The 94,294-nt window shown below is 71.1% G+C and carries 81 protein-coding genes, 4 tRNA genes and 1 riboswitch (1 of these 86 cut by a window edge); of the genes, 34 read left to right on the top strand and 51 right to left on the bottom strand.

From position 1 onward, the window contains the following. Positions 1 to 297 (bottom strand): 50S ribosomal protein L21 (gene rplU, locus SOM13_RS01720; RefSeq protein ID WP_320478733.1); only part of this gene is annotated, 297 nt, incomplete at its 3' end. Between the two features lie 199 nt (positions 298 to 496). Here rplU and SOM13_RS01715 point away from each other — a divergent pair. After that, a complete protein-coding gene (locus SOM13_RS01715) occupies positions 497 to 775 on the top strand; it encodes a DUF4031 domain-containing protein (protein ID WP_192060013.1) in 279 nt (92 codons plus the stop codon). 25 nt (positions 776 to 800) lie between these two features. Here the strand turns inward: SOM13_RS01715 and SOM13_RS01710 are convergent, their stop codons facing one another. Genes SOM13_RS01710 through SOM13_RS01690 form a run of 5 tightly spaced genes read right to left on the bottom strand, consistent with a single transcriptional unit; the run spans position 801 to position 7,809 of the window. After that, positions 801 to 2,231 (bottom strand): hypothetical protein, encoded by a 1,431-nt coding sequence (locus SOM13_RS01710; RefSeq protein ID WP_320478732.1) that lies wholly within the window; start codon positions 2,229 to 2,231, stop codon positions 801 to 803. Next, on the bottom strand, positions 2,212 to 3,003 hold the full coding sequence (locus SOM13_RS01705; RefSeq protein ID WP_320478508.1) for a TIGR03943 family putative permease subunit: 792 nt from the start codon (positions 3,001 to 3,003) through the stop codon (positions 2,212 to 2,214). Before SOM13_RS01705 ends, SOM13_RS01710 begins: the two co-directional genes overlap by 20 nt. A 55-nt stretch (positions 3,004 to 3,058) precedes the next feature. Further along, a complete protein-coding gene (locus tag SOM13_RS01700) occupies positions 3,059 to 4,111 on the bottom strand; it encodes a permease (RefSeq protein ID WP_192060009.1) in 1,053 nt (350 codons plus the stop codon). Next, positions 4,108 to 4,872 (bottom strand): hypothetical protein, encoded by a 765-nt coding sequence (locus tag SOM13_RS01695; protein ID WP_320478510.1) that lies wholly within the window; start codon positions 4,870 to 4,872, stop codon positions 4,108 to 4,110. The genes SOM13_RS01700 and SOM13_RS01695 overlap by 4 nt, the downstream gene beginning before the upstream one ends. Positions 4,873 to 4,890: 18 nt before the next feature. Further along, positions 4,891 to 7,809 carry an Rne/Rng family ribonuclease gene (locus SOM13_RS01690; protein WP_414655503.1) on the bottom strand — a complete coding sequence of 973 codons (2,919 nt, stop codon included), beginning with the start codon at positions 7,807 to 7,809 and terminating at the stop codon, positions 4,891 to 4,893. Positions 7,810 to 8,208: 399 nt separating this feature from the next. Here SOM13_RS01690 and SOM13_RS01685 point away from each other — a divergent pair, with 399 nt between their 5' ends. Together SOM13_RS01685 and SOM13_RS01680 are read left to right on the top strand one after the other, a co-directional pair. Then, positions 8,209 to 8,838, top strand: a complete 630-nt coding sequence (locus SOM13_RS01685) for a vitamin K epoxide reductase family protein (RefSeq protein WP_320478511.1) — start codon at positions 8,209 to 8,211, stop codon at positions 8,836 to 8,838. A 73-nt stretch (positions 8,839 to 8,911) separates the two neighbouring features. Next, a complete protein-coding gene (locus SOM13_RS01680; protein ID WP_320478731.1) occupies positions 8,912 to 9,832 on the top strand; it encodes a DsbA family protein in 921 nt (306 codons plus the stop codon). An 88-nt stretch (positions 9,833 to 9,920) separates the two neighbouring features. Here SOM13_RS01680 and ndk read toward each other — a convergent pair whose 3' ends face one another. The 4 genes from ndk to ileS form a co-directional block, all read right to left on the bottom strand. Beyond that, the gene (gene ndk, locus SOM13_RS01675) at positions 9,921 to 10,337 is read right to left on the bottom strand and encodes a nucleoside-diphosphate kinase (protein WP_320478730.1); all 417 of its coding nucleotides are present in this window, start codon (positions 10,335 to 10,337) and stop codon (positions 9,921 to 9,923) included. 88 nt (positions 10,338 to 10,425) lie between these two features. Then, positions 10,426 to 10,839 carry a DUF4233 domain-containing protein gene (locus tag SOM13_RS01670; RefSeq protein WP_320478729.1) on the bottom strand — a complete coding sequence of 138 codons (414 nt, stop codon included), beginning with the start codon at positions 10,837 to 10,839 and terminating at the stop codon, positions 10,426 to 10,428. Further along, on the bottom strand, positions 10,836 to 12,236 hold the full coding sequence (locus SOM13_RS01665; protein ID WP_320478728.1) for a folylpolyglutamate synthase/dihydrofolate synthase family protein: 1,401 nt from the start codon (positions 12,234 to 12,236) through the stop codon (positions 10,836 to 10,838). Before SOM13_RS01665 ends, SOM13_RS01670 begins: the two co-directional genes overlap by 4 nt. Beyond that, on the bottom strand, positions 12,233 to 15,514 hold the full coding sequence (gene ileS / locus SOM13_RS01660) for an isoleucine--tRNA ligase (RefSeq protein ID WP_320478727.1): 3,282 nt from the start codon (positions 15,512 to 15,514) through the stop codon (positions 12,233 to 12,235). Before ileS ends, SOM13_RS01665 begins: the two co-directional genes overlap by 4 nt. 276 nt (positions 15,515 to 15,790) lie before the next feature. Here ileS and SOM13_RS01655 point away from each other — a divergent pair, with 276 nt between their 5' ends. Beyond that, positions 15,791 to 16,777, top strand: coding sequence for a cation diffusion facilitator family transporter (locus SOM13_RS01655; RefSeq protein WP_243215321.1), 987 nt, complete (start codon positions 15,791 to 15,793; stop codon positions 16,775 to 16,777). On the opposite strand, the gene SOM13_RS01650 is transcribed toward SOM13_RS01655, so the two are convergent. Continuing rightward, complete coding sequence (locus tag SOM13_RS01650; RefSeq protein ID WP_320478726.1) at positions 16,770 to 18,371, bottom strand: hypothetical protein; 1,602 nt, start codon at positions 18,369 to 18,371, stop codon at positions 16,770 to 16,772. The genes SOM13_RS01655 and SOM13_RS01650 overlap by 8 nt on opposite strands. Positions 18,372 to 18,665: 294 nt before the next feature. Here SOM13_RS01650 and SOM13_RS01645 point away from each other — a divergent pair, with 294 nt between their 5' ends. Beyond that, positions 18,666 to 19,175: a GtrA family protein gene (locus SOM13_RS01645; RefSeq protein WP_197981795.1), complete on the top strand. Its 510-nt coding sequence runs from the start codon at positions 18,666 to 18,668 to the stop codon at positions 19,173 to 19,175. 22 nt (positions 19,176 to 19,197) lie between these two features. Here the strand turns inward: SOM13_RS01645 and SOM13_RS01640 are convergent, their stop codons facing one another. Then, positions 19,198 to 19,821 carry a TetR/AcrR family transcriptional regulator gene (locus SOM13_RS01640; RefSeq protein ID WP_320478725.1) on the bottom strand — a complete coding sequence of 208 codons (624 nt, stop codon included), beginning with the start codon at positions 19,819 to 19,821 and terminating at the stop codon, positions 19,198 to 19,200. Between the two features lie 142 nt (positions 19,822 to 19,963). Between SOM13_RS01640 and SOM13_RS01635 the strand changes: the two genes are divergently transcribed. The 4 genes from SOM13_RS01635 to SOM13_RS01620 are packed head-to-tail and all read left to right on the top strand — an operon-like array spanning position 19,964 to position 25,143. Beyond that, positions 19,964 to 21,601: an ABC transporter substrate-binding protein gene (locus SOM13_RS01635; protein WP_320478724.1), complete on the top strand. Its 1,638-nt coding sequence runs from the start codon at positions 19,964 to 19,966 to the stop codon at positions 21,599 to 21,601. Positions 21,602 to 21,656: 55 nt separating this feature from the next. After that, positions 21,657 to 22,592, top strand: a complete 936-nt coding sequence (locus tag SOM13_RS01630; RefSeq protein WP_320478723.1) for an ABC transporter permease — start codon at positions 21,657 to 21,659, stop codon at positions 22,590 to 22,592. Next, positions 22,589 to 23,464: an ABC transporter permease gene (locus SOM13_RS01625; RefSeq protein WP_320478722.1), complete on the top strand. Its 876-nt coding sequence runs from the start codon at positions 22,589 to 22,591 to the stop codon at positions 23,462 to 23,464. Before SOM13_RS01630 ends, SOM13_RS01625 begins: the two co-directional genes overlap by 4 nt. Next, the gene (locus tag SOM13_RS01620) at positions 23,461 to 25,143 is read left to right on the top strand and encodes an ABC transporter ATP-binding protein (RefSeq protein WP_320478721.1); all 1,683 of its coding nucleotides are present in this window, start codon (positions 23,461 to 23,463) and stop codon (positions 25,141 to 25,143) included. The genes SOM13_RS01625 and SOM13_RS01620 overlap by 4 nt, the downstream gene beginning before the upstream one ends. A 164-nt stretch (positions 25,144 to 25,307) precedes the next feature. Here the strand turns inward: SOM13_RS01620 and proP are convergent, their stop codons facing one another. Further along, positions 25,308 to 26,840 (bottom strand): glycine betaine/L-proline transporter ProP, encoded by a 1,533-nt coding sequence (gene proP / locus SOM13_RS01615; protein WP_320478720.1) that lies wholly within the window; start codon positions 26,838 to 26,840, stop codon positions 25,308 to 25,310. 231 nt (positions 26,841 to 27,071) lie between these two features. On the opposite strand from proP, the gene valS reads away from it, so the two are divergent. Both valS and SOM13_RS01605 read left to right on the top strand, forming a co-directional pair. Further along, positions 27,072 to 29,681, top strand: a complete 2,610-nt coding sequence (gene valS / locus SOM13_RS01610) for a valine--tRNA ligase (RefSeq protein ID WP_320478719.1) — start codon at positions 27,072 to 27,074, stop codon at positions 29,679 to 29,681. Continuing rightward, positions 29,681 to 29,929, top strand: coding sequence for a hypothetical protein (locus SOM13_RS01605; protein ID WP_192059974.1), 249 nt, complete (start codon positions 29,681 to 29,683; stop codon positions 29,927 to 29,929). Before valS ends, SOM13_RS01605 begins: the two co-directional genes overlap by 1 nt. 358 nt (positions 29,930 to 30,287) lie before the next feature. Here the strand turns inward: SOM13_RS01605 and SOM13_RS01600 are convergent, their stop codons facing one another. Next, entirely contained in the window at positions 30,288 to 31,106 is an 819-nt protein-coding gene (locus tag SOM13_RS01600; protein ID WP_320478718.1) for a methyltransferase domain-containing protein, read from the bottom strand. 148 nt (positions 31,107 to 31,254) lie between these two features. Here SOM13_RS01600 and SOM13_RS01595 point away from each other — a divergent pair, with 148 nt between their 5' ends. Beyond that, positions 31,255 to 33,282 carry a M3 family metallopeptidase gene (locus SOM13_RS01595; RefSeq protein WP_320478717.1) on the top strand — a complete coding sequence of 676 codons (2,028 nt, stop codon included), beginning with the start codon at positions 31,255 to 31,257 and terminating at the stop codon, positions 33,280 to 33,282. Between the two features lie 90 nt (positions 33,283 to 33,372). On the opposite strand, the gene clpX is transcribed toward SOM13_RS01595, so the two are convergent. The 5 genes from clpX to SOM13_RS01570 form a co-directional block, all read right to left on the bottom strand. Further along, positions 33,373 to 34,653: an ATP-dependent Clp protease ATP-binding subunit ClpX gene (gene clpX / locus SOM13_RS01590; RefSeq protein WP_192059966.1), complete on the bottom strand. Its 1,281-nt coding sequence runs from the start codon at positions 34,651 to 34,653 to the stop codon at positions 33,373 to 33,375. A gap of 175 nt (positions 34,654 to 34,828) precedes the next feature. Beyond that, positions 34,829 to 35,491, bottom strand: a complete 663-nt coding sequence (locus SOM13_RS01585; protein ID WP_279292988.1) for an ATP-dependent Clp protease proteolytic subunit — start codon at positions 35,489 to 35,491, stop codon at positions 34,829 to 34,831. 37 nt (positions 35,492 to 35,528) lie between these two features. After that, positions 35,529 to 36,116 (bottom strand): ATP-dependent Clp protease proteolytic subunit, encoded by a 588-nt coding sequence (locus tag SOM13_RS01580; RefSeq protein WP_192059964.1) that lies wholly within the window; start codon positions 36,114 to 36,116, stop codon positions 35,529 to 35,531. Between the two features lie 217 nt (positions 36,117 to 36,333). Continuing rightward, positions 36,334 to 37,659 carry a trigger factor gene (tig, locus tag SOM13_RS01575; RefSeq protein ID WP_192059962.1) on the bottom strand — a complete coding sequence of 442 codons (1,326 nt, stop codon included), beginning with the start codon at positions 37,657 to 37,659 and terminating at the stop codon, positions 36,334 to 36,336. A 62-nt stretch (positions 37,660 to 37,721) separates the two neighbouring features. Continuing rightward, a tRNA-Pro gene (locus SOM13_RS01570) sits at positions 37,722 to 37,794 on the bottom strand. 152 nt (positions 37,795 to 37,946) lie between these two features. Between SOM13_RS01570 and SOM13_RS01565 the strand changes: the two genes are divergently transcribed. Further along, positions 37,947 to 38,017: transfer RNA gene (locus SOM13_RS01565), tRNA-Gly, on the top strand. 5 nt (positions 38,018 to 38,022) lie between these two features. On the opposite strand, the gene SOM13_RS01560 is transcribed toward SOM13_RS01565, so the two are convergent. Then, a complete protein-coding gene (locus SOM13_RS01560; protein ID WP_320478716.1) occupies positions 38,023 to 39,834 on the bottom strand; it encodes an acyltransferase in 1,812 nt (603 codons plus the stop codon). A 112-nt stretch (positions 39,835 to 39,946) separates the two neighbouring features. Between SOM13_RS01560 and SOM13_RS01555 the strand changes: the two genes are divergently transcribed. Beyond that, positions 39,947 to 40,678 carry an SGNH/GDSL hydrolase family protein gene (locus SOM13_RS01555; protein WP_320478715.1) on the top strand — a complete coding sequence of 244 codons (732 nt, stop codon included), beginning with the start codon at positions 39,947 to 39,949 and terminating at the stop codon, positions 40,676 to 40,678. Here SOM13_RS01555 and SOM13_RS01550 read toward each other — a convergent pair. From SOM13_RS01550 to SOM13_RS01540, 3 genes are all read right to left on the bottom strand, one after another. Then, on the bottom strand, positions 40,652 to 41,977 hold the full coding sequence (locus SOM13_RS01550) for an acyltransferase (protein WP_320478714.1): 1,326 nt from the start codon (positions 41,975 to 41,977) through the stop codon (positions 40,652 to 40,654). The two genes, SOM13_RS01555 and SOM13_RS01550, sit on opposite strands and share 27 nt — an antisense overlap. A 128-nt stretch (positions 41,978 to 42,105) precedes the next feature. Then, positions 42,106 to 42,771 (bottom strand): response regulator transcription factor, encoded by a 666-nt coding sequence (locus tag SOM13_RS01545; protein ID WP_192059954.1) that lies wholly within the window; start codon positions 42,769 to 42,771, stop codon positions 42,106 to 42,108. A 4-nt stretch (positions 42,772 to 42,775) separates the two neighbouring features. Beyond that, positions 42,776 to 44,194, bottom strand: a complete 1,419-nt coding sequence (locus SOM13_RS01540) for a sensor histidine kinase (RefSeq protein WP_320478713.1) — start codon at positions 44,192 to 44,194, stop codon at positions 42,776 to 42,778. A gap of 189 nt (positions 44,195 to 44,383) precedes the next feature. Between SOM13_RS01540 and SOM13_RS01535 the strand changes: the two genes are divergently transcribed. Beyond that, complete coding sequence (locus tag SOM13_RS01535) at positions 44,384 to 44,872, top strand: Dps family protein (RefSeq protein WP_055794695.1); 489 nt, start codon at positions 44,384 to 44,386, stop codon at positions 44,870 to 44,872. A gap of 94 nt (positions 44,873 to 44,966) precedes the next feature. On the opposite strand, the gene SOM13_RS01530 is transcribed toward SOM13_RS01535, so the two are convergent. The 5 genes from SOM13_RS01530 to SOM13_RS01510 form a co-directional block, all read right to left on the bottom strand. Continuing rightward, complete coding sequence (locus tag SOM13_RS01530) at positions 44,967 to 46,487, bottom strand: amidohydrolase (RefSeq protein ID WP_320478712.1); 1,521 nt, start codon at positions 46,485 to 46,487, stop codon at positions 44,967 to 44,969. After that, positions 46,484 to 47,110 (bottom strand): FMN-binding negative transcriptional regulator, encoded by a 627-nt coding sequence (locus SOM13_RS01525; RefSeq protein ID WP_192059948.1) that lies wholly within the window; start codon positions 47,108 to 47,110, stop codon positions 46,484 to 46,486. Before SOM13_RS01525 ends, SOM13_RS01530 begins: the two co-directional genes overlap by 4 nt. A 4-nt stretch (positions 47,111 to 47,114) precedes the next feature. After that, entirely contained in the window at positions 47,115 to 48,089 is a 975-nt protein-coding gene (locus tag SOM13_RS01520) for an Fpg/Nei family DNA glycosylase (RefSeq protein ID WP_320478711.1), read from the bottom strand. Positions 48,090 to 48,188: 99 nt separating this feature from the next. Beyond that, positions 48,189 to 48,674: a ribose-5-phosphate isomerase gene (locus SOM13_RS01515; RefSeq protein WP_192059944.1), complete on the bottom strand. Its 486-nt coding sequence runs from the start codon at positions 48,672 to 48,674 to the stop codon at positions 48,189 to 48,191. 88 nt (positions 48,675 to 48,762) lie between these two features. After that, on the bottom strand, positions 48,763 to 49,389 hold the full coding sequence (locus SOM13_RS01510; protein WP_320478710.1) for a disulfide bond formation protein DsbA: 627 nt from the start codon (positions 49,387 to 49,389) through the stop codon (positions 48,763 to 48,765). A gap of 89 nt (positions 49,390 to 49,478) precedes the next feature. Between SOM13_RS01510 and pepN the strand changes: the two genes are divergently transcribed. From pepN to SOM13_RS01495, 3 genes are all read left to right on the top strand, one after another. After that, on the top strand, positions 49,479 to 52,019 hold the full coding sequence (pepN, locus tag SOM13_RS01505; protein WP_320478709.1) for an aminopeptidase N: 2,541 nt from the start codon (positions 49,479 to 49,481) through the stop codon (positions 52,017 to 52,019). A gap of 127 nt (positions 52,020 to 52,146) precedes the next feature. Beyond that, positions 52,147 to 53,151, top strand: coding sequence for a mechanosensitive ion channel family protein (locus SOM13_RS01500; protein WP_320478708.1), 1,005 nt, complete (start codon positions 52,147 to 52,149; stop codon positions 53,149 to 53,151). A gap of 149 nt (positions 53,152 to 53,300) precedes the next feature. After that, positions 53,301 to 53,657 (top strand): globin, encoded by a 357-nt coding sequence (locus SOM13_RS01495; protein WP_243214216.1) that lies wholly within the window; start codon positions 53,301 to 53,303, stop codon positions 53,655 to 53,657. A gap of 126 nt (positions 53,658 to 53,783) precedes the next feature. Here the strand turns inward: SOM13_RS01495 and SOM13_RS01490 are convergent, their stop codons facing one another. After that, positions 53,784 to 54,461, bottom strand: a complete 678-nt coding sequence (locus tag SOM13_RS01490; protein ID WP_243214200.1) for a hypothetical protein — start codon at positions 54,459 to 54,461, stop codon at positions 53,784 to 53,786. 21 nt (positions 54,462 to 54,482) lie between these two features. Here SOM13_RS01490 and SOM13_RS01485 point away from each other — a divergent pair, with 21 nt between their 5' ends. Next, positions 54,483 to 55,352 carry an acyl-CoA thioesterase gene (locus tag SOM13_RS01485; protein WP_192059936.1) on the top strand — a complete coding sequence of 290 codons (870 nt, stop codon included), beginning with the start codon at positions 54,483 to 54,485 and terminating at the stop codon, positions 55,350 to 55,352. 78 nt (positions 55,353 to 55,430) lie between these two features. On the opposite strand, the gene SOM13_RS01480 is transcribed toward SOM13_RS01485, so the two are convergent. The 5 genes from SOM13_RS01480 to SOM13_RS01460 all read right to left on the bottom strand — a co-directional run bounded on the left by SOM13_RS01480 (position 55,431) and on the right by SOM13_RS01460 (position 59,129). Next, positions 55,431 to 55,904, bottom strand: coding sequence for a thioesterase family protein (locus SOM13_RS01480; RefSeq protein WP_320478707.1), 474 nt, complete (start codon positions 55,902 to 55,904; stop codon positions 55,431 to 55,433). 1 nt (position 55,905) lies between these two features. Further along, a complete protein-coding gene (gene ettA, locus SOM13_RS01475; protein ID WP_192059933.1) occupies positions 55,906 to 57,591 on the bottom strand; it encodes an energy-dependent translational throttle protein EttA in 1,686 nt (561 codons plus the stop codon). 75 nt (positions 57,592 to 57,666) lie between these two features. After that, positions 57,667 to 58,125 carry a DUF6993 domain-containing protein gene (locus SOM13_RS01470; RefSeq protein WP_320478706.1) on the bottom strand — a complete coding sequence of 153 codons (459 nt, stop codon included), beginning with the start codon at positions 58,123 to 58,125 and terminating at the stop codon, positions 57,667 to 57,669. A 67-nt stretch (positions 58,126 to 58,192) separates the two neighbouring features. Beyond that, positions 58,193 to 58,780, bottom strand: a complete 588-nt coding sequence (gene ssb, locus SOM13_RS01465; protein ID WP_320478705.1) for a single-stranded DNA-binding protein — start codon at positions 58,778 to 58,780, stop codon at positions 58,193 to 58,195. 133 nt (positions 58,781 to 58,913) lie between these two features. Continuing rightward, the gene (locus tag SOM13_RS01460) at positions 58,914 to 59,129 is read right to left on the bottom strand and encodes a methyltransferase (RefSeq protein ID WP_320476951.1); all 216 of its coding nucleotides are present in this window, start codon (positions 59,127 to 59,129) and stop codon (positions 58,914 to 58,916) included. A 162-nt stretch (positions 59,130 to 59,291) separates the two neighbouring features. On the opposite strand from SOM13_RS01460, the gene SOM13_RS01455 reads away from it, so the two are divergent. After that, the gene (locus SOM13_RS01455) at positions 59,292 to 60,311 is read left to right on the top strand and encodes an aldo/keto reductase (protein ID WP_320478704.1); all 1,020 of its coding nucleotides are present in this window, start codon (positions 59,292 to 59,294) and stop codon (positions 60,309 to 60,311) included. 175 nt (positions 60,312 to 60,486) lie between these two features. Next, positions 60,487 to 60,789, top strand: coding sequence for a hypothetical protein (locus SOM13_RS01450; protein ID WP_320478703.1), 303 nt, complete (start codon positions 60,487 to 60,489; stop codon positions 60,787 to 60,789). A gap of 93 nt (positions 60,790 to 60,882) precedes the next feature. Here the strand turns inward: SOM13_RS01450 and SOM13_RS01445 are convergent. The 5 genes from SOM13_RS01445 to SOM13_RS01425 form a co-directional block, all read right to left on the bottom strand. Continuing rightward, positions 60,883 to 60,958: transfer RNA gene (locus SOM13_RS01445), tRNA-Arg, on the bottom strand. Between the two features lie 118 nt (positions 60,959 to 61,076). After that, entirely contained in the window at positions 61,077 to 63,230 is a 2,154-nt protein-coding gene (locus SOM13_RS01440; RefSeq protein WP_320478702.1) for a glycosyltransferase family 39 protein, read from the bottom strand. Beyond that, positions 63,227 to 64,561 (bottom strand): bifunctional glycosyltransferase family 2/GtrA family protein, encoded by a 1,335-nt coding sequence (locus tag SOM13_RS01435; RefSeq protein ID WP_192059920.1) that lies wholly within the window; start codon positions 64,559 to 64,561, stop codon positions 63,227 to 63,229. Before SOM13_RS01435 ends, SOM13_RS01440 begins: the two co-directional genes overlap by 4 nt. Positions 64,562 to 64,653: 92 nt before the next feature. Further along, entirely contained in the window at positions 64,654 to 64,914 is a 261-nt protein-coding gene (locus tag SOM13_RS01430; protein WP_192059919.1) for a thioredoxin domain-containing protein, read from the bottom strand. An 81-nt stretch (positions 64,915 to 64,995) separates the two neighbouring features. Continuing rightward, on the bottom strand, positions 64,996 to 65,280 hold the full coding sequence (locus SOM13_RS01425; protein ID WP_243214208.1) for an oligoribonuclease: 285 nt from the start codon (positions 65,278 to 65,280) through the stop codon (positions 64,996 to 64,998). A gap of 108 nt (positions 65,281 to 65,388) precedes the next feature. Here SOM13_RS01425 and SOM13_RS01420 point away from each other — a divergent pair, with 108 nt between their 5' ends. From SOM13_RS01420 to SOM13_RS01395, 6 genes are all read left to right on the top strand, one after another. Next, positions 65,389 to 65,826 (top strand): MarR family winged helix-turn-helix transcriptional regulator, encoded by a 438-nt coding sequence (locus SOM13_RS01420; protein WP_192059916.1) that lies wholly within the window; start codon positions 65,389 to 65,391, stop codon positions 65,824 to 65,826. Then, entirely contained in the window at positions 65,823 to 67,088 is a 1,266-nt protein-coding gene (locus tag SOM13_RS01415; RefSeq protein WP_320478701.1) for an MFS transporter, read from the top strand. Before SOM13_RS01420 ends, SOM13_RS01415 begins: the two co-directional genes overlap by 4 nt. Before the next feature lie 145 nt (positions 67,089 to 67,233). Beyond that, positions 67,234 to 67,854, top strand: a complete 621-nt coding sequence (gene orn, locus SOM13_RS01410) for an oligoribonuclease (RefSeq protein ID WP_192059912.1) — start codon at positions 67,234 to 67,236, stop codon at positions 67,852 to 67,854. 40 nt (positions 67,855 to 67,894) lie between these two features. Then, a tRNA-His gene (locus SOM13_RS01405) sits at positions 67,895 to 67,967 on the top strand. A gap of 167 nt (positions 67,968 to 68,134) precedes the next feature. Then, positions 68,135 to 68,452: a metallopeptidase family protein gene (locus tag SOM13_RS01400; RefSeq protein ID WP_320477098.1), complete on the top strand. Its 318-nt coding sequence runs from the start codon at positions 68,135 to 68,137 to the stop codon at positions 68,450 to 68,452. A 178-nt stretch (positions 68,453 to 68,630) separates the two neighbouring features. Then, complete coding sequence (locus SOM13_RS01395) at positions 68,631 to 69,485, top strand: hypothetical protein (RefSeq protein WP_320476956.1); 855 nt, start codon at positions 68,631 to 68,633, stop codon at positions 69,483 to 69,485. A gap of 70 nt (positions 69,486 to 69,555) precedes the next feature. Here the strand turns inward: SOM13_RS01395 and SOM13_RS01390 are convergent, their stop codons facing one another. The 5 genes from SOM13_RS01390 to SOM13_RS01370 all read right to left on the bottom strand — a co-directional run bounded on the left by SOM13_RS01390 (position 69,556) and on the right by SOM13_RS01370 (position 74,768). Beyond that, entirely contained in the window at positions 69,556 to 71,139 is a 1,584-nt protein-coding gene (locus SOM13_RS01390) for a glycosyl hydrolase family 28-related protein (RefSeq protein WP_320478700.1), read from the bottom strand. Between the two features lie 122 nt (positions 71,140 to 71,261). Further along, positions 71,262 to 71,813, bottom strand: coding sequence for a zeta toxin family protein (locus SOM13_RS01385; RefSeq protein WP_320478699.1), 552 nt, complete (start codon positions 71,811 to 71,813; stop codon positions 71,262 to 71,264). Further along, on the bottom strand, positions 71,806 to 72,600 hold the full coding sequence (locus SOM13_RS01380) for an energy-coupling factor transporter transmembrane component T family protein (protein WP_371740691.1): 795 nt from the start codon (positions 72,598 to 72,600) through the stop codon (positions 71,806 to 71,808). The genes SOM13_RS01385 and SOM13_RS01380 overlap by 8 nt, the downstream gene beginning before the upstream one ends. After that, positions 72,597 to 74,117 (bottom strand): ABC transporter ATP-binding protein, encoded by a 1,521-nt coding sequence (locus SOM13_RS01375; protein WP_320478698.1) that lies wholly within the window; start codon positions 74,115 to 74,117, stop codon positions 72,597 to 72,599. The genes SOM13_RS01380 and SOM13_RS01375 overlap by 4 nt, the downstream gene beginning before the upstream one ends. 12 nt (positions 74,118 to 74,129) lie before the next feature. Continuing rightward, on the bottom strand, positions 74,130 to 74,768 hold the full coding sequence (locus SOM13_RS01370; protein ID WP_320478697.1) for an ECF transporter S component: 639 nt from the start codon (positions 74,766 to 74,768) through the stop codon (positions 74,130 to 74,132). Beyond that, positions 74,760 to 74,870: riboswitch (TPP riboswitch) on the bottom strand. It overlaps the preceding gene by 9 nt. A 171-nt stretch (positions 74,871 to 75,041) precedes the next feature. Between SOM13_RS01370 and SOM13_RS01365 the strand changes: the two genes are divergently transcribed. After that, on the top strand, positions 75,042 to 76,592 hold the full coding sequence (locus SOM13_RS01365) for a S8 family serine peptidase (RefSeq protein ID WP_320478696.1): 1,551 nt from the start codon (positions 75,042 to 75,044) through the stop codon (positions 76,590 to 76,592). Positions 76,593 to 76,644: 52 nt separating this feature from the next. On the opposite strand, the gene SOM13_RS01360 is transcribed toward SOM13_RS01365, so the two are convergent. Continuing rightward, positions 76,645 to 77,604: an NAD-dependent epimerase/dehydratase family protein gene (locus SOM13_RS01360; protein ID WP_320478695.1), complete on the bottom strand. Its 960-nt coding sequence runs from the start codon at positions 77,602 to 77,604 to the stop codon at positions 76,645 to 76,647. Positions 77,605 to 77,756: 152 nt separating this feature from the next. Between SOM13_RS01360 and glgX the strand changes: the two genes are divergently transcribed. The 3 genes from glgX (at position 77,757) to treZ (ending at position 84,250) form a co-directional block, all read left to right on the top strand. Beyond that, on the top strand, positions 77,757 to 79,955 hold the full coding sequence (gene glgX, locus SOM13_RS01355) for a glycogen debranching protein GlgX (protein ID WP_320478694.1): 2,199 nt from the start codon (positions 77,757 to 77,759) through the stop codon (positions 79,953 to 79,955). Then, on the top strand, positions 79,952 to 82,348 hold the full coding sequence (gene treY, locus SOM13_RS01350; RefSeq protein WP_320478693.1) for a malto-oligosyltrehalose synthase: 2,397 nt from the start codon (positions 79,952 to 79,954) through the stop codon (positions 82,346 to 82,348). The genes glgX and treY overlap by 4 nt, the downstream gene beginning before the upstream one ends. A gap of 144 nt (positions 82,349 to 82,492) precedes the next feature. Then, positions 82,493 to 84,250 (top strand): malto-oligosyltrehalose trehalohydrolase, encoded by a 1,758-nt coding sequence (treZ, locus tag SOM13_RS01345; RefSeq protein ID WP_320478692.1) that lies wholly within the window; start codon positions 82,493 to 82,495, stop codon positions 84,248 to 84,250. A gap of 72 nt (positions 84,251 to 84,322) precedes the next feature. On the opposite strand, the gene SOM13_RS01340 is transcribed toward treZ, so the two are convergent. The 6 genes from SOM13_RS01340 to SOM13_RS01315 all read right to left on the bottom strand — a co-directional run bounded on the left by SOM13_RS01340 (position 84,323) and on the right by SOM13_RS01315 (position 91,616). Beyond that, positions 84,323 to 85,129, bottom strand: coding sequence for a polyprenol monophosphomannose synthase (locus SOM13_RS01340; protein WP_243215184.1), 807 nt, complete (start codon positions 85,127 to 85,129; stop codon positions 84,323 to 84,325). 83 nt (positions 85,130 to 85,212) lie between these two features. Continuing rightward, positions 85,213 to 85,884 (bottom strand): class F sortase, encoded by a 672-nt coding sequence (locus SOM13_RS01335; RefSeq protein WP_192059892.1) that lies wholly within the window; start codon positions 85,882 to 85,884, stop codon positions 85,213 to 85,215. Position 85,885: 1 nt separating this feature from the next. Beyond that, entirely contained in the window at positions 85,886 to 87,055 is a 1,170-nt protein-coding gene (locus SOM13_RS01330) for a glycosyl hydrolase family 8 (RefSeq protein WP_320478691.1), read from the bottom strand. A gap of 103 nt (positions 87,056 to 87,158) precedes the next feature. After that, a complete protein-coding gene (locus tag SOM13_RS01325) occupies positions 87,159 to 88,016 on the bottom strand; it encodes a DUF4397 domain-containing protein (protein ID WP_192059887.1) in 858 nt (285 codons plus the stop codon). Between the two features lie 94 nt (positions 88,017 to 88,110). Then, positions 88,111 to 90,105, bottom strand: coding sequence for an ArnT family glycosyltransferase (locus SOM13_RS01320; RefSeq protein ID WP_320478690.1), 1,995 nt, complete (start codon positions 90,103 to 90,105; stop codon positions 88,111 to 88,113). Continuing rightward, positions 90,102 to 91,616, bottom strand: coding sequence for a glycosyltransferase family 2 protein (locus SOM13_RS01315; RefSeq protein WP_320478689.1), 1,515 nt, complete (start codon positions 91,614 to 91,616; stop codon positions 90,102 to 90,104). Before SOM13_RS01315 ends, SOM13_RS01320 begins: the two co-directional genes overlap by 4 nt. Positions 91,617 to 91,901: 285 nt before the next feature. On the opposite strand from SOM13_RS01315, the gene SOM13_RS01310 reads away from it, so the two are divergent. The 3 genes from SOM13_RS01310 to SOM13_RS01300 all read left to right on the top strand — a co-directional run. Then, positions 91,902 to 92,906 (top strand): aldo/keto reductase family protein, encoded by a 1,005-nt coding sequence (locus tag SOM13_RS01310; protein ID WP_320478688.1) that lies wholly within the window; start codon positions 91,902 to 91,904, stop codon positions 92,904 to 92,906. Between the two features lie 161 nt (positions 92,907 to 93,067). Next, complete coding sequence (locus tag SOM13_RS01305; RefSeq protein ID WP_243215189.1) at positions 93,068 to 93,619, top strand: YceI family protein; 552 nt, start codon at positions 93,068 to 93,070, stop codon at positions 93,617 to 93,619. Positions 93,620 to 93,869: 250 nt separating this feature from the next. Beyond that, positions 93,870 to 94,294, top strand: partial view of a TIGR03086 family metal-binding protein gene (locus SOM13_RS01300; RefSeq protein WP_320478687.1) — the 5' portion only. Its footprint extends 133 nt past the window's final position; the window shows 425 of its 558 coding nt (coding positions 1-425); its start codon is at positions 93,870 to 93,872; the stop codon falls past the right edge of the window.

The following is a 94,294-nucleotide window of genomic DNA, read 5'->3' as shown; positions in this document are numbered from 1 at the left end:
GGTGATCTTGACGCGGGTGAGGTCGGCACGGAAGCCCATGCGACGCTTGTACCCGGTCTTGTTCTTGTAGTTCTGGATGACGATCTTCGGGCCGCGCAGATCGCCGAGGACCTCGGCGGTCACCGTGATCTTCGACAGGGCGTCGGCGGTCGAGAGGATCGTGTCGCCGTCGACGTGGAGGACCGGGGCGAGGGTGATGCTGTCGCCGGTGTCGGCCTTCAGTCGATCGAGGGTGACGATCGTGCCGACCTCGACCTTCTCTTGCCGACCACCGGCGCGCACGACTGCGTAGACCATGTGTGTTCCTTAATGTCTCAGGGGATGTACGAGGGGCCGCCTCGTCGCACGGTTCGTGCGGTGGCGGACGGCGGAGCCTGAGCCCGGCGGCCGTTCGTCGCGGAGGGCCGACGACGTGGTCGTGGGCCGATGCGTACCAACCGCTTAGATTACACGGCGGCTTCGGCCGCCGTCAACGCACTCGGACTACCGTGTGCCTGTGACCATCTTGATCGACGACCCCGTGTGGCCGGCCCACGACACCGTCTGGGCCCACCTCGTCAGCGACGAGTCGTACGACGAGCTGCACCGCTTCGCCGCCGCGAACGGCATCCCCCGGCGCGGCTTCGACCACGATCACTACGACGTCCCCCTCTCGCGGTGCGCCGACCTGATCGAGGCGGGCGCCCGTCCGATCAGCGGTCTCGAGCTCGCCCGGCGCCTCGAGAGCAGCGGGCTGCGCGTGTCCCAGCGCGTCAAGCGGGGCCTGACCGCCTGAGGGACCGACGGCCCGACCGACCCGGTCACCAGGCGGTGGAGTGCCCTGCGAAGCTCGCCACCACGCCGCCCGTCGAGATGTCGACGATGGTCGTCGTCACCGTGGTCGGCACGGGATCGATGGTGTAGCTGAAGTCGGTCTCGGCCGTCGCCTCGGCCGTCTCGACCGCGAGGTACTGCCCGTTGGGTGAGACGGAGAAGCCCTCGATGGTCGTCCCGACGGCCGACGGCTCGTACAGGGCCCGCGCCTCCTTCAGGTCGTCGACGACCACGAGGTTGCGATACGAGCTCCCGTCGGCGGCCGGGACCGCGACCTGCTGCACGTAGGTCGTCTCGCCCACGGCGACCAGCTCGCCGCGGAACGGCGTGCCGCCCTCGACCGCCGAGAACGGGATCGGCGTCTGCTCACCCGTGTCGAGGTCGACCCGCGACGACTGCAGCGCCGTCGCCGCCACGAAGGTGCCGCCGTCGAGCGCGACGCCCTGCAGCGAGACGAAGGTGCCGTAGGGCCGAGGAGGCGCGGCGCCGGTCAGATCGAACGCCGCGACGGTCTCGTCCGCCGACTGGACCACGACCGTGGCCCGGCCCGGCACGAAGAACCAGTCGAGCACGGTGATGGGCTCGCCGGCGATGGACTGCACCGGGGTCACGGCGCGCTGGCCCTGGAGGGGCAGCGTGTACAGGGTGTCGGTCTCGGAGCCCTGCGGCCGCCACGAGAAGGCGATCGTCGTCGAGGCGGCGTCCGCGCCGAAGCGGGTGATCAGCCCCGGGCCGTCGGGCAGCGGAAGGGTCTCCACCGCCACCCCGTCGGGAGAGACCAGGCTGAGCGTCGAGGTGGTGCCGTCGTCGGTCACGACCGCGACCGCCGTGTCGAAGACCTCGAAGGCCTGGATGCGCGCGGCCTGATAGACGAGGGTGCGATCGGCGCCGCCGGTCAGCGGCGCCCGCTCGATGCGGTCGTCGGCGCCGTCCGCACCGTGGACGATGCGGTAGGTCGCGGCCGCCGCGGTGCTGAAGGTCGTCGTCAGGGTCGACGGCTGGGCCTGGTAGACGCTCGAGACGCCGTCGACCGTCACGGTGTACTCGGTGCCGTATCTCAGCCGGTCGGTGAACTGCACCGCGATGACGTCGCCCGAGGTCGAGACGGTGTGCGGCGCGGCCGGAGACACCTCGACCTGGTCGGCGTCGACGTGGGCCAGCACCTGGTTGGCGAACAGGCGCAGCTGCTGACCCGACTGCGCCACCACGGCGGTCTCGTCGATCTGCGTCTCGGTCAGCTTCGGACCCTGCAGGTGGGTCAGGACGCCGAAGATCGTGCAGACGACCGCGAGCACGATCACGACGGCGACGAATCGACGCCCCTGCCGTCGCGAGAGGTCGGCCTGGTCGAGACCGGCGCCCTCGTCGTGGGCCCGCTCGCGCTCCGCCGACCAGCGGTCAGTAGAGGTAGGGGTCACGCGGTTGGCCGACCTTCTCGAGTTCGTCGGGCACGAGGGCGATCGGGTCGTCGGTCGCACCGCTCTGGTTCGCCTGGAATCCGCCGGAGACGTCGATCCAGTCGTCGGCGTCGACCTGCTCGCGCCAGTCGGGGAGGTACACGGGCACGCCCACGGGCTGCGCGTCGACGGCGCAGCAGGTGATGATGAACCGCGACACGTAGAACACGTCGGGGTCGTCGCCCGACGGCACGACGAAGCCGACCAGGTCGGCGGTCTTGCCCTGGTAGAACGAGAGATCGGTGGTCTGCCGCAGCAGACCGGCCCAGTCGAGGATCGAGAACGACGCGTAGGTCTCGTCGGAGGCGCCCGTCGCGTCGTCGACGCTGGTGCCGTCGAGCGCGGCGGTCGACGAGTTCACGTCGCGCTGCCCGGCCGTGGCGCTGGTGAGGGTCGCCGGGGGCAGGGCGACGAGGGCGACGGCCATGACGATCGTCACGAGCGCGCCCGCGCCGACGGCGATGCCGCGGGCCGCGGCGCGACCACGCCGTGGCCGGCGGGGGCGCAGGGCAGCAGCGGGATCGTCGTCGTGGTCGTGCCCACCCGGGTGGTCGTGATCGTGGTCGTCGTCGCCCCGGGCGGGGGCGAGCGCGAGCACGCCGATCGACAGCACCATGCCGATGGCGATCATGATGACCGTGAAGACGACGTACCGCGGGTGGATGTACAGGATGAGCTGCCCCGTGGCCGCGAGCCACAGGGTCGCGACGCCCACGACGAGGGTCAGGAGCACGCCCTGCCATCGGTCGGCCAGACGAGCCGGAGAGCGTCGCAGGGACGGGAGTCGATCACGCAAGGAAGTTCACCACCAGTCCGATGGCGGCGCTGGTGAGCGCCACCACGAGGGTCAATTGGGCCAGGACGCGGGGCCGGTACGTCGTCCGCAGCAGTGCGAGCATCTTGACGTCGATGATCGGTCCGAAGACGAGGAACGCGGCGATGCCGCCCGGCATGAAGGTCGAGGCGAAGGGCAGGACGAAGAAGGCGTCGACGTTGGAGCAGATCGAGATCACGAAGGCCAGCAGCATCATGGCCAGCACCGACCAGACGGGGTTGCTGCCGAGGGTGACGAGCACCGAGCGCGGCACCGCCGTCTGGATGGCCCCCGCGATCGCCGCCCCGATGAAGAGCGCCGGCATCATGGTCGACATCTCGCGACGGAACAGGTCGACGCTCTGCGACAGGCGGCTCACCCCGTGACCGTGGTCGTCGGCGACGGCGCACTCGGCCGCGAACGACGAGGTCAGGAGGCTCTCGGGATCGGGGTGCTTGCTGAACAGCCAGCCGATCAGGTTCGCGATCACGAAACCGCCGACGAGACGTGCGACGAGGATCCCGCCGTCCCAGCCGAACGCCTGGTGGGTGGTGATGATCGTGATCGGGTTGAGGATCGGCGCCGCGAGGAGGAAGGTCATCGACTCGGACACCGTGAAGCCCTTGAGCACGAGACCACGGGCCAGGGGCACGTTGCCGCATTCGCAGACGGGCAGGAACATCCCGAGGAACGAGATGACCGCCCGACGCGGCAGCGGACGCTTCGGCAGCCACGACGTGAAGAACGCCTGAGGCAGCCAGACCTGCACGACGATCGACAGGACGATGCCGAGCAGCACGAACGGCATGGACTCGACGATGACCGAGATCGTGAGCGTGACGAAGTCCTGCAGGGTGTTCGGCAGGAGGCCGGGGCCGAGGGCCGGTGTGACAAGGCGGATGGCGACGAGGACGAGCGCGACGGCCGCGCCGACGGCGAGCAGACGGCTGCGTGGAGAGCGGCGACGACGGACCGGACCGTCGACCGTGTGGTCGACGAGATGGCGTTCGCGGAGAGGCGCCGTCACCGGCCGGACTCGTCACGGGCGGGCGGAGGCGCGTAGCGCGTCCAGTCGTCGGACGAAGGAGGCGCGGTGGGCGCGGCCGGGACGACCCGCCCCGGTGCGGACCCGTCGACGGGCAGGGCCGCCTCGGCGGGAGCGGCCGCCGATGGATCGGCGTCGACGTCCGTCTCGTGGTCGATCGCGAGGGCGTCGCTCTCGCCATCGTGCGTCGGGGATGCGGGGTCTCCCCCACGCAGCCACGACCGGGCCAGCACCCCGCCGAGCACGAGCACGGCCGTGTCGACCACGCCCGCCGACAGCGGGATGGTCGTCAGGTACAGGGCCAGATTGACCCAGGTGCCGCCCTCCCGCGACAGCGCCACGCCCGGCGCGACGCCCACCAGGATGAGCGCGGCCGTGCCGGCGAGACCGGCGACGAGCGTGCTGCGCAGCACGACGTCGAGGCCGTCGCGCGCCCTGATCGGCCGCACGAGCACGAGGACGGCGAAGGCGGCCAGGTAGAACGGGAACGGGTAGAGGACGAAGCCGCCGAGGAACTGCCCCACGGGGGTCGCCGCGAAACCGCTCGGGAAGGCCGTCGCCGAGAAGCCGATGGCCGACCCGACGAGGGCGAGCAGACCGAGTGCGAAACGGACGACGAGCAGCACGCCGAGAGCGGCCGCGGCGATGAGGAACGACTCGCGGCCCTCGGCGCTGCGGGTCGAGACGACGACAGCCCGGAACCTCGACCTGACGGTCGGGGTTCCGGGCTGGGTCGGAGTCACGCAGACACCCTAGACGACTCAGAGGTCGTCGGAGCTGACACCCACTCCGAGGATGAACGGGCCCGACTCGGTCGGCGCGGCGGTCGGCGCCGACGCCGGTGCCGTGCCCGAGCTGGAGGCGCGGCGCGAACGACCGCGCCCCTGGCCGGGCTGCTTCGGCTCGGGCAGCGCGCCGAGGACGGAGTCGAGCAGCTGCTCGGCGTCGTCCTTGCTGATCCGACGCGGCTCGCGTCGGGTCGTCGCGACCGGGATGTCGAGGATCGCGACGGTCGCGTCGGGCGTCGACACCGTGGCCCGCGACCGGCGGGGCTCGGTGCTGCGCTCGACCTTGTCGGCGGCGGGGGCCTGGGGCTCGGGCGCCGTGGTGGGCGGCACCACGACCGTGGCGCGGACGGTGCTGTCGACCTCGACGATCGGCGACGAGCCGGCGTCGGTCGAGGCCTCGTCGGGCGAGGCGGCGGACGACTCGGAGGTCGTCGCCTCGTCGCGGGACGACGCGCGTCCGCCGCGTCGACCCTTGCGGGCGCCTCGACCGCGCTTCGGCTCGTCTCCCGAGGTCGACGAGTCGTCGGTGGACGACTCGTCGCCGGCCGGCGGCGTGACCGCCGCGGAGGCCGCTGCGTCGATCGCGGCCTCGACGGCCGCAGCCGCCTCCGTCGCGGAGTCGGTGCTGCGGTCGCCGTCCTCGGCGTGGGCGATGGTCGACGCCGCGATGCGCGACAGGGCGTTCTTGACGTCCTCGGTGATGGCGTGCGTGCCAGTCGAGGGCCCGGACGCCGCCGGCGCAGCCGAGCCGCCACGACCCGCGGCGCCGCCGTTGCCCTGGTTCTGGCCGCCGCCAGCCGACTTGGCGGGCTGCGCCGCGCCTCCTCGGCGACGCTGCTGGTCGTTCTTGCCCCGACCCTGCGGCTGCTGCTCCTGGACGCGAGCGGCGCTGCCGGCCTCGGAGAACGACTCGGCCAGACCGAGGCCCAGCTTCTTGCGCGTCATCTGGACGAGACCCAGCGAGGTGACCTCGGCCACCTGGTGCTTCGTGCGGTCGCGGCTCAGGCACTCGACCAGTCGACGCAGCACGAGGTCGCGGTTCGACTCGAGCACCATGTCGATGAAGTCGACGACGATGATCCCGCCGATGTCGCGTAGACGCAGCTGGCGGACGATCTCTTCGGCCGCCTCGAGGTTGTTCTTCGTGACCGTCTCTTCGAGGTTGCCGCCCGAGCCCACGAACTTGCCGGTGTTGACGTCGACGACGGTCATGGCCTCGGTGCGGTCGATGACCAGCGAGCCGCCGGACGGCAGCCAGACCTTGCGGTCGAGCGCCTTCTCGATCTGCTCGTTGAGGCGGTACTCGTCGAAGGCGTCCTTCTCGCCCTCGTAGCGCTTGACGCGGTCCATCAGGTCGGGCGCGACCGCCGCGAGGTACGACTGCAGGGTGTCGAACGCCTCGTCGCCGTCGATGACCATCTCGTGGAAGTCCTCGTTGAAGACGTCGCGGACGATCTTGATCAGCAGGTCGGGCTCGGAGTGCAGCTGGTTCGGCGCGTTGCCGACCTCGACCTTCTTCTCGATGTCGGCCCACTGGTTCAGCAGGCGCTTGACGTCGAGGGTCAGCTGCTCTTCGGTGGCGCCCTCGGCGGCGGTGCGCACGATGACGCCGGTGTTCTCCGGCAGGGCCTCTTTGAGGATCTTCTTCAGGCGGGCGCGCTCGGTGTCGGGCAGCTTGCGGCTGATGCCGTTCATCGAGCCGTTGGGCACGTAGACCAGGTAGCGGCCGGGCAGCGAGATCTGGCTGGTGAGGCGGGCGCCCTTGTGGCCGACCGGGTCTTTGGTGACCTGGACGAGCACGCGGTCGCCGGGCTTGAGGGCCAGCTCGATGCGGCGGGGCTGGTTGCCGTTCGAGAGGCTGTCCCAGTCGACCTCGCCGGAGTAGAGCACGGCGTTGCGCCCGCGTCCGATGTCGACGAACGCGGCCTCCATCGAGGGGAGCACGTTCTGCACGCGTCCGAGGTAGACGTTGCCGATCAGCGACACGTTCTGCGCCTTCGCGACGTAGTGCTCGGCGAGCGTGCCGTCCTCCATCACGCCGATCTCGATGCGGTCGCCCGACGAGCGGACGATCATCTTGCGGTCGACGGACTCGCGACGGGCGAGGAACTCGGCCTCGGTGATGACCGTGCGGCGGCGACCGGCGTCGCGACCATCGCGGCGACGCTGCTTCTTGGCCTCGAGACGGGTCGAGCCCTTGATGCGCTGCGGCTCGGTGATGAGCTCGGCCTGGCGCTGCGGGCGCTCGCGCGGGGCGCGGTCGGACTGCTGACGCTGCTCGGAGTCGCGCTCCTCGCGGTCGTGCGAGCGGCCACGCGACCGGCGGCGCGAACTCGGCTGCTGCGGCTCGTCGTCGCCGTCGTAGCCGTCGTCGTCGGACTCGTCCGCGTCGTCGTAGCCGTCGTAGCCCTCGTCGTCGCGGTCGGACCGACGCCGACCGGGTCGTGCCGGCAGCGGCACGATCTCGGGGGCGTGGAAGATCAGGCTGGTGGTCGTCAGCTGCGCCGGGATGGGCGACGACGGGGCCTCTTCGCTCTGGCGCACCGCCTCCGCCGCGGCGACGGCCGCGTCGGCCCGCTCGACCGGGGTGGTCTCGGTGGGGTCGTCGACCGCGGTCGGGTCGACCAGGGACTCGATCGGGGTGTCGGTCGTGGTCTCGGGCTGGGTGGTCGCCGGCTGCACCGGGACCTCGTTCTCGTTGGTCACGGCTGATGCCTCCTGGGCGTCGTCTCGTCGGGTGGTCCGGAGGGTGCTGTCGGCGGCGGGCGGCGAGGCCGCCAGGGCGCGTCGCTCCACCGGTGCGGCGGCCTGGCGGGCGCGGAGCCCGCTGAACAGGCCGCGTCGCTTCTTCGGACCGGTCTCGTTGCTGGTGTCGTCTCTGTTGTTCACCACGGGTGGTGCGCTCCTCGCCCCGCCGAGGTCGAGCCGTCGGCGGGTGGTCTCGTGTCGTGATCGGGCGGCGCCCTGCGCCTGCCCCGGTCACCGCGTCCTCTCACGACGCGCGGTGTCGGTCACGCGGCGTTCGGTCACGGGGCCGATCGTCTCTGCGATCGCGGCCGTCGTGTCGTTCGTCGTCGTGCGGTTCTTCGTTGCTGTTCGGAACTGGCCATCCGACGAGGGGCGACTGCGCCCCGGCCCGGTTTCCGTCGCACCCGCACGATCGCCCCGGAGGGGATCGCGGGGTCGACACGGCCCGGCAAGTCTCGATCGCGAGGCTGTCACCCTGCGACTGAAGCGATTATCGCATGCTCAGCCCGTGACCACCCATCGGAGCGTGGAATGATTCCCGGTGTGACGACCTCGCAGACCCCACCGCGCACCCTCCCCACCGGCCGGACGCCCGTCGTGACGGCCGTCCTGCTGATCGTCGCGGGCGTCGTCGGGCTGATGGGCGCCTTCGCCCTGACGCTCGACAAGTTCCGACTGCTCGAGAATCCGACCGAGGCGCTCGGCTGCGACGTCAATCCCTTCGTCGGCTGCTCCCCCGTCATCGAGAGCGCCCAGGCGTCGCTGTTCGGGTTCCCCAACCCGATCATCGGCCTGATCGGCTTCGTCGCCCCGATCGCGGTCGGCGTCGCCCTGCTCGCCGGCGCGCGGTTCGCCCGCTGGTTCTGGATCGCCTTCACGGCCGGCACGTTCCTGGCCTGGGTCTTCATCACCTGGCTCTTCACCCAGACGGTCTTCGTCATCGGCGCGCTCTGCCCCTGGTGCATGCTCGTCTGGTCGGTGACGATCCCGCTCTTCTGGATCACGACGGTGTGGGGTCTGGCCCGTGGCGTCACCGCTCCGACGGGCAGCGGCGTGCAGAGGGCCGCAGCGCGCCTCCTGCCGTACTCGTGGGTGCTGCCCGCCCTGAACTACATCGTCGTCGCGACGGTGATCGTGGTGCAGTTCCCCCTGCTGCTGTCGACGCTCTTCTGACCCGCGCCGCTCTCAGCCTCCTCTTCGACGCGCGAGCGAGACTCGCCGGTACCCGAACGAGAATCGAGGAGCGATGACGCCGTCACCCGGCACCGGAGACACCAAGCGCGAACGTCGTGACGCCGCGCGCGAGAAGGCGCGGATCACCCGTGAGACCGAGGCGAGACGCCGCCGTCGCAACAAGTGGTTCGCCCAGGGCGGTCTGGTCGTCGGGGTCCTCGCCGTCATCGGGGTCATCGCCCTGGTGATCACCCGGTCGCTCGCGCCCGCCGGCCCCGGTCCGCTCAACATGGCGAGCGACGGCCTCGTCCTCTCGGGCGACGGCACGAGCGTCTCGGCCGCCACGACCGACGCGCTCGAGGCCGACGCCGAGCCCGTCGCCTCGACGGCGGGCACGGCCGAGAAGCCGAGCATCGTCGTCTACCTCGACTACCTGTGCCCCTACTGCGGTCAGTTCGACACCACGAACGCCGAGCAGCTCTCGACCTGGGTGTCGCAGGGCGACGTCGACCTCGAGATCCACCCCCTGGGGTTCCTCGACAACGCCTCGCTCGGCACGAAGTACTCGACACGGTCGGCCAACGCGTTCGCCTGCGTCGCGAACTACCAGCCCGACGCCGCGCTCGACGTCAACACGGCCCTCTTCGCACAGCAGCCCGCCGAGAACACCAGCGGGCTGACCGACGCCGAGCTGGTGTCGCTCGTCGAGGGGGCCGGAGCCGACGACCCGGGCATCGCCGGCTGCATCACCGGCGGCGAGTTCGACGACTGGGTCGCCTCGGCCACCGAACGGGCGCTGAACGACCCGCTGCCGAACTCCGACGAGGCGAAGGTGACGGGCACCCCGACCATCCTGGTCAACGGTCAGAAGTACGGCGGGTCGCTGACCGACCCGACCGTCTTCGCGCAGTTCGTCGCCGAGGTCGCGAGCGGCGCCTCCACGGCGGACACCTCGACCGGCGGCACGGAGTCGACGGCCACGCCGACCCCCTGACCCGGGCCGGGGACGGACGACGGGCCCGCGCCTCCTCGATCAGGAGGCGCGGGCCCGTCCGTTCACGCTCGGTGCGTTCTCGGGGTCGTCAGAACCAGAGCGACAGCTCGCGCGCGGCCGACTCGGCCGAGTCGCTGCCGTGCACGAGGTTCTGCTGCACCTTGAGGCCCCAGTCGCGGCCGAGGTCGCCGCGGATCGTGCCGGGTGCCGCGGTGGTCGGGTCGGTGGTGCCCGCCAGCGAGCGGAAGCCGGCGATGACCGAGTTGCCGGCGACGCGGATCGCGACGGTGGGACCGCTCTGCATGAACTCGACGAGGGGCTCGTAGAACGGCTTGCCGACGTGCTCCTCGTAGTGGGCGGCGAGCAGGTCGCGGTCGGCCTGCACGAGACGGATGTCGACGAGGGCGTAGCCCTTCGCCTCGATGCGGCGGAGGATCTCGCCGGTCAGGCCGCGGGCCACGCCGTCGGGCTTGACGAGGACGAGGGTTTCTTCGAGGGCGGTCACTGGTGCTCCTTCATGTCGGGGACGGGGGAAGTCGAGGGGGTCGGGACGCTGGGTCGCGGCCGAGGGGCGAGGGCCGAGGAGGCGCGGGTCAGGCCGGCCCGGCGGGGTCGCCGTAGCGCGCCGCGTTCAGCCGGTCGAGCTGCGTGCCCTTCACCAGGCAGTACGTCCACAGGGCGACGAACACGCCCGCTACGACGTACATGACCGGGTCGAGCAGCCCGCAGGCGATGAGACCCGCCTGCACGATCCAGCCGAGCACGATGCCCCAGCGGTGGCGCAGCACGCGCGAGACGAGCAGCATGACGACGATGGCGGCCAGACCGCCTCCGAAGGCGACGCCCGTGGGCAGCAGATCGCGGCCGTTGACCACGAGCATGACGAAGAACATCGACATGGCCTCGAGCACCAGCACGATCGAGAGCAGGCTCTCGGCCGCACCGCGTCGGCGGCGGGCACGACCCGGGGCGGGGGCGCCCCCGTCGGGAGGCGGCACCGTGGTCATGAGAGCCCCTCCGGGCCCTGTGCGAGCGCGAGGACGTCTCCGACCAGGGTGATCGACCCCGTCACGACGACGCCGCCGGGGCGGTCGCCCTCGGTCTCGTCGGCGAGGTCGCGGGCGGTGCGGAGCGCGGCCGCGAGGTCGGTCTCGACGACGACCCGGTCGGCGCCGACGACCTTGACGGCAACGGCCGCGAGCTCGTCGGCGGGGACGGAGCGGTCGGAGTCGGACTGGGTGACGACGAACTGCTGCACCGTGCCCGACAGCGCCCGGATGATGCCGGTCGCGTCCTTGTCGGTCAGCACGGCGAGGACGGCGACGACGCGACCGAACGGGAAGTACGCCTCGATCGCCTTGGCGAGGGCTCGGGCGCCATGGGGGTTGTGAGCCGCGTCGACCAGGATGGTCGGATCGTTGGCGACGATCTGCAGTCGACCCGGCGACGTCACCTGGGCGAGCCCGTCGGAGAGCACGTCGAGGTCGAGCGCCTGGCTGCCGCTGCCGAGGAACGACTCGACCGCCGCGACGGCGACGGCGGCGTTCTGAGCCTGGTGGTCGCCGAAGAGCGGCAGCACGAGGTCGGGGTACCGCCCCGCGAGACCGCGGATCGACACGACCTGTCCGCCGACGGCCACGGTCGTCGACTCGACGCCGAAGCCGACGCCCTCGACGGCCAGCGTCGACTCGGTCAGCTCGACCGCGCGCTCGAGCTCGGCCAGGGCCTCGGGCACCTGCGAGGCGCTGACCACCGACGCGGAGGGCTTGACGATGCCCGACTTGGTGCGGGCGATGGCCTCGACCGTCGAGCCGAGCCGGTTCTGGTGGTCGAGTGCGATGGGCGTGAAGACGGCCACCTGACCGTCCGCCACGTTCGTGCTGTCCCACTCGCCGCCCATGCCCACCTCGAGCACGACGACGTCGGCCGGCGCGTCGGCGAAGCAGGCGAAGGCGAGCACCGTGAGCGCCTCGAAGAACGTCAGCGCCTGGTCGCCGGCGGCGCCGAGCTCGGCGTCGACCATGGCGAGATAGGGCTGGATGTCGTCCCAGTTGGCGACGAGCCGCTCGTCGCTGATCGGCTCACCGTCGATCATGATGCGCTCGTTCAGCCGGACGAGGTGCGGGCTGGTCAGCAGGCCGGTGCGCAGACCGTACGAGCGGAGGATGCTCTCGATCATCCGCGAGGTCGACGTCTTGCCGTTCGTGCCCGTGATGTGGATCACCGGGTAGGCGCGCTGCGGGTCGCCGAGCAGCTCGGCGACCCGGCGGGTGGCGCCGAGCCGGGGCTCGGGCGCCTGCTCGCCGACCCGCGCGAGCAGCTCGTCGTGGACGCGGGCGGCCTCGGCGGCGAACTCGCCGCCGTCGTCGGCGGGCTCGGGGTTCTTGCTCTTCTTCGGGGTCATGCGCGTCGCACCTCCACGGTCACGGCCGAGCCCGCGCCGACGGCGACGGCGTCGACGCGGTCGGCGAGGTCGCTCCGTCGGTCGATCACGAGCTCGGTGGTCAGGGTCTCGGCCTGGATCAGGTCGCGATGGGTCTCGACGGCGTCGGCCCCGGCGTCGTCGACGCCCAGGGTCGTCACCACGCGGTCGCTCACGTCGAGCCCGGTGTTCTTCCGGGCCTGCTGCACGGCGCGGACGACGTCGCGGGCGAGCCCCTCCGCCTCGAGCTCGGGCGTCGTCGCGGTGTCGAGCAGCACGAAGCCGCCGTCGCCGACGAAGCCGATGGCCGCGGCCGCGTCGGCGACCGCCAGCTCGAGCGTGAACTCGCCCGGCAGCAGTTCGATGCCGCCCACGACGACGTTCTCGCCGACGGGCTGCCAGTCGCCCTTCTTGGCGGCCGGGATGACCTGCTGCACCTGCTTGCCGATGCGGGGGCCCGCGGCGCGGGCGTTGACCGTCAGCTTGCGGGTCACGCCGTAGTCGCCGAGGCTCTCTTCGGTCAGGGGCGTGAGCACGACCGACTTGACGTTCAGCTCGTCCCGGAGGATCGACGCGAACGGCTCGAGGGCGGCCGGGTCGGGTGCGACCACCGTGAGACGCGCGAGGGGCAGACGCACCCGCAGACCGGTCGACTTGCGGAGAGCGAGACCCGACGAGGCGATCTCGCGCACGGAGTCCATGGCCTCGACCAGGGCGTCGTCGGCCGGGAACGCCGACGCGTCGGGCCAGTCGGTCAGGTGCACGCTGCGACCCCCCGTGAGACCCTTCCAGATCTCCTCCGCGACCAGCGGGGCCAGGGGCGCGGCCACCCGGGTGACCGTCTCGAGCACGGTGTACAGCGTGTCGAACGCGTCGTGGTCGTCGCCCGACCAGAAGCGGTCGCGCGAGCGGCGCACGTACCAGTTGGTCAGCACGTCGGCGAAGTCGCGGAGCGCCGCCGCCGCGAGAGGCGAGTCGAGCGCGTCCAGGTGCCGCTCGACGTCGGTGACGAGGAGGCGCGTCTTCGCCAGCAGGTAGCGGTCGAGCACGTCGCTCGAATCGGTGCGCCACTTCGCGACGTAGCCGTCGGCGACGTGGCGACCCGCACCTCCTGAACCGTCGGCGTCGGCCGCGTTCGCGTAGAGGGTGAAGAAGTAGTAGGTGCTCCAGAGCGGGAGGAGGAACTGCCGGACGCCCTCGCGGATGCCCTCTTCGGTCACGACGAGATTGCCGCCGCGGATCACCGAGCTCGACATCAGGAACCACCGCATGGCGTCGGCGCCGTCGCGATCGAAGACCTCGTTGACGTCGGGGTAGTTGCGGAGGCTCTTCGACATCTTCTGACCGTCGGAGCCGAGCACGATGCCGTGGCTGATGACCTTCGAGAAGGCGGGCCGGTCGAAGAGCGCCGTCGACAGCGCGTGCATCACGTAGAACCAGCCGCGCGTCTGGCCGATGTACTCGACCACGAAGTCGGCCGGGGCGTGCGTCTCGAACCAGCTCTGATTCTCGAACGGGTAGTGCACCTGCGCGAAGGGCATCGAGCCAGAGTCGAACCAGACGTCGAAGACGTCGTCGATGCGACGCATCGTGCTCTGACCGGTGGGGTCGTCGGGGTTCGGACGGGTGAGGTCGTCGATGTAGGGGCGGTGCAGATCGGGCTCGCCCTGCTCGTTGAGCGGCAGACGACCGAAGTCGGCCTCGAGCTCGGCGAACGAGCCGTAGACGTCCACCCGGGGGTGGGCCGGGTCGTCGCTCTTCCAGACCGGGATGGGCGAGCCCCAGTAGCGGTTGCGCGAGATCGACCAGTCGCGGGCGCCGCCCACCCACTTGCCGAACTGGCCGTCCTTCACGTTCTCGGGCACCCAGGTGATCTGCTGGTTGAGCTCGCTCATGCGGTCGCGGAACTCGGTCACGCGGACGAACCAGCTCGACACGGCCTTGTAGATGAGCGGGTTGCGGCAGCGCCAGCAGTGCGGGTAGCTGTGCTCGTAGCTCGCGAGACGGACGAGGCGGCCGTCGGCACGGAGACGCTGCACGAGGGTCTTGTTGGCGTCGAACACCTGCTGACCCGCGACGCCGAGCTCGTCGAACAGCGGCAGGAACCGGCCCGCGTCGTCGACGGAGACCAGCACGGGGATGCCGGCGGCGGCGCAGACCTGCTGGTCGTCCTCGCCGTAGGCGGGCGCCTGATGCACGATGCCCGTGCCCTCGCCGGTCGCGACGTAGTCGGCGACGAGCACGCGCCAGGCGTTCTCGGTGCCGTAGGTCTCGGTGTCGGCGTAGACGTCCCAGATGCGGTCGTACTCGACGCCCTCGAGCTCGGCCCCGGCGAAGGTCGCGCTGACGGCGGCCTGGGCGGCCTCGGGCGAGTCGTAGCCGAGGTCGCGCGAGTAGGCGGCGAGGGTGTCGGCCGCGAGCAGGAACACGCTGCCGGTCAGCAGCTGCTGGTCGCCGGTGCGCTCGCCGGGCAGAAGGGCGTGGGGCACGGTCACGTAGTCGATCGACGGGCCGACCGCGAGGGCCATGTTCGTCGGGAGGGTCCAGGGGGTCGTCGTCCAGGCGAGCGCCTCGACGCCGGTCAGCCCGAGAGCCTCGGCCTTCGCCCCGACGAGGGGGAACGAGACCGTGACCGTCTGGTCTTGACGCATCTTGTAGACGTCGTCGTCCATCCGCAGCTCGTGGTTCGACAGCGGCGTCTGGTCGTGCCAGCAGTAGGGCAGCACCCGGAAGCCCTCGTAGGCCAGCGACTTCTCGTGCAGCTGCTTGAAGGCCCAGATCACGCTCTCCATGAAGGTGGAGTCGAGGGTCTTGTAGTCGTCGTCGAAGTCGACCCAGCGCGCCTGGCGGGTCACGTAGCCCTGCCACTCGTCGGTGTACTTCAGCACCGAGCTGCGGGCGGCCGCGTTGAAGGCGCCGATGCCCATGTCGTCGATCTCGTGCTTCTCGGTGATGCCGAGCTGCCGCATCGCCTCGAGCTCGGCGGGCAGACCGTGGGTGTCCCAGCCGAAGCGACGGTGCACCTGCTTGCCGCGCATCGTCTGGTACCTCGGGAACACGTCTTTGGCGTAGCCCGTCAGGAGGTGGCCGTAGTGCGGCAGCCCGTTGGCGAAGGGCGGGCCGTCGTAGAAGACCCACTCGTCGCAGCCCTCGCGGGCGCGGATCGACTCGCGGAAGGTGTCGTCGCCCTTCCAGAACGCGAGGATCCCCTGTTCGACGTCGGGGAATCGGGGCGATGCGGGTACCGGCTGGTAGGCCATGGGAACTCCAGGTGGTGCGGATGTCCGTTCACGAGGACGCCTGCCGAGGGTTCTCGGTCGGCGCGGTACCACCCCGCTTGCCGCCCCTGCGGGCGACCGCTCTGCTGCGGCTGTGACGGGCCTGCCCCGCTCGGGTCTACTGACGCCTCGTGCCCTGACGGGCCGGTCGACGCGTTCTGCCGAGAGCTCCCCGGTGATGGCCGGATCACAGCGGGTCCATCGTACAAGGCGAGGAGGCGCGGCGCGATCATCTGCAGAGAGTGCAGAATCGAGATCATGACCGCCGAGAGCACCGCCGACCCCCAGAGCACCGCGCAGCCCGAGGGGACGGCGAAGCCGGAGAGCTTCACCACCGTGCTGGTCGCGTTCGTGGCGAACCTGCTGATCGCCGTCGCGAAGACGGTGGCGGCTCTTCTCACGGGGTCGGCCTCGATGGTGGCCGAGTCGGCGCACTCGTGGGCCGACACCGGCAACGAGGTGTTCCTCTTCATCGCCGACAAGCGCGGGGTGAGGCGACGCGACGCCTCGCACCCTCTCGGCTACGGCAAGGAGACCTACGTCTGGTCGATGTTCGCGGCCTTCGGGCTCTTCACGGTCGGCGCCGTCGTCTCGATCCAGCACGGCATCTCGCAGCTGGGCGCCGCCGAGGCGGCCGAGGACTACCTGGTCAACTACATCGTGCTCGGAGTGGCCTTCGTGCTCGAGGGCACCTCCTTCTTGCAGGCCCTCCGTCAGGCCCGAGGCAGCGCTCGCGACCGCAGCCAGCCGACCCTCCGGTTCGTGCTGCGCAGCTCGAACCCGACGTTGCGCGCCGTCTTCGCCGAGGACGCCGCTGCGCTCGTCGGCCTGGTGATCGCGTTCCTCGGCATCCTCCTGCACCAGATCACCGGTTCAGCAGTGTTCGACGCCGTCGGCTCGATCGCGGTGGGTGTGCTGCTCGGGGTCGTCGCCCTCGTGCTGGTCGACCGCAACAGGAGGTTCCTGGTCGGCGAGAGCCCGAGCGACGAGCTCGAGTCGATCGTGCTCGCGCGTCTGCTCGACCGCCCCGAGATCGCCCGGGTGACCTACCTGCACACCGAGTTCGTCGGTCCGGGGCGTCTCTACCTGGTCGCGGCGGTCGACATGTCGGGCGACGAGACGGAGGGGCACGTCGCCGTGGCCCTCCGTCGCGTCGAGCGGGAGCTCGAGGAGCACGACGCGGTCGAGGAGGCGGTGCTCACCCTGTCGACGCCCGACGAGCCGAGCCTCCTGCCGATCAGCTGAGGCGACGCGTTCGGCGACGCGCGTATCCGACGGCGACGAGACCGAGACCGATCACGACCAGCGCAGCGACCGACAGCGGGCCCGATCCCTCGGCGCCCGTGTAGGCCAGTGCCGACGTGCCGGAGGTCGAGGAGGTGCCCACGACGGCCGTCGGGGCGACCAGGGTGAAGGTCACGACGTTGCTCGGACCCGACATGAACGATTGGTCGGGGTTGTCGAACAGCGTGAAGACGGCGAACGAGTAGGTGCCCGGCTTCAGGCTCTCCGTCATGGACCAGGTGCCGTCGGCCCCGACGATCGTCGGGTCGATGCCCGCGATGAGCGGCTCGAACTCCCCTTCGCCGCCGCCTTCCCCTTCGCCCCGGGCCGCCGCCGCGTAGCGGTCGATCGCGGCGCGCCCCTCGGGGAAGAACCCGTAGAGGGCGATGACCGTGCCCGGGGTGCCCGTGCCCGCGATGGTGAAGACCTGCGAGCCGTCGTGCCCCTGGCTGCCATCGGGCCGACCGACCACCGTGCCGCCCTGCGCGGGCGAGGTGACGACCGGAGCCGCGGGCAGGAGATCGACGCGACGGAGCACGCTCACGACGACCGAGGCCTCACGGGACGGGAGCGTGGTCGCGAAGCCGTCCGCATCGAACGCGCCCTGACGTGCGGAGATGCTCCACTGGCCGTAGGGCACGAAGACCTCGTCGCTCCACGTCCCGTCGGCGGCCACCACCGGCGGCTCGTCGTCGTATCCCCAGGGAGTCGCCGGGACGATCGCGAGCAGGTCGATGTCGATGACGGAGCCGGGCGTGCCCGTTCCGGTCACGTCGATCGCACCCGTCTCGTAGTCCCCCGACTCGTAAGGTCGTCCCTCGACGCGGCCGCCCTCGCCGGGCGTGGAGATCGTCGGTGCGGAGCTCGTGGGGAGCCCGGCGACGACGAACTCGCGATCGATGGTGCCGAGGTCGACCCCGTCCGCATCCGAGACCTGCAGCACGACGGTGTACGTGACCGCCGCCGTGGATCCGTCGAGGGAGATCGCTTCGGAGAACGCTCCGTCGGCGACCTGCGACAGGCCGCTCTGTCCGTCGGAGATGCTCCAGCGGACCGTGCTCCCCGTCGGCACCGACGCCTCGAGGCGGACGCCGGCGGAGGTCAGCCGCTGTCCGACCAGGGGGCTGGTCACGGTGAAGCCGGGGGCCGCGGCGGCTTCGACGGCCGGCGGAGCGGCCGGCGAGGGGGATGCGGACGGGTTCGCGACGACGTCCGAGCCGGGCGCCGTGGGCTCGACCGCGACGGGAGTCTCCACAGGAGCGCCGGAGCCGGGCTGGTCGGCGGGGACGTCCTCGACCGGCGCCTCGCCGGGTACCGGTGCACCGTCGACGGGGTCGGCTCCGACGGTCGGCGCCGGAGACGCCGCCTCGTCGGCAGCGGTCCCGTCGACAACCGTCCCGTCGACGACCGTCCCGTCGGCGGGTCGCGCGAGCCCGACGCTCTGCTCCGTCGGGGCCGGAGCGGCGGAGGCCGCGGGCACGCCGATCAGGAGTCCCCCCAGGGCGATGACGACGGCGGTCGGCAGCGCGACGGCGGCCGACAGGGTGTTCTTCATGGTGATCTCTCTCGCGTGGGCCAAGCTCGACGCGGTGCTCTCGACCCACCCCCGGGCCCCGCGACACGGCCTCAAGTCGACCGCGTGACCTCACCGTACGGAGTCGAGGCGGCCGGTCGCGCGGCCGTGATCGTTTCGTCACCCGATGTCATCCGAACGATTGAGGTTCCGTCATCTCGACGGACGACACCGGGCCTCCGATGGTGTGGCGAGCGTCCATCGGATCGCACGAGTCGTCTGTCCGTTGGCGGGTCTGTCAGGTGGACGGAGGCGCCGGCGTCTACCGTGATGCTCGTGCGTTCAGTGATCCGGTTGGCTAGGGCCAACCCCTCAGCCATCCGGTTCCTCGTGGTCGGCGGCATCGGGTTCGTCATCACCATGGTGATCAACTACGGCCTGAAGCTCTTCGTCATCCCGCAGCACCCGGTCACGGCCCTCGCCGTCGGCACGATCGTCGCGACCGTCGTGTCGTACTGGATGAACAAGAAGTGGTCGTTCGACGATCGCGGTGACCGCCACACGGCGCACGAGATGCTCCTGTTCACGGCGGTCAGCATCGTGGGCATCGGTCTGAACTCGGCCCCCCTCTACCTCTCGCGCTACGGCTTCGGCCTCGGCGTGCCGAACGTGTCGTTCGCCACGCAGGAGGTGGCGGACTTCATCAGCGGCCCGATCATCGGCACGCTCATCGCCATGGTGTTCCGCTACTGGGCCATGAACAAGTGGGTGTTCCCGAAGAGGGCCGACATCGTCGACGTCCTCTCGCCGACGTCACCGTCGACCGGGTCGACGCCGACGCACTGACGAGGACGCGCCTCCCGGGTCGTCAGGAGGCGGTCGACGGGCGTGCGACGGCGTCGAGACCGTCGGCGACCGGCCCCAGGGCGTCGGCCATCACGTCGCCGAGCGGGCGACGACCGACTCCCGATCTCGCCCAGTGGGTGATCGCGGCCACCGCGGCGGCCACCAGGGATGCCGCCGCGGCCTCGTGACCGAGCTCGCCCCGTCGCCCGCCGGAGGCCTCGGCGAGATGGGCGGCGACGACCGACTGCAGCCGCACGACGCGGACGGCCGCCGATGCGACGAGCTCGTCGCCGAGACCCATCGCCTCGGACTGCGTCAACGCCCAGGGCACCCGGGCCGGGTCGTGGGCTCGGCCGACGGCGACCAGCGCCGCCTCGACGCTGCGCACGGGCGATGATCCCGAGGAGGCGCGGAGCAGCTCCCCGAGACCCGCCAGACTCACGTCGAGGTCGAGCCAGAAGAGGTCGGCCTTCGAGTCGAAGTAGTTGAAGAAGGTGCCCCGGCTGACCCCGGCCCGCTGGGCGATCTGGTCGACGGTCGTCCCCGACCAGCCGTTCTCGAGGAACAGCTCGGCGGCGGCGTCGGCGAGCATCTCGGCCGACGAGCGGCGAGGGCGGCCGATCGGGCGCCGTGACGGGTCTGACATGCCCTCCATCATGGCGGTACACTCGATCGGTGCACTTGTTGGACTCCGTCCATAAACGTGTTCCGCCGTCCCGGAGTCAGCGTCGACGACCGTGACGGCGTCATCCTCACCCGGCCCGCCCCTCCCGATCACCCGGAGTCCCATGCGCACCCGTCTGCCCGCCCTCCTCGCCCTGACCACCGTCGGCGCCCTCCTGCTCGCCGGATGCACGACCGGCGGCGAGGCCACGGGGTCCGCCACCCCGCGCTCGGGCGGCACCCTCACCTACGCGACGGGCGACGCCGAGCCGACCTGCCTCGACCCGCACGTCGGCGGCAACTACCCCCAGGCCCTGGTCTCCACCCAGTACCTCGAGTCGCTCGTCTCGAAGAACGGGTCGGGCGAGATCGTCCCCTGGCTCGCGACCTCATGGGAGGAGTCCGCCGACGGCCTCAGCTGGACGTTCGACCTCCGCGACGACGTCGTCTTCAGCGACGGCACCCCGTTCGACGCCGCCGCGGTCGCCGCCAACGTCGCCCACCTGCAAGACCCGGAGACCCTGTCGTCGACGGGCTACCTCGCCCTCGGCAAGGTCACCGGCGTCGAGGTCGTCGACGCGCAGACGGCGCGCTTCGACCTGAGCGCCCCCGACAGCGCGCTGCTCGAATCGCTGACGCAGCCCTGGGTCGCGATGGAGTCGCCCGCGGCGCTCGAGCGCAGCCAGGAGGTCAACTGCGAGTCCCCCGTCGGCACCGGTCCGTTCGTGGTCGAGTCGTGGACCAAGCAGGACCGCATCGTGCTCACCCGCAACGACGACTACTCGTCGCCGCCCGCCGACGCCGACCACGACGGCCCCGCGTACCTCGACGAGGTCGTCTGGCGCTTCATCCCCGACTCGGCGGCGCGCTACTCGGCGCTGCAGGCCGGGCAGGTCGACGTCATCGACAACGTCCAGCCCGACACCCTCGTCGCCGCCGAGAAGGACGACGCCCTGGCCGAGATCGACGCGCCCCGCCCCGGCGCCGTGAACCGCATCGAGCTGAACTCGGGCAAGGCGCCCTTCGACGACGAGCGCGTGCGCGAGGCCTTCATCACGGGCGTCGACGTCACCGACGGCATCGACTCGCTGTTCTTCGGCACCGCCGAGCGCTCGTACTCGCCCCTGTCGAGCGTCGAGCCGCTCGCCTACTCCGACCCGTCGCTGTTCGAGGTCGACGTCGACGCGGCCGGAGCGCTCCTCGACGACGCCGGCTGGACGGAGCGCGACTCCGACGGCTACCGCACGAAAGACGGCGAGCGCCTCTCGCTCGAGTTCCCGGTGAGCACGAACCAGTCGATCCCCGCCGAGCAGTCGCTCTTCGAGCAGGTGCAGGCCGGCGCCCGCGACCTCGGCTTCGAGGTGACGCTCTCGCCGCTCGACCTGTCGAGCTGGTACGGCGCCCTGGCCGCGAACGACTACGACCTCGTGAGCGCGCCGTACACGAAGGTCGGCCCCGACGTGCTGCGGATCCTCTACGACACCGACGGCATCACGCCGGCTCCGAGCGGCTACTTCGCCAACCTCGCCCAGCTGAGCGACCCCGCCCTCGACGACCTGCTGACGCGGGCGTCCGAGACCTCCGACGCCGACGAGCGCGCCGACCTCTACGAGCAGGCCCAGAGGATCGTGCTCGAGAGCTACACCGTGCTGCCCCTCTACGACCAGCAGAACCACTACCTGGCCCGTTCGGCGGTCGCCGGCGTGCGGGCGCTGCCCCCGGTCTCGGCGGTCACGCTGTATGACGCGTACACCGTCGGCTGAGGGTCGGGCCGTCATCCGGTCGTCGACCGGGCAGGAGCCGAGGAGGCGCGGGGTCGTGCCCGCACCCGTCCGGTGGCTGGTCGGTCGCCTGGTCGGGGCGCTCGTCGTGCTGTGGGCCGTGGCCACGCTGATCTTCTTCGCGATCCGGCTCGTGCCCGGCGACCCGGCCGAGGCGATCCTCGGCGGCCCGGGGTCGCAGGCCTCCGCGGAGGCGATCGCCCTGGTCCGCGAGCAGTACGGACTGGACGACCCGCTCCTCCTGCAGTACCTCGCGCAGCTGGGTCGGCTGGCCGTCGGAGACCTGGGCACCTCGTACTCCCTGCGCACCGACGTGGCGGGTCTGCTGCTCGACCAGCTGCCCGGCACGCTGCTGCTCGCCGTGCTGTCGCTCGTGGTCGCGTGGCTGCTCGCCCTGGGCACGGCCTGGTGGGCGACCCTCGGCGGGCGCGTCGCCGGGGCGGTCTCGTCGTCGCTCGAGATCGTCGCCTCGGCGGTGCCGCACTTCTGGCTGGCGGGTGTGCTCGTGCTGGTCTTCAGCACGCAGCTGGGCTGGCTGCCGCCGGTCAGCACCGGCACGCCCCTCGGCATCGTGCTGCCGGTCGTCACCCTGGCGATCCCGGTCGCCGGGTTCCTCGGGCAGGTGACCCGCGACTCGCTCCTCGACGCGTCGACCGCGCCGTTCGCCCTGACGGCACGAGCCCGCGGCGAGTCGCGGTCGGGACTGTTCCGCCGTCATCTGCTGCGTCATGCGGCTCTGCCGGGGCTCGCGCTCTCGGGCTGGGCGTTCGGCTCGCTGCTGAGCGGCGCCGTCGTGGTCGAGTCGATCTTCGCCCGGCCCGGGCTCGGTCGCACGCTGCTGCAGGCCGTCACGCTGAGGGACATCCCCCTGGTGACGGGGGTGGCGCTCACCTCGGCCCTCGCGTACGTCGTGGTGGTCGCCCTCGGCGACCTGGCGGAGCGCGCCGTCGACCCCCGGGAGCGTGCCGCATGACCGTGCTCGCCGAGCTCCCCCGACGCCGTGGCCGTGAGCGGGCTGGTGGCGGCTCCCGCGTGAGACCACCGGAGGCGGTGGCCGCGATCGTGCTGGCCCTCGTCGTGCTGGCCGCGGTCGCCCCGCAGCTGCTCGCACCGGGCGATCCCCTGGCGATCTCCCCCGCCGACGCCTTCGCTCCGCCGTCGCCCGCCCACCCGTTCGGCACGGACGAGTCGGGGCGAGGGATCTGGACGCGCGTGATCCACGGCACCGGCGCCTCCTTGTCCATCGGGGCCGTCGCCACCCTGATCGGCACCGGACTCGGCGTGGCCCTCGGGGTCGCGGCCGGCTTCGGCGGCGGTCGGCTGCCGGGGCGTCTCGCCGACGCCGGGGTCAGCCGCCTCCTGGAGGTCCTGTTCGCCCTGCCCGGTCTGCTGCTCGCGCTCGTCGTCATCGCCTTCACCGGGCCGGGCGCCGTGCCCGCGACGATCGCCGTCGGGCTCGCCACCGCACCCGGCTACGCGCGCATCGTGCGCAGTCAGGTCGTGCGGGTGCGCCGCTCGGCGATGGTCGAGGCGGCCGTGGTGCTCGGGAGGCGACCGGGCACCGTCCTGCTGCGGCACGTGCTGCCGAACGCGCTGGCGCCCGTCGTCGTGCTCGCGACGCTCGGTCTCGGGCAGGCCGTCGTCTGGGCGTCGTCGCTCAGCTACCTGGGGCTCGGTGCTCCCCCGCCCGCCCCGGAGTGGGGCGCCATGCTCTCGGCCGGTCGCACCTACTCGACGACCGCCTGGTGGATGACCGTGTTCCCCGGGCTGGCCGTCGTCGTGACCGCCGCGGCCGCGACGGTGCTCGGCCGCGGGCTCGCCCGACGAGGGAGGGACTCCTCATGACCACCGCAGCGCGAGACGACACGGCGGCGGACGGGCTGAGGGTCGGCGGTCTGCGCGTCTCGTTCGGGTCGGCGACCGTGGTCGACGGCGTCTCGTTCTCGGTGGCGCCCGGCGAGTGCGTGGCCCTCGTCGGCGAGTCGGGTTCGGGCAAGAGCGTCACCGCGCGCTCGCTGCTCGGGCTGAGCGGCGGCCGGGTCGACGTCGATCGGCTGACCCTCGGCGACCGCGACCTCTCGACCCTCGACGACCGCGCCTGGCGTCGGGTCCGCGGTGCGCGCATCGGTCTCGTGCTGCAGGACGCCCTCGTCTCGCTCGACCCGCTGCGCCCGATCGGACGCGAGATCGACGACGCCCTCCGCCTGCATACCGACCTCGGCCCCCGGCAGCGTCGAGAGCGCGCGCTCGAAGTCCTCGCCGAGGTCGGCATGCCCGACCCGGAGACCCGTCTCGGTCAGAGGTCGGGCGAGCTGTCGGGCGGGCTGCGGCAGCGGGCTCTCCTCGCCGCCGCGCTCGTCCTGCGACCCGACGTCGTCGTCGCCGACGAGCCGACGACGGCCCTCGACGCCGAGGTGCAGCGCCTCGTCGTCGACCGTCTGGCCGCCCTCCGCGACGGCGGCACCGCCGTCCTCGCCATCAGTCACGATCTGGGCGTCGTGCGGCGCCTGGCCGACCGGGTGCTCGTGATGCGAGACGGCGTCGTCGTCGAGCAGGGGCCCACCGCCGACGTGCTCGACTCCCCGCAGGCCGACTACACGCGGCGGCTCGTCGCGGCACTGCCGGGCGGCGTGCCCCGAGGGCGACGCCTGTCGCGGGGCGACGTCGGCGAGGAGCAGGAGGCGCAGGCTCAGGAGGCGCGGGAGGCGGCGATGCAGGAGGCGCGGGAGGCGGCGGCGCAGGAGGCGGCGGCTCCGGTCGACGACGTCGTGCTCTCCGCGGAGGGCCTCCGACGCGTCTTCCCGGCGACCCGCGGGCGGGCGGCCCGGCTCGCGGTCGACGACGTGTCCCTCGAGCTGCGCGCGGGCGAGACGCTCGGCCTGGTGGGCGCCTCCGGAAGCGGCAAGACCACGACCGCGCGCCTCCTCCTGGGGCTCGACGAACCCGACGGAGGTGCGGTGCGCCTCCTCGGGGAGCCCTGGTCGCCTCTGCGAGAACGCGATCGCCGCGCCCGCCGCGCCTCGCTCGGTGCGATCTACCAGGACGCGGCGAGCTCCTTCGACCCCCGCCTGACCGTCGAGCAGCTGCTCGCCGACGCGATCACCGCGGGTCGGAGCCTGCGGACGGCGCCCGTACGGGCCGAGATCGAGGCGCTGCTCGACCGGGTGGGGCTGCCCCCAGGGCTCGCGCCCCGTCGCCCCGCGTCGCTCTCGGGCGGGCAGCGGCAGCGCGTCGCCATCGCCCGCGCGCTCGCCCCGCGGCCCCGCATCGTCGTCTGCGACGAGCCCGTCTCGGCCCTCGACGTGTCGGTGCAGGCCCAGGTGCTCGATCTGCTCGACGACCTGCAGCGCGACGACGACCTGTCGTACCTCTTCATCTCGCACGACCTCGACGTGATCGGGCACATGGCCGACCGCGTCGCCGTGATGCACGAGGGGCGCATCGTCGAGCAGGGGCCGACGGCCGACGTCTTCGCCTCGCCGCAGCACCCCCACACCCGGGCGCTGCTCGCCGCCCGCCCCTAGCGCTCGCCGCCCGCCCCTAGCGCTCGCCCAGAGGGGTGCGGCGGGTCGGTGTCATCGGCGGCGGGTCAGCGCTGACCCGCCCCCGATGACACTCACCCGCCGCACCCGGGCACCTCCGCACCCGGGCACCTCCGCACCCGGGCACCCGTGCACCCGTGCACCGGTCAGCGTCGCGGGGCGGCTTCCCCGTCGCCGTCCACGCGCACCACGTCGATCGGGCCGGACTGCGCCCACTCGAGCGCCCAGTCCGACTTCGCGACCTCGCTCGACTCGTCGGCGTAGGCCTCGACCAGCTCGCGCGCCTCGACGTCGGTCGCGACCGACGGCCCCGAGCCGAGCAGCGGCTCGTTGGCGGTCTCCTTCGTGAACCACACGGCGACGAGGCCGATCACGGCCGCGGCCATCAGGTAGAAGGCGGGGATGTCGTGGGCCCACGAGAAGCCCTTCCCCTCGGCCCAGACGACCAGCGCCTCGGTGGCGAGCGGCGTCGTGCCGCCGAACAGCGACACCGACACGTTGAACGCGATGGCCAGGGCGCCGTAGCGGATGATCGTCGGGAACAGCGCGGGCAGCGTCGACGGCATGGTCGACGTGAACGTGACGAGCACCAGGCCGAGCACGAGCAGGCCGACGAAGACGAGCGGCGTGCTCTCGGACTGCACGAGCTTGAGGGCCGGCCACGACAGCACCAGGAACCCGATGCAGCCGGCGAACAGCACGGGTCGACGGCCGAACCGGTCGCTCAGGCGCCCGCTGAACGTGATGACGATCATCATCAGCACCATCACGACGATCACGAGCAGCAGCCCCGAGGTCGCGCTGCGGCCGAGCGTGTTGGTGAGGTAGGTCGGCATGTACGACAGCAGCATGTAGTCGGTCACGTTGAACACCAGCACCAGGCCGATGCAGACGATCAACGCCCGCCAGTTCTCGGCGAAGAGCTTCACGAGCGGCACCTTGACGTGCTCGCGACCGGCGGCCTCCTCCTGCTGCTTCTGGAAGGCCGGCGTCTCCTCGAGCTTGAGGCGCAGGTAGAGCCCGATCAGGCCGAGGGGCCCGGCGATCAGGAACGGGATCCGCCAGCCCCAGGCCAGCAGCGCCTCCTCGCTCATCGCCACCTGCAGGGCCGTGACGAGCGAGGCGCCCAGCACGTAACCGCCGAGCGTGCCGAACTCGAGCCACGAGCCCATGAAGCCGCGACGATTGTCGGGCGAGTACTCCGCGATGAACGTGGCCGCGCCTCCGTACTCGCCGCCGGTCGAGAAGCCCTGCAGGAGGCGCGCCAGCAGCAGCAGGATGGGCGCCCAGATCCCGATGGTCGCGTACGACGGGATGAGGCCGATGGCGAGCGTGCCGGCCGCCATGAGGATCATCGTGACCGCGAGCACCTTCTGGCGGCCGATCCGGTCGCCGAGCGGGCCGAAGAACGCGCCGCCGATCGGGCGCACGATGAACGCGGCGGTGAACGTGCCGAAGGTGAAGAGGATGTTGAGCGCGTCGTTCCCGGGCGGGAAGAACACCTGCGCGATCGTCGTCGTGATGTAGGCGTAGACGCCGAAGTCGAACCACTCCATGGCGTTGCCGAGCGCTGCGGCGCTGACCGCGCGCTTGAGCAGGCCCTCCTCGACGACGGTGACGTCGTCGGTGGTGAGCGATCGCCGGGCGGGTCTCGTGCTGTGCTGCTTCTTGGCGGACATCGGGTGCCTCCAGTTCGTCGGGTGATGGCGTCGACCCCAGCGTCGGCAAAAACGCACCGACACTACCAGTCCTGTCATGTCAGTACCAGTGCAGCGTGCGCACAGGTGCAGAGAGCGCACCCCCGAGGAGGCGCGGATCGCCACGCGTAGACTGATCGGCGTCCCACAACCAGGCACCTCCCCACCGACACGGTGCCGCCCACAGAACCGGAGAGCCAGATGCCGTCAGCGATGCCCGAGAAGCCCGCCCTCGAAGGACTCGAGGCCCGCTGGGGCCAGGTCTGGGAGGACTCCGGCACCTACCGGTTCGACCGCGACGGCGCGACCCGCGCCTCCGTCTTCTCTGTCGACACTCCCCCGCCGACCGCCTCGGGCAGCCTGCACATCGGTCACGTGTTCAGCTACACGCACACCGACGTCAAGGCGCGGTTCGAGCGGATGCGCGGCAAGCGCGTCTTCTACCCGATGGGCTGGGACGATAACGGCCTGCCGACCGAGCGTCGCGTGCAGAACTTCTACGGCGTGCGCTGCGACCCCTCGCTGCCCTACGACGCCGACTTCACCCCGCCCTTCGAGGGCGGCGACAACAAGTCGTCGAAGGCCGCCGACCAGGTGCCCATCTCGCGCCGCAACTTCGTCGAGCTGTGCGAGCGCCTGACCGTCGAAGACGAGAAGCAGTTCGAGGACGTCTGGCGCAAGCTCGGACTCTCCGTCGACTGGACCCAGAGCTACCGCACCATCGGCGACGACTCGCAGGCCATCGCGCAGAAGGCGTTCCTCCGCAACCTGTCGCGCGGCGAGGCCTACCAGGCCGACGCCCCGACCCTGTGGGACGTCACCTTCCGCACCGCGGTGGCGCAGGCCGAGCTCGAAGACAAGGACATGCCGGGCGCGTACCACAAGCTCGCATTCCACCGCACCGACGGGCAGGGCGACGTGCTGATCGACACGACGCGCCCCGAGCTGCTGCCCGCCTGCGTCGCACTCGTCGCCCACCCCGACGACGAGCGCTACCAGGCGCTGTTCGGCACGACCGTCCGCTCCCCCCTGTTCGACGTCGAGGTGCCCGTGGTGGCGCACCACCTGGCGCAGCCCGACAAGGGCTCGGGCATCGCGATGGTCTGCACCTTCGGCGACACCAACGACGTCGTGTGGTGGCGTGAGCTGCAGCTGCCGAACCGCGCCGTGATCGGCTTCGACGGTCGGTTCGTCAGCGAGGCGCCGGCGGCGATCGAGTCCGAGGCGGGTCGCGCCTCCTACGCGCAGCTGGCCGGCAAGACCGTGTTCAGCGCCAAGCAGTCCGTGGTCGAGCAGCTGACCGCCTCGGGCGATCTGGTCGGCGAGATCCGCAAGATCACGCACCCCGTCAAGTTCTTCGAGAAGGGCGACAAGCCCCTCGAGATCGTCTCGACGCGCCAGTGGTACGTCGTCAACGGCGCTCGCGACGAGCAGCTCAAGTCGACGCTGCTCGAGCGCGGCGGCGAGGTCGCGTTCCACCCCGAGTTCATGCGCGTGCGCTACGAGAACTGGGTCAACGGCCTGAACGGCGACTGGCTGATCTCGCGCCAGCGCTTCTTCGGCGTGCCGATCCCGGTCTGGTACCCGCTCGACGGCGACGGCAACCCCGTCTTCGACGAGGTGATCGTGCCGAGCGAGGCGCAGCTGCCCGTCGACCCGTCGTCCGACACCGCGCCCGGCTACGACGAGTCGCAGCGCGGGGTCCCCGGCGGGTTCCAGGGCGAGCTCGACGTGATGGACACCTGGGCGACCTCGTCGCTCACCCCGCAGCTGGCCGGCAAGTGGGAGGCCGACCCCGAGCTGTTCGACCTCGTGTTCCCGTACGACGTGCGCCCCCAGGGGCAGGACATCATCCGCACCTGGCTGTTCTCGACGATGCTGCGCGCGCAGCTCGAGGGGGGCACCGTCCCGTGGCGGAACGCCTCGATCTCGGGCTTCATCGTCGACCCCGACCGCAAGAAGATGTCGAAGTCGAAGGGCAACGTCGTCACCCCGGCCGCGATGCTCGACGACCACGGCTCGGACTCGGTGCGCTACTGGGCGGCCTCGAGCCGTCTGGGCACCGACGCGGCGTTCGACCCGCAGAACCCGAAGCAGATCAAGATCGGCCGCCGACTGGCGATCAAGGTGCTGAACGCCGCCAAGTTCGTCTACTCGTTCGAGCTGCCCTCGGGCGAGCACTCGGTCACCGAGCCGCTCGACCGCGACCTGCTCGCCACCTTCGCGTCGGTCATCGAGACCGCCACCGAGGCGCTCGAGGGCTACGACCACGCCCGGGCGCTCGAGACGACCGAGAAGTTCTTCTGGACCTTCTGCGACGACTACCTCGAGCTGGTCAAAGAGCGCGCCTACGGTGCGACGACACCGGCCGAGCAGGCCTCGGCAGTGCTCGCCCTCCGCACGGTGCTCGAGGGGCTGCTGAGACTGCTGGCGCCGTACCTGCCGTTCGCGACCGAAGAGGTCTGGTCGTGGACGCACGACGAGTCCATCCACCAGGCGGCGTGGCCGACCGTCGCCGAGCTCGGTCTGTCCGAGGGCGAGTCCGCGACCGGGCTGGTCGGGCTCGTCGGGCAGGCGCTGATCTTCGTGCGCCGGGCGAAGTCCGATGCGAAGGCCTCGCAGAAGACCCCCGTGTCGACGGCCGTGATCACGGCGCCGGCCGCTCAGCTGGCGCTGGTCCGCCTCGCCGCGGGGGATCTCGCGGCGGTCGGCAAGATCGCCGATCTGACGTTCGCCGAGGGCGACGAGCTCGCCGTGGGTGACATCGTGTTCGCCGAGCAGCCGGCCGACACGTCCGCTGCGGCACCGGCGGCGGGCGCCTGATGCAGCTCGGTACGCGGTGGAGCGTAGGAGGCGCGGCGCCGGCCGACCTCGATGCACCCGTCCTCGGGGCGATCGCCTCCGTCGAACGCGAGCTCGCCGAACAGGGCGTCGACGCGTCGACCTGGCGCTGGACGCTCACCTGGCTCGAGCGTCGCCCCGTGGTCGAGCTCGACGACGGCACGGTCATCCGCGTCGACGCCGTGACCGGCGAGGCCCACGTGCACGAGCCCGCCGACGACGAGGACTAGCCCGCCCCTCCTCCAGTCGAGGAGTCACGACACGCCGCTCACCTCTAGGGGTCCGCGGCGTGTCGTGACTCTTCATTACCCTGCAGACGGCCGACGGCACGCAGCCACGATCAGCCCGATCATGGCTGCGACCCTGATCGAAGACCACAGAACACTCTGCGCCCCCACCAGCGCGGCTATCGTCGCGTCGACGATCGACACCACGCACACGGTGACCAGCAGAACGACCAACCACTCTCGACTCATGGCATAACGATAGCGATGAGTAAGCGATCAGGCCATCGATCGCAGGGTCGAGGAGTCATTACACGCCGCTCACCTCTGGAGGTCTGCGGCGTGTCGTGACTCTTCGACGAGGTCAGGCGCGACCGAGCACCTCGCCGTGCGGCATGATCAGCCAGCCGTCGGGGGCGTCGCGCCAGCGGCGCCAGGCGTCGGCGATCGCCTGCAGCTCGTCGTGGGTGGCGACGCCCTTCTCGATCGCATCGGCGTAGAACGCGGACTCGGTGGCGCGGGTGGCCCAGCTGTCGCCCCACCAGGTGCGCTCCTCGTCGGACGCGAAGCACCAGACGGACGCACTGCTCGCGACCTCGTCGAACCCCGCCTCGAGCATCCAGCCCTTGAGGCGCCTCCCTGCGTCCGGTTCCCCGCCGTTGCCGCGGTGCACCGCCTGGTAGACGTCCATCCACCGCTGCAACCCGGGGTTCTCGGGCGCCCAGACGCAGCCGTGGTAGTCGACATCGCGGGCTGCGACGACTCCCCCGGGGCGCGCCACCCGACGCATCTCGCGGAGCGCCGCGACCGGGTCGCCGACGTGCTGCAGCACCTGATGGGCGTGCACGACGTCGAAGGAGTCGTCGTCGAAGGGCAGCGCGAACAGGTCGGCCGTCTCGAAACGGACGGCCGCCAGCCCCCGCTCGACCGCGAGCGACGTCGCCTGCGCGACGATCCCGGTCGACGAGTCGATGCCCACCACGAGACCGGGGGCGACCCGCTCGGCCATGTCGACCGTGATCGTGCCGGGGCCCGACCCCACATCGAGCACGCTCGCGCCGGGCGTCAGATGCGGCACGAGATAGGCCGCCGAGTTCTCGACGGTGCGCCACGTGTGACTCCGCAGCACGCTCTCGTGGTGCCCGTGGGTGTACCGGGCCGTGTCGCGAGGTCGTCCGCTCATGCGGCGACCCTAGCGCGCCTCCTCGGCTCCGCCCCCGCCCTCGCCCTCACCTCCGGCATCGACGGGTCACGACTCGCCGCAGCCCCGGCGGCCCCGCGGCGTGTCGTGACTCCCCGGGCGGGCCCGCGGACCGGCCTAGGCTCGGGCCATGACGAACCCGCTCCTCGCCCCCAGCACGCTGCCGTATTCGCTGCCGCCGTTCGCGAGCATCACCGACGACGACTACCTGCCCGCGTTCGAGGCCGGCTTCGCCGAGCAGCTGGCGGAGGTCGAGGCGATCGCCACCGACCCCGCCGAGCCGACCGTCGAGAACACCCTCGACGCGCTCGAACGGAGCGGCGCCACCCTCGCCCGGGTCGGCCACGTCTTCTTCAACAAGACGTCGTCGGACTCGAACGCGGCCACGGACGCCCTCGAGCTCGACCTGGCGCCTCGACTCGCCGCCCACACCGATGCGATCCGCCTGGACCCGCGGCTGTTCGCCCGCCTGCGGAGCCTCCACGAACGGCGCGACGACCTCGACCTGACGCCCGAGCAGCGCTATCTCATCGAGCGGCTGGTCGACGACGCCGTCCGGTCGGGTGCAGCCCTCGGCGACGACGACAAGACCCGGCTGCGCGATCTGAACGGGCGGCTGTCGACGCTGACGACCCGCTTCGAGAAGAACCTGCTGGCCGACACGAACGACCTCGCCGTGGTCGTCGACGACGTCGCCGAGCTCGACGGGCTCGACGCGGGTGCCGTCGCGGCCGCCGCCGAGGCCGCCCGCGACCGGGGACTCGACGGCCGGTACGTCATCACGCTCGTGCTCTTCAGCGGCCACCCCTATCTCGCGGCCCTGACCGACGAGGCTCTGCGCGAGCGCATCATGGACGCGTCGCTGTCGCGCGGGCGCCGCGGCGGGCCGTTCGACAATCGCGACCTCGTGGTCGAGATCGTGCGTCTGCGGGCCCGGCGTGCCGAGCTGCTCGGCTTCGCCAGTCACGCCGCGTACGTCACAGCAGGTGAGACGGCGGGCACCCCCGAGGCGGTGGCCGATCTGCTCGCTCGACTCGCGCCTCCTGCGGCTCGCAACGCCCGCGCCGAGCAGACCGTGCTCGAGCGTCGAGCCGGGCGGCCGATCGCCGCCTCCGACTGGGCGTTCGTCGCCGAGCTCGTCCGCACCGAGGAGCACGATGTCGACACCGCGGCCATGCGCCCCTGGTTCGAGGCCGAACGGGTGCTGCACGACGGGATCTTCTTCGCAGCGGGCCGGTTGTACGGTCTGCGCTTCGCCGAACGACCCGATCTCGTGGCTTACCACCCCGACGCACGGGTCTTCGAGGTGACCGACGACGACGGCGCACCGGTCGGCCTCTACGTGCTCGACCTGCACACCCGCGACAGCAAGCGCGGCGGCGCCTGGATGAACCCCCTCGTGTCGCAGTCGGGCCTCGCGGGGCTGCCCACCGTCGTGGTCAACAACCTGAACGTGCCGAAGCCGCCGGCCGGCCAGCCGACGCTGCTGACACTCGACGAGGTGACGACGTTCTTCCACGAGTTCGGGCACGCCCTGCACGGTCTCGTCGCCCGCGTCGGGTATCCGACCTTCTCGGGCACGAACGTGTTCCGCGACTTCGTCGAGTTCCCGAGCCAGGTCAACGAGATGTGGATGCTCTGGCCCGACGTGCTGGCGAACTACGCCGTGCACCACGAGACCGGCGAGCCGCTGCCTACCCGACTGGTCGACGCCCTCGTCGCGTCGCAGGGGTTCGGCCAGGGGTTCGAGACGAGCGAGTACCTCGCCGCCGCCCTGCTCGACCAGGCGTGGCACTCGCTGTCGTCGGCCGAAGCCGAGGCGGTAGTCGACGTCGAGGCGTTCGAGAAGGAGGCGCTGGCCGCGGTCGGTCTCGATCTCGCGTCCGTCCCGCCCCGCTACTCGAGCACGTACTTCGCCCACACGTTCGCAGGCGGATACGACGCGGGCTACTACTCGTACATCTGGAGCGAGGTGCTCGACGCCGACACGGTGGAGTGGTTCGAGGAGAACGGCGGCCTGACCCGCGCGAACGGCGACCGGTTCCGTTCACGCCTGCTGGGTGTCGGTGGCTCGAAGGATCCCCTCGAGGCGTTCCGCGACTTCCGCGGCAGGGAGGCGCGGGTCGAGCCGTTGCTGGCCCGTCGCGGTCTCGCGTAGTCGGCGCGCACTGGGGCGGGTTCGCGTCTTCGGTGGCGGGTCAGCGCTGACCCGCCCCCGATGACGGGAACCCGCCGGACCCGCTCGGGGCTAGGCGGACTTCTCGGTGCGCTGTTCGACGACGCGGGGCACGATGGTCGGCGCCGCGTTCTCGAGCACGGAGGCGCGGGTCACCACGACCTTGCCGACGGTGTCGTCGGAGGGGACGTCGAACATGATCGGCCCGAGCACCTCTTCGAGGATGGCCCGCAGCCCTCGCGCACCGGTCTGCCGGAGGACGGCGAGGTCGGCGATCGACTCGAGTGCGCCGCGATCGAACTCGAGCTCGACGCCGTCGATCTCGAACATGCGCTGGTACTGACGCACCAGGGCGTTCTTCGGCTCGGTGAGGATCTGCATGAGCGCCGGCTGGTCGAGCTGGGTCACCGTCGTCACGACCGGCAGACGGCCGATGAACTCGGGGATCAGACCGAACTTGTGCAGGTCTTCGGGCAGGACCTCGCTGAAGAGGGCCGCCTCGTCCTCCTTGCTGTGCAGAGGGGCGCCGAAGCCGATGCCTCGCTTGCCCGCGCGGTTCGAGATGATCTCTTCGAGCCCGGCGAACGCACCGGCCACGATGAACAGCACGTTGGTCGTGTCGACCTGGATGAACTCCTGATGCGGGTGCTTGCGACCGCCCTGCGGCGGCACGGAGGCGACGGTGCCCTCGAGGATCTTGAGCAGCGCCTGCTGCACGCCCTCGCCCGACACGTCTCGAGTGATCGAGGGGTTCTCGGCCTTGCGGGCGATCTTGTCGATCTCGTCGATGTAGATGATGCCCGTCTCGGCCCGCTTGACGTCGTAGTCGGCGGCCTGGATGAGCTTGAGGAGGATGTTCTCGACGTCTTCGCCGACGTAGCCGGCCTCGGTCAGGGCGGTCGCATCGGCGACGGCGAACGGGACGTTGAGACGCTTGGCCAGAGTCTGCGCCAGATAGGTCTTGCCGCAGCCGGTCGGACCGATGAGCAGGATGTTCGACTTCGAGATCTCGACCTCGTCGGCCAAGGACTCGGCGGCGGTGAGGGTCGAGGCGGCGCGGATGCGCTTGTAGTGGTTGTACACGGCCACGGAGAGGGAGCGCTTCGCCGCGTCCTGGCCGATCACGTACTCTTCGAGGAACGAGTAGATCTCGCGGGGCTTCGGCAGGTCGAACTCGCTGGTGGGCTCTTCGCCGGCTTCGGCGAGGCGCTCTTCGATGATCTCGTTGCAGAGCTCGACGCACTCATCGCAGATGTAGACGCCGGGGCCGGCGATCAACTGCTGGACCTGCTTCTGGCTCTTTCCACAGAACGAGCACTTGAGCAGATCGGCGCTCTCACCTATACGTGCCATGCCCGGCCTCCTTCGTGGCGTGAAGATCGGCGACCCTTGACGGTCGTCGTGCATCGAGCCTAACGCGATCCTCCGACGCCGACGGACCCACGCGGGCCGGGCGCCGGATCCGCCGACACGACGAAGCCCCGGACCGCGTGGTCCGGGGCTTCGAGGCGACCGTGGTCGGAATCGGTCAGCGCGTGAGCGCCGGCTGGTTCTTGCGCGAGGTCAGCACCTGGTCGACGAGACCGTAGGCCAGGGCCTCTTGTGCGCCGAGGATGTTGTCGCGCTCGATGTCGCGGTTCACCTCTTCGGGGGTCTTGTTCGAGTGGAACGACAGCGTCTCTTCGAGCCAGGTGCGCATGCGGAGCACCTCGGCGGCCTGGATCTCGATGTCGGACGCCTGGCCCCCGCTGTTGCCGCCGGTCGACGGCTGGTGGATCAGCACGCGGGCGTTGGGGAGGGCGAGTCGCTTGCCGGGCTGACCGGCGGCGAGCAGCACCGCGGCGGCCGACGCGGCCTGACCGAGGCACACCGTCTGGATCTCGGGGCGGATGTACTGCATCGTGTCGTAGATCGCCGTCATGGCCGTGAACGAGCCGCCGGGCGAGTTGATGTAGAGCGTGATGTCGCGGTCGGGGTCCATGCTCTCGAGCACGAGCAGCTGCGCCATGATGTCGTCGGCCGATGCGTCGTCGACCTGCACGCCCAGGAAGACGATGCGGTCTTCGAACAGCTTGGCGTAGGGGTCTTGGCGCTTGTAGCCGTAAGCCGTGCGCTCTTCGAAGCTGGGGAGGATGTACCGGGAATCGGGGGTCTGGACGCGGCCCGCACCACCCATCATCGGGAGTTCCATGTGTTCTTCTCTTTCTGTGCTGACGATCGGGTGGGGGCTACGACTGGTCGGTGCCGGCGCCGCCGACGACGTCGGTGGCCGAACCGCGGATGTGGTCGACGAAGCCGTATTCGAGGGCCTCTTCGGCCGTGAACCAGCGGTCGCGGTCGCCGTCCTCGTTGATCTGCTCGACGGTCTTGCCCGTCTGAGCCGCCGTGATCTCGGCGAGACGTCGCTTCATCGAGAGGATGAGCTGCGCCTGCGTCTGGATGTCGGACGAGGTGCCGCCGAAGCCGCCGTGCGGCTGGTGCAGCAGAACACGCGCGTTCGGCGTGATGTAGCGCTTGCCCTTGGTGCCGGCGGTCAGCAGCAGCTGACCCATCGAGGCCGCCATGCCGATGCCGACCGTGACGATGTCGTTCGGCACGAACTCCATGGCGTCGTAGATCGCCATGCCCGCGGTGATCGACCCGCCGGGCGAGTTGATGTACAGGTAGATGTCCTTCTCGCTGTCCTCCGCGGCGAGGAGCAGGAGTTTCGCTGCGATCTCGTTGGCGTTCTCGTCGCGCACCTCGGAGCCGAGCCAGATGATGCGGTCTTTGAGCAGTCGGTCAAAAACACTGTTGGGCAGTGTCACATCGGCCATGGTGGAGCTCCCATTCGTTGTCGCTTGCTGTCGAATCTATAGGGTCCAACGCACGGGTTCCGGACTGTTCGCCCACGGCAGATAGCGGGTGGCGACGGGTGTCCGGCTCCGGCGTCGGGCCGACCGAGGAGGCGCGGTGCCGGGGACGACGGAGGGCCGGGTGCGTTCTGCACCCGGCCCTCTCGTGTCGACCGGCGGTCGACCTCAGACGTGTCGACTACGCGTGGTCGTGACCCTCGTGGTCGTCGTCGTCCGAACCGACACCCGCCGTGGCGGTGAAGGCGGACAGGTCGACGGCCGCGCCCTCGCCGTCGACGACCTTGGCCTTCGACAGCACGACCGCGAGGGCCTTGCTGCGGGCGACCTCGCCGACCATGGCGGGGATCTGACCGTTCTGGTCGAGGACCTTGATGAACTCGCCCGGCTCCATGCCGTACTGGGCGGCACCCTGGATCAGGTACTGGGTGAGCTCGTCCTGCTCGACCTTGACCTCTTCCTTCTCGGCGATGGCGTCGAGGAGGATCTGGTTGCGGAAGGCCTTCTCGCTGCTCTCCTTCACCTCGGCGCGGTGCTCGTCGTCCTCCAGGCGGTTCTCCTGCTCGAGGTGACGGTGCACCTCGTCCTCGACGAGCTTCTCGGGGACGGGGATCTCGACCGACTCGAGGAGCTTCTCGACGACCTGGTCGCGAGCCTGGCCGCCCTGGCCGAACGACTTCGACTTGGCGAGCTGCTCGCGCAGGTCGGCCTTGAGCTCGTCGATCGTGTCGAACTGGCTGGCGATCTGAGCGAAGTCGTCGTCGGCCTCGGGGAGCTCGCGCTCTTTCACGGCGGTCACGGTGACGGCGATGAGCGCGGTCTCGCCCTCGCGGTCGCCGCCGAGCAGCTTCGACTCGAAGGTGGTGCTCTCACCGGCGGTGAGCGACTCGAGAGCCTCGTCGATGCCCTCGATCAGTTCGCCCGAACCGAGCTCGTACGAGATGCCCTTGGCGGTGTCGACCTCGTCGTCGCCGATCGTGGCCGTGAGGTCGATCTGGGCGAAGTCGCCCGTGGTGGCGGGACGGTCGACGGTGACGAGCGTGCCGAAGCGGGTGCGGAGGTTCGCGAGCTCTTCGTCGACCTCGTCGTCGGAGATCTCGACCGTGTCGACCGTGAGCTCGATGCCCTCGTAGTCGGGCAGGTCGAAGTCGGGACGCACGTCGACCTCGACGGCGATGGTGAGGTCGCCCGAGAAGTCCTTGACGTCGGGCCAGCCGACGACGTCGGCCTCGGGGCGGCCGAGCACGCGGATCTCGGTCTCGGTGACGGCCTCGCGGTAGAACTTGTCGAGGCTCTCGCTCACGGCGTGATTCAGCACCTCTTCGCGACCGACGCGCTGGTCGATGATGGGCGGCGGGACCTTGCCCTTGCGGAAGCCGGGGATGTTGATGGTCTCGGCGATGTGCCCGTAGGCGTGCGTGACGCTGGGCTTCAGCTCGTCGGGAGTCACGACGATGTTGAGCTTGACGCGCGTGGGGCTGAGCTTTTCAACCGTGGTCTGGACCAATGTGGGGCTTCTCCTGTGTTGGCGACGCTGAACTCACATCCGAGACAGCAGGTAGACGATCGTCGGGGCGACAGGACTCGAACCTGCGATCTTCCGCCCCCAAAACGGACGCGCTAGCCACTACGCTACGCCCCGTGTATCACCTGGAACGGTCTCACCCCGTGTTGTCCCGTTGAGGTCGGGTCGGGGAAAAGGCCGCGGTCAGTCTAGCCGACGCGAGCGACCGGTGACTGAACGATCCGGCAGATGGTTTATAGTGGTTCTACCCATGCGGCCGAGGCCGCTTCGGGGATGTAGCTCAATGGTAGAGCCTCAGTCTTCCAAACTGATGGCGCGGGTTCGATTCCCGTCATCCCCTCCGATTCAGTCCTCCGGGGTCACCGATCTCATGATCTCGTCGAGTCCCGTCTGCGGCAGCACCCGCTCCCCGAAGTAGGCGGCGCCGTACTTCGTGAAGTGGATGCGGTCCGGCGAGAGGATGCGCCCCTCGTCGTCGGTGATGGGCACGCGGCCGTCCACCGCGAGGTCGAGCCAGGGCACGAGGTGCTCGGCCGGGATCAGATCGCGGGCGACGTGGTCCATCTCGACGATCTCGTCGGGGACGGAGTTGGTCAGCAGGGCACGCTCGTCGGGCGCCTGGCGTGCGATCCAGTTCGCATTGTCGCCGAAGTTCTTGGCGCCGCCGTAGAAGATCTCCTTGCCGTCCGCCACGGCCTGCGCGAGATCGTCTCGCACGCACGTCGGGTACTCCCGATCGGTGGCGTAGAGGATGAGCTCGGCCGCCTCATAACGCTCGTCGAAGTGGGCGGGCGTCGGCTGGTCGCGGAGGCATCCGAGGACGCCGGGCTGATGGATGATCTCGAGCCGCGCCTCCGGATAGGTCTCGAGGACGGCGTTGGCCAGGTCGCGCGAGAAGCTGTTGCCGACGACGAAGACGTTGAGCCGGTCGTCGTCGACGAAGCGCTCGGCGTCGTTCTCGATCAGGCGCTGGACGTACGTGACGTCCGTGGCGCCGTCGGCCAGGACCTCCGGCTCGTAGATACGACCAGGCAGACCGTTGGTCGAATGGAGCACGAGGCCCGCGGCGGCGACGAGCACGACGGCCGACCCGACCGCGGGGGCGAAGACCCGGCGGCGGACCGTGTCGGGCGATCGGAACGGCGTCTCGACGAAGCGCCAGGTGAGCCAGGCGAGCGCGAGGGAGACGACCGAGAGCACGAGGAAGACCCCGACTGGGGGCTCTTCGGGCGACCAGATGCGGGCGAAGGCGAACAGGGGCTGGTGCCAGAGGTAGGCGCTGAAGCTGATGAGGCCGACCAGCACCACGGGCGGCCGAGAGAGCACCCGGGCGGCCGGGGTGCCCTCGCGCGCGAAGGCGATGACGAGGGCGGCACCGACGACCGGGACGACCAGGACGAACGGGGAGACGGCCGAGCCGCCGTCGACGGCCACGACGGTGGCGACGATGGCGAGGAGCCCCGCGGTCGCAGCCGCGGAGGCGGCACGAGGGCCGAGGAGGCGCGGCGCAGCCTCGGCGCCGGGCCGCTCGTGCCACAGGGCGAGCCCGGCCCCGACGAGGAGCTCCCACGATCGGGCGGGCAGCAGGTAGAAGGCCGCATCGGGGTCGGTGGACAACCACCAGACGGCGACCCCGAAGCTGACGAGCCCGACGACGACGACGCCCGATGCCGCCGCCCGACGCCCGAGGGCCAGCAGGGCGAGCAGCAGCAGGGGGAACAGCAGGTAGAACTGCTCTTCGACGCCGAGGCTCCAGGTGTGCATGAGCGGCTTGAACTCGGAGGCGGTGTCGAAGTAGCCGCTCGACAGGTACAGCAGGACGTTGTTGCCGGAGAGCAGCGTCGTGACGAGCGACTGGCCGAAGTTCTCGAGTTCGTCCGGCATCATCCAGAGGACCGCGAACGGCGTGCACGCCGCCATGACCACGAGCAGCGCTGGCGCGATGCGCCGGATGCGGCGAGCCCAGAACGACCGGAGGGTGAAGGTGCCCCGTGACCGCTGGCCCACGATGATGCCCGTGATCAGATAACCGCTGATCACGAAGAACACGTCGACGCCGACGAGACCGCCTGCGAAGCCGGCCACCCCCGCGTGGAACAGGATGACGCTGACGACCGCCACGGCCCGGAGGCCGTCGATCTCGGGTCTGTAGATCACGTGTCGGGACTCCCCTGCTCGATAACCATGAACAGATATCAACTTTAGCATATCAATACCGGATTGCCTCGAGCGATTCGCGCAGCGACCGCGCGTGCCGCAGAATGGCGCCATGACCCCGGGATCGTCGCCCCGCCGCTCCGTCCGCCGACGGGCGCGCCTGCTCGGCACCGCCGCCACCGTCACGGCCGCCGCACTGGCCGTGGCGCTGTCCGCCTGCTCCGCACCGAGCACCACGGCCCCGCGTGCCGAAGGCGGTGTGGCACCGGCGGCGTCCGCCGACGATCTCCGGGTGGCGGTGGTCGGCGACTCGCTGAGCGCAGGCCGCAGCGGGTTCCTCGGCAACGGGCTCGACGACGAGTCGTGGATGACCTACGCGCAGGGCGACGGAGTCGTGTTCGCCGGCGGCTGGGCCCGTGCCGGCGCGACCGTCGAGCAGATGGCCGCCGCCGTCTCGCCCGTCGACGCCGACGTCCTGGTGCTGATGGGAGGGACGAACGACGTGCGTCACGGCACGAGGTTCGCCGAGGCCGAGGCGTCGTACGAGTCGATCATCGGCACGGTGGGCGCCGACCGCGTGCTGATCGCGGCGATCCCGCCCTACCAGCCCGCCCCGGAGGAGGCCATGGCCTACGAGGCCGACCTGGCCTCATGGGCCTATGGCGAGGGCTATCCGCTCATCGATCCCTGGCTCTTCGCGAGAGGAGCCGACGGACAGTGGGCCCCGGCCACGAGCGCCGACGGCATCCACCCCACGGCAGCCGGCTACGAGAGACTCGGCCGCGAGCTGCACGAGCTCATCCTCGACGAGGCGGCGTCACCCGCCGACTCGACCCGGGGTTGACGACCGCTCGGCACCCGGGCTTGACGACCGCTCGGCCACCGCGTCGTCTCCCGGTGCCGTCGCGCCGAGGCCCGAGGCGCCGCCGCCGCGGGCGGGCCGGCCCGTCGGCTTGAGTCGCAGCGCCTGCTTCTCGACCGCCCAGTAGGTGATCGTCGCGAGGGTCAGTGTGATCGCGACGGTCACGACGAGATAGAGGACGTACAGCGCGCGTCCGCCCTGACCGGGATCGAGGAGGTCCTGCATGATGCGGATGACCGGCATGTGCCACAGATAGACGCTGAACGAGATGACCCCGAGGCCACGGACGGGCGCCCAGTCGCAGAACCGGGCGATGAGCCCCAGACGGTCGCCGTGGGCCGGTAGCACCATGAGCAGCAGCACGCCCGTGAAGCCGATGGACGCGAAGGTGTCTTGGAACTCGGGGGTCGAGCCGATCCAGGCCACCACGAAGGCGGCCCCGATGATCACGAGCAGCGTGCCGCGGAGAGCGGAGACGGCCACTCGAGGTGCGGCCCCCCGCCGGACGGCGATGTAGAGCAGCGAGGCGGCCATGCCGAAGGCGAAGAGGTCGGCGTGCAGCAGCAGACTGCGGCTCACGACGGAGAACCAGTTGTCGGACCACGCGAGGTCCCCACCGCTCAGGCCCGACGTCTCGCCCACCGTGTGCTGCCAGATCTTGCCGGCGACACCGGCGACGAACATCGCCCCGACCGGCACGAGGGAACCGATCCAGCCGGAGGTGCGGAGCGCGACGTGCCGACCGAGCATCGCCAGGAACGGGAGCACGAGGTAGAAGGTCAGCTCGACGGTCAGCGTCCACGAGACCTCGAGACCCGTCCGCAGTGTGCTGGGCAGGTAGGAGTGCAGCAGGGTCAGGTCGACCAGGGTCTTCCACCACGGCAGCCGACCGAACTCGTTCTGCGACAGGAACGACATCTGCAGGACGAAGTTGACGATCAGGAGGACGACGACGTAGGCCGGCCAGATGCGCAGGAACCGGTTCGTGGCGTAGCGCCTCAGCGACGGCAGCTCACGACCCTCGATGATGCGGGTGGCGAACGGCCAGAACAGCAGGAACCCCGAGAGCACGAAGAACAGGCTCAGGCCCTGGTGCATGAAGAAGACGAGCAGGGGCATCGTCTCGTCCTCGACGTCGCGCGTCAGGACGTGCGCCACGTGGTACGAGAGCACGGCCATGGCCGCCAGCCCGCGGAGGCCTTCGAGACCCACGATGCGATCGCCCCAGTACGGCGCCGCCGACGCGCCCGGAGGGGTCGGGGTCGGGGCTGGCGCGGACATCGCCACAGGCTACCCGAGGGTCCTGGCCGGCGCCCCTCCCATGCGTCGCCCCGCGCGAGACGGCCGGCGGGTGGTCGGTGCCGCCCCCGGTGCCGGTGCCGGTGCCGGTGCCGGTGCCGGTGCCGGTGTCAGTGCTGCAGGTAGGCCAGCACCGCGAGCACGCGGCGATGGTCGGTGCCGCTGTCTTCGAGCAGCAGCTTCTGGAAGATCGAGGTGACGTTCTTCTCGACGGCGCCGGTGCCGATCACGAGCGCCGACGCGATCGCGGCGTTCGTCCGCCCCTCGGCCATCAGGGTCAGGACCTCGCGTTCACGCGGCGTCAGCGCCGCGAGGGGGTCGCTGCGCCGACCGAGCAGCTGCGACACGACCTGCGGGTCGAGCACCGTGCCTCCGTTCGCCACCCGCTCGAGGGCGTCGCGGAACTCGTCGAGCGACGCGATGCGGTCTTTCAGGAGGTAGCCGACTCCTCCGGAGCCCGCCTCGAGGAGGTCTCGGGCGTAGGCCACCTCGACGTACTGCGAGAGCAGCAGGATCGACGTGCCGGGTCGGCGCGAGCGGATCTCGATGGCCGCGCGCACCCCCTCGTCGGTGTGCGAGGGGGGCATGCGCACGTCGAGGACGGCCACGTCGGGGAGGTCCGCGTCGAGCGCGGCGAGCAGCTCGTCGGCGTCACCGTAGGCCCCGACGACCACGACCCCGATCTCGTCGAGCAGTCGGACGAGTCCTTCGCGCAGCAGCACGGAGTCGTCGGCGACCACCACACGGAGGGCGGGATCGAGGGTGCTGTCGGCCATCCGGTCAGTCTAGGGAGACCACGGTCTCCGTCGGCATCGTCGGCGTCGTCGGGCTCGCGGTCAGCGGGATGCTCACCGTCACGATGGTCGGCCCGCCCGCCGGGCTCGAGATGTCGAGGAACCCGCCGAGTCCCACCAGGCGCTCCTGCACCCCGGCCAGGCCGTGCCCGTCGCGGAGCCCCGCCCCGCCGCGGCCGTCGTCGGTGGCCACGAGCTCGAGGAGCAGCCCCATGCCGTCGGGCGCCTGCCGTGTGCGCACCACGATGTCGGCCGACGACGCCTCGGCGTGCTTGCCGATGTTCGTGACCAGCTCGGAGGCGATGAAGTACGCGTTGCGCTCGATGTCGACCGGGAGGACCACGTGGGCGGGCACCCGGTCGAGCAGCGTGGTCGGGATCGTCGCCCGGTCGACCAGCGACTCGAGGGCGGCGAGCAGACCGCGGTCGAGGAGCAGAGGAGGCGCGAAGCCGCGGGACAGCGCCCGCAGCTCCTCGAGGGCCTCCTGGGACTGCACCCGCGCCTCCTCGATGAGGCTCCGGCTCTTGTCGGGGTCGGTGTCGACGGCGCGGGAGGCGGCGGCGAGATCCATCTGGAGCCGGACGAGTCGCTGCTGCGGGCCGTCGTGGATGTCGCGTTCCAGGCGGCGGAGCGCCGTGCCCTCGGCGGAGAGGGCCGCCGTGCGGGAGATCTCGCGGTCGGCGAGCTCCACCTCGAGCTCGTCGGAGCGGAACCCGCCGAGCATGGCGGCGGCGATCGCCTGGTGCATGACGACGAACCCGTGCAGCACGTACGGCAGCAGCAGGACGACCGCGGCGAGGACGACCACGCCCACGGCGAGGGCCAGGAACCCGACCGTCGACCCGCTGAGCGCGTCGCCCAGGGAGTAGATGTTCCACGGCACGACGGCGGTGAGGATCAGCACGCCCAGGAGCACGAGCCCCAGGGGGACGGCGAGCGCCGCGAACGTGACGAACGAGGTGAACCCCGCGACCGCGGGGAAGACGACGACCGCGTAGAGGAGGTAGAGCCAGTAGTGCGGGTTCGCGACGACGGACACGGCGCGGACGATGCGCTTGTCGGAGCGACCCCACGTCGTGTTCGGCGTCCAGTCGACGGGGCGGATCGGGCGGTCGGAGGCCCACCGCAGCCGCGTCACCTCGAAGGTGCCGAACCAGCGCGCCGCCCAGAGGGAGACGAACACCACGACGGCGAGCGACAGGAGGCTCGCGATGTAGCCGCCGGAGGTCTCCCACCCGCGGAGGGCGATGTTGGCCGCGATGAGCACCACCACCACGAGCACCGCCGACAGCGCGATGTAGCCGAGCTCGCGGGGCAGGCCGCGCCAGCGTCGGGCGTAGCCGCCGGCCTGCCGCGGCGGCGAGAGGTAGGGGTTCGGGGTCGTGATGGGGGTCTCCTGGTTCATGCTGTCGAGCCTGGTCGACGGCCGGCGTCCGACCCATGGTGCCAGCGACCGGAACCCGGGTGGGGTTATCCCCCGCCTCCGACGCTCTCGGTGAGGCGAGGCTGGCCTACGTGAGCCGAGCCTCAGCTTGCTTGCGGAATCTTCTCAGACCTCTAGCGTTGACCACATCGTCAAGGAAAGGACCACGTCATGACCGACCTCACCCGCACCGTCCCCCAGGGATCCGTCGACCCCGACGTCGCTGCCGGCGTCGCCCAGTTCCTCAGCCAGATCGTCACCGACATGACCGCGCTGTCGGTCAACGGCAAGCAGGCCCACTGGCATGTCCGCGGCATCGCGTTCATCGCCGTCCACGAGCTGATCGACGTGGTCGTCGACCACGCACGTGAGTGGGCCGACCTCGCCGCGGAGCGCGTCGTCGCCCTCGGGCTGCCCGTCGACGGGCGCATCGCCACCGTGGCCGCCAACACGGTCATCCCGCCCACCTCGCCCGGCTTCAACCAGATCGACACCACGATCGCCGAGCTCGTGGCCCAGATCGACGCCTCGCTCGTCGCGGTCCGCACCGCGATCGACGAGCTCGGCGAGCTCGACGCCTCGAGCCAGGACGTCGCCATCGAGATCTCGCGCGGCCTCGAGAAGGACCGCTGGTTCCTCGCCGCGCACGTCGCCGGCTGAGGCTCCCGCTCCAGACGATCGGAGGCCGTCGCCCCTCGGGGCGGCGGCCTCCGTCGTGCCCTGCCTGCGCGGAAGCGGACCGCAGACGCCCGGGTCAGCCGAGCGCGACGTGGGTGAAGCGGCCGCCCAGCAGCGTCGCCGCGACGTCGAACGCCCGGAGGTCGACGTCCGCCGCCGACAGAGGGTCGGTCTCCGTCACGACGAGGTCCGCCACCGATCCCGCCTCGACCGAGGATCGCCCGCGAGTCGAGGCCGCGAGCGCGACCGACGAGACCAGACGCTGCTCGGGGTGCCAGGCCTCGCGTCCGTCGCGGGACCGCGACACGGCGGCGGCCATCGATACCCAGGGGTCGAGCGGCGCCACGGGCGCATCGGACCCGAGCCGCAGTGTCACGCCGGCGGCGGCGAGCGACTCGAAGGCGAAGGCGCGATCGGTGCGCCCCGCCCACAGGCGGTCGGCCACGTCGCGGTCGTCCATCGCGTGCTCGGGCTGCACGCTCGCGACGATGCCGAGCCGGGCGAACCGAGCGACGTCGCGGGCGTCGACGAGCTGCGCGTGCTCGATGCTCCCGCCGCAGCCGACCGCCTCGAGGGCGTCGAGGGCGAGGGTGTTCGCGGCGTCGCCGATGGCGTGCACCGCCGGCACCAGTCCGGCCGAGGAGGCGCGGCGCAGCCAGTCGACGAGCTCGTCGGCGTCGTAGGCGGACAGGCCCCGACCCGCGGGGGTGCCCTCGAGACCCGCATACGGGTCGTGGCAGAAGGCTGTGCGGGTGTTCAACGACCCGTCGGTGATGATCTTGAACGGGCCCATGGTCACGAGCCCCCCGGTGCCGTCGATGACGTCGCCGGTGCGGAGGCCCCGCTCGATCACCCGGTCGAGGTCGGCGGGGTAGACGCCGGCCGACACCCGGAGGCTGCGGTCGCCGCCGGCGACCCGTCGGGCCCACCGGTCGATCGAGAACGACATCTCGAGGTCGACGATGCCGACGACGCCACGCGCGGCCGCGGCGGCGGACGCGTCCGCCACCCAGCCGTCGAGGAGCTCGTCGGGGACCGCGCTCACCCGCGTGCTGACGTCGAAGGCGTCCTGCTCGCGCAGCAGACCCGTGGGGTGGCCGCCGTAGCCGTATCGTGCCAGGGCCGCGGAGTCGAGCCACGCCGCGTGCAGGTCGTTGCTGACCAGCACGACGGGCACGTCGCCGCTGACGGAGTCGAGCACCCCGCGGGTCGGCTCGTCGGCCCACAGGGCGTCGAAGAAGCCGTAGCCGACGAGCGGCTGCCCGCTCGGCGGCGGGTCGTCGCGCAGCTTCTCGCCGACGAGCGACGCCGCGTGGGCGGCGGAGCGGGCGGTCGAGAGGTCGAGTCGACGCCGGGCGAGCGCCCACTGGTCCATGTGCACGTGCGAGTCCCAGAGACCGGGTGCGAGCCAGCGCCCGCCGAGGTCGACCACGTCGACGCCGGGAGCCGGGGTGATGCCGGGGGCGATCACCGAGACCTCGCCCGATTCGATCAGCACGTCGACCGGGGGGCCGTCGCTGCCGACGAGGCGGGCGTCTTTCAGGATCAGGCCCCGCGCCTCCTCGGCTCCCCCGGTCGGGGCGTCGACGAGACTCATCGGTCGCGCACCCGTCGCATCTCGGCGGCCAGCGCCGGCTGCGCGTAGTGCCGGCCGTGCTCGAGCTCGTCGACGATGCGGTCGACGACCTCCGGCGGCTTGTTCTGACTGAGCTTGAGGCGGGCGTCGAACCGCGTCACCCGCAGGCGGATGCCGACGGTGCCCTTCGCGACGCGGCGGGAGCCCTCCTCGTCGAGAGCGAGCGACACGGGCTCGGGCATCACGTTCTCGAAGTGGTCGACGAGCTCGCCGAGCACTCGGAAGTTCTCGTCGTCGGACAGGATCTCGGGGACGCCCCAGAGATGCGCGGTGACGTGGTTCCAGGTCGGGACGATCTGCTCGGCGGGGTACCAGCCGGGCGAGATGTAGCCGTGCGGGCCCTGGATGATCACCATGGCCTCGTGCTCGCCGAGCTCGTGCGAGCGCTCGTCGGGGCGGCCGACGTGACTGACGATGGAGATCGCGTCGGGGTCGGCCGGGTCGGCGGGCTCGAGCACCACGGGGTAGTGCGACGCGACGATGCCCGCGGCCGTGTGCGACACGATGGTCGCCCACGGGTTCTCGCGGATCAGGCGCCTGACCTCGTCGACATCGGTCAGGACGAACGTGGGGGTGTGCCGCATGGGCTCAAGTCTGGTCGGTCGGGCACCAGTAGAGCTTCCGACCCGCGGCCATCTCCATGACGATGTTCGTGCCGCAGACCCGGCAGGGCAGTCCTTCGCGGTGATAGACCCAGTGCCGGTCGGCGCGGCTGCGGAGGGCCTTGGCGTGCTGCGCCTTCGTCAGACCGTCCATGGTCATCATCTGGCCCAGCTCGACGCCGCTCTTCAGCAGCTTCGTCCAGTCCTTGTAGAGGGCGCGCAGCACCTCTTCGGGCACCTGGTTGCCGGGGGTGTGCGGATCGAGGCGCGCCCGGAAGAGCAGCTCGGCCCGGTAGATGTTGCCGATGCCGCTGACGACGCTCTGATCCATCAGCAGCAGACCGATCGGGGTGCGCTTCTTCCCCGCGACGGACACGAACCGTTCGGCGCCCTTCTTGGGCGAGTCGACCAGCGGGTCGGGGCCGAGCTTGGCGATCGCCATGTCGACTCCCGCCGCATCGAGCACCTCGCACTTCGTCGGGCCGCGCAGGTCGCCGACCGCCGTGTCGGTGAGCAGCCGCACCCGCACCTGGCCGACCGGCTCGGGCGGGAACGACTCGATGTCGTCTTCGGCCTTCTCCTGCTCGGCCATGCGCACCCGACTCGTGCGCGGCGCTCCGATGCTCGCCATCGAGTGCTCGCCGTCGTCGTCGGGCGCGTTCTCGGCCTTGCGGGTGGCGGCCCGTCGACGCCGCGACTCCGCCATCGAGTGCCCCGTCGCGATCTCGCCCGCGAAGTCCCAGGCGCCGTAGAGCCCCAGGTGCACGTGCAGCCAGAGTCCGTTGTCGAACTCGAGGAACATCTGCTTGCCGACCGCCTTGGCGGTCACCATGGTCGCCCCGTCGAGCCTCTCGGCCCCGGCCGCGAAGCGCCCCTGCGGTGAGCTGACCGCGGCTCGGTGCCCGACGAAGCTCTGCTCGAACTGGTTGGCGATGCGGTGGACGGAATGACCCTCGGGCACGGTGCTCCCTCTCTCGGGGTGAGGTCCCGGCGGTGGGGCCGGGACGACGAAGCGGCGGGTACCCCGACCGGGGCGCCCGCCGCACTCGACGTTACGTCGTCAGTCGACCGGGTGCCCGGCGATGGCCCCGGTGGTCTCGTATTCGCCGACCTGCGCGATGCGTCGCACATGACGCTCGTCGTGACTGAAGGGCTCGGCGACGAAGGCGTCGATGAAGGCGAGCGCCTCGGACTCGGTGTGCTGACGCGCGCCGATGGCGATCACGTTCGCGTCGTTGTGCTGACGGGCCAGACGGGCGGTCGAGTCGTTCCAGACCAGGGCGGCCCGCACGCCCTCGACCTTGTTCGCGGCGATCTGCTCGCCGTTGCCCGAGCCGCCGAAGACCACGCCGAGCGCATCGTGGCCCTCGCGCTGGTCGCGGACGACCGCCCTCGCCGCCGCGATGCAGAACGACGGGTAGTCGTCGAGGGGCTCGTACGAGGTCGGCCCGTGGTCGGTCACGTCGTGGCCCGCGTCGGAGAGGTGCTGGATGACCGTCTGGCTGAACTCGAGGCCGGCGTGATCGGTCGCCACGTGGATGCGCATGGTGATCATCTTAGAACCGGGCCGGCGGACGGATCGCGACCTGCGCCTCCTCGGCGGCGGGGCTGCCCAGCCGAGGAGGCGCGGGTCGTCAGTCGAAGATCGGCCCGACCGTGCGGGTGCGCTTGATCTCGAAGAACCCCGGGTACGAGGCGACGGCCACGACGCCGTCCCAGAGGCGGGCGGCCTCGTCGCCCTTCGGCGCGGGCGAGATGACCGGCCCGAAGAAGGCGGTGCCGTTCACGGCGATCACCGGCGTGCCGACGTCCTGTCCGACGCGCTCGATGCCGTCGAAGTGGCTGGCGCGCATCTGCGCGTCGTACTCGTCGGTGTCGGCGTACCGCGCGAGGTCGGCGGGCAGGCCGACCTCGACGAGCGCCGCGGGGATGACCACGTCGGCGTCGGTCTCGCCGCCGGGGTGGATGCGCGTGCCGAGGGCGTCGTAGAGGGGCTTGACGGCGGACTGCCCGTGCAGCTCGCCGACGGCCGTGACGAGACGCGTGTAGCGGAGCATGCGGGCGAAGTTCGCCTTGTACTCGTCGCTGACGTCGTTGTCCTCGTTGAGCACGGCGAGGCTCATGATGTGGAAGGTCACGTCGAGATCGCGGTGCACGGCGACCTCGTCGATCCAGCGGCTGGTCATCCAGGCCCAGGGGCACGAGGGGTCGAACCAGAAGTCGACGGCGGTTCGGGGAGCGGGGGCGACGGTGTCGGTCATCGCCCCAGTCAACACCCCGCGCCACGACGGCCGGTCTAGGCTTTCAGCGGACCACGAGTCCCCTCACTACCTATACGGATGGAGCCACCGTGCCCGGAGAGAACCTCACCCGCGTCGAAGCGCAGGAGCGCAAGAGCATCGTCGACGTGCAGTCGTACGAGATCGACCTCGACCTGACCCGCGGCGACGAGGTGTTCGGCAGCACGACCACCGTGCGCTTCACCGCGACCCCGGGCGCCTCGACCTTCATCGACGCCCTCACCCGCACCGTGCACTCCGTGGTGCTGAACGGCACGGCGCTCGACGCCGCGGCCGTCTCGGACGGCGTGCGCATCCAGCTCGACGGTCTCGCGGCCGAGAACGTGCTCGAGGTCGTCGCCGACGCCGAGTACACCAACACCGGCGAGGGTCTGCACCGCTTCGTCGACCCCGTCGACGGCGAGGTCTACCTCTACTCGCAGTTCGAGGTGCCCGACAGCCGCCGGGTCTTCGCCGTGTTCGAGCAGCCCGACCTCAAGGCGACGTTCCAGTTCACCGTCACGGCGCCCGCCCGCTGGCAGGTCGTCAGCAACCAGACGACCCCCGAGCCCGTCGTCGACGGCGAGACCGGCACCTGGACCTTCGCGCCCACGCCCGTGCTCTCGAGCTACATCACCGCGATCATCGCGGGCCCCTACGACGTCGTCCGCAGCGACCTCACGAGCGCCGACGGCCGCACCATCCCCCTCGGCATCTTCACGCGTCGCTCGCTCACCGAGTACCTCGACGCCGACTACATCTTCGAGAAGACCCGCCAGGGCTTCGCGTACTACGAGGAGAAGTTCCAGTACGCGTACCCATTCGAGAAGTACGACCAGCTCTTCGTGCCCGAGTTCAACGCCGGCGCGATGGAGAACGCGGGCGCCGTGACCTTCGTCGAGACGTACGTGTTCCGCAGCAAGGTGACCGACGCCATCAAGGAGCGCCGCGTCGTCACGATCCTGCACGAGCTCGCCCACATGTGGTTCGGCGACCTCGTCACCATGAAGTGGTGGAACGACCTCTGGCTGAACGAGTCGTTCGCCGAATGGGCGTCGACCATCTCGACGGCCGAGGCCACCGAGTGGACCGAGGCTTGGACGACGTTCCAGGCGATGGAGAAGAGCTGGGCCTACCGCCAGGACCAGCTGCCCTCGACCCACCCCGTCGTCGCCACGATCAACGACCTCGAGGACGTCCAGGTCAACTTCGACGGCATCACGTACGCCAAGGGCGGATCGGTGCTGAAGCAGCTGGTCGCCTGGGTCGGCATCGACGCGTTCTACGCCGGCGTCGCCGCGTACTTCCAGAAGCACCACCACTCGAACACCGAGCTCAGCGACCTCCTCGTCGAGCTCGAGGCCACCTCGGGTCGCGAGCTGACCAGCTGGTCGAAGCTGTGGCTCGAGACGGCTGGTGTCAACACCCTCCGCCCCGAGCTCGAGGTCGACGCCGACGGCGTCATCACCTCGTTCGCCGTGCTGCAGGAGGCGGCGGCCGACTACCCGACGATCCGCCCGCACCGCCTCGCGATCGGCCTCTACGCTCTGCAGGGCGGCTCGCTGGTCCGCACCGACCGTGTCGAGATCGACGTGGACGGCACCCGCACCGAGGTGCCCGAGCTCGTCGGCCTGACGCGCGGCGACCTCGTGCTCATCAACGACGACGACCTGGCCTACGCGAAGATCCGTCTCGACGAGACCTCGCTCGAGACGGCGCTGGAGCACCTCTCGGAGATCGCCGACCCGCTGGCGCGCGCCCTCGTCTGGGGCTCCGTCTGGGACGCCACCCGCGACGCCGAGACCTCGCCCTCCGACTACGTCCGCCTCGTGCTCGACAACATCGCGACCGAGACCGAGTCGACGACCATCCGCACGACCCTCTCGCAGCTGCTGCAGACGGCCCGCAGCTACGTCGCCCCCGCGCGCCGCGCCTCCACGGTCACCGAGGTCGGCGACGGCCTGTGGGCCCTGGCGCAGGCCGCCGAGGCCGGGTCGGACGCCCAGTTCCAGTTCGTCACGTTCTTCGCGGCGATCGCGTCGACCGAGGCCCACAAGGAGGCGCTGGCCGGTCTGATCGACGGATCGGTCGCCCTCGAGGGCCTCACCGTCGACACCGACCTCCGCTGGCAGCTGCTGGAGGGCCTCGTGCTCGTCGGCGGCGCCGGCGAGGCCGAGATCGACGAGGCCCTGGCCGCCGACAACACGGCCAACGGCGCGCAGGCCGCCGCCCGCGCGCGAGCGACCCTCCCGACGACGGCGGGCAAGGAGGCCGCGTTCGCCTCGATCGTCGACAGCGCCGACCAGCCCAACGCCATCGTGCGGGCCACGACGCTCGGGTTCCAGCACGCGAACGACCCGGTGATCCTGCAGCCGCTCGTCGACCGGTACTTCTCGTCGCTGACGGGCATCTGGGAGTCGCGCAGCTACCACATCGCCGACACGCTCGTCTCGGGGCTCTACCCGGCCGGCCTCGCCGACCAGGCCCTCGTCGACGCGTCGTACGCGTGGCTCGAGGCCAACCCCGACGTGCCGGCCCTCCGCCGCATCGTCAGCGAGAGCGTCTCGGGTGTCGAGCGCGCCCTGCGCGCCCAGGCGGCGGACGAGCGCTAGTCGGACCGCCGACCGGCCGACCGGCCGGCACCGCCCCGAAGCGGCAGACCTTCTCAGAGGGTCTGCCGCTTCGGCGTTCAGCGGCCTCACCGCAGAGACATGACGACCCGTGCTTCACTTGTCGACGATGACTCTCCTCCTCCTCGCCGCCGGCACCGACCCCGCCGCCCCCGTCTCCTTCGACTGGGACGCCTTCTGGAAGATGTGGGGCATCCCCATCCGCATCGCGGGCATCATCATCGTCGCGGTGCTCCTCCGGGTGGCGCTGCACTTCACCATCCGTCGGATCGTCGACCAGGTCGTCAACGGCATCAAGCGCAAGCAGAACGTCGACGACACGCAGGCGCTGATGGCCTCGCCGCTTCAGGCCGTCCGCGTCGTGCAGCGCACGCGCACCCTCGGCAGCGTGCTGAACAACGTCGTCACCGTGCTGATCGCCGGCATAGCGCTCGTGCTCGTGCTCGGCGAGCTCAACTTCGACATCGTCGCCATCGTCGGGGCGGCCAGCGTCGTCGGCGCGGGTCTCGCCTTCGGCGCCCAGAACATCGTGAAAGACCTGCTGAACGGCGTCTTCATGGTCGCCGAAGACCAGCTCGGGGTCGGCGACGTGGTCGACGTCGGGCCGGCAGCGGGGGTCGTCGAGGCCGTCGGCATCCGCGTGACGCAGATCCGCGACGTGAACGGCGTCCTCTGGTTCGTCCGCAACGGCGAGATCCTCCGGGTCGGCAACATGTCGCAGGGCTGGACCCGCGTCGTCATCGACCTCGCCGTGCCCTACTCCGCCGACGTCGACCAGGTGCAGGACGCCATGCTCGAGACCGCGACCGAGCTCGCCGCCGTCCCCCGCTGGAAGCGCGCGATCCTCGAGACGCCCGAGGTCTGGGGCATCCAGTCGATCGCCGAAGAGCACGTCGTCATCCGCATCGTCGTGAAGACGCGGTCGTCCGATCGCGACACCGTCGACCGCGAGCTGCGCGCCCGGCTGAAGAAGACCACCGATGCGCTCGACATCGTGCTGCCGTCGCTGACCAGCGTCGTCCTCACGGGCTTCGACAGCGCCTCCTCCGTCCAGGGCGCACGTCCGCCCCGCACCTCCCCGACGCCGCACATCCCGAAGGGCAAGCGCAAGTGACCGATCTGCCCCCGACTCCCCCGTCGTCCGGTCTCGGCGGCGGCCCCGGTCTTCCCGTCGGCCCCCCGAGCGCAGGAGGCGCGGGTCAGCCCGTCACCCTCCGCGCCGGTCTCGGACAGGACGCCGCCCAGGGCAACTTCTGGCAGCAGATCGGCGGTCGGCCGACCTTCGAGCGACTCGTGCGGCGCTTCTACGAAGGGGTCCGGCACGACGACGTGCTCTGGCCGATGTATCCCGAAGCCGACCTCGAGGGGGCGATCCAGCGACTGACGGGGTTCCTCGAGCAGTACTGGGGCGGACCGACGACCTACAGCCAGGAGCGCGGGCACCCTCGCCTGCGCATGCGCCACGCGCCGTTCACCGTGACACCCGAGGCACGCGACCGCTGGCTGCTGCACATGCGCACGGCCGTCGACGAGCTGTCGCTGTCGCCGCTCGACGACGCCACCCTCTGGGCCTACCTCGAACGCGCCGCCCACGCGATGGTGAACGCGCCGTCCGCCTGACCGGCGGGTGCCCACCCGGGCGACCCGCGCCTCCTCGGCGACCGTCCGGATCTCGACCGGGGTGCGGGTCTGACCGCGTGCGGGCCGACTCGCGTGCGGGTCGACTCGCGTGCGGGTCGGACCGCGTCAGCCGCCGAGCAGGGAGGCGCGGCGCTTGACGAGCACGTGGCCCCGACTGGTCGTCAGCCGCGTCCACGGGCCGGTCTCGAAGAGCGCGACCTCGTCGCCCTCGACCAGGAACCCGAGGCTCAGACCGGCGAAGGCGGCCCCGGCGGGCACATGCTCGAGACCCGGGACGGAACGCGACCAGACCTCGGAGCGCACGCGGTGCACGATCTGCTCGCCGGCGTTCTCGGGCAGTGCCGCCGCGATCTCGTCGATGCCCGAGGTCGCCGTCGCCCGCAGGACGCCCTCGTCGGCGCCCGGCAGCGGCGACCAGCCGCCGCGCGGCGGCGAGATCGCGGCCCAGGTGACCGTGTTGACCTCGACCGGGAGCGACACCGTGACCGGCGCCGTGGGGTCGACGACGTCGTTCTGCAGCCTGACCAGCCGCTCCTTCATCGACCGGACGGGCACCACGGCGTCGAAGACGGGCGAGTCGTCGAGCTGGTAGGTGCGGAGACCGAGCACCGTGGGGCTCTCGTCGAGCAGCCCGAGGGGGTAGAAGACGGCCGTGTAGACCGCGAGCACGCCGGAGCCGGCGATGAGACGCACGGAGCCGTCTTCGACCCGGCCCGCCCGCCCCAGATAGGTCGCGAGGTCGCTGAGGGAAAGGGAGTCGGGGAGGGTGAATGTCGTGCTCATCGGCCCCCTAAACTACATCGGATGACCGACGATCCGCTGCAGAGCCTGCTCGCCACCCTCGACCTGGCCCCCGCGGGCAACGTCGGCGGCCAAGACGTCTTCACCGGCACCTCGCAGTGGGAGCCCCTCGGGCGCGTCTTCGGCGGTCAGGTGATGGCCCAGTCGCTGGTCGCCGCTCAGCGGACGATCGGCGGCGAACGGGCGGTGCACTCGCTGCACGCGTACTTCCTCCGCCCCGGCGATCTCAGCATCCCCATCACGTTCACGGTCGACCGGATCCACGACGGGCGGTCGTTCGCCACCCGACGGACTCAGGCGTCACAGGACGGCGTGCCCATCCTGTCGATGATCGCCTCGTTCCAGACCCTCGACGACGGCCTCGACCACCAGGTCGAGATGCCGACGGACCTCCCCGGGCCCGACGACGTGCCGAGCGACTCCGAGCTGCTGTCGGCCGTCGACCACCCCGTGGCCCGTGCCTGGGCCGCCCGCCCGTTCGACATGAGGCACGTGCCGTCGCCCGTCTACTTCACGATCGACGGCGCCCGGGTGGCACACCAGGCCGTGTGGATGAAGGCGACGTCGCCGTTGCCCGACGACCTCGATCTGCACCGCGCCGCCCTGCTCTACGCCAGCGACTACACGCTGCTCGAGACGATCTACCGTCGGCACGGCGTGCCGATGATCACCCCCGGGCTGAAGGCCGCCAGCCTCGACCACGCGATGTGGTGGCACCGCCCGGGCCGCGCCGACGAGTGGATGCTCTACGTCCAGGAGAGCCCGAACGCCACCGGTGGGCGCGGACTCGCGCTCGGTCGCATCTACGACGGGTCGGGTCGACTGCTCGCCAGCGTCGCGCAGGAGGGCATGATCCGCGTCCCCCGGGCCTGACGGCCGTGCGGCGCCGGGCGGTGCGGGGCTTCTCGAGGCCGCTCGTGGTGCTCGAGCGCGGGTTCGGTGAGGCGCGACTCAGCGACGACGGAAGGTCAGCGGCGGCTCGACGAAGGGCTCCCATGCGGCGCGTTCGCGGGCCGAGATCCGTCGCGGCGTGTTCGTCGGCGTGTCGACGAGCACGATGGTCGTCGCCGCCTTGGTGAAGAGCTGCCGCGGTTCGACGCCGAGTGGTGACCACACCTCGTAGCAGACCTCGAGGCTGGCGCCGCCGAGCCGACCGACCCAGACCTGGATGTCGAGCGGCGCCCTGAGGTACGGGATGGGCAGCAGGTACTCGAGCTCCTGACGAGCGATGAGGGTCATCGTGTCGGCACCGGGGCTGCCGTCGAGGACCGCCGCACCCGATGTCTGGTCGACCTCGCCGTCGGCCGACCAGAACGCGTCGATGCGCGCCTCTTCGAGGAGGCGCAGCATCGACGCGTTGTTCACGTGCCGGTACCCGTCGAGGTCGCTCCAGCGGACCCGGGTCGGAACGTGCAGGCGGGTCATCTCAGTCGCGGGTCAGCTTGCGGTACGTCGCCGAGCTGGGCTTGGCGGCGTCGGCACCGAGACGTTCGATCTTGTTCTCTTCGTAGGCCTCGAAGTTGCCCTCGAACCAGTACCACTTCGGCGTGCCGTCGTCGTTCAGCCCCTCCCACGAGAGGATGTGCGTCGCGATGCGGTCGAGGAACCACCGGTCGTGGGTGATGACCACGGCGCAGCCGGGGAACTCGAGCAGAGCGTTCTCGAGGCTGCCGAGGGTCTCGACGTCCAGGTCGTTCGTGGGCTCGTCGAGCAGCAGGAGGTTGCCGCCCTGCTTGAGGGTGAGCGCCAGGTTGAGGCGGTTGCGCTCACCACCGGAGAGCACACCGGCCTTCTTCTGCTGATCGGGGCCCTTGAATCCGAACTGCGAGACGTAGGCCCGCGACGGGATCTCGGTCTTGCCGACCTGGATGTAGTCGTGCCCCTCGGAGACGACCTCCCACAGGTTCTTGTTCGGGTCGATGCCACCGCGGCTCTGGTCGACGTACGAGATGTCGACCGTCTCGCCGACCTTGAGCTCGCCGCCGTCGAGCGGCTCGAGACCGACGACCGTCTTGAACAGGGTCGTCTTGCCGACGCCGTTCGGGCCGATGACACCCACGATGCCGTTGCGGGGCAGCGTGAACGAGAGATCGTCGATCAGGACGCGGTCGCCGAAGGACTTGTGCAGCTTGTGCGCGTCGATGACCTGCGAGCCGAGTCGCGGCCCGACGGGGATCACGATCTCCTCGAAGTCGAGGGTGCGTGTGCGCTCGGCCTCGTTCGCCATCTCTTCGTAGCGGGCCAGACGCGCCTTGGACTTCGCCTGGCGGCCCTTGGCGTTGCTGCGGACCCACTCGAGCTCGGAGGCGAGGCGCTTCGCCAGCTTGGCGTCTTTCTTGCCCTGCACCTGCAGGCGCTCGCCCTTCTTCTCGAGGTAGGTCGAGTAGTTGCCCTCGTAGGGGTAGAGACGACCGCGGTCGACCTCGGCGATCCACTCGGCGACGTGGTCGAGGAAGTACCGGTCGTGGGTCACGGCGAGCACGGCGCCGGGGTACTTGCTGAGGTGCTGCTCGAGCCAGAGCACGCTCTCGGCGTCGAGGTGGTTGGTGGGCTCGTCGAGCAGGAGGAGGTCGGGCTTCTGCAGCAGCAGCTTGCACAGCGCGACGCGGCGCTTCTCACCACCGGAGAGGTTCGCGACCTCGGCGTCGCCCGGGGGCGTGCGGAGGGCGGACATCGCCTGCTCGAGCTGCGAGTCGAGATCCCACGCGTCGGCGGCGTCGATGTCCTCCTGGAGGGTGCCCATCTCGGCGAGCAGCGCATCGAAGTCGGCGTCGGGCTCGGCCATGGCGGCCGATACCTCGTTGAAGCGGTCGAGCTTCTGCTTGATCGGACCGACGCCCTCCTGGACGTTCTCGAGCACGGTCTTGGTCTCGTCGAGCTCTGGCTCTTGCATGAGGATGCCGACGGTGTAGCCGGGGCTGAGCTTCGCCTCGCCGTTGCTGGGGGTGTCGAGCCCCGCCATGATCTTCAGGATCGTCGACTTGCCGGCGCCGTTGGGCCCCACGACGCCGATCTTGGCGCCGGGGATGAACGACATCGTGACGTCGTCGAGGATCAGCTTGTCGCCGACCGCCTTGCGGGCGCGCACCATCGAGTAAATGTATTCGGCCATGGGGTCCAGTCTATCGGGCAGGGCGATGCGCCCCGGTGGGTGAGAACGAAGAGGAGGGCGCCGATGGCGCCCGGGTCACCAGTCGATGGTCCGCGTCGTGCCGATCAGGCAGTCGCCCGTGCCGAGCACCGGGGCGACCTGGCTGGAGTAGCCGGTCGACCCCGCCTGACCGACGAGGCAGTCTTCGCCGCGCAGCACGGAGAACTGGATCGAGTCGGCCTCTCGACCGATCGACGTCGTGTCGCTCGTGACCTGCATGTCGGCCTTGTCGAACCCGGCCGCGACGAGGTTGTCGACGAGCGACCGCCCGTCGGTCGCTCCCCCGCCGTCGAGGTACGAGCTGTTGACCCGGTCGAAGAAGGCTCGGGCCTCGTCGATCGGGGCGTCCGCCGCGAGGGAGGTGGCCGCCGCCGTCGCGGATGCGCTCGGCACGGGGTCGGTCGCGATCGGGTCGGGGCTCGAGGTGCAGCCCGCCGCCCCGAAGGCCAGGGCCAGCAGCACCACGGCGGACGGCGCGAGACGCGAGCGGGGCACGGCGGGCCTTCCTCTTCGCGGACGATCATGCGGCCCGGGCGGAGCCGCTGCCGATTCTACGGGTCGATCAGAAGGGCGTGTCGATGCTCTCGAGGTCGCGCACGCCCGGCCCGTCGGCACCGGGCGTCGAGGCACCCGACTCGTCGGCGCCGAGGGGCGCGACCGACCATCCGTCGGCCGCGGGCGTCGTGGGAGACCCGCGCCGCGCCTCCTCGGCGTCCACGCCGTCCGTGTCGTCCGCCCGCTCGGGCTGCTCGACCTGCTCGGGTGCGTCGTTCGACGACGGCGCCACGGCGGCGGCCGACGACCGGGTGAAGGTCGATCGACCCCACCGGAGGTCGTGCCCCATGGCGTCGGCGTCGATCTCGACGGTGGTGCCCGATCGGTCGCCGTTCTGCCAGGGGCGCACTCGGAGGCGGCCCGTGACGAGCACGCGGTCGCCCTTCTTGACGCTGGCCGCGACGTTGCCGGCGATGGCCCGGAAGGCGGTGACGGTGTACCAGTTCGTCTCGCCGTCCGACCAGGTGTCGGTCGAGCGGTCGTAGCGACGGATGGTGCTCGCCAGGCGGAAGCTGGCGATGTCGAGGCCGGCCTCGGTCGTGACGGTGCGCGGATCGGTGGCGATGGTCCCTGTGAGGGTGATGATGTCGGTCATGGGGCGAGTCTCGCGACCGCGGGGCCGCCGATCGACCCGTACCGCGCCTCCCTGTGGACGGCGACGGCGACGGGTCGATCGGGGAGGGATCATGACCGCGCCCGGTGTCGGTGGCCGATATCGGCGGCCGGTGTCAGTGCTCGTGGAACTCCGGGTAGTCCGCGCCGGGTCCGAGCGCCGCGAACAGCGCGCTCTTCGCCACGGCCAGGGTCGGGAACACCGCACCCTCGTCGGAGTCGCGCGAAGGCATGCGGACCGCGAAGCCCTCGTCCGTGCGGTGGATGGAGCCCACCGTCCCGGAGGGGCCGACGGCCACCCAGGTCTGTCTCGTCGTCGTCTGGTCGCTCATCGTCGAGCACCTCTCTGTAGGTCGTCGCCCGCGGCAGCGAGGCGACGGAGAACGGTGACGACACGCGGTCCGCTGACCGACGGGTCGCCCTCGCCCGGAATGTACTCCCCCGCCCACCGAGAGGACCGGGGCGCCCGCACCGCCGCACCCTAGGGTGTTGCCATGAGATCACCCTTCACCCCCTACGTGGCCGACGACGCACGGTACTCGAAGCTCGACTACGTACGCACCGGCCGGAGCGGCCTCCGACTGCCGCGCATCTCGCTCGGTCTCTGGAACAACTTCGGCACCGATCGCGCGCTCGAGACCCAGCGCGACATCGTCCTCCGTGCGTTCGACCGCGGCGTCACCCATTTCGACCTCGCGAACAACTACGGGCCTCCCTACGGCTCGGCCGAAGAGCAGTTCGGTCGCATCGTCGCCGCGAACCTGCGCCCGTACCGCGACGAGCTCGTCGTCTCGTCGAAGGCCGGCTACGACATGTGGCCGGGTCCGTACGGCGACGGCGGATCGCGCAAGTACCTGCTGTCGTCGCTCGACGCGAGCCTCGGTCGCCTGGGTCTCGACTACGTCGACGTCTTCTACTCGCACCGGCCCGATCCCGAGACCCCGATCGAGGAGACGATGGGCGCCCTCGCCACGGCCGTCCGCCAGGGCAAGGCCCTCTACGCCGGCATCTCGAACTACTCGCCCGAGCAGACGGTCGCCGCGGCGGACGCGCTCGCCGCCGAGGGGGTGCCGCTGCTCATCCACCAGCCGCGCTACAACATGTTCGACCGCAAGCCCGAGAACGGCCTCTTCGACACCCTCCTCAAGCGGGGGGTCGGATCGATCGTCTTCTCGCCCCTCGCCGGCGGACTGCTCACCGGGCGCTACCTCTCGGGCGAGGCGCCCGCGGGCTCCCGCATGGCCGAGGGCCGCTGGTTCACCGAGGAGGCCCTCAGCGAGACCTACCTCGAGCGGGTCAGGGGCCTGAACGGCATCGCGGAGGCGCGGGGCCAGTCGCTCGCGCAGCTCGCCCTGACCTGGGTGCTGCGGCAGCCCGCGGTCACGAGCGCGCTCATCGGCGCGTCGTCCGTCGCGCAGCTCGACGACAGCCTCGACGCCCTGCACAGCGCGGCGCTCACGGACGACGAGCTGGCGGCGATCGAGCCGCTCGCGGTCGACGGCACGGGGCGCTGACCGGGCGGCGCGGGGCTGCGGCGGCCTGAGGGGCGGGGGCCGGGGCGTCCGTCGCCGTGGAGGCCGCGGTCCTGGTCGCGCCATCGGGGGCGGTCGGCTGCGGGAATGTCAGTGGTCGACCGTAGCGTCGGAGGTGTTCTCGACAGCATCGGCCGGATGACCTCAGGAGCACCTCATGACCACCACCGCCTTCCCCGCCCCGCACACCTCGCTCGCCTCGGCGAGCACGCACACGCACGACGAACCCCGATTCCAGCTCGACGAGACCCGAGGTGGTCTGCGACTCGTGCAGGTCCGTGACGATCTCGCACGGGTCACCCGCCCGGGCGGGGAGGTGCTCGGGTACGTCGAGCGGTTCGCCGACCCGCAGGGCGAGAAGTACCGGGCCAAGCGGTTCATCGCCCGTCAGCGACGGTTCGTCGAGATCGGCGAGTTCTGGAGTCGCGCCGACGCCACCGACTGCTTCCGCTTCGCCTGAGACGTCTGGCAGGGGTCATCGCCGCATGGTGGTGCCCCCGGCAGGAATCGAACCTGCGACCAAGAGATGAGAAGCACCGCGAGATCTGCGTCGTGGTGCCCCCGGCAGGAATCGAACCTGCGACCAAGAGATTAGAAGGCTCCTGCTCTATCCGCTGAGCTACGGGGGCGGACGATCAACGATACCGCGCCTCCTCGTCCGTCCCGGCTCCGTCGGGCACCGCGTGGTGAACCGGACACCGCGCCAGCGCGCGGTGTCCGGTTCGTGTCGGGCGGTGTGACGGCGGGTCAGCCGACGGGGTCGGTCAGGTCGTACAGCGTGACCCCGTCGACCTCGGTGGGTGTGAAGTTCGCCTCGACCCAGGCCGCGATGTCGCTCGACTCCGAGCTGCCGCCGTTCGACGCGCCGATCGACCCTCCGACGAAGTAATGGATCTCTCCGTCGGCGACGTACTGCTCGAACTCCTCGAGCGTCGGCGACGGGTCGCTGCCGTTGAACCCGCCGATCGCCATGACGGGATCACCCGTCGCCAACTGATACCCCGCGGCGCCGTTGGAGCCGACAGCAGCCGCCACCCAGGTGTAGTCGTCGGCGTCCGCCCCGACGACGGCGGCCAGTTCGTCGCTGACGGTGTCGGCGCCGAGCAGGGACCCCGCACCGCCGCCGCCCGCACCACCGTCTGCGGGTGCCGTCCCGGTGCCGGTGCCCGCGCCTCCTGCCGTCCCCGGCGAGGTCGCTCCGAAACCGCCCGTGGGCATCTGCGGCGGCGTACCACCCGCTGCGCCGCCGGGCCCGCCGGCACCACCACCGGTGCCGCCTCCGCCGAAACCACCCGCGCCACCGCCACCGCCGGCGCCGCCGCCGCCGAATCCGCCGATGCCTCCCGACACCGACGGTCCGGCCGTCACGATCGACCCCGTGTGCGCGGTCGCCACGGTCTCGACCGAGTAGGCGGCCGGAGCGAGGAGCGAGCCGGTGAGCAGCACCGCGAGGGTCGTCACCGTGAGCGTGCGCCCCCGGCGGGGCAGCAGGACGAGCACGGCTCCGACGAGGGCGAGGCCCACGACGACGAACCTGATCCAGGGCTGCCACGACTCGGATCTCGACAGCAGCACCCATGCCCAGGCCCCGGTCAGCAGGGCCGTCACGGCGAGGACGATCCGGACGACGAGGCGGTGCCGACGACGCCACAGCACGTCGGCCCCGGCTCCGAGGGTCACGGCGATCGCCGGCGCCAGGGCGACGGTGTAGTACGCGTGGAAGATGCCCGACATGAAGCTGAAGACGAGCGCGGTCAGCACCATCCAGCCGCCGAAGAGCAGCAGGGTCGCCCGCCGTGCGGAGGTCCGGTGCCGGAAGCCGAGCAGCACCAGCGCGACGAGTCCGACGATCAGCGCGGCGGGCAGCAGCCAGGTGATCTGACCGCCGAACTCGCCGGTGAAGAGTCTCGTGATGCCGGTCTCCCCCCACATGCCGGTCGCCCCGGTGGCCGCACCACCGCCTCCTCCCGTCACGCTGCCGGTCTCGTCACCGGTCAGCCGCCCGAGGCCGTTGTAGCCGAAGGTGAGCTCCAGGAAGGAGTCGTTCTGCGAACCGCCGACGTAGGGCCGCATGCTCTCGGGCACCAGCTCGACGACGGCGACCCACCATCCGGCCGACACGACCACCGCGGCGAGCGCCGCCAGCAGATGCAGCACCCGCTTGCGCAGGATGACGGGCGCCGCGATCAGATAGACGCCGGCCAGCACGGGGAGGATGACGAACGCCTGCAGCTGCTTCGTCAGGAACCCGAAGCCGATGGCGACGCCGGCCCACACCACCCAGCGGATGCGCCCCGACTCGACACCGCGGAGCGTCAGGTACGTCGCGAGGGTCAGCAGCAGCACGAGCAGCGCGTCGGGGTTGTTGAAGCGGAACATCAGCACGGCCACCGGCGTGAGCGCGAGCACACCGCCCGCCACGAAGGCGGCCGTCGCGGAGGAGTGCCGACGCACCGTGGCCCAGACGAGGCCGACGGTCGCCACACCCATCAGCACCTCGGGCAGCAGGATGCTGAACGACGACAACCCGAACAGGCGGACGGACAGCGCCATGAACCACAGGCTGGCCGGCGGCTTGTCGACGGTGATCGAGTTCGCCGCGTCGGACGATCCGTAGAAGAACGCCTCCCAGCTCTGCGAACCCGCCTGCACGGCGGCCGAGTAGAACGAGTTCGCCCACCCGTTCGCCGACAGGTTGATCAGATAGAACCCAGCGGTCGCGACGAGCAGGGCGATGAAGGCTGGGCGCTCCCACGCCGCCGCTCCCTCCCGGCCGCGGACGAAGCGTCGACCGAGAGAACGGAGGCGCGGGCCGGCAGCACGCGCAGCCTCCGGACGGTCGGCGAGAGGACGGTCGGCGAGAGGACGCTCGACCGGCATCGAGGTCGTGCCGGCGCTCATCGGCCGACCGCCGTGACGTCGTCGTCGCCCGTGACCGTGCCGGACAGCGCGGTCGGGTCGGGCGCCGTGCCCGGTGACTCTCGGGGCATCCGGTCGTCGGCCGGGCCCGGGGTGACGTGCGTCGCCTCCGACCGGAACACCCAGACCCGCAGCAGCACGAACCGCAGCACGGTCGCGACGAGGTTCGCCGCGGTCAGGACGACGAGCTCGGCGTGCGCGTCGGCCGACGGCGCCGCCGCATGCAGCACCACGAGCGACCCCGAGGTGAGCAGCCACGCGAGCATGAAGACGCCGAGCCCCTGCAGCTGATGGCGGGCGACGCCCCGCGCGCCTCGGACCCCGAACGTGAACCGCCGGTTGGCCGCCGTGTTCAGCACGGCTGTGACGAGAAGCGAGAGGAAGTTCGCCGACTGGGCGGGCATCACCTGCTGCGCCACGAGGTACAGCAGCGCGTAGGCCGCCGTCGAGGCCACGCCCACGGCGCCGAACCTCACCACCTGCGAGAAGAAGGCAGGAGGCGCGGAGGACTCGAACGGGCGCCTCCCGATCGCCTCGTACACGGCCTGGACGGGGATCGTGCCCCGCGCGATGCCCGCACCGACGCGCACCATGCCCTTGAGGTCGGCCGTCGCCGTCGCCACGATGTCGACCGAGCTGTCGGGATCGTCGACCCAGTCGACCGGCACCTCGTGGATCCGCAGGCCCGACCGCTCGGCCAGGATCAGCAGCTCCGTGTCGAAGAACCACCCGGTGTCCTCGACGAGCGGCAGCAGCTGCGCGGCGGCATCGCGCCGGATCGCCTTGAACCCGCACTGCGCGTCGCTGAAGCCGACCCCCATCGTGCGTCGCAGCAGGAAGTTGTAGCTGCGCGAGATGAACTCGCGCCTGCCGCCTCGCACGACGCGAGACGAGCGGCTGAGCCGGGTGCCGATGGCGAGGTCGGAGTGCCCCGACAGCAGCGGCGCCACGAGGGGGCCGAGGGCCGAGAGGTCGGTGGAGAGGTCTTCGTCGAGGTAGACGAGCACCTCGGCCGGCGACTCCGACCAGACCTGCTTGAGGGCCCGGCCCCGTCCCTTCTCGGCGAGATGGACGGCGGTGACGCCGGGCAGCCGGGCCACGAGCAGGTCGGCGAGCTCGGCCGTGCCGTCGGTGCTGGCGTTGTCGGCGATGGTCACTCGCCAGCGTTCGGCGACGTGTCGCGTCAGGTGGGCGTGCAGGTCGCCGATGCTGGTCTCGAGCGTGTCGGCCTCGTCGTGGACGGGCACGACGATGTCGAGCCGCAACGGACCGGCGGGGGCGGGCAGGGGTCTGAGGATGTCGTCGTCTGGCATGCGACCACGGTCGGCGACCCGGCTATCGGACCCCTTGCACGAGCCGATGGCTGCGCCGCGCGATCCCTATGAACCGCCTATGCCCGGGGCTCTCAGAGGGCCAGCGCGAGCGCCCCGAGCAGCTTGTCGAGCGTCGGCGCGCCCTCGGCCCGGAACACGACCTCGCCGTCGTCGCGGGTGACGACGATCGTCGGGGTGCTGCGCACGTCGCGCGCCTCGGCGTCGCCCGGTCGGTGGGCCACATCGGCCTCGTCGACCGAGAGCCCCGGCACCAGGGCGCGGGCCTCGGCGACGACGGCGCGAGCCGCGTGGCAGGGACCGCAGAAGGCGGACGTGTACAGCTCGAGCATCATGCCGGGCACAACGAGGAGGCGCGGGGGAATGTTCCCCCGCGCCTCCTGCGGTCCTGCTGTCGGTGGCCGGAGCCCCCGCTGTCAGTTGTCGCGGTCGTCGTTCCGGTCTTCGGGGTCGACCACCGGGTCGCTGTCCTTCACGTCGAGCGAGTAGTGCACCTGCAGCTGCTCGCCGACCATCTTCGCCTCGGTGGCGGTGTAGACGATGCCGGTCTCCATGCCGTCGACCAGCACGAAGTCGGTGATCTCGTCGTCGTAGCCGCCGTCGGTGCTGATGCGCGTGTCGGTGGCGCCGTCACTGGGGCCGCCCTCGAAGAAGACGACGTACTCGGATCCCTCGGCCACGGTGGGCTTGCTGTCTGTCATGCCACAGGTCTACCAGGAGGCGCGGAGTCGGTGCCCAGGTTGCCGCCGTCCGTCAGTCGCCCCTGTTTGATTAGCCAAGCTATATAGCTTGGCTATAGACTGCTCGGCATGACTTCACAGCCGACCGACATCCTGGAATCCCTCCTGACGTCGACCCATCGCCTGACGCGCATCGCCGCGCAGGAGACCGGCCGCACCACCTCCCCCGCCGTCTGGCGCACGCTGTCGATCCTCACGACCGACGGCAGCCTGCGGGTGGGCGACCTCGCCAAGGCGAGCCGCGTCAGCCAGCCCACCATGACGAAGCTCCTCCGCGGGCTCGTCGACGACGAGCTCGTCTACCGCATCGCCGACGTCGACGACTCGCGCGCCTGGCTGATCGCGATCAGCGACAAGGGCACCCGCGCCCTCGTCGACTGGCGGGCCCAGCTGGCCGACGCCCTCGGGGCGCTGTTCGCCGACCTCGACGAGGCCGAATGGGGCGTGCTCGACCACGCCGCGCAGCTGCTCGCCACCCGCGTGAGCACCGAGGCGGTGCCCGCATGAGCCGCGCCTCCTCGTCCGCCGTCACCGCGCCTCCGGCAGCGCCCTCGAAACCCAGCATCCTGCACCAGCCGACGGCGGTCTGGGCCATCGCGTTCGCCTGCGTCGTCGCGTTCATGGGCATCGGCCTCGTCGACCCGATCCTGCCCGCGATCGCCGAGTCGCTGCGCGCGACGCCGACTCAGACCGAGCTGCTCTTCACCAGCTACCTCGCGGTCACCGGGGTCGCGATGTTCTTCACCAGCTTCGTCTCGAGCCGACTCGGCGCGAAGAGGACCCTGCTGATCGGGCTGGCGCTGATCGTCGTGTTCGCCCTGCTCGCAGCCACGAGCGGCGACGTCGGGTCGATCATCGGGTTCCGTGCCGGCTGGGGGCTCGGCAACGCGCTCTTCATCTCGACGGCCCTCGCCACGATCGTGGGCGCCGCGAGCGGCGGCACGGCCTCGGCGATCATCCTGTACGAGGCGGCGCTCGGGCTCGGCATCGCGATCGGACCGCTGATCGGCGGCCTGCTGGGCTCGGTGAGCTGGCGCGGCCCGTTCTTCGGCGTGACGACCCTGATGGCCGTGGCGTTCATCGCGATCGTGCTGTTCCTGAAATCCGGCTCGATGGAGAAGCCGACGCCGACCCGGCTCTCGGCGCCCTTCCGCGCCCTGGCCCGTCCGGCGCTCGGCGCCCTCGCCGCGACCGCGCTGTTCTACAACATCGGCTTCTTCGTGCTGCTCGCCTACACGCCCTATCCGCTCGGCTTCGGGGCGCTCGGCATCGGCTTCACGTTCTTCGGCTGGGGCGTCGGGCTGGCCGTCACCTCGGTCTGGGTCGCGCCGATGCTCACGGCCCGGATGAAGCGCACCACCGTGCTGAAGATCGCCCTCCCCCTGCTGGCGCTCGACCTCGTCGCCGCGGCGATCGTCGTCGGCACCCCTGCGGCCCTGGTCGTCTGCGTCGTCGTCGGCGGGCTCGTGCTCGGCGTGCTCAACACGGTTCTGACCGAGTCGGTGATGGAGGCCACCGACCTGCCCCGCTCGGTCGCCTCGAGCGCCTACTCGGGCGTGAGGTTCCTCGGCGGAGCGGTGGCGCCTCCGGTCGCGACCCTCCTGGCCGACACGATCGCGCCGAGCGCGGCGTACGTGTTCGCCGCGGCGAGCGTCGCCGTCGCCCTCGTGGTGGTGATCGCGGCCCGCAAGGCGCTCCGTCGCGTCGACGACGGGCCCGAGCCGGCCGCCGTCGAGGCCGAGGCCATCGGGGCGGGCGACCTGACCTGAGGTGCCGACCCGCGCCTCCTCGGCTCCCCCGCCGTCGAGGAGTCGCGACACGCCGCTCGCTCTTCGAGGCGGGCGGCGTGTCGCGACTCGTGGACCGGCCCCGAGGAGGCGCGGTGCCCGACGACCACGCGGCTAGACTCCCCCCATGGCTTCAGCGAACGACCGTCTGGTCTGGATCGACTGCGAGATGACCGGTCTCGACCTCAGCGTCGACGAACTGGTCGAGGTCGCCGTCGTGATCACCGACTTCGACCTCACCCCCGTCCACCCCGGCTTCACGATCGTGATCAAGCCCGATCAGTCGGCGCTCGACAACATGGGCGACTTCGTCACCGAGATGCACACGTCGTCGGGTCTGATCGACGAGATCCCGAACGGCGTCAGCCTGGCCGAGGCCGAATTCGAGGTGCTCGAGTACATCCTCAAGCACGTGCCCACGAAGCAGCAGGCGCCGCTCGCCGGCAACACCATCGGCACCGACCGGGCGTTCCTCGCGAAGTACATGCCGCGCGTCGACGGTCACCTGCACTACCGCAGCATCGACGTGTCGTCGATCAAGGAGCTCGCCCGGCGCTGGTTCCCCCGCGTGTACTTCAACGCCCCGCAGAAGAACGGCGGCCACCGTGCGCTCGCCGACATCCTCGAGTCGATCCGCGAGCTCGAGTACTACCGTCGCGCCGGCTTCGTCTCGGAGCCCGGCCCGACCACCGAAGAGGTGCAGGCGATCTCGAAGACCGTCGTGGACGAATGGGCCTCCAGGCTGTAGTAGAGTCTTCTCGTTGCAACCGCTTCGGCGAGTGCACATGGTGGGTATAGCTCAGCTGGTAGAGCGCCTGGTTGTGGTCTAGGAGGCCGCGGGTTCAAGCCCCGTTACTCACCCTGATGAGACAAAGAAGCCCCGCCCTCGTGGCGGGGCTTCTTTGTGCGCCCAGGGGAAGACGGACGGGGCGTGCGAGAGTAGGCGCGTGGACGAACCGCACCGACTTGACGACGACGGGCCGTCGGGGATCGACCCGGCCGCGATCAGCGCCGAGCGCTTCGACGAGATGGTCGTCGATCAGCTCGATCTGCTGCCCGACGACATGGTCGACGGGCTCGACAACATCGTCTTCGTCACCGAAAACCGCCCCGAAGACGGCTCACTCGACCTGCTCGGCCTGTACGACGGCGTCGCTCTGACCGAACGGGGCCAGTACGGCTTCGGCGAGCTGCCCGACCGCATCATCCTCTACCGCGAACCGCACCTGGCCGCCGTGGACGACGAGGAGGCGCTGGCCGACGAGATCCACGTCACCCTCGTCCACGAGATCGCCCACTTCTACGGCATCGACGACGAGCAGCTGCACGAGCTCGGCTGGGCCTGACCGCGCGAGGGGGCCGACTGCGCCGGCAGCACGACCGCCGGCAGGGTCATCCGCTGCTCTTCGTCGTCGATCCGTTACCGAACGGTCGCTTTACGGCAGCGGGCACGCCATAGAGTCGAGGTGCGCTCGACATGGCCCCTGGTGGCCGTGCGACACACCGACCACCAGAGGGGGAACCATGAAGTCCAGCACCACCGTCCGCACCATCGCCGCCTTCGCCGTCGCGGTCGGACTCACCGCGACCATCGCCGTCCCGGCTCAGGCCAAGGGCGGGGCCACCGGGGGGTACGGGACCATCGTCGGCTTCTCGGACTTCCCCTCGAGCCCGGTACTCGCCGGTTCCGTCGTGTTCGGGCGTATGAACGACTCGCTCTTCGTCGGCGACTGGGATGGCGACGGCCGAGACAGTCTCGCCGCGCGTCGCGGCAACACCTACTACCTGCAGCCCGAGACGACGGCGGCCTACACGGACCGCGCAGTCTCTTACGGGAAGACCACCGACGAGACCTATGTGGGCGACTGGGACGGCGACGGCGTCGCGACACTCGCCGTGCGTCGCGGCAACACCTTCCACTTCACTAATCGCTGGGAGGGCGGCAAGGCCGACTTCTCGATCGCATTCGGCCGCTCGGGCGACCGGATCTTCGTCGGCGACTGGGACGGTGACGGCAGAGACTCCCTTGCCATCCTCCGTAACGGCCTTTTCCACATCACGAACGACCTCTCGACGGCGCGCACCGCTCGGGTCGTCGACGTGGAGGCTCGGTTCCCGACGGCGCTCATCACCGTCGGCGACTGGGACGGCGACGGTGAGGACACGCTCGGATTCCGGTTCCCCTACGCACCGCCCCGCCAGCAGGGACACTCGGATTGGGCGCTCTACAACGACCTGGAGATGACGCAGCCCGCCACGGGCACCGATCGGTACGGCCTGCAGTTCCGTTACGGCCCCGGCACGGGTGCCGCCTTCGCCGGCGACTGGGACGGCGACGGCAAGGACACCCTCGGCGGTCGTGGAGGCGGTTCGTTCTGATCCGATCGCTCGCACGAGCTCGGCGGGGCCTGACCGCCCGAGGCGGGGCCGGGCCGGTGGACGGCCGCCGTCAGCCCACCACCTGATAGCCGAACGCGACCTCTCCGCGCTGAGCAGCCGGCAGCGGCTCGACGACGCAGATCTCGATGTGGTCCTTCGTGACCGAGACGTAGGGTCGGCTCGCTGCGGCGGCGGCCGACTGCGCCGTCAGCACGACCGTCGGCGGGGTGGCGAACGGTGCGGCGAACCTCAGTCGCACCTGGGGCCCCGCCTTCGCGGCCGCCCCGGGCGTGTAGCGCACGGAACCCGCCGAGTCGCCGCCCGCCGCGACGATCGGCGCCGCACCGAGTGCGGCCGCCGGCAGCGGCTGAGCCGTCGGCGCGGTCGCGCGCCCCGCGAGCAGATGGCGGCCGACCTCGACGTCCGCCGCCGCCGTGACGCCGCCGGGCCAACCCCAGACGGGCAGCGCCCGAGCGGGTCGCTCGTCACGCACCGGCGACGCCCCCTTCGACAGCTGGATGCGCGTGGTCGGATCGATCATCACGTTCGCGCCGTAATCGGCCCCGACGGCGACGGCCGCCCCGGTGAAGCGTCCGAGCCGCGTGCCGATCAGGGCGAAGTCGTCGCCGTCCGTCAGGCGAACGAGGTGGTCGTTCGCCGTCGCCTTCGCCGGGTCGACGCCGAGCAGCGCCCCGCCCATCACGCGGATCCCCCCTTCGAGCACGACACCGCGCGGACGCTGCCGCCGATGCTCGATCAGGGGCCCGCCGCCGCCGTAGAGGAACGGGCTGACGAGCTCGACGTGACGGACGTTCCCCACCCGGATCACCGCCTCCGGAGCGGATCCGGTCTGCAGCGCCTCGATGTGCGGGGCGACCAGTCGCACGAACTCGACGAAGTGCTCGCCCGACGCTCCCCAGCCGAGGTCGAGCGCGGGCCCGGGGCTGCCTTCGATGGTCAGATCGACGCAGGTGAGCGTGTTCGAGTTCGTCAGGCTCATCTCGGCCGGCGGCGACCTGACCACCATCGCGGCGTCGGTCTCGGTGCCGCAGTTGTTGACGAAGACATCCGACCAGAACGCGTTGTTGACCCGCTGGGCGAGCAGAGCCGTGCCCGCCACGTTGGCGAGGTGCACCCGGTCGAAGCGCGACTCGAACCCGTTGTCGACCCGCAGCAGCGGCGCGTCCGATCCGTTGCCCTGCAGGGTCAGCCCCTCGAGGGTCGTGCCCGGGCCCGTCACCACGACCATCGGCGCGGTCGACGTGGGCAGGTGGCGCAGGTTGACCCCGCCGCTCGTCCCCGACCCGTACCGGCTGATGTCGGAGCCCAGCCCCTGGATCTTGACGAGCATCGGCACCGAGACGGAGTCGATCAGATACGCGCCGGCCGGCACCACGACGCGACCGCGCACCTTGGCGGCGAGATCGAGGGCCTGCTGGAACGCCACGGTGTCGTTCGTCCGCCCGTCGCCGCGCGCCCCGATCCGCTTCACGTCGACCGCGACATGCGGGTCGTCGACGTCGGTCGGGCCGGCTGCGACGGCGGGTGCCGCTCCCCCGCCGTCGAGGACGAGCGCCGCCGCCGCGGCGGTCGCGCCCGCGGCGAGGAACAGTCGTCGACTGCCGTATCGTCCACCGGAATCCGAAGTACTCACATGCCACCCACTCTCATGAGACCAGGGCATTCATGCACTGGCCTCCGAAAGGCTAACGCGTGTGAGCCGATCGCGCCAGGTCGACCGCTCCGGGCCGACCGCGCCCGCGCCTTCGCGTGCGCCTACGCGTCGACGACGATGTCGGCGAGCGTCCGAGGCGCATGCCTGGCCAGATGCCGCTCCTCCTGCTCGGCCCAGACGTCCCACCACGGCTCGTAGGCGGCTCCGTCGCGTGCGAGCGCCCGTCGTCGTCGCTCGTCGCGATCGAGCTCGAGCCAGACCCGCGTCGTCGCCAGAGCCGAGGAGGCGCGGGTCACCGACCCCGCACCCTCCACGATCACCGAGACGGCCGGGTCCAGGGCCGCCCACTCCCCCGGTCGGTCCAGCTGCCAGTCCCATCGCCGCCAGCCGCGGGGCGTCCCCCGCAGGATCGTCGTCGGCACGGCCTCCGACGCCGCCTCGAGTCCGTGCCAGCCCGGGTAGACGTCGTCGAGGTGGACGAGGCGGACGGGACCGAGGTGTGCGGGCCAGGCGTCGGACAGTCGGCGTGACAGCGTCGTCTTGCCCGAACCGGAGCGGCCGTCGATCAGGACGACGGCGGGCTGGTCGGCGACCCGCGCCTCCTCGGTGTGCTGCAGGATGCGATCGATCACGGCGTCGACGCGGTCAGGCAAGGACGAACGACCAGGTCGAGGCGGCGACGGCGGCCGTCACGGCGATCGCGGCCACGGCGACGCCGAGACCGACGAGCACGACGTCGCGCCCGGCGAACACCGACGGGCGGGCCCAGGTGCGGGGCTCGTCCGAGCCGAAGCCCTTGGCCTCCATCGCGGTCGCGAGCTTGCTCCCGCGGCGGACCGACAGCACGAGCAGGGCGAAGGCCTGCTGACCGAACCGCCGGAGGGCCCCGATCGGACCGCCCGAGTCGGCGACACCGCGCGCCCGACGGGCCAGAGCCAGCTGACGCCAGTCGTCCATGAACAGCCCCACGAGACGGAGACCGGCGAGCGCGCCCAGCACGAACCGGGCCGGGAGGCGGAGCACCTGGCCGAGACCGTCGGCCAGGTCGGTGGGGTCGGTGGTCGCGAGGAGGACGATGCCCGGGATGCCGACGGCGAGGATGCGGAGGCCGATCGCGGCCGCCAGGGAGAGCGACCCCTCGGTGACCGACACCACCCACCAGTCGATCAGGACGGCGCCTCCGTCACGACCGTAGACCGCGGTCACCAGCACCGAGGAGGGGGCGGCGATCCAGAGCGGGAAGGTGCGGACGGCGAGCTGCCGGGCCGTCAGCCCCGCCCAGGGCAGGAGCATCAGCTCGAGGGCGAGCGCCGTCCCCGCCGAGACCCAGTCGATCGAGAGCAGCAGCACGACCGCGATGACGAGGGCGGCCAGCAGCTTCGCGACCGGGTTGACGCGGCCCACGACGCCGGTGGTCTCGATGGTGGTCAGGATGCTCACGACGCCCCCCCACCGGACGCCGCGGGGCCGATCGACGCGGGGCCCGTCGCCGCCGAGCCGGCCGGCAGGTCGAGGACGTCGTCGGCCAAGGCCGCCACGAGATCGGCGTCGTGCGTCACCGTGACGACCGCCCGGCCGTCGTCGAGAAGCTCGGCGAGGAACGCCACGAGCTCGCGCCAGGTGCGGGCGTCCTGACCGAAGGTGGGCTCGTCGAGCACGAGCACCGACGGCCGCGAGGCCAGGATCGTCGCGACGGACAGTCGGCGCTTCTCCCCGCCGGAGAGAGTGAACGGGTTCGCCGCGGCGAGGTGGTCGAGGCGCAGACGCTCGAGCAGCGCGTCGACCCGGCGGTCGATCTCGGCGGCGGGGACGCCCAGCGCCCGCGGCCCCACGGCCAGTTCGCGCCGCAGCGTCGTCGAGAGGAACTGGTGCTCCGGATCCTGGAAGACCGTGCCGATGCGGGTCAGCAGCTGGCGCGGTCGCCATCGCACGGGCGACGGCCCGGCGTCGCCCGCCAGCGCCGGCGACGCGACGAGCCGACCGGCCACCGGCGGCAGCAGACCCGCCACGGTGAGGGCGAGCGTCGACTTGCCGGCGCCGTTCGGCCCCGTCACGGCCAGCGCTCGGCCGGCGACGACCGACAGACCGACGTCGGAGGCCACCGCCGCACCGCGCGGGCCGCGCCGACCGACGGCGAGTCCGTGCGCCTCGAGCAGCGTGTCACCGGTCGCCCGTCTCCGCGGGGGCGTCGCGACGTCGACCCCGGGCACCCAGACGCCCGCGCCGGTCAGCGTGTCGCGCTGCGCCCGGAGGACCTCGTCGGGTCTGCCGTCGGCGAGCACTCCCCCGTCGGCGGCGAGCACGACGACGCGATCGACGACGGGCAGCCACACCGAGACGCGGTGCTCGACCACGACCAGCGTGGCCCCCGTCGCCTCGGCGACCCGGGCGACGGCGTCGCGCACCTCGACGACGCCGACCGGGTCGAGGTTCGCGGTGGGCTCGTCGAGGAGGAGCAGCCCGGGTCGCATCGCCAACGCGCCGGCGAGCGCCAGACGCTGCTTCTGACCGCCGCTGAGCTCGGAGGTCGAGGCGGCGAACGGCAGGTCGAGCCCGACGGCATCGAGCGACTCGTGCACCCGGCGCCAGATCTCGTCGCGCGGCACCGCGAGGTTCTCGCAGCCGAAGGCCACGTCGTCGCCCACGCGGGCGAGCACCACCTGCGAGTCCGGGTCCTGCAGCACGAGTCCGACGCGCCCGCGCTGCGAGGCGGGCGGCCGCCCGTCGACGAGCAGCTCGCCCTCGGCGTCGCCGTCCTCGTCGCCGCCCAGCACGCCGGCCAGACCGGCGAGCAGCGTCGACTTGCCGGCACCCGAGGCTCCGAGCAGCAGCACCTTCTCACCGGGCTCGATGTCGAGGTCGAGGCCCGAGACCGCGCGGGCGCGCCGCCCCGCGTGCCGCCAGCCCCACCCGCGGGCCGTCACGCGGGCCCCGCCCGGTGCGGGCACCGACGCCACGCCCGCGCCCCGCTAGACCAGGGTCTCGGTCGTCCGACCGGAGGCGAAGCGGTTCAGGGCGCCGCTGCGGGCGAGCCCTCGAGCGGCGAGCCACGAGAGGAACCCGGCGATGACGAGACCCGACACGATCGACGAGGCGACGTAGACGAACTGCCGTACGGGTGCGAGCGCCGCGGCGGTCGACGAGAACGTGATGTCCATCAGACCGACGGCGAGACCGGCGACCGTGCCGGCGAGCAGCACCACCCCGAGGCGCCACGACTTGTAGAGGAACAGCGCGAGCACGATCTCGGCGGCGAGCCCCTGGACGATGCCCCAGATCAGCACCGAGAACCCCCACTGCGTGCCGATCAGCATCGACACGACCGCGGCGACCACCTCGGTGTAGACGGCGGCGCCGGGCTTGCGGATGATGATGCCGCCGAGCACCCCGGCGAACAGCCACATCCCGTTGAAGATGCCCTGGAACCCGCCCGAGAAGCTCAGCAGCACGTCGGTGCCGTAGTAGGCGACGCCCCAGGCCCAGAAGACGACTCCCGAGGCGACGCCGATGACGCTGGCGACGACGATGTCGACGACGCGCCAGCGCCGCGCCGGGGTCTTCGTCGCGGTGGCGGCCTCGCGACCGGTGGTGGACGTGCGGACAGACATGTGATCTCCTCCCTGCGCCGGCATGATCCGGATCAGGTTCGACGGTCGAAGCGTGGTTCGCTTCCTCTCAGCCCGGCTCACCGGACTCCCGTGTGTTGTGCGATGAGCATAGCGCGGGCGGACGTACCCGGGTGCGCCGCGCCTCCTCGGCGACCGTGCCCCGGATGGGGGACAACGCCGGTCCCGCGAAGTGCCCGCTGCGCGACGCCGCCGGGAACCTTAGATTTCCCTATCAAAGGTGCGCCGACCCACCGGCGCCCGACGAGGAGTCCGATGTCCTTCCCGAAGAACCCCCGCAGCGCACGCCGTCGCGTGCTCGCCACCTGTCTCACCGCCTCCCTCGCCCTCGGTCTGACCGCCGTCGGCTCCGGGGTCGCGTTCGCCGCGCCTCCTGCGTCCGCGCCGGTCGGCAAGCCGGTCACGCCGACGCTCCCGGTCGTCGTCGGGCCGCTGATGAACTACACCGTCAACGTCGAGAAGGCGAACCGCGGTCAGGTCGACAAGATCGAGAGGGCCGTCGGAACGGCCGGAGGCGCGGTGATCGCCGCGTACGACGAGATCGGCGTGATCGTGGCGCAGTCCGACAACACGAACTTCGCCGCGTCCCTGCGGGCCACGCGCGGCGTCGACTCGGTCGGGGCGACCCGCACGGCACCGGTCACGGCCACCGACCCGACCTTCGGCGTGGGCGTCACGCCCCCCGGCACCGGCCACGGACCGGGGCACGGCAAGCCGGGCAAGCCCGGGAAGCCCGGTCGCGCCGACGCCGCCTCGCCCGAGCGGCGACTCGAAGCGCAGACCACCGTCGTCGCCGACCCGCTCGAGGCCCAGCAGTGGGACAACAAGGCGATCAAGGCCGACCAGGCGCACCAGATCACCGACGGCAGCCGGAAGGTGCTCGTCGCCGTGCTCGACTCGGGCATCGAGGGAGACCACCCCGACCTGCAGCCGAACATCGACACCCGCGCCTCGGCCGGCTGCCTCGCCGGCACGCCCGACCGGTCGTACGACGCCTGGCAGCCCACGACGAGCGATCACGGCACGCACGTGGCCGGCACCATCGCCGCCGCGCGCAACGGCGTCGGCATCGTCGGCGTCGCCCCCGGTGTGCGCATCTCGGCCGTCAAGGTCGTCAGCGACGACGGGTTCATCTACCCCGAGGCGGCGATCTGCGGCTTCATGTACGCCGCCTCGACCGGCGCGTCGATCACCAACAACAGCTACTACGTCGACCCGTGGCAGTTCTGGTGCGACTCCGACGTCGACCAGCTCGCCGTCAAGACGAGCGTCGACCGGGCCGTGCAGTACACGCAGGACAAGAAGGGCGTCGTGAACGTCGCCGCCGCCGGCAACTCGTCGATCGACCTCGCGAACAAGACCGTCGACGACGCCAGCCCGAACGACACGACCCCCGTCGTGCGGCAGATCGACGCCGGCTGCGAAGACATCCCGACCGAGCTCGACGGCGTCGTGACCGTGTCGTCGACCACCTCGGCGGGCGCGAAGTCGAGCTTCTCGAACTACGGTAAGGGCGTCATCGACGTCGCCGCCCCGGGTTCGGCGATCCTCTCGACCGTGCTCGACGGCGGCTACGGCACGAAGTCCGGCACCTCGATGGCCTCGCCGCACGTCGCCGGCGTGCTCGCCCTGCTGAAGTCCACGCACCCGAAGGCCCAAGGCGCCGAGCTGACGCGCCTGCTCGAGAAGCAGGCCACCGACACGGCCTGCCCCGCCGGCGTCGCGGCCTGCACCGGCACGGTCGCCGACAACGGCTACTTCGGCGAGGGCGTCGTCGACGCCCTCGCGGCGGTCACCAGACGCTGACACCCCGCCCGTTCGCGCCCGCACCTCGACAGGGGTGCGGGCGCGACCGCGTTCAGCGCAGCGTGAGCCGCCCGTCGGCCGCCAGCCACTCGAGCCCCTCGACGACGGCCTCGACGGTCGTGTACCGCGGCGCGTAGCCGAGCAGCCGACGCGCCTTCTCGATGCTCATCGAGTGGCTGCGCCACGCGTGCTGCCACGAGGCGTCGCCCGCCTCGTCCGAGACCAGCGTGCGGAACTCGTCGAACGGGACGAACCGGAGCCGCGCCTCTTGCCCGTACTCGCGCGCGACGGCCTCGGCGAGGCCGCGGAGCGAGACGGCGCGCTCCGACACGACGTGGAACGCCTCGCCGGCCGCCTGGCCGAACCGGTCGACCGCGAGCTGGAAGGCCTGTGCGACGTCGTCGGCGTGCACGTGGTGCACGGTCGCGGACCCCTGGTCGGGCAGCACGACCTCGCGGCCCGCGGCGAGCGCCTCCCACACGCCGAGGTCGAGGTTGCCCTGCGGGTTGATCATGGGCCAGCCCGGTCCCGTGATGTGGCCCGGGTGCAGCACCGTCGACTGCACGCCGCCGGGTCGCCGCGACTCGCGCAGCAGCAGCTCCTCGATGGCGGCCTTCTGCGTGCCGTACTCGCCGGACGGCGTCCGACGCGCCTCCTCGGTGATGGGCACCTCGACCGCCGGGCCGTGCACCCAGATCGTTCCGCAGCTGACCAGTGCGGTGCCCGTCCCGCGCAGCGCGTCGAGCAGATGCGTGGCGCTGTCGACGGTGAAGCAGATCATGTCGACGACGACGTCGGCCTCGAGCGCAGCCACCTGCGCACCGAACGTGCCGTCGGCCTCGGCGGCGTCGCGGTCGAGCGCGACCCGTTCGACGGAGGCCCAGGCGGCGTGCGCGCGGTACGGCTCGGACGTGCCACGACTGACCGCGACCACCTCGTGACCGGTCGCCACCAGCCGGGGGACGAGGTAGCCGCCGACGTGGCCGGTGGCGCCGAGCACGACGATCTTCACGAGCGCCCTCCCGTCGGGGCGATGGCCGAGGAGGCGCGGGTCGGGCGGGTGGGAACGACGATGTTCGACATGGTCGCCACCGTACGCGTCGCACGGCGCCGGACGCCCTCCCCGTTCGCCCGTAGGCTGAGCGAGTCCCAATCGGAGGTTCGATGCATACCTGGCCCGGCAATCCCTACCCACTCGGCGCGACCTACGACGGCAGCGGAACCAATTTCGCGATCTTCAGCGAGGCCGCCACGCGTGTGGTCCTCTGTCTGTTCGACGACGCCGGGGTCGAGACGCAGGTCGATCTGCGAGAGGTCGACGCGTACGTCTGGCACGGGTATCTCCCCACGGTGCAGCCCGGCCAGCGCTACGGCTACCGCGTGCACGGCGAGTACGACCCCGCCTCGGGCTCTCGCGCGAACCCGAACAAGCTGCTGCTCGACCCGTACGCCAAGGCGACCTGCGGCGAGATCGACTGGGACGAAGCGCTCTTCGCGTACGACTTCGGCGACCCCGACTCGCGCAACGACAAGGACTCGGGCCCGCACATGATGCTCGGCGTCGTGATCAACCCGTTCTTCGACTGGCAGGGCGACCGCGCCCCGCGGTACAGCTACGACGAGACGGTGATCTACGAGGCTCACGTCAAGGGGCTCACCCAGACCCACCCCGACATCCCGGAGGACGAGCGGGGCACCTACGCCGGCGTCGCGCACCCGGCGATCATCGACCACCTCAAGAAGCTCGGCATCACGACGCTCGAGCTGATGCCCGTGCACCAGTTCGTGCAAGACAACACGCTGCTCGAGAAGGGCCTCAGCAACTACTGGGGCTACAACACCATCGGCTTCTTCGCCCCGCACGCCGCGTACTCGGCCACGGGCGACATCGGTCAGCAGGTGCAGGAGTTCAAGACCATGGTGCGGGTGCTGCACCAGGCCGGCATCGAGGTCATCATCGACGTCGTGTACAACCACACGGCCGAGGGCAACCACCTCGGGCCGACCCTGTCGTTCAAGGGCATCGACAACGCCGCGTACTACCGGCTGATGGACGACGACAAGACCTACTACATGGACTACACGGGCACCGGCAACAGCCTGAACGTCCGTCACCCGCACTCGCTGCAGCTGATCATGGACAGCCTGCGGTACTGGGTCACCGAGATGCACGTCGACGGCTTCCGCTTCGACCTCGCCGCGTCGCTGGCCCGCGAGTTCTACGAGGTCGACCGGCTGTCGACCTTCTTCGAGCTCGTGCAGCAGGATCCCATCGTGTCGCAGGTGAAGCTGATCGCCGAGCCGTGGGACGTCGGCCCCGGCGGGTACCAGGTGGGCAACTTCCCGCCCCAGTGGACGGAGTGGAACGGCAAGTACCGCGATACCGTCCGCGACTTCTGGCGCGGCGAGCCCTCGACCCTCGGCGAGTTCGCCAGCCGGATCACCGGCTCGGCCGACCTGTACGAGCGCGACGGCCGCCGCCCGGTGGCGAGCATCAACTTCGTCACCGCCCACGACGGCTTCACGATGCGCGACCTGGTCAGCTACAACGACAAGCAGAACGACGCCAACGGCGAAGACGGCAACGACGGCGAGAGCCACAACCGCTCCTGGAACTCGGGCATCGAGGGCGAGACGGACGACGGCGCCGTCCGCGCGCTCCGCGAGCAGCGCCAGCGCAGCTTCCTGGCCACCCTGCTGCTCAGCCAGGGCGTCCCGATGCTGCTGCACGGCGACGAGCTCGGTCGCACGCAGAAGGGCAACAACAACACCTACGCGCAGGACAACGAGCTCAGCTGGATCGACTGGGACAGCGCCGACCGCGATCTGATCGAGTTCGTCGCCGAGGTCATCAAGCTGCGGCACGACCACCCGACGTTCCGTCGCCAGCGCTACTTCAACGGCCGACCGGTCACCCGCGGCGAGGGCGAGCCCCTGCCCGACATCGTCTGGCTGACCACCGAGGGCGACGCCATGCAGGAGGGCGAGTGGAACGAGTCGTACGCGAAGGCGATCGGCATGTTCCTGAACGGCGACGGCATCCGCGGGCGTGACGCCCGCGGCGGTCGCATCACCGACGTCAACTTCGTCCTCTACTTCAACGCCAGCGCCGACACGGTCACCTTCGTGCTGCCGCCCGACGAGTACGCCGAGGGCTGGGAGGTCGTCGTCGACAGCACCGTCGACGTGCCGCCGCCGCCGGCGAACGCCGCACCCCGCACGCCGACGGCCACCCGCGCCGCCACCACCGCCCAGCCCCCCTCGACACCGCAGACGCCCACCGCTCTGCGAGCCGGCGACCGACTCCCCGTGGTGGGTCGCTCGCTCGTCGTCCTCCGAGCCACGGCCGAGGAAGACCAGTGACCCGAAACGACTCGACCCGACACCCGCGTTCGACGTACCGCCTGCAGATCCGCGCCTCCTTCGATCTGTTCGCGGCAGCCGACGTCGTCCCCTACCTCCGCGACCTCGGGGCCGACTGGGTCTACCTGTCGCCCGTGCTCGAGGCCGAGCCGGGCAGCGACCACGGCTACGACGTCGTCGACCACAGCCGGGTCGACCCCGCGCGAGGCGGCGAGGTGGGTCTGCACACGCTCTCCGACCGTGCGCACGTGCACGGCCTCGGCGTGCTCGTCGACATCGTCCCGAACCACGTCGGCGTCGCGACGCCGAAGTCCAGCGTCTGGTGGTGGGACCTCCTCACCCACGGCCGCGAGTCCCGCTACGCCGACGCGTTCGACGTCGACTGGGCGGCCGGCGGCGACAAGGTGCTGCTGCCGGTGCTCGGCGAGCCCGCGGCGGCCGACGGGTCCATCGAGGGCCTCGCCGTCGAAGGCGACGAGCTGCACTACTACGACAACGTGTACCCGATCGCCCCGGGCACGCGAGGCGTCGGCGACGACGCTGCGGCCGTCCACGCACGGCAGAACTACGAGCTCGTGCACTGGAAGCGCGCCGACTCCGACCTCAACTACCGCCGCTTCTTCGCGGTGAACACCCTCGCCGGCATCCGGGTCGAAGAGGGGCGCGTCTTCGACGAGTCCCACGTCGAGATCGGGCGGTGGTTCCGTGACGGGCTCGTCGACGGCCTCCGGGTCGACCACCCCGACGGCCTGGCCGACCCCAAGGGCTACCTCGACCGTCTGGCCGCCCTCACGGGTCGTGCCCACGTGCTCGTCGAGAAGATCCTCGAAGGCGACGAGCGCCTCCCCGAAGACTGGGCCACCGCGGGCACCACCGGGTACGACACCCTCGCCGACCTCGACCGGCTGTTCGTCGACCCGAGCGGCGCCGCGGCGCTCGACGGGCTCGACTCGCGCCTCCGCCGTGCGACCGGCGTCGACGCCGACGAGCGCGCGGCCGGTGCCGACGAGTCGACCGGCGACGAGACGGTCGACTGGCACGAGATGATCCTCGGCACCAAGCGCGGCATCGCCGACGGCATCCTCGGCAGCGAGATCAACCGCCTCGCGCGACTGATCGCGGGCGGCGGCGCCGTCGACCCCGAGGTCGTCGACGCCCTGGCCGAGCTGGCCGCGGCGTTCCCCGTCTACCGCAGCTACCTCCCGCAGGGCTCCGAGCAGCTGACCGAGGCCGCGTCCGTCGCGACGCGTCACCGCCCCGAGCTCGCCGATGCCGTCGAGCGGGTCGTCGCCGTGCTGCGCGACGAGACGCACCCCGCGTCGGTGCGGTTCCAGCAGACCAGCGGCATGGTGATGGCGAAGGGCGTCGAAGACACCGCGTTCTACCGCTACAGCCGCCTCGCGACGCTGACCGAGGTGGGCGCCGACCCCAGCGAGTTCTCGGTGACTCCGGCGCAGTTCCACGCCCGCCAGCAGGGCCGCCTCGCCGAGCGCCCCTTCGGCATGACGACCCTGTCGACGCACGACACGAAGCGGAGCGCCGACGTGCGGGCGCGTATCTCGGTGCTCTCCGAGGTCGCGCACGAGTGGGCCGCCACCCTCCAGCGCCTCCGCGACCTCGCGCCGATGGGCGACGGGCCGTTCGAGAACATCCTCTGGCAGACGGTCGTCGGTTCGTGGCCCGCGTCGCGCGAGCGCCTGCACGCCTACGCCGAGAAGGCCTCCCGCGAGGCCGGTTCGTCGACCACCTGGACCGACCGCACCGACGAGGCCGAGGCCTTCGAAGAGCGCATGCACTCGGCCGTCGACGCCGTCTTCGACGACGAGGAGGTGCGGCACGAGGTCGAGCGCATCGTCGACGTCCTCCGCGGCCCCGGGTACAGCAACTCGCTCGGCGTCACGCTGATGCAGCTGATCGGTCCGGGCAGCCCCGACGTCTATCAGGGCGGCGAGCTGTGGGACTTCTCGCTCGTCGACCCCGACAACCGTCGCCCGGTCGACTTCGATCTGCGTCGTCTCTACCTCGAGGCGATCCGCTCGGGCGCGACTCCCCCGGTCGACGACACGGGCGCGGCGAAGCTGCTCGTCACGCATCGCGCCCTGACGCTGCGTCGCGACCGCCCCGACCTGTTCACCCGCTACGCCGCGCTGCCGGTGTTCGGCGAGCAGGCCGTCTCGGCCGTCGCCGTCGATCGCGGGGGCGCGATCGCCATCGCCACGCGCCTCCCCGTCTCCCTCGAGCAGGCCGGCGGCTGGGACGACACCGAGGTCCTGACCGCAGGAGGCGCGTATCGCGACGTCCTCACGGGTCGCCGTCACGAGGGCGGTCGCCTGCGACTGGCCGAGGTGCTCGACATGTACCCCGTCGCCCTGCTGATCCCCGCAGAGGACTGACCCGCCCGTCCGCGCCGCTCCGCGCCCGACTACCGTCTCCCCTGGTCGAGGAGTCACGACATGCCGCTCACCTCCCGAGGTGGGCGGCATGTCGCGACTCACCGACCGCACCGACCCGACACCGACACCGACCCGAGGAGACCGATGAGCGTCTACGACGTCTGGGCCCCGAAAGCGACCACCGTGCAGCTGCACCTCGACGGGGAGCTGCTGCCGCTGACGCACGAGCCCGAGACCGGCTGGTGGCGCGCCTCCCCCGATCTCGACCGTGCGCCCGGTCACCGCTACGGGTTCGTGCTCGACGGGGGCGACACCCCCCTGCCCGACCCGCGCTCGCGCCGTCAGCCCGACGGCGTGCACGGTCTCAGCGAGACCTACGACCCCGGCGCCTTCGCCTGGACCGACGCCGCGTGGACCGGCCGTCAGCTGGCCGGCTCCGTGGTCTATGAGCTGCACATCGGCACCTTCACCCCCGAGGGCACCCTCGATTCGGCCATCGGAAAGCTGCCGTACCTCGTGGACCTCGGCGTCGACCTCGTCGAGCTGCTGCCGGTCAACGGGGTCAACGGCCGCTGGAACTGGGGCTACGACGGCGTCGACTGGTTCACGGTCACCGACAACTACGGCGGGCCCGAGGCGTACCAGCGCTTCGTCGACGCCGCGCACGCCGCCGGCCTCGGCGTCATCCAGGACGTCGTGTACAACCACCTCGGCCCCTCGGGCAACTACCTGCCGCTCTTCGGCCCGTACCTGTCGAGCAAGCACGCCAACACCTGGGGCGACAACGTCAACCTCGACGACGACGGTGCGCACGAGGTGCGCGAGTTCATCCTCGACAACACGGCGATGTGGCTGGGCGACTACCACGTCGACGGTCTGCGACTCGACGCCGTGCACGCCCTGAAGGACGACAGCGAGGTGCACCTGCTGCAGGAGCTGGCCGAGCGGACGGCCGCCCTGAGCGCGCACCTGCGTCGCCCGCTGTCGCTGATCGCCGAGAGCGACCTCAACGACCCGACCCTGATCACCCCCCGCGACGGCGGCGGCTTCGGCCCCGAGCAACGGCAGGGCTACGGCCTCGACGCGCAGTGGAGCGACGACTTCCACCACGCCGTCCACGTCGCGCTGACCGGCGAGACCACCGGCTACTACGCCGACTTCGAGCCGCTCGGCGCGCTCGCGAAGGTGCTGACGAAGGGGTTCTTCCACGACGGCACCTGGTCGTCGTTCCGCGAGGCGACGCACGGACAGCCGGTCGACACCGACCACATGCCGACCTGGCGCCTCGTCGTCGCGAACCAGAACCACGACCAGATCGGCAACCGGGCGATCGGCGACCGTCTCGCCGCCACCCTCGACGACGGTCAGCTCGTCATCGCGGCGACCCTGACCCTCGCGGGCCCGTACACGCCGATGCTCTTCATGGGCGAGGAATGGGCGGCGTCCACCCCGTGGCAGTTCTTCACCTCGCACCCCGAGCACGATCTCGGCGAGGCGACGGCGAAGGGCCGCATCGCCGAGTTCGCGAAGATGGGCTGGGACGAATCGTCCGTGCCCGATCCGCAGGAGCCGTCGACGTTCGAGAACAGCAAGCTCGACTGGTCCGAGCTCGAGTCGGGTCGCCACGCCGTGCTGCTCGACGCCTACCGTCGTCTCGGCGCCCTGCGGCGCAGCGAGCCCGACCTGACCGACCCGCGCTTCGACTCCGTCTCGGTCGACTACGACGCCGACGCCCGCTGGCTCGTGCTCACGCGCGGCGAGCTCCGCATCGCGATCAACTTCGCCGCAGAGGAGGCGCGGGTCGCGGTGCCGAGCAGCACCGTCCTCTTCGCCAGCGACGCGTCGATCGAGCCCGGGTCCAGTCTGCTGCTGCCGGCGCACTCGGTGGCGATCGTCCGCTGACGCCGGAGCCGTCGATGACGCGCGCCCGGGCCCGACGGGCCCGGGCGCGCGTGCGCCGTCCGCCGTCGGTCGCTAGCGCGTCGACACGCCGCCGCTCGAGGGTCCGACGCGGTGCGACGTCGCACGGACGCTCGGCAGGCGGCGGTGCCGCACGATCAGCTCGACGAGCGCGAGGGACCGGCGACGGAGACCCCACAGGGTCACCTTGGTCAGGGACTCCCTGACGATCGAGCCGCTCATCTTCGAGGCGCCGTGGACGCGTTCGGTGAAGGTGATCGGCGTCTCGACGACCCGGAGACCGGCCTGCAGGGCACGCCAGAGCAGGTCGACCTGGAAGCAGTAGCCGCGCGACTCCACCTCGTCGAGGTCGATGCGGCGCAGAGCCGACGAGCGGAACACCCGGAACCCTCCGGTCGTATCGGCGACGCGGATGCCGAGGGCGCCCCGGGTGTACCAGCTGCCGCCGCGGCTGAGCAGCTCGCGGCGCATCGGCCAGTTCTCGACGCGGCCGCCGGGCACCCAGCGCGAGCCGAGCACGAGGTCGTTGTCGCGCAGCAGCTCGAGCATGCCGGGGAGGTGCTCGGGGTGATGCGAGCCGTCGGCGTCCATCTCGACGAGGGCGTCGTAGCCGCGTTCGAGACCCCAGGCGAAGCCGGCGAGGTAGGCGGCGCCGAGGCCGGCCTTCTCGGTGCGGTGCAGCACATGCACACGGGAGTCGCGGGCGGCGTAGGCGTCTGCCAGCTCACCGGTGCCGTCGGGCGAGCCGTCGTCGACGACCAGGACGTCCACCGCGGCGCCGGAGTCGAGCGTGCGGCCGACGATCCAGTCGAGGTTGTCCTTCTCGTCGTAGGTGGGGATGATCACGAGCGCGTCGTTCATGGTGGGGTCTACTCCCGTTCGGGTCGGGTCGGGTCGGGTCAGGTCGGGTCGGGTCGGGTCGGGTTCGGATGGGTTCGAGCCGGTCACGAGACCAGGTCGGCGAAGACGATCAGGTTGTCCTCGTAGTGCCCGGTCGACGAGTCGAATCGTCCGTCGCAGGTGATGAGCCGCAGTGTCGGGGTGGGCGTGCTCCCGTAGACGTCCGAGGTCGGGAAGTTCGCCTTCGGAGCCGTCTCGCTGCCGGTCACCGAGAAGGTGTGGACCTCACCGGTCGACAGGGTCACGAGCACCTCGTCGCCGGGCTCGAGCTCGGGCAGATCGACGAACACCGCGGGCCCGGTCGACGAGTCGACGTGACCGGCGATGATTGCGGGGCCTACTCCCCCGGGCACGACGCCGTCCTCGTACCAGCCGGCCGACATCCACGCCTCGGGAGCGTCCAGTTCGCCGGCGGCCCCGAGGCCGAGATCCTCGAGCCCCGAGTCCACGCCGATCGACGGGATCCGCACCCGAACGGGCTCGGCGCCCGCAGGAGGCGCGGTGTACGTCTGGGCCGCCGGGTCCTGGAACCCCTCGGTCGAGACGGACGGGGTCGAGCCGCCCCGCGCCTCCTCGGTGCCGGTCGATGTCGACGATGCGCCGTCTGGCTGCGCCGCGACGGCCGCGACGGTCACGCCCCCGACGGCCAGCGCGACGGCGACGCCGATCGCGACGGCGGCCTTCGTGTGCTCGCGGAGCCAGGTGGTGGGGTTCATGTCAGTCCTCCTCCAGAGGCGAGCACTCACCGATCGACGTGCCGTCGAGCTGCAGGGCTGCGAGCGCCGACCAGGCCGTGCCGTAGTACGTGGGGGTCGAGGTGGCGACCTCGTCGGCGCGACGCAGGTCGTCGGCCGCCGCCTGCCGGTCGCCGGCTGCGGCCTCGGCGGCTGCCCGGGCCGCGTAGGCCAACGGGCTCTTGTCGGCTCCGGTCGACTGGCCCCCCAGGTCGAGCTGCATGGGCAGCTCGTCGTAGCGCTGGAGCACCGGCGCCAGACGCGCGGCGAGGGCCACATCGGCCGGGTCGCACGACTCGGCGTACCGCAGGGGCAGGCGGGCGGCGTCGTAGCCGTACTCGACGGTGCCGCTCGATCCGTCGGCGCTCGGCAGGGGCACGACCGTGCCGTCCTGTGCGACCTGCGCCCAGTTGCTGGGCAGCGCGGTCGAGTCGAGGATCTCCGTCGTCACGGCGCGCGAGCCGGCCGCGAGCTCGTCCCAGCGCGGGTCGCCGCTGGCGGCGCCGAGCTCCTGGAAGGTCGCGGGCGAGGCGTACGAGGGGTTGTACGACCACGGCGCATCGCCCTGAGCCCACAACCCGGGGAGGAGGATCCGCCCGACGTCGGTCGACGCGGTCATCGTGTCGAGCACGACGCCGCCGAGCTCGACGCCCGCCGCGGTCAGATCGGGGCGGTCGAAGGCGTCGCCGGCGAGCACGAGCGCCCGAGCGGCGTCCACGTCGGCGTCGCTCGCCGGGCCGTCGTCGACCACGGCGCCGTCCGCCCACTGCCAGGCGAGCAGACCGTCGTCGCGCACGAGGTTGTCGGTGGTCCACTCCCAGATGGTGTCGAAGGCCTTCTCGTCGTCGACGCCGACCGCCACGAGGAGACCGTACGCCTGGCCTTCGCTGACGGTGTCGTCGCCCTGGTCGCGGCGGACGACGCGCCCGTCGGAGTCGACCCAGTCGTCGAGGAACGCCTCGCCGATCTGGTCGGGCGTCCGCTCGGGTGCCGAGGTGGGGGTGATGCCGGGGTCGCTGGTCGCGCCCGTCCGTCCGCCCGCCTCGTCCGGCGAACCGCCGAACGGGCCGACGACGAATGAGGCGATCCCGGCCGTGACGGTCACTGCCACCACGACCGCCGCTGCGAGCAGCAGTCTCGTCTTCTTCGTCATGTCGTTCCTCACTGTGCTGTCATCGTCGTGCCGGTCGAGGAGGCGCGGTGCCCGGCGGCGCCGAGCCGCGCCTCCTCGTCCGTCCATTCGCTCCGCCGCGGCGTCAGCCGATGCGGAGGAAGCCGAGCACGGACGCCCAGAAGCCCCGCGTCTCGCTGGAGGCCTCGTCGGCGGGGTGCTCGGCGAGGTAGCCGCCTCCGGTCTGCACGCCCCCTTGCGGGGTCTCGGCGGTCGACGCGCTGTCGACGACGGGTACGACGGTCAGTCCACCCGTCGAGTTGTCGAGCACGAACAGCGTGTTGACGCTGCCTGCGGCGAGGTCGACGTCGGCCGAACCCTCTACGTCGTCGCCCGTCAGGTCGAGCGTCCACGGGCCGGCGTCGACGCTGGCGTACCCGCTGGCGCTGCCGAAGGGGGCGTCGCTGGCGATCGTGGTGCCGGTGCTGGTCGCCACGTCGACGGTGTCGGTGACGTTCGCCGCCTGCACGAGGCGGAGCTTCGCCTCGCCGGGCGCGGGGGCGGTGAGGTCATCCGTGAAGACCTCGGTCCGGAGGTCGTCGTTCTCGCCGTACGCCAGCGCGGTGATCGGCTGCCCGCTCTCGACGGTGACGTTGGTGCTGATCACCGGTTCGGCGGCCGGTGCGTCGGCGGCGGTCATCGAGACGACGTACGTGCCCGCGGGCAGCGCCTCGTAGGGGCTGACCTGACCGTAGGTGACGTCGTCGAGGTCCATGACGACCTGACCGCCCTTGATCGAGGTGAGGGTGACGTCGACCGACTTGGTGTCGGGCGACAGGTGGCCGACACGGACCCAGCCGTCGCCCTCGGCGGCCTGGGCGGGCGAGACGCCCACCACCGAGGCGGCCACGGCGGCGGTCGCGGCGACGCCCAGGGCGAGAGCGGCGGTGAGTCGGCGGCGGGAGGAGGCGGGGGTTCGGATGGTGCTGATGGCGGGTGCCATGAGGTGGTTCCTTTCCGGTCGGGATCCGGCTCGAGGAGGAGCCGGCGGGAGGAGGGGCGGCGCGCGTCGGATCGACCACGCGCCGCCGTGCGGCTCAGCCGAGCAGGCCGCTCGGCGGGAGGGCGGACCAGGTGGCGATCAGGCCGTCATCGGTCGGGTCGGCGCCGACAGGAGCGTAGGTCGATCCGAGTCCGTCGACGACGGCGGCCAGATCGTCGACCGACCGACCGTCGGCGGGGATGATCTCCAGCTGTCGGAAGAGCCCCTCCGACTCGCCCGGCAGCGAGGCGGGGTCGGCGACGCTGATCGGGCCGGCCGCGGCGAGCTGACCCAGGACGATCATCGCCCTCGGGTCGACGCGGCCGTCGGAGAGCGCCTGGCGGAACACGTCGGACACCTGCAGCGACGGGTTCTGGGCGAGTTCGCGACCGACCTGCGATCGGGCCGCCGCGTCGGCGTCGGCGTCGGTCGCGGCCTGGGCGGCGCCGTCGGTGTCGATGCGACGCACGTCGACCTCCTGGTCGCCGCTGCCGAACGACGCGACGACGGTCGAGTTGTCGAGGGCCTGACGGATGCCCTCCGAGGAGCCGCCCGAGGTGCGGACGGACTCGGTCGTGACGATGAAGTCGCTGTCGCGCCAGCCGTTCGGCGACTGCGCCCGGACGGCGCCGTCGGTGTCCAGCTTGTAGAACCAGATGACGTTGTCCCGAGCGAATCCGTCGTCGACGAGATCGACCCACATCGCGTCGTCCACGAGCAGTCGGCTGTCCTTCGGCACGTTGTCCGAGATCCATCCCTGCGCGTCGCGCATCGGGGCGTCGAGGTCCGCGAGGAAGAACCCGCGGAGCTGCGTCGTCCAGAGCGGCACGATGGCGACGGCGGCCACCGCGGTCACGGCGACCCAGACGACGGCGCCGGAGCGGCCGGCCGCCGTGCCGAGCCGGCTCTCGCGTCGGGCGCGGAGCGAGCGCACGGCCGAGTCCGACACCGCCGCGATCAGCAGTGCCGCGAACGGCAGCATCATGATCACGTAGGGGACGGGCAGATAGCCGCCCGGGCGGAACATGAACGCGATGAGGAAGACCATCATCACGGCGATCGGCCGGACCCTCGTCAGGAAGACGCCGACGACCGAGGCCGCCGCGCCCAGCACGATCACGACCATGTCGAGCTGCCACCACTGCGACACGGTGGCGAAGAAGAGGCTGCCCGTGTCGAGGATCGAGCCGCTCGACTCGCGGGTGCCGAGCTGGAACGTGATCCCCTCGAGCAGACTGACGCGCCCGGCGCCCGGCAGCAGCTCGCCCTTGACCCCGGCGAGCGCGATGTACGAGAGGCCGATCAGCACGAGCAGCGCCGAGGCGATGGACAGTGTGTACCGACGCGTCGAGCGGTCGGCTCCCCGGATCATGACCCAGGCCAGGAACGGCAGGGCCAGCAGGTACGTCTCCTTCGACAGGACGGCGATGCCGAACGACGCGGAGGCCGCCGCGTAGCCGGCCAGCTGGTGCCGCCTGCTCAGGGCGAACAGGAAGGCGGCGAGGAGCCACGGGGTCGCGACGTTGTCGAGGTACACGGTGCGGTGGAACTGCACGGCGAGGGGGGAGACGGCGAACACGAGGGCGGCGACCGAGGCGGCCACGCGGCTCAGCCCGATCCTGCGGGCCAGCACCCAGAGCAGGGCGACCGCGACGACGGTGAAGAACACCATGGCCTCGCGGCCCGCCAGGACGGCGATGCTGTAGCGCGAGAACGCGCCGGTCAGGGCCGTGTACGCCGAGATCTGCAGCCAGCCCACGGGCGGGTGGTCGTACCAGTAGGTGTAGTGGGCGAGTTCGCCGAGGTTCTGCACGGCCCAGGCCTGGGCGACGTAGGTGCCCTCGTCGTCGATCCGCTGCGGCGAGCCGGCCATGTTGAGGCTCTGCACGACGGCGGCGACGGCGAGGACGGGCAGGAGCCAGAGCAGGGAGGCGCCGTGACGTCGGAGCCACGACACCCGGGGGGCGCGATCCGCTTCGGCCGGACGCGGCCGGATCGGTGCGTCCGGTGCGACGGTCGTGTCGGCTGGTCGGTCGAGGATGCTGGTCATCGGTCACCACCTCCGGTCAGGGCGAGGTCGTCGGTCGAACGGCCCGCCGCGTCGGTCGTCGGGGTCGGGGCGGCGTGCCCGAGCGGGGCGGGCACGGCGGCAGGTCGGTGGGCGCCCGTGTGCTCCGTCTTCTCCCAGGCGTTCAGCTTTCGGACCTGTCGCCAGACGGACCGGACGGCGGCCAGGGCCAGGAAGATCTGGTAAGGCAGCAGACCCCAGACGAGTCGGAAGTAGTCGCGCGCCCGGACCTTCTGCCCGTAGGTGCGACCGAATTCGCGGAGACCCGTGAACTCGACGGCCAGCAGCACGAGTGTCGGCGCCAGGGGGATGAACGAGAGCAGCGCGATCGCCGTCGGGACCTTGACCGTGAGGATCAGCGCGACCGAGATCGGGATCATCAGCCCGGTGGCCGCCTGGATGAAGGGCATGGTGAGCAGGTAGCGGGCCATCAGACGCTGACGGAGTCGGGGGAGCTTCTTCCATTCGCCTTTGCCGTAGACCTGCATGAAGCCCTGGTTCCAGCGGGTGCGCTGCTTGAGCAGAGACACGAAGGTGCCGGGGGTCTCCTCGCGGGTGACGACCTCGGGGCTGTAGGCCACGACGACCTTCGCACCGGCGCTCGAGAGTCGGACCCCGAGCTCGCAGTCCTCGGCGAGGCACTCGGCGTCCCAGCCCTCCGACCAGTCGAGCCACTCCTTGCGCACGAAGACCGTGTTGCCGCCGAGGGGGATGAACTTCTCCTTGGCGTGGAAGTGCAGACGCGACCGGAACCAGAAGTAGTACTCGAGCACGTTGCGGAGACTCCACCAGCTGCTCTGGAAGTTCATCAGCTGCACGCCGCCCTGCACCACATCGGCGTCGGTCTCGGTGAAACGCGAGTCGACGAGCGTCAGGAGGCGCGGGTGGACCTCGTCCTCGGCGTCGAACACTCCGACGATCTCGCCCCGCGACGACTGCAGCGCGAGGTTGAGGGCCTTCGGCTTGTTCTTCGGCACGCTCGAGTCGACGATCACGCGGATCAGCTCGGGGTGGCGCGCGGCGGCCTCGCGGGCGACGCGCTCGGTGCCGGGATCGTCGTGACCGACGATCGCGATGATCTCGAAGTCCGGGTGGTCCTGCAGGGCGAGTCGGTCGAGGGTCTGGCCCATGACCTCCTCCTCGTGCCGACCCGGCACCAGCAAGGTGAAGGAGTGAGCGGCGTCGAGAGGGTCCTCGCTGAACTGGCTGCCCTCGAGGTTGTCCTTCGAGCGCCACGCGTGCAGCATCCACCAGAGCGTCGAGACGGCCACCGCGGTGAGCAGCAGCGAGATGACGACGAGCGACGAGTAGCCGATCCACTCGAGGGCGGACCAGTCGGGGAGCTGGAAGCCGGCGAGTCCTTCGCCGGCCGTCGCCGCGCCTCCTCGGTTGGGGACGAACGTCTCGGGCGAGGCCGGCGCCTGCGGGGTCAGCAGCGGGGCGGGCTCACCGGCTGCCAGCAGGTCGGGATTGTGCGTCGGGTCAGTCGACACGGGTCACTCTCCTGTCAAAAGAGGTCGGGTTGGTCGTGGGTGTCGTCGAGCAGCGTGATGCTCAGCAGGTCGCGCGATTCGGGGTCGGCGCCGGGGCGGCAGTCGGCGGCGCCCCTCGTCCGAGGGTTCTCACCTCGGGTATGGCACCGGTTCGGGGGGTGCTCGAAAATCGGTTTGGTCGGATCCCCCGGCTGCCGGGGAATTGCCAGCTTCCCGTCATCTCCCGTTAACGTCCCCCGGTCGGGGGGCAGCCCGTCGGCCACCCGAGGCGCGTAGTTTGACGACATGGACTTCAGATACCTAGGAAACAGCGGCCTCAAGATCTCCGAGATCACTTACGGCAACTGGCTGACCCACGCCTCGCAGGTCGAGAACGACGTCGCCGCGCAGTGCGTCCGTGCCGCGCTCGACGCCGGCATCTCGACCTTCGACACCGCCGACGCGTACGCGAACACGGCGGCGGAGCAGGTTCTCGGCGACGCGCTCAAGGGCGAGCGTCGCGAGTCGCTCGAGATCTTCACGAAGGTGTACTGGCCGACCGGGCCCCGCGGTCACAACGACGTCGGGCTGAGCCGCAAGCACATCCTCGAGTCGATCGACGGGTCGCTCCGTCGTCTCGGCACCGACTACGTCGACCTCTACCAGGCGCACCGCTACGACGCCGACACCCCGCTCGAAGAGACCATGCAGGCGTTCGCCGACGTCATCCGCCAGGGCAAGGCGCTCTACATCGGGGTCAGCGAGTGGAACGCGGACCAGATCCGTGCCGGGCACGAGCTGGCCGTCAAGTACGGCGTGCAGCTCATCTCGAACCAGCCGCAGTACTCGATGCTCTGGCGCGTCATCGAGCAGGAGGTCGTGCCCACCAGCAAGCAGCACGGTCTCGGCCAGATCGTCTGGTCGCCGGTCGCGCAGGGCGTGCTCACCGGCAAGTACAAGCCGGGCGCCGAGCTGCCCGCCGGCAGCCGCGCCACGGACGACAAGGGAGGCGCTAGCTCGATCAAGAGGTTCCTCACCGACGAGGTGCTCACCGGTGTCGCGAAGCTCGAGCCGATCGCCGCCGATCTGGGCCTCACGATGGCCCAGCTCGCCATCGCCTGGGTGCTGCAGAACGACAACGTGGCGTCGGCCATCATCGGCGCCTCGCGACCCGAGCAGGTCGGCGACAACGTCAAGGCCGCGGGCGTGAAGCTGCCCGCCGAGGTCATGACCGCGATCGACGCGGCGCTCGGCGACCTCGCCGAGACCGACCCGTCGAAGACGGTCTCGCCCGACGAGCGACCCGCCTGAGCGACCCTGCGCGGAGAAACCCGGCGTCACGGGAATTCGCCAGGGGTGGATGCACTTGCATATACTCGTACCGACCTTCGGTGACACGTCACCGAAACCCCAGACGTCATCGCACCACCGGACATCGTCACATCAGTCACCCAGACCAATAGGAGAACACCATGGCAATCACCACCGAGACCATCCCCGCCGGCACCTGGAACCTCGACCCCACGCACAGCGAGGTCTCCTTCAGCGTCCGTCACCTCGCCATCAGCAAGGTCAAGGGCAGCTTCGAGTCGTTCGACGCGACCCTCGTCACCGCCGAGGACCACACCGCGAGCAAGGTCACGGCCTCGATCGACGTCGCGTCGGTCAACACGAACCAGAAGGACCGCGACGGTCACCTGCAGACCGGCGACTTCTTCCTGGCCGAGGAGCACCCCAAGATGACCTTCGTCTCGACCAGCATCGAGGAGAAGAGCGGCGACGAGTTCCTCGTGCACGGCGACCTGACCCTCCGTGGCGTCACCAAGCCCGTCACCCTGAAGAGCGAGTTCGGCGGCCTCGTCGTCGACGGCTACGGCCAGACCAAGCTCGGCTTCTCGGCGACCACCAAGATCGACCGCACCGCCTTCGGCGTCACCTGGAACGCGGCCCTCGAGGCCGGCGGCTTCACGCTCGGCAACGACGTGACCGTCACGCTCGAGATCCAGTTCGTGCTCCCCGCGTAAGCAGCAGCACCTCTCGAGGGCCCGCATCCGCCTGTCGGATGCGGGCCCTTCGTGCGCGACCCGCGCCTCCTCGGCTCCGGCGGGCCCGCGACCCGCGCCTCCGGGGCTTCGGCGGGTTCCCGTCATCGGCGGCGGGTCAGCGCTGACCCGCCCCCGATGACGGGAACCCGCCGCACCGACCCGCGGAACAATGCGCGGCCCCGTACGGTTGGCCCTGGCAGTCAGCCCCGCACCACCCGAGAGGACTCCCATGACCGTCGACTGGATCACCCTGCAGAAGACCGCGCACGACGAGTTCGCCCGCCGGGTCGAGGCCGTGGCCGACTGGGACGCCCCCACACCCGACACCGAGTGGAAGGTCCGCGACCTCGTCCGGCACGTGACCCGCGAGCAGCAGTGGGTGCCCCTCCTGCTCGAGGGCGGCGACCCCGCCGAGGCCGAGAACTCCATCGAGCCGCTCGGCGACGACCTCGTCGAGGCCTGGCACCGCTGGTCGAACGCCGCGACGGCGGCCTGGCGCGACGCCGATCCGCACGCCGAGGTGCGACTGAGCGCCGACGTCGTCCCCGTGCACGAGTACCTGGCCGAGCAGGTCGCCGACGTCACCATCCACAGCTGGGATCTCGCTCGTGCGGTCGGCGCCGACGAAGAGCTGGACGACGCCCTGGTCGAGGC

It is taken from the genome of Frigoribacterium sp. CFBP9030 (genome assembly GCF_034045195.1).
Classification (GTDB): Bacteria; Actinomycetota; Actinomycetes; order Actinomycetales; family Microbacteriaceae; genus Frigoribacterium.
The sequence above is the reverse complement of the archived record's forward strand: the minus strand, read 5'-3'. Positions and strand labels throughout refer to the sequence as shown.

Bases quoted from the DNA above. Each gene is read 5' to 3' on its own strand.
- SOM13_RS01335 (WP_192059892.1), bottom strand. From the start codon at position 85,884: ATGAACCCCACCACCTGGCTCCGCGAGCACACGAAGGCCGCCGTCGCG.
- SOM13_RS01665 (WP_320478728.1), bottom strand. From the start codon at position 12,236: ATGACCCCGAAGAAGAGCAAGAACCCCGAGCCCGCCGACGACGGCGGC.
- SOM13_RS01320 (WP_320478690.1), bottom strand. From the start codon at position 90,105: ATGACCAGCATCCTCGACCGACCAGCCGACACGACCGTCGCACCGGAC.
- SOM13_RS01340 (WP_243215184.1), bottom strand. From the start codon at position 85,129: ATGAACGACGCGCTCGTGATCATCCCCACCTACGACGAGAAGGACAAC.
- SOM13_RS01455 (WP_320478704.1), top strand. From the start codon at position 59,292: ATGAGATCACCCTTCACCCCCTACGTGGCCGACGACGCACGGTACTCG.
- valS (WP_320478719.1), top strand. From the start codon at position 27,072: ATGCCCGAGAAGCCCGCCCTCGAAGGACTCGAGGCCCGCTGGGGCCAG.
- SOM13_RS01500 (WP_320478708.1), top strand. From the start codon at position 52,147: ATGACTCTCCTCCTCCTCGCCGCCGGCACCGACCCCGCCGCCCCCGTC.
- SOM13_RS01535 (WP_055794695.1), top strand. From the start codon at position 44,384: ATGACCGACCTCACCCGCACCGTCCCCCAGGGATCCGTCGACCCCGAC.
- SOM13_RS01510 (WP_320478710.1), bottom strand. From the start codon at position 49,389: ATGACCGACACCGTCGCCCCCGCTCCCCGAACCGCCGTCGACTTCTGG.
- SOM13_RS01625 (WP_320478722.1), top strand. From the start codon at position 22,589: ATGACCGTGCTCGCCGAGCTCCCCCGACGCCGTGGCCGTGAGCGGGCT.
- ssb (WP_320478705.1), bottom strand. From the start codon at position 58,780: ATGACCGACATCATCACCCTCACAGGGACCATCGCCACCGATCCGCGC.
- glgX (WP_320478694.1), top strand. From the start codon at position 77,757: ATGCATACCTGGCCCGGCAATCCCTACCCACTCGGCGCGACCTACGAC.
- SOM13_RS01310 (WP_320478688.1), top strand. From the start codon at position 91,902: ATGGACTTCAGATACCTAGGAAACAGCGGCCTCAAGATCTCCGAGATC.
- SOM13_RS01425 (WP_243214208.1), bottom strand. From the start codon at position 65,280: ATGACAGACAGCAAGCCCACCGTGGCCGAGGGATCCGAGTACGTCGTC.
- ettA (WP_192059933.1), bottom strand. From the start codon at position 57,591: ATGGCCGAATACATTTACTCGATGGTGCGCGCCCGCAAGGCGGTCGGC.
- SOM13_RS01595 (WP_320478717.1), top strand. From the start codon at position 31,255: ATGACGAACCCGCTCCTCGCCCCCAGCACGCTGCCGTATTCGCTGCCG.
- SOM13_RS01515 (WP_192059944.1), bottom strand. From the start codon at position 48,674: ATGCGCATCCACGTGGCGACCGATCACGCCGGCCTCGAGTTCAGCCAG.
- SOM13_RS01485 (WP_192059936.1), top strand. From the start codon at position 54,483: ATGACCGACGATCCGCTGCAGAGCCTGCTCGCCACCCTCGACCTGGCC.
- SOM13_RS01650 (WP_320478726.1), bottom strand. From the start codon at position 18,371: ATGAAGAACACCCTGTCGGCCGCCGTCGCGCTGCCGACCGCCGTCGTC.
- SOM13_RS01325 (WP_192059887.1), bottom strand. From the start codon at position 88,016: ATGGCACCCGCCATCAGCACCATCCGAACCCCCGCCTCCTCCCGCCGC.
- SOM13_RS01480 (WP_320478707.1), bottom strand. From the start codon at position 55,904: ATGACCCGCCTGCACGTTCCGACCCGGGTCCGCTGGAGCGACCTCGAC.
- clpX (WP_192059966.1), bottom strand. From the start codon at position 34,653: ATGGCACGTATAGGTGAGAGCGCCGATCTGCTCAAGTGCTCGTTCTGT.
- SOM13_RS01430 (WP_192059919.1), bottom strand. From the start codon at position 64,914: ATGATGCTCGAGCTGTACACGTCCGCCTTCTGCGGTCCCTGCCACGCG.
- SOM13_RS01395 (WP_320476956.1), top strand. From the start codon at position 68,631: ATGAAGTCCAGCACCACCGTCCGCACCATCGCCGCCTTCGCCGTCGCG.
- SOM13_RS01605 (WP_192059974.1), top strand. From the start codon at position 29,681: ATGCAGCTCGGTACGCGGTGGAGCGTAGGAGGCGCGGCGCCGGCCGAC.
- SOM13_RS01440 (WP_320478702.1), bottom strand. From the start codon at position 63,230: ATGAGCGCCGGCACGACCTCGATGCCGGTCGAGCGTCCTCTCGCCGAC.
- orn (WP_192059912.1), top strand. From the start codon at position 67,234: ATGGCTTCAGCGAACGACCGTCTGGTCTGGATCGACTGCGAGATGACC.
- SOM13_RS01680 (WP_320478731.1), top strand. From the start codon at position 8,912: ATGACGCCGTCACCCGGCACCGGAGACACCAAGCGCGAACGTCGTGAC.
- SOM13_RS01435 (WP_192059920.1), bottom strand. From the start codon at position 64,561: ATGCCAGACGACGACATCCTCAGACCCCTGCCCGCCCCCGCCGGTCCG.
- SOM13_RS01655 (WP_243215321.1), top strand. From the start codon at position 15,791: ATGACCGCCGAGAGCACCGCCGACCCCCAGAGCACCGCGCAGCCCGAG.
- SOM13_RS01460 (WP_320476951.1), bottom strand. From the start codon at position 59,129: ATGAGCGACCAGACGACGACGAGACAGACCTGGGTGGCCGTCGGCCCC.
- proP (WP_320478720.1), bottom strand. From the start codon at position 26,840: ATGTCCGCCAAGAAGCAGCACAGCACGAGACCCGCCCGGCGATCGCTC.
- SOM13_RS01415 (WP_320478701.1), top strand. From the start codon at position 65,823: ATGAGCCGCGCCTCCTCGTCCGCCGTCACCGCGCCTCCGGCAGCGCCC.
- SOM13_RS01540 (WP_320478713.1), bottom strand. From the start codon at position 44,194: ATGAACCAGGAGACCCCCATCACGACCCCGAACCCCTACCTCTCGCCG.
- SOM13_RS01450 (WP_320478703.1), top strand. From the start codon at position 60,487: ATGACCACCACCGCCTTCCCCGCCCCGCACACCTCGCTCGCCTCGGCG.
- SOM13_RS01305 (WP_243215189.1), top strand. From the start codon at position 93,068: ATGGCAATCACCACCGAGACCATCCCCGCCGGCACCTGGAACCTCGAC.
- SOM13_RS01365 (WP_320478696.1), top strand. From the start codon at position 75,042: ATGTCCTTCCCGAAGAACCCCCGCAGCGCACGCCGTCGCGTGCTCGCC.
- SOM13_RS01635 (WP_320478724.1), top strand. From the start codon at position 19,964: ATGCGCACCCGTCTGCCCGCCCTCCTCGCCCTGACCACCGTCGGCGCC.
- SOM13_RS01330 (WP_320478691.1), bottom strand. From the start codon at position 87,055: ATGACGAAGAAGACGAGACTGCTGCTCGCAGCGGCGGTCGTGGTGGCA.
- SOM13_RS01640 (WP_320478725.1), bottom strand. From the start codon at position 19,821: ATGTCAGACCCGTCACGGCGCCCGATCGGCCGCCCTCGCCGCTCGTCG.
- SOM13_RS01530 (WP_320478712.1), bottom strand. From the start codon at position 46,487: ATGAGTCTCGTCGACGCCCCGACCGGGGGAGCCGAGGAGGCGCGGGGC.
- SOM13_RS01670 (WP_320478729.1), bottom strand. From the start codon at position 10,839: ATGACCACGGTGCCGCCTCCCGACGGGGGCGCCCCCGCCCCGGGTCGT.
- SOM13_RS01555 (WP_320478715.1), top strand. From the start codon at position 39,947: ATGACCCCGGGATCGTCGCCCCGCCGCTCCGTCCGCCGACGGGCGCGC.
- SOM13_RS01370 (WP_320478697.1), bottom strand. From the start codon at position 74,768: ATGTCTGTCCGCACGTCCACCACCGGTCGCGAGGCCGCCACCGCGACG.
- SOM13_RS01550 (WP_320478714.1), bottom strand. From the start codon at position 41,977: ATGTCCGCGCCAGCCCCGACCCCGACCCCTCCGGGCGCGTCGGCGGCG.
- treZ (WP_320478692.1), top strand. From the start codon at position 82,493: ATGAGCGTCTACGACGTCTGGGCCCCGAAAGCGACCACCGTGCAGCTG.
- SOM13_RS01400 (WP_320477098.1), top strand. From the start codon at position 68,135: ATGGTCGTCGATCAGCTCGATCTGCTGCCCGACGACATGGTCGACGGG.
- ileS (WP_320478727.1), bottom strand. From the start codon at position 15,514: ATGGCCTACCAGCCGGTACCCGCATCGCCCCGATTCCCCGACGTCGAA.
- SOM13_RS01620 (WP_320478721.1), top strand. From the start codon at position 23,461: ATGACCACCGCAGCGCGAGACGACACGGCGGCGGACGGGCTGAGGGTC.
- SOM13_RS01490 (WP_243214200.1), bottom strand. From the start codon at position 54,461: ATGAGCACGACATTCACCCTCCCCGACTCCCTTTCCCTCAGCGACCTC.
- SOM13_RS01600 (WP_320478718.1), bottom strand. From the start codon at position 31,106: ATGAGCGGACGACCTCGCGACACGGCCCGGTACACCCACGGGCACCAC.
- SOM13_RS01525 (WP_192059948.1), bottom strand. From the start codon at position 47,110: ATGCGGCACACCCCCACGTTCGTCCTGACCGATGTCGACGAGGTCAGG.
- SOM13_RS01420 (WP_192059916.1), top strand. From the start codon at position 65,389: ATGACTTCACAGCCGACCGACATCCTGGAATCCCTCCTGACGTCGACC.
- SOM13_RS01585 (WP_279292988.1), bottom strand. From the start codon at position 35,491: ATGGAACTCCCGATGATGGGTGGTGCGGGCCGCGTCCAGACCCCCGAT.
- SOM13_RS01580 (WP_192059964.1), bottom strand. From the start codon at position 36,116: ATGGCCGATGTGACACTGCCCAACAGTGTTTTTGACCGACTGCTCAAA.
- SOM13_RS01545 (WP_192059954.1), bottom strand. From the start codon at position 42,771: ATGGCCGACAGCACCCTCGATCCCGCCCTCCGTGTGGTGGTCGCCGAC.